At 53.0% G+C, this 115,343-nt stretch carries 101 protein-coding genes (2 of these 101 only partly in view); 48 read left to right on the top strand and 53 right to left on the bottom strand.

Annotated elements, in window-relative coordinates:
- The 10 genes from FCS97_RS14440 to FCS97_RS14395 form a co-directional block, all read right to left on the bottom strand.
- Nucleotides 1–411, bottom strand: the start of a protein-coding gene (locus FCS97_RS14440) for a hypothetical protein (protein WP_138519130.1). The gene continues 636 nt to the left of window position 1, outside the view; only the first 411 of its 1,047 coding nucleotides appear in the window; its start codon is at nt 409–411; its stop codon lies beyond the left edge, outside the window.
- A gap of 78 nt (nt 412–489) precedes the next feature.
- Complete coding sequence (locus tag FCS97_RS14435; RefSeq protein WP_138519129.1) at nt 490–1,332, bottom strand: DUF3800 domain-containing protein; 843 nt, start codon at nt 1,330–1,332, stop codon at nt 490–492.
- A 98-nt stretch (nt 1,333–1,430) separates the two neighbouring features.
- Nucleotides 1,431–2,597 (bottom strand): Shedu anti-phage system protein SduA domain-containing protein, encoded by a 1,167-nt coding sequence (locus FCS97_RS14430; RefSeq protein ID WP_138519128.1) that lies wholly within the window; start codon nt 2,595–2,597, stop codon nt 1,431–1,433.
- A 58-nt stretch (nt 2,598–2,655) separates the two neighbouring features.
- Nucleotides 2,656–3,609, bottom strand: a complete 954-nt coding sequence (locus tag FCS97_RS14425; protein ID WP_138519127.1) for a hypothetical protein — start codon at nt 3,607–3,609, stop codon at nt 2,656–2,658.
- Between the two features lie 72 nt (nt 3,610–3,681).
- Entirely contained in the window at nt 3,682–4,155 is a 474-nt protein-coding gene (locus FCS97_RS16630; protein WP_201301486.1) for a hypothetical protein, read from the bottom strand.
- An 87-nt stretch (nt 4,156–4,242) separates the two neighbouring features.
- Nucleotides 4,243–4,884 (bottom strand): hypothetical protein, encoded by a 642-nt coding sequence (locus FCS97_RS14415; protein ID WP_138519126.1) that lies wholly within the window; start codon nt 4,882–4,884, stop codon nt 4,243–4,245.
- A gap of 54 nt (nt 4,885–4,938) precedes the next feature.
- Entirely contained in the window at nt 4,939–6,333 is a 1,395-nt protein-coding gene (locus FCS97_RS14410) for an ATP-binding protein (protein WP_246066386.1), read from the bottom strand.
- A 109-nt stretch (nt 6,334–6,442) separates the two neighbouring features.
- The gene (locus FCS97_RS14405) at nt 6,443–6,868 is read right to left on the bottom strand and encodes a hypothetical protein (protein ID WP_138519125.1); all 426 of its coding nucleotides are present in this window, start codon (nt 6,866–6,868) and stop codon (nt 6,443–6,445) included.
- 242 nt (nt 6,869–7,110) lie between these two features.
- Nucleotides 7,111–7,815, bottom strand: a complete 705-nt coding sequence (locus FCS97_RS14400; RefSeq protein WP_138519124.1) for a hypothetical protein — start codon at nt 7,813–7,815, stop codon at nt 7,111–7,113.
- A gap of 574 nt (nt 7,816–8,389) precedes the next feature.
- Complete coding sequence (locus tag FCS97_RS14395) at nt 8,390–9,304, bottom strand: metal-dependent hydrolase (protein WP_138519123.1); 915 nt, start codon at nt 9,302–9,304, stop codon at nt 8,390–8,392.
- Nucleotides 9,305–9,596: 292 nt separating this feature from the next.
- On the opposite strand from FCS97_RS14395, the gene FCS97_RS14390 reads away from it, so the two are divergent.
- Complete coding sequence (locus FCS97_RS14390; RefSeq protein WP_138519122.1) at nt 9,597–10,457, top strand: pirin family protein; 861 nt, start codon at nt 9,597–9,599, stop codon at nt 10,455–10,457.
- A gap of 48 nt (nt 10,458–10,505) precedes the next feature.
- Here FCS97_RS14390 and FCS97_RS14385 read toward each other — a convergent pair whose 3' ends face one another.
- From FCS97_RS14385 to FCS97_RS14350, 8 genes are all read right to left on the bottom strand, one after another.
- Complete coding sequence (locus FCS97_RS14385) at nt 10,506–12,197, bottom strand: AMP-binding protein (protein ID WP_138519121.1); 1,692 nt, start codon at nt 12,195–12,197, stop codon at nt 10,506–10,508.
- Nucleotides 12,194–13,489: a thiolase family protein gene (locus tag FCS97_RS14380; RefSeq protein WP_138519120.1), complete on the bottom strand. Its 1,296-nt coding sequence runs from the start codon at nt 13,487–13,489 to the stop codon at nt 12,194–12,196. Before FCS97_RS14380 ends, FCS97_RS14385 begins: the two co-directional genes overlap by 4 nt.
- Entirely contained in the window at nt 13,486–14,367 is an 882-nt protein-coding gene (locus FCS97_RS14375; protein WP_138519119.1) for a MaoC family dehydratase, read from the bottom strand. The genes FCS97_RS14380 and FCS97_RS14375 overlap by 4 nt, the downstream gene beginning before the upstream one ends.
- Nucleotides 14,368–14,389: 22 nt before the next feature.
- Complete coding sequence (locus FCS97_RS14370) at nt 14,390–15,532, bottom strand: acyl-CoA dehydrogenase family protein (RefSeq protein WP_138519118.1); 1,143 nt, start codon at nt 15,530–15,532, stop codon at nt 14,390–14,392.
- A gap of 11 nt (nt 15,533–15,543) precedes the next feature.
- Nucleotides 15,544–16,515 (bottom strand): alpha/beta hydrolase fold domain-containing protein, encoded by a 972-nt coding sequence (locus tag FCS97_RS14365; RefSeq protein WP_171035325.1) that lies wholly within the window; start codon nt 16,513–16,515, stop codon nt 15,544–15,546.
- Between the two features lie 87 nt (nt 16,516–16,602).
- The gene (locus FCS97_RS14360) at nt 16,603–17,619 is read right to left on the bottom strand and encodes an AraC family transcriptional regulator (RefSeq protein ID WP_138519116.1); all 1,017 of its coding nucleotides are present in this window, start codon (nt 17,617–17,619) and stop codon (nt 16,603–16,605) included.
- Between the two features lie 12 nt (nt 17,620–17,631).
- Nucleotides 17,632–19,647: an NADPH-dependent 2,4-dienoyl-CoA reductase gene (locus FCS97_RS14355; RefSeq protein ID WP_138519115.1), complete on the bottom strand. Its 2,016-nt coding sequence runs from the start codon at nt 19,645–19,647 to the stop codon at nt 17,632–17,634.
- 92 nt (nt 19,648–19,739) lie between these two features.
- Nucleotides 19,740–20,774, bottom strand: coding sequence for an AraC family transcriptional regulator (locus tag FCS97_RS14350; RefSeq protein ID WP_138519114.1), 1,035 nt, complete (start codon nt 20,772–20,774; stop codon nt 19,740–19,742).
- Nucleotides 20,775–20,896: 122 nt separating this feature from the next.
- On the opposite strand from FCS97_RS14350, the gene FCS97_RS14345 reads away from it, so the two are divergent.
- Entirely contained in the window at nt 20,897–22,057 is a 1,161-nt protein-coding gene (locus FCS97_RS14345) for an alkane 1-monooxygenase (RefSeq protein ID WP_138519113.1), read from the top strand.
- 39 nt (nt 22,058–22,096) lie between these two features.
- Here FCS97_RS14345 and FCS97_RS14340 read toward each other — a convergent pair whose 3' ends face one another.
- The 5 genes from FCS97_RS14340 to FCS97_RS14320 all read right to left on the bottom strand — a co-directional run bounded on the left by FCS97_RS14340 (nt 22,097) and on the right by FCS97_RS14320 (nt 28,339).
- Complete coding sequence (locus tag FCS97_RS14340) at nt 22,097–22,534, bottom strand: acyl-CoA thioesterase (RefSeq protein ID WP_138519112.1); 438 nt, start codon at nt 22,532–22,534, stop codon at nt 22,097–22,099.
- Between the two features lie 7 nt (nt 22,535–22,541).
- Entirely contained in the window at nt 22,542–24,221 is a 1,680-nt protein-coding gene (locus FCS97_RS14335; RefSeq protein WP_138519111.1) for a GMC family oxidoreductase, read from the bottom strand.
- Between the two features lie 118 nt (nt 24,222–24,339).
- The gene (locus FCS97_RS14330) at nt 24,340–25,428 is read right to left on the bottom strand and encodes an NAD(P)H-dependent flavin oxidoreductase (RefSeq protein ID WP_138519110.1); all 1,089 of its coding nucleotides are present in this window, start codon (nt 25,426–25,428) and stop codon (nt 24,340–24,342) included.
- Nucleotides 25,429–25,528: 100 nt separating this feature from the next.
- On the bottom strand, nt 25,529–27,079 hold the full coding sequence (locus tag FCS97_RS14325; RefSeq protein ID WP_138519109.1) for a hypothetical protein: 1,551 nt from the start codon (nt 27,077–27,079) through the stop codon (nt 25,529–25,531).
- Nucleotides 27,080–27,094: 15 nt separating this feature from the next.
- Nucleotides 27,095–28,339: a hypothetical protein gene (locus tag FCS97_RS14320; RefSeq protein WP_138519108.1), complete on the bottom strand. Its 1,245-nt coding sequence runs from the start codon at nt 28,337–28,339 to the stop codon at nt 27,095–27,097.
- A gap of 271 nt (nt 28,340–28,610) precedes the next feature.
- Here FCS97_RS14320 and ppnP point away from each other — a divergent pair, with 271 nt between their 5' ends.
- Complete coding sequence (gene ppnP, locus FCS97_RS14315) at nt 28,611–28,922, top strand: pyrimidine/purine nucleoside phosphorylase (RefSeq protein WP_138519107.1); 312 nt, start codon at nt 28,611–28,613, stop codon at nt 28,920–28,922.
- On the opposite strand, the gene FCS97_RS14310 is transcribed toward ppnP, so the two are convergent.
- Entirely contained in the window at nt 28,923–29,978 is a 1,056-nt protein-coding gene (locus tag FCS97_RS14310; RefSeq protein WP_138519106.1) for an MBL fold metallo-hydrolase, read from the bottom strand. It abuts the gene before it with no gap.
- Nucleotides 29,979–30,064: 86 nt separating this feature from the next.
- On the opposite strand from FCS97_RS14310, the gene FCS97_RS14305 reads away from it, so the two are divergent.
- Genes FCS97_RS14305 through FCS97_RS14295 form a run of 3 tightly spaced genes read left to right on the top strand, consistent with a single transcriptional unit; the run spans nt 30,065 to nt 32,676 of the window.
- Nucleotides 30,065–30,697, top strand: a complete 633-nt coding sequence (locus tag FCS97_RS14305) for a TetR/AcrR family transcriptional regulator (RefSeq protein WP_138519105.1) — start codon at nt 30,065–30,067, stop codon at nt 30,695–30,697.
- Nucleotides 30,694–31,350: a DUF6989 domain-containing protein gene (locus tag FCS97_RS14300; RefSeq protein ID WP_138519104.1), complete on the top strand. Its 657-nt coding sequence runs from the start codon at nt 30,694–30,696 to the stop codon at nt 31,348–31,350. Before FCS97_RS14305 ends, FCS97_RS14300 begins: the two co-directional genes overlap by 4 nt.
- A gap of 3 nt (nt 31,351–31,353) precedes the next feature.
- Nucleotides 31,354–32,676, top strand: coding sequence for an NADH:flavin oxidoreductase/NADH oxidase family protein (locus FCS97_RS14295; protein ID WP_138519103.1), 1,323 nt, complete (start codon nt 31,354–31,356; stop codon nt 32,674–32,676).
- Here the strand turns inward: FCS97_RS14295 and FCS97_RS14290 are convergent.
- The 5 genes from FCS97_RS14290 to FCS97_RS14270 all read right to left on the bottom strand — a co-directional run bounded on the left by FCS97_RS14290 (nt 32,673) and on the right by FCS97_RS14270 (nt 39,725).
- Complete coding sequence (locus tag FCS97_RS14290) at nt 32,673–33,971, bottom strand: GDSL-type esterase/lipase family protein (protein WP_138519102.1); 1,299 nt, start codon at nt 33,969–33,971, stop codon at nt 32,673–32,675. The genes FCS97_RS14295 and FCS97_RS14290 overlap by 4 nt on opposite strands.
- Before the next feature lie 114 nt (nt 33,972–34,085).
- Nucleotides 34,086–34,865: a nitroreductase family protein gene (locus FCS97_RS14285; protein WP_138519101.1), complete on the bottom strand. Its 780-nt coding sequence runs from the start codon at nt 34,863–34,865 to the stop codon at nt 34,086–34,088.
- A complete protein-coding gene (locus FCS97_RS14280; RefSeq protein ID WP_138519100.1) occupies nt 34,862–37,972 on the bottom strand; it encodes an efflux RND transporter permease subunit in 3,111 nt (1,036 codons plus the stop codon). The genes FCS97_RS14285 and FCS97_RS14280 overlap by 4 nt, the downstream gene beginning before the upstream one ends.
- The gene (locus FCS97_RS14275; protein ID WP_138519099.1) at nt 37,969–39,081 is read right to left on the bottom strand and encodes an efflux RND transporter periplasmic adaptor subunit; all 1,113 of its coding nucleotides are present in this window, start codon (nt 39,079–39,081) and stop codon (nt 37,969–37,971) included. The genes FCS97_RS14280 and FCS97_RS14275 overlap by 4 nt, the downstream gene beginning before the upstream one ends.
- Entirely contained in the window at nt 39,078–39,725 is a 648-nt protein-coding gene (locus FCS97_RS14270; RefSeq protein WP_138519098.1) for a TetR/AcrR family transcriptional regulator, read from the bottom strand. Before FCS97_RS14270 ends, FCS97_RS14275 begins: the two co-directional genes overlap by 4 nt.
- 177 nt (nt 39,726–39,902) lie before the next feature.
- Here FCS97_RS14270 and FCS97_RS14265 point away from each other — a divergent pair, with 177 nt between their 5' ends.
- The 4 genes from FCS97_RS14265 to FCS97_RS14250 all read left to right on the top strand — a co-directional run bounded on the left by FCS97_RS14265 (nt 39,903) and on the right by FCS97_RS14250 (nt 43,892).
- The gene (locus tag FCS97_RS14265; protein ID WP_138519097.1) at nt 39,903–40,319 is read left to right on the top strand and encodes a hypothetical protein; all 417 of its coding nucleotides are present in this window, start codon (nt 39,903–39,905) and stop codon (nt 40,317–40,319) included.
- An 11-nt stretch (nt 40,320–40,330) separates the two neighbouring features.
- Complete coding sequence (locus FCS97_RS14260; RefSeq protein ID WP_138519096.1) at nt 40,331–41,500, top strand: hydroxymethylglutaryl-CoA reductase; 1,170 nt, start codon at nt 40,331–40,333, stop codon at nt 41,498–41,500.
- A gap of 93 nt (nt 41,501–41,593) precedes the next feature.
- A complete protein-coding gene (locus FCS97_RS14255) occupies nt 41,594–42,724 on the top strand; it encodes a ferredoxin reductase (RefSeq protein ID WP_138519095.1) in 1,131 nt (376 codons plus the stop codon).
- Nucleotides 42,725–42,737: 13 nt separating this feature from the next.
- Entirely contained in the window at nt 42,738–43,892 is a 1,155-nt protein-coding gene (locus tag FCS97_RS14250; protein WP_138519094.1) for a fatty acid desaturase family protein, read from the top strand.
- A gap of 4 nt (nt 43,893–43,896) precedes the next feature.
- On the opposite strand, the gene FCS97_RS14245 is transcribed toward FCS97_RS14250, so the two are convergent.
- Nucleotides 43,897–44,499, bottom strand: a complete 603-nt coding sequence (locus FCS97_RS14245) for a LysE family translocator (protein WP_138519093.1) — start codon at nt 44,497–44,499, stop codon at nt 43,897–43,899.
- A 155-nt stretch (nt 44,500–44,654) separates the two neighbouring features.
- Between FCS97_RS14245 and FCS97_RS14240 the strand changes: the two genes are divergently transcribed.
- Complete coding sequence (locus tag FCS97_RS14240; protein ID WP_138519092.1) at nt 44,655–45,812, top strand: YbfB/YjiJ family MFS transporter; 1,158 nt, start codon at nt 44,655–44,657, stop codon at nt 45,810–45,812.
- 2 nt (nt 45,813–45,814) lie between these two features.
- Nucleotides 45,815–47,257: an aminotransferase-like domain-containing protein gene (locus FCS97_RS14235; RefSeq protein WP_138519091.1), complete on the top strand. Its 1,443-nt coding sequence runs from the start codon at nt 45,815–45,817 to the stop codon at nt 47,255–47,257.
- Here the strand turns inward: FCS97_RS14235 and FCS97_RS14230 are convergent.
- A complete protein-coding gene (locus FCS97_RS14230; protein WP_138519090.1) occupies nt 47,243–48,802 on the bottom strand; it encodes a carbon-nitrogen hydrolase family protein in 1,560 nt (519 codons plus the stop codon). The genes FCS97_RS14235 and FCS97_RS14230 overlap by 15 nt on opposite strands.
- Nucleotides 48,803–49,059: 257 nt before the next feature.
- On the opposite strand from FCS97_RS14230, the gene FCS97_RS14225 reads away from it, so the two are divergent.
- The 8 genes from FCS97_RS14225 (at nt 49,060) to FCS97_RS14190 (ending at nt 57,695) form a co-directional block, all read left to right on the top strand.
- Entirely contained in the window at nt 49,060–50,538 is a 1,479-nt protein-coding gene (locus FCS97_RS14225) for a SulP family inorganic anion transporter (RefSeq protein WP_171035324.1), read from the top strand.
- Nucleotides 50,539–50,549: 11 nt separating this feature from the next.
- Nucleotides 50,550–51,410 (top strand): universal stress protein, encoded by an 861-nt coding sequence (locus FCS97_RS14220; protein ID WP_138519089.1) that lies wholly within the window; start codon nt 50,550–50,552, stop codon nt 51,408–51,410.
- Nucleotides 51,411–51,473: 63 nt separating this feature from the next.
- Nucleotides 51,474–51,920, top strand: coding sequence for an Lrp/AsnC family transcriptional regulator (locus FCS97_RS14215; RefSeq protein ID WP_138519088.1), 447 nt, complete (start codon nt 51,474–51,476; stop codon nt 51,918–51,920).
- Between the two features lie 364 nt (nt 51,921–52,284).
- On the top strand, nt 52,285–53,376 hold the full coding sequence (locus FCS97_RS14210) for a TRAP transporter substrate-binding protein (RefSeq protein WP_138519087.1): 1,092 nt from the start codon (nt 52,285–52,287) through the stop codon (nt 53,374–53,376).
- A gap of 16 nt (nt 53,377–53,392) precedes the next feature.
- The gene (locus FCS97_RS14205; RefSeq protein WP_138519086.1) at nt 53,393–53,896 is read left to right on the top strand and encodes a TRAP transporter small permease subunit; all 504 of its coding nucleotides are present in this window, start codon (nt 53,393–53,395) and stop codon (nt 53,894–53,896) included.
- Nucleotides 53,896–55,218 carry a TRAP transporter large permease gene (locus tag FCS97_RS14200; RefSeq protein WP_212746495.1) on the top strand — a complete coding sequence of 441 codons (1,323 nt, stop codon included), beginning with the start codon at nt 53,896–53,898 and terminating at the stop codon, nt 55,216–55,218. The genes FCS97_RS14205 and FCS97_RS14200 overlap by 1 nt, the downstream gene beginning before the upstream one ends.
- A 27-nt stretch (nt 55,219–55,245) precedes the next feature.
- A complete protein-coding gene (locus FCS97_RS14195; RefSeq protein WP_138519084.1) occupies nt 55,246–56,082 on the top strand; it encodes a sulfite exporter TauE/SafE family protein in 837 nt (278 codons plus the stop codon).
- 20 nt (nt 56,083–56,102) lie between these two features.
- Complete coding sequence (locus FCS97_RS14190) at nt 56,103–57,695, top strand: gamma-glutamyltransferase family protein (protein ID WP_138519083.1); 1,593 nt, start codon at nt 56,103–56,105, stop codon at nt 57,693–57,695.
- Nucleotides 57,696–57,702: 7 nt separating this feature from the next.
- Here FCS97_RS14190 and FCS97_RS14185 read toward each other — a convergent pair whose 3' ends face one another.
- The 5 genes from FCS97_RS14185 to FCS97_RS14165 form a co-directional block, all read right to left on the bottom strand.
- Nucleotides 57,703–58,614, bottom strand: coding sequence for a hypothetical protein (locus tag FCS97_RS14185; protein ID WP_138519082.1), 912 nt, complete (start codon nt 58,612–58,614; stop codon nt 57,703–57,705).
- A gap of 3 nt (nt 58,615–58,617) precedes the next feature.
- The gene (locus tag FCS97_RS14180) at nt 58,618–59,355 is read right to left on the bottom strand and encodes a phosphonate ABC transporter ATP-binding protein (protein ID WP_138519081.1); all 738 of its coding nucleotides are present in this window, start codon (nt 59,353–59,355) and stop codon (nt 58,618–58,620) included.
- The gene (phnE, locus tag FCS97_RS14175; RefSeq protein ID WP_138519080.1) at nt 59,352–60,233 is read right to left on the bottom strand and encodes a phosphonate ABC transporter, permease protein PhnE; all 882 of its coding nucleotides are present in this window, start codon (nt 60,231–60,233) and stop codon (nt 59,352–59,354) included. The genes FCS97_RS14180 and phnE overlap by 4 nt, the downstream gene beginning before the upstream one ends.
- An 18-nt stretch (nt 60,234–60,251) precedes the next feature.
- Entirely contained in the window at nt 60,252–61,118 is an 867-nt protein-coding gene (locus tag FCS97_RS14170) for a phosphate/phosphite/phosphonate ABC transporter substrate-binding protein (protein WP_138519079.1), read from the bottom strand.
- 135 nt (nt 61,119–61,253) lie between these two features.
- Complete coding sequence (locus FCS97_RS14165; RefSeq protein ID WP_138519078.1) at nt 61,254–62,156, bottom strand: VTT domain-containing protein; 903 nt, start codon at nt 62,154–62,156, stop codon at nt 61,254–61,256.
- 183 nt (nt 62,157–62,339) lie between these two features.
- Between FCS97_RS14165 and FCS97_RS14160 the strand changes: the two genes are divergently transcribed.
- Nucleotides 62,340–62,624, top strand: coding sequence for a sll1863 family stress response protein (locus FCS97_RS14160; RefSeq protein ID WP_138519077.1), 285 nt, complete (start codon nt 62,340–62,342; stop codon nt 62,622–62,624).
- A gap of 12 nt (nt 62,625–62,636) precedes the next feature.
- On the opposite strand, the gene FCS97_RS14155 is transcribed toward FCS97_RS14160, so the two are convergent.
- Nucleotides 62,637–64,229 (bottom strand): neutral/alkaline non-lysosomal ceramidase N-terminal domain-containing protein, encoded by a 1,593-nt coding sequence (locus tag FCS97_RS14155; protein WP_138519076.1) that lies wholly within the window; start codon nt 64,227–64,229, stop codon nt 62,637–62,639.
- Between the two features lie 13 nt (nt 64,230–64,242).
- Nucleotides 64,243–66,687, bottom strand: coding sequence for a hypothetical protein (locus tag FCS97_RS14150; RefSeq protein WP_138519075.1), 2,445 nt, complete (start codon nt 66,685–66,687; stop codon nt 64,243–64,245).
- A gap of 126 nt (nt 66,688–66,813) precedes the next feature.
- Between FCS97_RS14150 and FCS97_RS14145 the strand changes: the two genes are divergently transcribed.
- The gene (locus tag FCS97_RS14145; protein WP_138519074.1) at nt 66,814–67,413 is read left to right on the top strand and encodes a TetR/AcrR family transcriptional regulator; all 600 of its coding nucleotides are present in this window, start codon (nt 66,814–66,816) and stop codon (nt 67,411–67,413) included.
- Here FCS97_RS14145 and FCS97_RS14140 read toward each other — a convergent pair.
- Together FCS97_RS14140 and FCS97_RS16815 are read right to left on the bottom strand one after the other, a co-directional pair.
- Nucleotides 67,410–69,782: a TonB-dependent siderophore receptor gene (locus tag FCS97_RS14140; protein ID WP_171035323.1), complete on the bottom strand. Its 2,373-nt coding sequence runs from the start codon at nt 69,780–69,782 to the stop codon at nt 67,410–67,412. The two genes, FCS97_RS14145 and FCS97_RS14140, sit on opposite strands and share 4 nt — an antisense overlap.
- Nucleotides 69,783–69,872: 90 nt before the next feature.
- Nucleotides 69,873–71,192: a sigma-70 family RNA polymerase sigma factor gene (locus tag FCS97_RS16815; RefSeq protein ID WP_171035322.1), complete on the bottom strand. Its 1,320-nt coding sequence runs from the start codon at nt 71,190–71,192 to the stop codon at nt 69,873–69,875.
- A 116-nt stretch (nt 71,193–71,308) separates the two neighbouring features.
- Here FCS97_RS16815 and FCS97_RS14130 point away from each other — a divergent pair, with 116 nt between their 5' ends.
- The 12 genes from FCS97_RS14130 to FCS97_RS14075 all read left to right on the top strand — a co-directional run bounded on the left by FCS97_RS14130 (nt 71,309) and on the right by FCS97_RS14075 (nt 84,587).
- Nucleotides 71,309–71,590: a hypothetical protein gene (locus FCS97_RS14130; protein WP_138519072.1), complete on the top strand. Its 282-nt coding sequence runs from the start codon at nt 71,309–71,311 to the stop codon at nt 71,588–71,590.
- A gap of 153 nt (nt 71,591–71,743) precedes the next feature.
- Nucleotides 71,744–72,307, top strand: a complete 564-nt coding sequence (gene ahpC, locus FCS97_RS14125; RefSeq protein WP_138519071.1) for an alkyl hydroperoxide reductase subunit C — start codon at nt 71,744–71,746, stop codon at nt 72,305–72,307.
- A gap of 103 nt (nt 72,308–72,410) precedes the next feature.
- Complete coding sequence (gene ahpF / locus FCS97_RS14120; protein ID WP_138519070.1) at nt 72,411–73,982, top strand: alkyl hydroperoxide reductase subunit F; 1,572 nt, start codon at nt 72,411–72,413, stop codon at nt 73,980–73,982.
- Between the two features lie 159 nt (nt 73,983–74,141).
- Entirely contained in the window at nt 74,142–76,340 is a 2,199-nt protein-coding gene (locus tag FCS97_RS14115; RefSeq protein ID WP_212746494.1) for a TonB-dependent receptor, read from the top strand.
- 17 nt (nt 76,341–76,357) lie between these two features.
- Nucleotides 76,358–77,038 carry a Fe2+-dependent dioxygenase gene (locus tag FCS97_RS14110; RefSeq protein WP_138519069.1) on the top strand — a complete coding sequence of 227 codons (681 nt, stop codon included), beginning with the start codon at nt 76,358–76,360 and terminating at the stop codon, nt 77,036–77,038.
- A 134-nt stretch (nt 77,039–77,172) separates the two neighbouring features.
- Nucleotides 77,173–77,463, top strand: coding sequence for a hypothetical protein (locus FCS97_RS14105; protein WP_138519068.1), 291 nt, complete (start codon nt 77,173–77,175; stop codon nt 77,461–77,463).
- The gene (locus FCS97_RS14100; RefSeq protein ID WP_138519067.1) at nt 77,460–78,989 is read left to right on the top strand and encodes a PepSY-associated TM helix domain-containing protein; all 1,530 of its coding nucleotides are present in this window, start codon (nt 77,460–77,462) and stop codon (nt 78,987–78,989) included. The genes FCS97_RS14105 and FCS97_RS14100 overlap by 4 nt, the downstream gene beginning before the upstream one ends.
- A gap of 1 nt (nt 78,990) precedes the next feature.
- Nucleotides 78,991–79,263 (top strand): DUF3325 family protein, encoded by a 273-nt coding sequence (locus FCS97_RS14095; protein WP_138519066.1) that lies wholly within the window; start codon nt 78,991–78,993, stop codon nt 79,261–79,263.
- 5 nt (nt 79,264–79,268) lie between these two features.
- Complete coding sequence (locus FCS97_RS14090; RefSeq protein ID WP_138519065.1) at nt 79,269–79,766, top strand: sigma-70 family RNA polymerase sigma factor; 498 nt, start codon at nt 79,269–79,271, stop codon at nt 79,764–79,766.
- Nucleotides 79,763–80,734: a FecR domain-containing protein gene (locus FCS97_RS14085; RefSeq protein ID WP_138519064.1), complete on the top strand. Its 972-nt coding sequence runs from the start codon at nt 79,763–79,765 to the stop codon at nt 80,732–80,734. Before FCS97_RS14090 ends, FCS97_RS14085 begins: the two co-directional genes overlap by 4 nt.
- 70 nt (nt 80,735–80,804) lie before the next feature.
- Nucleotides 80,805–83,243: a TonB-dependent siderophore receptor gene (locus FCS97_RS14080; protein WP_138519063.1), complete on the top strand. Its 2,439-nt coding sequence runs from the start codon at nt 80,805–80,807 to the stop codon at nt 83,241–83,243.
- 99 nt (nt 83,244–83,342) lie between these two features.
- Nucleotides 83,343–84,587, top strand: coding sequence for a DUF2325 domain-containing protein (locus FCS97_RS14075; RefSeq protein ID WP_138519062.1), 1,245 nt, complete (start codon nt 83,343–83,345; stop codon nt 84,585–84,587).
- A gap of 10 nt (nt 84,588–84,597) precedes the next feature.
- Here the strand turns inward: FCS97_RS14075 and FCS97_RS14070 are convergent, their stop codons facing one another.
- Genes FCS97_RS14070 through FCS97_RS14060 form a run of 3 tightly spaced genes read right to left on the bottom strand, consistent with a single transcriptional unit; the run spans nt 84,598 to nt 86,935 of the window.
- Nucleotides 84,598–84,909: a DUF3325 domain-containing protein gene (locus FCS97_RS14070; RefSeq protein ID WP_138519061.1), complete on the bottom strand. Its 312-nt coding sequence runs from the start codon at nt 84,907–84,909 to the stop codon at nt 84,598–84,600.
- Complete coding sequence (locus FCS97_RS14065; protein WP_138519060.1) at nt 84,902–86,620, bottom strand: PepSY-associated TM helix domain-containing protein; 1,719 nt, start codon at nt 86,618–86,620, stop codon at nt 84,902–84,904. The genes FCS97_RS14070 and FCS97_RS14065 overlap by 8 nt, the downstream gene beginning before the upstream one ends.
- Before the next feature lie 12 nt (nt 86,621–86,632).
- A complete protein-coding gene (locus FCS97_RS14060) occupies nt 86,633–86,935 on the bottom strand; it encodes an iron uptake protein (RefSeq protein WP_138519059.1) in 303 nt (100 codons plus the stop codon).
- Nucleotides 86,936–87,095: 160 nt separating this feature from the next.
- Between FCS97_RS14060 and FCS97_RS14055 the strand changes: the two genes are divergently transcribed.
- On the top strand, nt 87,096–87,680 hold the full coding sequence (locus FCS97_RS14055) for a hypothetical protein (protein ID WP_138519058.1): 585 nt from the start codon (nt 87,096–87,098) through the stop codon (nt 87,678–87,680).
- 53 nt (nt 87,681–87,733) lie between these two features.
- Nucleotides 87,734–89,659 carry an alkaline phosphatase D family protein gene (locus FCS97_RS14050; RefSeq protein ID WP_138519057.1) on the top strand — a complete coding sequence of 642 codons (1,926 nt, stop codon included), beginning with the start codon at nt 87,734–87,736 and terminating at the stop codon, nt 89,657–89,659.
- Here the strand turns inward: FCS97_RS14050 and FCS97_RS14045 are convergent.
- On the bottom strand, nt 89,656–90,792 hold the full coding sequence (locus FCS97_RS14045; protein ID WP_138519056.1) for an efflux RND transporter periplasmic adaptor subunit: 1,137 nt from the start codon (nt 90,790–90,792) through the stop codon (nt 89,656–89,658). The genes FCS97_RS14050 and FCS97_RS14045 overlap by 4 nt on opposite strands.
- 3 nt (nt 90,793–90,795) lie before the next feature.
- Nucleotides 90,796–93,918 (bottom strand): efflux RND transporter permease subunit, encoded by a 3,123-nt coding sequence (locus FCS97_RS14040; RefSeq protein ID WP_138519055.1) that lies wholly within the window; start codon nt 93,916–93,918, stop codon nt 90,796–90,798.
- A gap of 153 nt (nt 93,919–94,071) precedes the next feature.
- Here FCS97_RS14040 and FCS97_RS14035 point away from each other — a divergent pair, with 153 nt between their 5' ends.
- The gene (locus FCS97_RS14035; protein WP_138519054.1) at nt 94,072–94,962 is read left to right on the top strand and encodes a DMT family transporter; all 891 of its coding nucleotides are present in this window, start codon (nt 94,072–94,074) and stop codon (nt 94,960–94,962) included.
- Between the two features lie 4 nt (nt 94,963–94,966).
- Here the strand turns inward: FCS97_RS14035 and FCS97_RS14030 are convergent, their stop codons facing one another.
- The 3 genes from FCS97_RS14030 to FCS97_RS14020 form a co-directional block, all read right to left on the bottom strand.
- Nucleotides 94,967–96,595: a Tad domain-containing protein gene (locus FCS97_RS14030; protein WP_138519053.1), complete on the bottom strand. Its 1,629-nt coding sequence runs from the start codon at nt 96,593–96,595 to the stop codon at nt 94,967–94,969.
- The gene (locus FCS97_RS14025) at nt 96,588–97,025 is read right to left on the bottom strand and encodes a TadE/TadG family type IV pilus assembly protein (RefSeq protein WP_138519052.1); all 438 of its coding nucleotides are present in this window, start codon (nt 97,023–97,025) and stop codon (nt 96,588–96,590) included. Before FCS97_RS14025 ends, FCS97_RS14030 begins: the two co-directional genes overlap by 8 nt.
- 334 nt (nt 97,026–97,359) lie before the next feature.
- Complete coding sequence (locus FCS97_RS14020; RefSeq protein WP_138519051.1) at nt 97,360–97,923, bottom strand: hypothetical protein; 564 nt, start codon at nt 97,921–97,923, stop codon at nt 97,360–97,362.
- A gap of 133 nt (nt 97,924–98,056) precedes the next feature.
- On the opposite strand from FCS97_RS14020, the gene FCS97_RS14015 reads away from it, so the two are divergent.
- The 4 genes from FCS97_RS14015 to FCS97_RS14000 are packed head-to-tail and all read left to right on the top strand — an operon-like array spanning nt 98,057 to nt 100,384.
- The gene (locus tag FCS97_RS14015; RefSeq protein WP_246066382.1) at nt 98,057–98,440 is read left to right on the top strand and encodes a PA2779 family protein; all 384 of its coding nucleotides are present in this window, start codon (nt 98,057–98,059) and stop codon (nt 98,438–98,440) included.
- Entirely contained in the window at nt 98,437–99,390 is a 954-nt protein-coding gene (locus FCS97_RS14010; RefSeq protein WP_138519050.1) for a PA2778 family cysteine peptidase, read from the top strand. The genes FCS97_RS14015 and FCS97_RS14010 overlap by 4 nt, the downstream gene beginning before the upstream one ends.
- Nucleotides 99,390–99,656, top strand: coding sequence for a SemiSWEET transporter (locus FCS97_RS14005; protein ID WP_138519049.1), 267 nt, complete (start codon nt 99,390–99,392; stop codon nt 99,654–99,656). The genes FCS97_RS14010 and FCS97_RS14005 overlap by 1 nt, the downstream gene beginning before the upstream one ends.
- The gene (locus FCS97_RS14000) at nt 99,653–100,384 is read left to right on the top strand and encodes an SDR family oxidoreductase (RefSeq protein ID WP_138519048.1); all 732 of its coding nucleotides are present in this window, start codon (nt 99,653–99,655) and stop codon (nt 100,382–100,384) included. Before FCS97_RS14005 ends, FCS97_RS14000 begins: the two co-directional genes overlap by 4 nt.
- A 7-nt stretch (nt 100,385–100,391) precedes the next feature.
- Here FCS97_RS14000 and FCS97_RS13995 read toward each other — a convergent pair whose 3' ends face one another.
- Nucleotides 100,392–101,696, bottom strand: coding sequence for an NAD(P)/FAD-dependent oxidoreductase (locus tag FCS97_RS13995; protein WP_138519047.1), 1,305 nt, complete (start codon nt 101,694–101,696; stop codon nt 100,392–100,394).
- 186 nt (nt 101,697–101,882) lie between these two features.
- Here FCS97_RS13995 and FCS97_RS13990 point away from each other — a divergent pair, with 186 nt between their 5' ends.
- The 3 genes from FCS97_RS13990 to FCS97_RS13980 are packed head-to-tail and all read left to right on the top strand — an operon-like array spanning nt 101,883 to nt 106,821.
- The gene (locus FCS97_RS13990; RefSeq protein WP_281283841.1) at nt 101,883–103,043 is read left to right on the top strand and encodes an efflux RND transporter periplasmic adaptor subunit; all 1,161 of its coding nucleotides are present in this window, start codon (nt 101,883–101,885) and stop codon (nt 103,041–103,043) included.
- A 24-nt stretch (nt 103,044–103,067) separates the two neighbouring features.
- Complete coding sequence (locus FCS97_RS13985; RefSeq protein WP_138519046.1) at nt 103,068–106,238, top strand: efflux RND transporter permease subunit; 3,171 nt, start codon at nt 103,068–103,070, stop codon at nt 106,236–106,238.
- A complete protein-coding gene (locus tag FCS97_RS13980) occupies nt 106,222–106,821 on the top strand; it encodes a TetR/AcrR family transcriptional regulator (RefSeq protein WP_138519045.1) in 600 nt (199 codons plus the stop codon). Before FCS97_RS13985 ends, FCS97_RS13980 begins: the two co-directional genes overlap by 17 nt.
- Nucleotides 106,822–106,853: 32 nt before the next feature.
- On the opposite strand, the gene cueR is transcribed toward FCS97_RS13980, so the two are convergent.
- Both cueR and FCS97_RS13970 read right to left on the bottom strand, forming a co-directional pair.
- Complete coding sequence (cueR, locus tag FCS97_RS13975; protein ID WP_138519044.1) at nt 106,854–107,273, bottom strand: Cu(I)-responsive transcriptional regulator; 420 nt, start codon at nt 107,271–107,273, stop codon at nt 106,854–106,856.
- Between the two features lie 2 nt (nt 107,274–107,275).
- The gene (locus FCS97_RS13970; RefSeq protein WP_246066380.1) at nt 107,276–109,507 is read right to left on the bottom strand and encodes a heavy metal translocating P-type ATPase; all 2,232 of its coding nucleotides are present in this window, start codon (nt 109,505–109,507) and stop codon (nt 107,276–107,278) included.
- 124 nt (nt 109,508–109,631) lie between these two features.
- Here FCS97_RS13970 and FCS97_RS13965 point away from each other — a divergent pair, with 124 nt between their 5' ends.
- Entirely contained in the window at nt 109,632–109,832 is a 201-nt protein-coding gene (locus FCS97_RS13965) for a heavy-metal-associated domain-containing protein (RefSeq protein ID WP_138519043.1), read from the top strand.
- Here FCS97_RS13965 and FCS97_RS13960 read toward each other — a convergent pair.
- The gene (locus tag FCS97_RS13960) at nt 109,829–110,398 is read right to left on the bottom strand and encodes a class I SAM-dependent methyltransferase (RefSeq protein ID WP_246066378.1); all 570 of its coding nucleotides are present in this window, start codon (nt 110,396–110,398) and stop codon (nt 109,829–109,831) included. The two genes, FCS97_RS13965 and FCS97_RS13960, sit on opposite strands and share 4 nt — an antisense overlap.
- Nucleotides 110,399–110,500: 102 nt before the next feature.
- Between FCS97_RS13960 and FCS97_RS13955 the strand changes: the two genes are divergently transcribed.
- The 3 genes from FCS97_RS13955 (at nt 110,501) to FCS97_RS13945 (ending at nt 114,479) form a co-directional block, all read left to right on the top strand.
- Nucleotides 110,501–111,898, top strand: a complete 1,398-nt coding sequence (locus FCS97_RS13955) for a sodium-dependent transporter (RefSeq protein ID WP_138519041.1) — start codon at nt 110,501–110,503, stop codon at nt 111,896–111,898.
- An 80-nt stretch (nt 111,899–111,978) separates the two neighbouring features.
- On the top strand, nt 111,979–113,949 hold the full coding sequence (locus tag FCS97_RS13950) for an alkyl/aryl-sulfatase (RefSeq protein ID WP_138519040.1): 1,971 nt from the start codon (nt 111,979–111,981) through the stop codon (nt 113,947–113,949).
- Between the two features lie 86 nt (nt 113,950–114,035).
- On the top strand, nt 114,036–114,479 hold the full coding sequence (locus FCS97_RS13945; protein ID WP_138519039.1) for a VOC family protein: 444 nt from the start codon (nt 114,036–114,038) through the stop codon (nt 114,477–114,479).
- Between the two features lie 3 nt (nt 114,480–114,482).
- On the opposite strand, the gene FCS97_RS13940 is transcribed toward FCS97_RS13945, so the two are convergent.
- Nucleotides 114,483–115,343, bottom strand: partial view of an NAD(P)H-dependent oxidoreductase gene (locus tag FCS97_RS13940; protein WP_138519038.1) — the 3' portion only. Its footprint extends 474 nt past the window's final position; only the last 861 of its 1,335 coding nucleotides appear in the window; the start codon falls outside the window, past its right edge; the stop codon is at nt 114,483–114,485.

Raw genomic sequence — 115,343 nt, 5'->3', positions numbered from 1 at the left:
GAGCGCATACGCAGCTAATTCATCCAGTGGATGGTTATCGATTCCTCGAAACTGCTCTAGGTTGGAAATCGCCTCCTCTGCCCTGTCATCGAAGTAGTTAATTTTTTCGTAAATTGCGCAAGTAGGGTCTAATTGAATATCCGCAATTTGAAAAAATGTCAGGTAGGCTGCGGCTACCCTTGAGAATTCAGTTGAATTTGGTCTCTTTACAAGGTTTAGCAGATACTGAAGGCAGTTCATGTCAATTATGACTTTGTACTTGGTGCCTTCCACTTGAAGGTTGTGCTGATAATCAGCCGCGTTGTAGATGTCTACATCTTTGCCTCCAAAGTTGTGAACCAACCAATTGGCTGATCGAATCACCTCAACAATGTCGGGGTAGAACGGTGGAACGACTAAACCTGACGACACAGAATTTCCCAATAGATCTAACGTTTGACATGAGCGGCATGACCCGGCTTGCCGGGGCATGTCCGCTCGATGGAGGGGTTAGGTCGCATTGAGAATTTCCTTTACGCCCTTTCGCGCGCGTAACAACAGATCGACGTTTCCAGACGGAACAACTATTCCTCGGCCAACGATGTTGTCTGGCGCTCCGCGAAAGTTGTCCTTCGCCAAGCGCAGGCAGTCGACGCCTTGCCCACTGCCCTTCTTCTGCAGGCAGCATTCTAGGAACTCGCGTGTAGCTCCTACCACCAGGTCTGCGACTTGCAACAGAGTGCTGTGGTGCATGCTCGTAAACAAGACCGAATCCGCAAACCCGAGATTGCTGAGCTTCCCGCATTGATAGGTGACGCTTCCGTCCGCGGTACGACCGCGAGAGAACGCCCAGGCGTATTCCGAATCGAACGGCTTTGCATTCCCCTTGTCTGGCCAGTCCAGCACAACCTGAGCAGAAGGAGGCTTCTCGTCTCTGACGTGAAGACCGAAACGCATGAGGCCGTTGGCGAATATGAAGCGACTCAGTTCTTCCTTTTTGTCCTTCAACACCTTCCGGTCAGCACTGTAGCCCTCAATGCATGAGATGAGGATGGCGCAGTCCGTCTCAGCCAAGCATGAGAAAACTTCCTTCCTCCACTCCTTTGACGTTTGCATCAATGACTCATAGATCTCCGTCTTGGCTTGCGTCTTGTACAGGTCCCTTAGGTCTTTCAGATTCCACTTGACCGGCGATCGCGAGTTTCCTGTATGCCGCTGTTTTATGGACTCGACGCCGGTGCGAATGTGATGCTCTGCCTCCGGCGAAACCACCAAACCGCCAAAGAGCAAGATGTCGGGAATCTCGGCTTCCTTTACCCCGTGCAGTTCAGAGTTGTCGGCGTACCACTTCACTGCTGCGTCTCCGTGCGACCTAACGCTGCGCTAACCGGCGCGCAGCACCTGTCGCGGAGCGGACATGAATTTGCTGGGTGTCCGAGTGCAGCAACGAGTTAGCTTGCGCCAATAAACATCTGACATACCGTGTCATAGTCGATGACATGAACATTATGGTATTTACGGCAAGCTTGATTGACTTCGTCGACGTCTATGTTTTCCCAACTTCCGACCACCAAGACCAACCGGGGATCTCTCACCTCAATTCCGTATTTGGCTTTAGCACTTTCAGCGTTTCGCGGGTATTCGAAGTATTCACGATAATTTGCTAACTGCGATATGCCCTCTTCGACATAGTCGATGAAACGCCTTCGGCTACGGCTAGCCTTAGTAAGATTTTTCCTATCAAGTACGGCAGTTTTGAGATCGTAAATGTCGTAGTATCCATCGTTTCTCTTGACGAGCAGGTCAGGGTTTATAGCCGTGTCTGTGCAAGTTCCATCATGTTCCAACCATTCGAGGTAAGGTTCGTACTCGAAATGCGCGGTTTTGAAGGCGGCCTTTATAACTTCCGGATGAAGCTTTATGAATTCTCCGATAGTTGTCTCACGGAGATTTGGGAAGAGCACCATGCTCTGCAGCTGGCCACCAATCAACAGCCGGCGTTCCTGTTCTTCAACTGTGTGAACACCCTTAACGTCATTGTCTCGAGTCGTATTTGTGAACAACTCCAAGAGTTGGGTTCTGCTAGCTCCGCTTTTAATAATGTACGCGGAAAGAATGCTCTTGCACCTGAAAACGTTTTCTTTTCGATTTACCAGAACACAGTTCTCAATCATGCAAGAGACAAAGTTGTCACCGAACGCAATGGTGCTCCCATGACCTCCCACACGATTTAGCTTTGATTCATAAAGCTCGATATGGGGGAACCTGCTTTTGATCGCATTAAAGTCTGCGTCATGTGCAAGGCATAAGAAACGAAATCCGTTGCATGACCCGTCAAGTCGCAATAACGGGTCTGGTTGACTATCGTCAAACTGGCTCATGTACCGATAGATCGACCTTTCTTCGTGTCTCTTAACCGTCAGACCATGGAAATTTTCCGTTGCACCGATAAGTTCTGCAACGTAGTAACCAGAACACTTGGTCACCAAGAGAATATTCGGGTAGAGGACCTTGACACCTTTTGTATCGAGATTACCCGTTCGTTGCGCGCTAGAAACAGCACGGAGATACGCTGACCACCAGGCTCTAGTTTCTTCAACGAACTTATCGAACACCATACGCGCAACCTCTCAAGCTAACGCCTAACTCAGCGAGCGCCACAGGCGTCCGCTGCAGTTATTTGTTATATTCTTTTGGCAATGGGCAATCATAGTTAATATCAATCATGTCCAAGTTTGTGATGGAAAAATTGGCATACTTTACGCCCCTTTGAGAAACATTTTCTTCAGGTTTTCCGTAGATGAAAACAAAGGCAGTTGGCTTCTCTTTTTGTATGATTTTTTCCAAGCGTGTGGTAACGAGTTTTTTAATCTTATAGCTATCAATCAAACGATCACCAATCATGACTGTGGTAATGTAGTCTTCTTCAGATTTTGTGAAATGTTTTTTGAATTTAATTTGGTAGCCATAATCTGAAGGCAGCCTGTTAATAAAGGCCCAACCATAGTAGATAACAGGATAATCAGGAAGGGTATCTAAGTCCTGCTCCCAGATACATTTAAAAATGCTTCTATAATGGACATCTCGACCCTGTATATTTACTCGCCTATGATCTAATGATCCGTCCTTTTTGTAGCGTATATAACGGCTCACAACTGATCTTACTGAATATATATTTCCTACACTGCCATTCTCTCTGAGAATAGAATCTGTAGGACGCTTGATGAATTGTGACTTTTTGACTGGCTTTTGATTCGGAAACCTATTTATTTTCGGCTCATCATAGTAGGAGCTAGGTCTTTCTAACAGAAATACATCAACAACCGATTCATCAACAGAGCGCTGCTCCTCTTTGACAGAAACGCCATCTTCATAGCGTAAATCAAGAGGGATATCATTAAATATCTCACAGGATTTACTATGTGAACCATAAATCCTAAAGTGAGGCACCACTTTCATATCTTGAACGTCTTCGTCCAAGTTGGCGCAGGTCACCTGAGCTGTGCAGTCAGTACCTGGACACAGAAATTTCTTCTTATCTTTAATTAATCCTGACCAATAGAAGTCATATGCCCTATCTGGATCAAGGTAATCATCAACTTCTATGCTGTACGCGATATCTAGCGACAAAGTCTGATCTCCCTATGAATATAACACTTGAATTAAGCCGACCCGCGAAGCGGGTTCGGTTTGAATGAATTGTTAGGGGGCACCTAGCAGCCCCCGAATTTCTCGTATAAGTTCCATCGCGCTATCCGCAGAGCTCTGAGCTGCACGTATTGCTTGTCCACCGATTTCGGCTATCTCAACTGCTTTCTCGTGCACGAGGTCTTTCCGAGCTTCACGGAATTCCTGTACTCGACCAAGCACAACAGAGTCGGTGATGCCAAGTATCTTCAACCGCTCCTCGTGAGGCAACCGATCAACTTTCAGTGCTTCCACGCGGCCTAAACGACTCTGCAAGGCGATGTACAAGAGTGCATCTAGGAACATGCCCGCAAATACGATTGCAACCATTGCATTTTTAAAGGAGCGGCGGTCGGGATCCCAGAGAATGATGTAGCCAGGCTCACCATCCGGTTTAAGCGATCTTGACGCCTCCAAATCCGCGCGCATTTCGTGATGCGCCTCGTCGGCGATGGACCAATAAACGTCAATATTGCTGATGATGCTCACGTGCCCCCTAACGTCTCAAATCACAGACGGCTAAAATCGGAGCGAGGAACGAGCTACGCTTTTAGGCGTCCGAGTTAATTTATCTTGTTAGACATTTTTACCTTTGCTCCAGAGATAAATATCAAAAACTCTTTCCTGAAACCAAGATTTTGAAGACACCTCCTTTATGTATTCTTTTGTCCCCACCTCTTGATCAACCGCATACAAGTTAAGTTCAGGCAATTTAGAACAAGACTTTTGAATTTGTTCTTTGTGTATTTCAAAACTTTCATTCCATTTTTTGTAGTAACCAGCCAAGTCTCCATTCTCTGAGCCCACAGCAATTCTTGCTTGTGAGTCATAGATTAAAACTGGTTGTTTTATCTTTAGCCAAAGAAATTTAGTGGTTAGTGATAAAACACTTCTGTTTCCATATTTTCCTGATATTTCTCTTTCTATTTCCAATATTTTTTTGACTTGATCATCCCTAAAGTGCTCCTTACTTACACCATCGAGTATTTCCAAGACAGGTTGGTATCTTTTAAGCCCTTTCTTTTCATCAAATTCACTAGGCAGATTTCTAGCAACCCTATAAAAGCCTCCTGCACTTTTCAATGCGGATAATTTTTTCTCCTCATTACCTTTAGAGAGAGCTTGACAGTAGCCTCGGTCATAAGTAAGCCACTGATTAAGGTAATAAAGTGAGCAATAATCAAAAGTCTGGATTGACATATTTTTGATGCCTAACACCGTGCTCTGGGGATAATCGGAGCGTAGCGTAGGTTATTCCCTAGGAGCACCTTGTTAAGCATTCTTCGTTGCTGCCGCTCTACCTTTTTCTGTAAGTTGGTATGCTGCTGTGTATCTTGTTCTTCCAGGTACAGGCTCCAAAAGACCATTTTGAACGAGAAGCTGAAGTATTCTTTTCATTCTATTTTCTGAATCGATGAAGCAAATTTCTCTAGCATGCCTATTTGCGATTTCATCATTTTCAAGTAAATACTCTAATATGGCCTCTTCCGGCGTTGCTAATGATTCGTGCCTTAAAATAACTTTTACATAGCCGCTATCTTGTTGAATTATTGGCGGTTTAAGCTTTAATTTCCTCATAGACTCAAACGCGGTATTTAGCCCTTCACCAACGTCTTTGTTTGGTGGATCAGGAAATTTGTTAATTAGTCGCACCAGCCCCGGGTTTCTAGCAAAGCGCTCTGAAAGAATATTTTCTGCAGTTACATGGCCAGGTAAAGTTCCCGGACTCAACACCTCTACTCGATTATCAAAAATCCGAATATGGATATCGTCAGTAATAGCGTAATCCCGATGTATAACTGCGTTAGTAATTATCTCGTGAATGGCCTCTACTGGATACTGAACCTCCACCATCCCGTTATGCGTACTCAGCCGAACAGATTCAATGATCTCTGTAGTTTTTTCCACTGCATCTTTGATTTGGTCGTATATATTCCCCTCTACTGATGCAGGATCAAAGTCTAGTGTTGCTCGCGTCCCCTCATCATCCGAGGTTTTATATCTATAAATTTTCAGACCGCTACGTTTTGGCAAAACAGCTTGCGGCTCTTCCGCAAAGAGTAAAATTGCTGCCACTGTTGGCTTTCCATTGAGTAGAAGCATTTGCTTTTTAAGCCAAGATTCGGGCTCACCCGTTGGAACCACTTCCAATAAGAATTCAATTATATGAGTTGAGTTTTCTATAACCTCTTTGGGACAGTTCACCACCTCCGTTTCGAACGACACTAATCCCTTATCGCGACGAAGTGACTGAAGCCTATCTTCATCTGTTACAGGAAGGCTTTGCGCTCCCCTACGAACATAAACCTTCCCATCACTGGCTGCCTTCAAATCACGAGTTTTTGATATTTGGATTTTGAGGACAACCCCATCCAAACCTTCGCCACTCAAAAATTCATATTGAAAATCGCTACCCAAGGGGAACAAACCATCGAACACTTGAATATGCGCATTAGCGGCTTCCATGTTGCCGAATCCTCGCCACTTTCGAGGGCTATCATCAATCCCAATGAATAGTTCACCACCTTCAGCATTGGCGAATGCTGCTATTGCTTTTGTAAGCTTTCCGGGTGCTATCTCGATAGCCTTGAGGTCTGAAAAGTGGCCTTCATCCATGGCTAGAAGTTTTTTTATTTCATTTTCAGATAATTTCACGGTATTGATCATTAATAGATAATTCCTCTCTATTGCTTAACGTTTGAGTTAACCGACAGGCGACAAGGCGGAGAATGAGCGAAGCCGCAGGCCTTGTTGCCTGTTCGTGTTGAACGAGGGGTTATGCGTTTTCATCTTCAATTTCATCAATGAATCTATCTTTTTTAAAATCCTTGAAGCAAAGTTGAAACCAATCATGAGAAGCTTCAAAAAGTTCATATATTTCTTCGTACAGTGCACTTATTGTGACTAGCCTATTTTTGAGCTCAGGGAGGGAGGTCTGTTTTGTTAAACCATGAAATACGTTATTTCTCAACGCATTCATTTCATAGCATTTTTCAATGAACGTTCTTTTCCCCTCGAATTCCACAGAAAATTCCAATTGAGCTAAAACTTGGCCTGCCATTTGTTGTTTCGGTGCAGGGAACCTGATTTCTGCGGGGTAGCAGGAGAGCTGAATGAAAAACTGCGAGTCTTTAACTAGTAACTTGGCCATCTCATCGCATAACTGGTGGTAGATGGCCAATGCGGCTAAATAACCTTCCAAAGTGCCAAGTCCATTTGCATCATCAGCCAGTGCGTCTAAGTCAGCAAGATGGTCAGAATTTTCGAAACAAGGCCACTGAGAACGATCCCTGATTTTAGAAACGATGCTAGTTATAGTTTCTTACGAATAACGCTTTGCATAACTGGCCAACCGAGGCGGGGCGAGGTTTGTAGCATCCGCCACAAACGAGTACCGCAGAGGACTTTCCGAGTTAATGCAATTGTTAGACACCCTGCAATTGTTCATAAAACAGTTACCTTCGTTTGCTTTCGTTTCCTTTTTGACTCTCGCCATACCTCAACGCGGTAATGCAGCGGTGGCGGAAAGTCAGGAGCGCGGCGTGTGCGCGGTTTTGGTAGTTCGCTACCATTTACTTCGGGTGGAATTATCTCTGTAAATTCATCGAGCGGTAGTTGAGCTTGCTGGGGACGACGAGGACAATTGCGAAAAGCGTTTGATAAAGTTTCCAGAAATCCCGGGACTTCGTGAGCATTATTTCCCAAGATAGTTTCGGCAAGAATGGATGCCTCGGCTGGACTTAACTCGCCACTCTGTACGCGAACAAAGAGCCTTTGAATAGCTGCTGGTACCCCACCTTTTCTTTTAACCGTCGCATCGGACTTCGCACAAGAGAACTTACTCAGAGCTTGGTCAGACAAAAAATTACCTGTAGCTCTCAACTGTTTGCTGATTATTTCAACCCCTGACATTAATCCGCCATAGGCGGTTATTCCAATAACTAAGGCTCCAGCAGTTGATTTAATTCTGCCCCAGCCATTGATCGAGCCTTCTTCAATTTGTAGAAATAGAGAATAGTCAGGCAACGTCAGCGACTGATCGACGTAAGCCCCCCACTCATCGAACAAAGAGCTTGACGCGACCTCGAGCTTTGAAGCGTCAATGTTTGGCACAGCCAGATTAAAATCTGTAGAACCAAGATCGAGCATACGGTCTTTCCTCTGTCCCTAATGCTGAAGTGAGTAGCCAGCGCGACATTTTGCGCTGGCCCGCTCGACTGCCAAGTTAGAAGGGCAAATCAGAGCGCCGCCTGTCATTTAGCTTTCTTTGGGGGAGTGCTAGGCTTTAGGGACGGTGTATTTCCTGGTGTGGTTTTGTTATCACGACGGCGCTGATCCGGCTTCCCCGTTGATTTTGCTATTGGCTTTGGTCCAGGTTTAAGTGCCATAAATGCTCTCCTTTATGGTTTGAGAATGAAAGTGACCCACCATAGCTACCGCAGGCCACCACCAAAGCCTGCTCTTGTTAGACACGTAATTTAATTAGTACATAAACTAAATTAATTGTCATACAACAGCAAGCAATCCACTCCCCTCACCCCACTGCTTAATAAATAATCAACAACCAAAAACCCCGCCCAGCTTTACTCTCAGCCACACAGCAAAAAACACCACCCCTCATTTGAAGGGCGGTGTAACTGAACTAAAAAAACTCGCGGGAATAAAAAAACCGGACCACCCCGCTACGAATGGTCCGGCTTTCAGAAAGAAAAAATTATTGTTCTTATGCAGCCACTGGCGCCTTGCTTACCGCTTTGCTCATGCGCGCACGAACTGCTTTTTTCACTTCAGGGTTGGGGTTGCGCATGGTCTGGTTGACCTTTTCCACGAAAGCATCGATCTCTTTCATGAAGTGGCTGTTGTCGTGGTCCCAGGGGTGGAAGTCAGCGCGGAAGTAGTCGAAGAAGTCGCTCATGGCGTTGCGGAAAATGCCTTCCTTGCCCAGCAACATTTTGGCAACGGCTTTATAGCCTTGCAGGTGCTTGCCCTTGGTGTTGGGGTCAGCGAATACCAGGCGTGCGTGGAAGTACATGATGACGGGCCAGAAAATGACGGTGGCCAGCACCATGCCGAAGCGGCGAATGAAGCGGTTGTATACGTTGTCGGGAATCACGGTGTTCCACACGTCGTAGGCCACGGCTTTGTGCTCGGTTTCTTCGTATGCATGCCACTGCCACATTTGCTTGAAACCTTCGTCCGATTTCTCGCCAGTAACTTTTGGATCTTTCAACACGGCGTCGGCCATGATGGCGGTGTAATGTTCCAGCGCAATGGTGCCGGCAAGTGACAATTTTTTGCCCAAGCCTTTTTGCAAACCACCCAACAGGCTCCACAGCATTTTGTCCAGCTTCAATGCGGGCACACCACTGCGGTCCATCATCTCGTTGTATTCCTCGTGCTCGCGGCTGTGCAGCGCTTCTTGGCCGATGAATGCGGTGATGGCTTTTTTCAGGTCAGGATCGGTGACCTGGTCTTTGTAAGCGCGTACGGAGTCCATGAACAAACGCTCGCCAGCCGGGAACAACACGGACAAGGCATTGAAGAAATGCGTAACGTGTTCACCGGCTTCGTGCCAGTTGTTGATGCGGGACTCGTCGAGGTTGATTTTGACGTCACGGCGAACTGGAATAATTTTCATGGTGTACTCCTTTGGTTGCAGCTATTTTTATGCTTTGGTACTAACGTTGACACCATTCAATGTAACAATCATTTTTGGCATTAACAACTGTAAACGTTAGAAAAAAACTCTAAATTTCAATCGATCGTTTGTTTTTTGTGACAGGGCAAACCCTTGATTCAATTGAATTAAATTTTTTGCAGTGCAATATTAAACTTGGGAATTTCAACCGAAGTGTTTGTTCCACAAGGTGTTCTTGGCCTTGTGGTATGCGGTAAAATTGGCTTATTCACCAGTTCATCAAGAGGTAGTTATGAACAAGCCAACAATCCCCACGGTCAACAATCCAAGAACGGTTGAACACATCATTACGGGCCAGCCCACCAGCGATGGCGCAGGCGTAAAGCTAACCCGCGTAATTACTCAAAACCTGCAGCGCAGGCTTGACCCCTTCCTGATGCTGGACAACTTCGGCAGCGACAACCCCAACGATTACATTGCGGGCTTTCCGAACCACCCTCACCGTGGGTTTGAAACCATTACCTACATGATTGCGGGCCGCATGCTGCATGAGGACAGCAAGGGCAACAGGGGCTTGCTGGAAAACGGCGGTGTGCAGTGGATGACTGCCGGGCGAGGTGTGTTTCACAGTGAAATTCCGCAGCAGGAAGAAGGCGTGATGGAAGGTTTTCAGCTGTGGTTGAACCTGCCTGCGAAAGACAAAATGTGCGCGCCTTGGTATCGCGATTTCACCAATGCTGACCTGCCCCAGTTTGAAACTGCGGAAGGTGTAGCCGTAACCGCAATTGCAGGCAATAGCCACGGCGTGGAAGGCGCTGTAAGCCGCGAGGGCACACAACCTTTGTACCTCGATTTACACCTGCCTGCCGGCTCAAAATTTGTTCAAAACTTGGCCGCCCAACACAATGCGGTGGTGTTTGTGTACCGGGGTGAAGTGAAGGTGGCTGGCCAAACCATTGGCGACAAGCGAATGGCCATTTTGAAAAACGAAGGCGATGGCGTTGTAATTGAAGCAAGCGCCGATGCCAAGGCTTTGCTGATTGCGGGCAAGCCACTGAACGAGCCGATTGCGCAGTACGGCCCGTTCGTGATGAACACCGAACAGGAAATTCGGCAGGCCTTGCAGGATTTTCGTGAAGGCACGCTGGCGTAAAAAAAAGCCCGGAGAAATCCGGGCTTTTTTTTATCACTTGGCGAAATATTACTGCTCAATCACCACCGGTTTTTTCAGCGCAACCCAACCTTCGGCCTTGGGCAAATAGTTCTCTTCAATCACGTTGCGCTTGATTTTCATGGTGGGTGTCAGGAAGCCGTTTTCCATGCTCCACAGGTCTTTCACCACCACAATACAACTCAACTTCTCGTGCGCCTCAAGTTGACCATTCACATGGTTCAGCAGCTCGGTCATTTCACTTTCAACCCGTGCAGCCTCATTGGGGTTTTGCTCCACTTGTTTGTGCTCCTCAAGTGGCAACATCACCAGGGCGAATGGCTGTGAAAACGAGGGGCCGGTAACGCACACTGCTTCAATCAATTCATGGCCGTTCAAACGGTTCTCAATTGGCACGGGCGCTATGTATTTGCCCTTGCTGGTCTTGAACAACTCTTTCACGCGACCGGTAATTTTCAAGCGACCCTGATCATCAATCACACCCATGTCGCCGGTTTTCAGGAAACCGTCTTCGGTATACGACTGCGCAGTCAGCTCGGGGTTTTTGTAATAGCCCATCATGTTGCAGGGGCTTTTCACCAGCACTTCGCCAACTTCGGAAATTTTGCACTCCACGCCAGGATAGGTGTTGCCCACGTAACCCACGCGCACCTTGCCGGGCAGGCTGCAATGCGAGTAAGCGAAGTTTTCGCTCATGGCATAACCTTCGAGCAAATCAAGCCCCAGGTTGCGATACCAAGACATCAACGCAGGGGCCAAGGGTGCCGAACCACTCAGCGCCATGCGCACTTCAGCAAGCCCCAGTTTTTTCAGCAAGAACTTTTTGAACAAACCGGACAGAATCGGGATTCGGAAAATAACATGTTGCACACCCAGCGGAATTTTTCCGCAAATACCGTTGTAAAACTTGGTCCACAAACGAGGCACCGAGAAAAACAGCGTGGGCCGTGCGCGTTGCAAGTCTTGAATGAAGCTGTCCAGCCCAAACGAGAAGTACACATGAAAGCCATAGAACAGCGAGCCGGTTTCCAGAATGGCACGCTCGGCCGCGTGGGCCAGCGGCAAATAGGAAATCATGCGGTCGTTGTTGTTGAAAGTCATGACCTTCGATGTGCCACGCAGGGCGCTGATCATGGCGTTAAACGAGATCATGACACCTTTGGGCTTGCCTGTGCTGCCAGACGTGTACAGCATGGTGGCCATTTCGTCTTTGCTGCGCTTCACCGGGTTTTGTGTGGGTGCAGTGCTGGCAACAATGTCGTCCCATTTCTTGGCGTGGGCCAACTGCGGCGCCAAAGGCAAAGTGATAGTGGGCATGCTGGTGGGAATGCCCTTCTCGACCACGCGCCACAACTCGTCCATTTTGCCGATGAAGATCATTTTCGAATCGCTGTTGTCCAGAACGTACTCAGCGGTTTCAGCATTCAGCGTGGGGTACAAGGGGATGGACACATGCCCTGCCCGCCAAATGGCGAGGTCGGCCATGATCCAGTGCGCACTGTTCTTGCCCAGAATGCCAATGTGGGTTTTCTCGGGCAGGTTAAGCGACTGCAAGTAAGCTGCCATGCGGTTCACCTGGTCGGCCACTTGCGCCCAGGTGTAGTCCACAGTTTTCTCGGTAGAGAATGGCTGCGTGAAGTAAACCTTGTTGGGTTGGGTTGCGGCCCAATGGTCCAGGCAATCCAGCAGGGTCTCGAATTTCTCGAACTGCGCTTCGCTCATGTGTTTGTCTCCATGTTTTTTATTAGGACTGCTGCGCCTAAACCTCCACCGGCACAACTAGATACTACCGCGTACCTGGCGTTTTCTACTTTTAATCTTCTCGCTGCGGTGGTTAGCAAACGAATTCCAGTGGCTGCAAACGGATTGCCCAATGAAAGCGACCCACCCCAAGTGTTCAGTTTGCTGAGAGGTAACTCCCCAGGCACAGCGCCTGCGTAATATTCATCTGCGTATTCCGTGCGGGCCATACAGGCGATGTTCACGAGAATTTGAGCAGCAAAGGCTTCATGAAGTTCCCACACATCGATGTCATTCATGCTCAACTTGTTTCGGGCCAACAATGCGGGAATGGACACGGCTGGTCCAAGCAGCATTTCGTCTTCCAGGCTTTTTACTGCGGCCAGTTGATAATCCACCACTTCGGCCAAGGGCTGTAAGCCCATTTCCCTTGCGGCTTCCAGGCTAGTCACCAGCAAAGCGGCGGAACCATCGGTAAAGCGCGATGAGCCTGCTGCCGTGATCACACCGCTTTTGCTGAAAATGGTGCGCATGGTCGACAACTTTTGAATATTACTGTCTTCGCGCGGTGTGTTATCTTGTGTAATGAGGTGTTTAAAGCCGGGCACCTGCACCGGGATGATGGTGCCTTCGAAGTGGCCTTGCTTTAACGCATCAATGGCCAGCTGGTGGCTACGCACTGTAAAAGCATCGCAGTCCTCCCGGCTTACCTTGAACTTCTGCACCATTTGCTCGGCACACACACCCATGGTTTTGCGCGTGGTGAAGTCGGTGCCTGTGGGCATTTCGGGTTTCAAATCGCTTGGGCGAAGTGAAGCCAAATTTTTCAGGATATTTTTAGCAGAGGAATTTTGCCGCACCTTCATGGCTGCTCGGCGAATTTTTTGCGAGTAACGGATTGGAATATCCGAGAAGCTTTCCACACCCGCCGCAATACCAACATGAATTCGACCCAAGGCGATCATGTCGCACAAATTCGCGAAGCCCACACTGGCTGACAAGCCCGCCATCGATGTGGTGTAAGCCGGGATGGTGGCGGGCAAGCCAGCACTCAACATGCTTTCGCGGGCGACGTTCGAGGTTTCAATTTCATGCAGCACCGTGCCCATGGTCACCATGTTCACGCGGTTTGAATCAATGCCGGTCTTGTTCACCAGGCCTGCGATTGCTTTGCCGCCCAACTCGTACGTCATCAATTGGGAATAAGCACCCCCCGAATCCAGAAATGGCGTGCGCACGCCGTCCACAATCACTGCCTTGCGAATCGACTTCATTTGAAACGCCCCACCATATGCAAGGTGCCATCGGCTGCGGCCAAGCGAAGTTGTGTATAGCCTTCAGAATCTTGTGTTGTACTGGTTTGCACCTGCATGCCCGCATTGGGCAGTGGCAGTGGTTTGATCCAGCGCACATCCAGGTCAGCCACAGTGTGCCCTGCATTGTTCAACACCTCCCAAGTGCGGGCCAGTTGCCCGAAGCCGTGCAGAATGCAGCTTTTGAAGCGAGTGCGTTTGCCCACCGCCTTGATGGTATGAATGGGGTTGAAATCACCCGTCAACATGGCGAAAGCCAAACCGTCTTCTTCCTCGGCAGTCCAATTACCTGCGGTGTTGAATTCGAATTCTTCACGTTTGGCGGGTTTGCTTTTGCCAGCAGGTTTTGCCCTAGGCACGGTGGAGTAGCTGTCGATGACCATGGCCAGTTCACCCCTGGGGTTGCTGGCCTGCACGCGGGTGTGAATGCGCACTTTGTCGCCATCGTCTGTCACATCCATCAAGCTGCCGCGCAAGGCAATGGCCTCGCCCCGCTTCAAGGGCGCGTGAATTTGCATGCGCAAGCCTTGGTTCAGCAGCGACAACAAATTGTAAGGCGCAAGGCTGCCCAGTTTGGCCAGCATGGGCATGGCCCAGTGGCTACAAAAATGCACAGGCATGTCGATGCTGTAGCGGTTGGCGGGTGCGCCAGTCCATGCCACGTATTGATCAAGCAATTCATCGTTCAATGCGGGCACATGCATGCTGTGGTGAACCGGCAATTCCGGCAAGACGCCGGGCCGCGTAATGGGCGTTGCATTGCGAATGGCCGCCCAACCCATGGACCGAATGTTGGGCCAATGCAAGGCCAAATACTTCAAGGGGTAATCTGCCAACATGGTGTGTGTATTCCTTTAATTTTTACAAGCCCAACTGCTTGCCAATAATTTCATTCATGATTTCATACGTGCCGCCGCCGATGGATGCAATGCGGTTGTCGCGGTACAAACGCTCCACCAAACTTTCGCGCATGTAGCCCATGCCGCCGAAAATTTGCACGGCTTCGTAAGTAATGAAGTCCGATGTTTTGGTGGCGAAGTTTTTGGCCATGGACACTTCTTTCAAAGCAGGCTTGCCCGCCTGCATGCGTGCTGCAACGCGGTATGTGAACTCGCGGCTGGCTTCCAGTTGCGTGGCCATGTCGGCCAGTTTGTGGCGAATTACCTGGTGCTTGCTCAGTGGCTTGCCGAAAGTGCTGCGGTTTTTGGCGTAGTTCATGGCCTCGTTGAATGCCAGTTCCGACAGGGTGTTGGCGTAGCAGGCCAGGCCCAAACGTTCGGCTTCGAAGTTGGTCATGATCATCATGAAGCCACCATTCTCAATGCCGATCAGGTTCGACTTGGGCACCACCACATTGTCAAAAAACAGCTCCGCTGTGTCGCTGCACCACCAACCCATTTTTTTCAATGGCTGGCCAGTGCTGAAACCCGGGGTGCCTTTCTCAATCAACAGCATGCTAATACCGCCGTAACCATCGCCACCCGTGCGCACGGCCACGGTGTAATAGTCGGCGCGAATGCCTGAAGTAATGTAGGTTTTAGAACCCGATACTTTGTAGTGGTCACCACAATCCACCGCGCGGGTTTTCAAGTTGGCCACATCGGATCCACCCCCGGGCTCGGTCACTGCCAGCGCGATAATTTTGTCGCCACTCAGCACTTCCGGAACAATGCGCGCTTTCATCTCGGGACTGGCCCACTTGGCAATTGGCGGCAAGGCAATGCCGTGCGACATGAGGCTTGAGAAGAAACCACCGGAGCCTGCGCGCAGCAATTCTTCAGTGGCCACCAGGCTCATGAAGTAGTCGCCCTCGGAGTTGCCACCGAATTCTTCCGGGTAACCGATGCCCAAAATACCTGCGTCGCCAGCCAGTTTGTAAATTTCGCGGGGGAAGGTGCCTGCCTCTTCCCACTCATTGATGTTGGGTGTGACATGTCGTTCAACGAAGCGGCGAATATTGCGGCGCGCTTCCTCGTGGGTTTCATTGAAGTAAGTGGTGAACATGTATGAGTGCCTTAAAGAGGAGATGACAGTTGTCGAATGCGGGTTTGGAAGTACGGTGGGCGACGAACCTCGCCCTGCCCCAACCAGGCAGCCGCTGCAGCAAATGCGGCACGCCCTTCCGGCATGGTGGGAGAAAATAAAATGAAATCGTGAAACACACCCGACCACACATCGACATGGCACACAGTGCCGAGTTGCTGCGCTTGCTTGACCAAACGTAGACTGTCGATCATGAATACTTCATTGGCCGAACATTGCACGTACACAGGCGGCAACATTGAAAGGTCGCCCAGCAGCGGCGAAATCAATGGGTTTTCCGGGTTGTGACTGTTGGCATACGGTGTGGCGAACATGCGCTTAAGCCAGTCGCGGGCCAGCGCTTCGTTGTGCCCCAAAAATGCATCCACCACTTCGGGGCGTAACTCGCTTTCACCCAATGAAGGGTCGAGCCAAGGCGAACTCAAGTAAACACGCGAGGGCAAACGCAGGTTCTGCTGATTCATAGCGTGGCACAGTGCAAGGCTTAAGTTGCCGCCTGCCGAATCGCCGGCCAACAACAATTCATTTTGCCCATGCTCAAGCAACATGGCTTTCCACACAGCGATGACATCGTTCAATCCCGCCGGGAATGGGGCCTTGCCCATCAAGGTGTAATCGGGCACCCACGCACGCGCTATGCCCGACTTCTTGCACAAGCGCGCAACAAAGGCGCGATAGTTGGCCGCACTGCCAAACGCAAAACCACCACCATGCAAAAACAGCAAGGCTTGTTGTTTGTTGGCATGCACGCTGTTGTTTTCGATAATTTCAACAGGCACGCCGTGAATTGTGCGTTGCTGCACATACACTCCCGCTGGCATGCGTGAGGTTTTTTGAAGTAGATTGGTGACGCGCGCACCCACACGCCACACTTTTTCAGGGTTGCGGGCGGCCAGCAAACGGCTTTGGCACAGGCGTAAAAACAGGGTGACAGATTTGGACATTGAACTCATGCAACCATCTTGTTGCATGCAGTTTGTTTGGCCTAGGGCAAAGCTGGACAGAATGGGGGTAAATAGCGACAGCGTGTCTTAATTTACCCGGTGATGCTGAATAAATTCCATGGGTGACATGCCAAACCAGCGTTTGAAAGCACGACGAAAGTTCGACACCTCTTGATAACCCAGGCTCAGCGCCACCGATTCCACGGTGTTGTTGCTGACCAGCAAGCTGAGTTTGGCCTGGCGGGCCAGTTCAGAATCGCGCAGGGTTTGGTAACTGGTTTCCTCATCCCGCAGGTAACGCATGAGCGTGCGCGACGACAAATGAAAATGATTGGCCACCTGCTCGCAAGTCCAGATTTGTCCGGGGTTGCTGCGAATCAGCTCGGTAACCCGTGCTGACCAACTGCTAGGGCGGCGTTGTTGCAGCAACAATTGTTCACAGCGCGCCAAAGCCATGGCGTGGGTTTCCGGATCGGCCATGGGATTGGACATGAGCGCGAGGCCATGAGGAATCACGATTTTTGTTTTGGGTTTGTCGAAGAAACAGGGGGCATGCAAAAACTCGGGATACTGATCGGCATGGGCCGGGGCAGAATACGCCAGCTCAATACGCAAAGCGGGCTGTGAATTTCCGATGATCATACCCAGGTGATTGACCATGGTGGCCAGCACTGCTTCGCAAAAAAAGCGGCCTACTTCATCGAGCGCAATGCCCATGTTCAAGATGACTGCAAAGTGATCGCTGGCAATGTGGCCTTCCATGCGCGCAAAGCCACCCCGGATATCGTGAAACTTTTCAGTGGCTTTCCATGCATGACCAAGGGTAGGCGAGGAAGCAATCAATGTACCCAATGGGCCGTGCGCGGCCAGGTGCAAATTCGCACCCCAGCGCAAACCCAGTGCCGGGTTATTGCTTAGCTGCAAGGCGTTGCGCACAATCACGGCCTGCGTGTCGGCATCAATGTATTTGTTCAGTTCAAGCAGATCAGCCGGGGCCAGCCGTGTGCCTTTGAGCAACAGAAGCTGGCCCTTGTGGTCCAGCCCCTGTTCCCTTGCCAGGGTTCGCGTGTACGCGGTTGGAAAAACAACGTGATTGTTGTTCACACTGGTAATTGCTTACACCACCGCAGCCAAACGCGCGCCTTGATTAATTGCTTCTTTTGCATCCAGTTCAGCCGCTTTGAATGCACCACCGATAATGTGCACTGGCTTGCCCAAGGCAGTGACCGATTCTTCCAGCTCGCGATTGGGATGCTGGCCAGCGCACACAATCACATTGTCCACTTCCAGCAAATGTTCTGCACCATCGGGGGTACGAATGCGCAAGCCCGCATCTTCAACGCCGATGTATTCAACACCCGAGAGCAAGCGAACGCCTTTGGCTTCCAGCGCTGCGCGGTGGATCCAGCCTGTGGTTTTGCCGGGGCCTGCAATTTTCTTGGGCTTGCGCTGGAGAATGGTGATTTGGCGCGTGGCTTTTTCAGGGTTGGCTTTCACGCCAGCGATGCCGCCGCGTGCTTTCTGCTCGCGATCGATGCCCCAGAATTCGCAGAAATCTTCAATGCTGGTGGAAGGCGACTGCTCTACACCATGGTGGGTTAAAAACTCGGCTGTATCCACACCAATACCGCCGCCACCCACAATGGCCACACGCTGACCCACTGGTTTGCCGTGCTTCAGCACATCCAGATAACCCATCACCTTGGGGTGATCTACACCCGGCAGGCTGGGCACATTTGGAATAATGCCGGTGGCTAACACCACTTCATCGAAATCTTTCAAGTCATCGGCTGACACGCGCTTGCCCAACTGGAAATTCACACCCTCTTTCTTCAGCATGGTGTTGAAGTAGCGAATGGTTTCGTGAAATTCCTCTTTGCCGGGCACTTGTTTGGCGATGTTGAACTGACCACCGATTTCTTTGGCTTCATCAAACAAGGTCACCGCATGGCCGCGCTGCGCAGCAGTCAGCGAGAAGGACATGCCCGCCGGGCCAGCACCCACCACGGCCACCTTTTTCTTCGCAGTTGTTTTAACAAAAATCAGTTCGGTTTCATGGCAGGCTTGTGGATTGACCAAACAACTGCAACGCTTGCCGCCAAAAGTGTGGTCCAGGCAGGCCTGGTTGCAGCCAATGCAGGTGTTAATTTCATCGACGCGGCTTTCTTTGGTTTTCAAAACCCAGTCAGGGTCTGCCAGGAATGGGCGTGCCATGGCAATCATGTCGGCATCGCCGTTTTGCAACACGCGCTCGGCATCACCGGGCATGTTCAAACGGTTTGACGCTGCAACCGGAATCGACACCACTTCCTTGATTTTTCGGGTGGCCCACGTGAATGCACCACGCGGCACTTGCGTGGCAATGGTTGGAATCTTTGCCTCGTGCCAACCAATGCCTGTGTTCAGAATGGTGACGCCAGCCTTTTCGAGTTCACGGGCCAGCAGCAGGGTTTCTTCAAGCGTTTGCCCATCGGGCACCAAATCGAGCATGGACATGCGATACACAATGATGAACTCTGGCCCCACTTTGGCGCGAATGCGGCGCACCACTTCCAGCGGGAAACGCATGCGTTTCTCGAAGCTACCACCCCATTCATCGGTGCGCTCGTTGCCGCGTTCAGTCAAAAACTGATTCAACAAATAACCCTCGGAGCCCATCACCTCAACACCGTCGTAACCTGCCATTTTTGCAAATGCAGCCGAGTTGGCAAAGCCGTCAATTTCCTGCTCCACTTCAGCCGCAGTAAGTTCTCGCGGCGTGAACGGAAAAATTGGCGATTGCTTGGCGGAAGCCGAGACCATGTTCACGTTGTAGGCCTGGCGACCCGCATGCAGCAACTGAATGGCAATTTTGCCGCCGGCTGCATGCACTGCATCAGTCACTGTACGGTGGCGTGCTGCATCTTGCTCACTGGTCATGCGGCCAGCGCCGGGCCACAGCACTGCAGTTTCGGAAGTGGCAAAGCCGCCAGTGATCATCAAACCCACATCGCCTTGCGCACGGCGGGCGAAAAACGCAGCCAGTTTTTCAGGCGCTTCTTCTTCAAGCCCGGTGTGCATGGAACCCATGATGACTCGGTTCTTCAAGGTGGTGAAACCGAGGTTCAAGGGCTCTAGTAACTTGGTGTGCATTTCAATTCCTCGGCGGTTGTTGGTCTAAAAACATTACAAATTTATCTGAATATTACGTCAATAAGAAATCATTTATGGCACTCGAAACACATTCACGATGAATGTTCCTGACGATAGGCTTTGGGCGTTTGTCCGCACCAACGCTTGAAGGTTCGGCTGAAATTGGACGCATCTTCGTAGCCCAAGGCATAAGCGATGTCTTCGACCGTGTTGTGGGTGTTCGCCAGCAGCCAACAGGCGCGCTCTTGGCGCACCTCGTCGAGCAATTGCTGAAAGCTGGTGCCCTCGGATTGCAAGTGACGCATGAAAGTGCGCTCAGTCAGGTTTTCTTTGGCAGCCATGGTTTGCAAGGTGGGCATGGACCCTTCCGTTTTCTGCAACTGCATGCGCACGCGTTGGGCCAGGGTATCGCCTTGCTGCAAGCGTTGAAGCTGCACATCGCAGTCGCGAAGCAAGCGCTGCAGGGCTTCGTCGTCGGCAGCCAGGCTGGGGCTGTTCACCAGCGTGCTGTTTAGCACAACCCGCAATTGAGAAAAACCAAAGCTGTTGTGTTGCGCAATGCGTTGGTATTCATGCGCCCAAGCGGGCTTTGCGAACGGCCATTCAATGCGCAACTGGGGCGGAAGTTCTTGCCCGGTGAGTGCGGTAAGCAGCTGCACCAGGCCACCCAGCAACTGACAGTGCAAGTATTCGCGCACCGGGCCTAGGTCGACCCACTCTTCGAGCACTGCTGCAAAGTCGGGTTCCAGCTCAAACTTCAAGTTGGCCAGATTTTGGCGCAAACCGGCATAGCGCTGTAGCAGCAACATGGCGCTGGGCAAATTCTTGCTGGCGATCATGGCAGCACCCAAGGTGCCATGGGCTGTTGCAGTGGTGCGTAACCCGACTTCCAAACCAAGCCAGGGGCATTGGCTAAGCTGCAAGCCCCGCTCAATGAGTTGTCGCATTTGATCAAAACTCATGAACTGGTTGCTTTCATGCAGTTGCTGCCAATTCAAGGGCAGGCCTTCCAGAATTTCAGAAGGCGTATGGCCGCGACGCTGCAATTCAGCACACAGCAAACGCGCGTAGACTGGGTGCAACGCTGGCAAAAGCGCTGCGGTTGAATCGTGTAAGGAATTGGGCAAGTGTTTGTCTCGTGTGTTTTGTTTTTGTCACTTTATGACGATCTTATGCCACCCTGTGCGGTGTTGTCTATGGCCTTGCAAGCCTAAGATGAAACCATCCTGAACAACCCGGTGCACAAAAAATGACTTCAAACACCATGCCCGCTACGCAATACAAAGACCCCAAAAAATACCTTTGGCTTTTGTCGGTCATCGCGCCATTTGCAGCGCCACTCGGCCCAATCATGTACCTGTACACAGGCCACACACAGTGGCTGTGGATATTTTTGGCATTCTTCTACATTGGCCTGCCGGTACTTGATTTCGTGTTTGGCGAAGACAAACAAAACCCGCCGGAACAGGCCGTGCCTGAACTGGAAAACACCACGTATTACCGTGTGATCACCTATTTGCTGGTGCCAATTATCACCTTCGGATTTTTGTTCAATGTGGTGTTTCTGGCCACGCACGATTTGCATTGGCTGCACTGGTTGGCAGTGGCCATTACAACGGGTTCACTGCTGGGTTTTGGCTTGAACCTGGGCCATGAAATGGGCCACAAAAAGCGCAAGCTGGACAAAGCCTTGGCACTGTTTACCCTCTCGCTGGGCGGTTACGGGCACTTCTCGATTGAACACAACCGTGGACACCACCGTGATGTAGCCACACCCGAAGACCCGGCCACCTCACGCATGGGTGAACACATTTACGAATTCATGCTGCGCGAAATTCCCGGTGCTTTCAAACGCGCCTGGAAACTGGAAGGCGAACGCCTGGAACGTGCTGGCAAAAGCCGCTGGAATATTGGCAATGAAATGCTACAAGCCGGCGCCATGACACTGGTGCTTTACACCGCGCTGATCGCCATGTTTGGCTGGCCCATGGTGCCAGTGCTGGCAGTGGTGGCCTTCTGGGGTGCGTTCCAGTTGACCAGTGCCAACTACATTGAGCACTACGGCTTGATGCGCCAGAAGCTGCCCAATGGAGAGTATGAGCGTTGTGCCCCACACCATTCGTGGAACAGCAATCATCTGGTTTCAAACCTGGTGGTGTTTCAGTTACAGCGCCATTCCGATCACCACGCCAACCCGGCGCGCAGCTATCAATCCCTGCGTGATTTTCCGGAATTGCCCAGCCTGCCCTCAGGTTACTTCGGCATGTTTTTGGTGGCCTATGTACCACCGCTGTGGTTCGCAATCATGAACCCAAGGCTGCTGGAAGTGGCGGGCAAGAATGCACAGAAAATCAACATTCACCCACGCAAGCGCGCACGTGTCATTCAGCGTTATTCGCTGGCCGTGTAATCGCGCGGTGCTCATTCTGCGGGAATGCGCAGATCAAAACTAGCCAGCCTGATTGATCTGCTTGCCCACAGCGCCCTCTTGCAGGGCGCTTTTTATTTCAGCCGGAATTGATTGTTTGGTGAATGCTTTGGCGTCCACCAACACGTAGGTGGCTTGTGCGGTCGCCACTAGAACATTGGTGTCTGCGTTTAGAAATTCAAATGTCAAATTGAAGCTGGTGTTGCCAAAATGACTCGGGTAGACACTGGTTTTCAGCAGGTCATCAAAACGCGCAGGGGTTTTCCATTCGGTGAGCAGGCGAACCACTTGCGTTTCAAACCCCATGCGCACCAGTTCGTTGTAGCCACCCATGGCAGCGCGCATGTATTCAGTCAGTGCCAAGTCGACGTAGTCACCGTAACGGGCGTTGAATACGACACCTTGCGGGTCGCATTCGCCGTAACGCACCCTGAATAAAAACTCAAAAGGTTTGCTCATTAAAAACTCACACTGGCTGCGGCACCAAAGCCTGGGCCAAATGTTCATGCCGCGCCTTGGCATTCTGCTCGGCCTGCTCAAGTGCGGGCACGCGCGACACACCACGAATCATGTCGACTGCTTTTTCAGCCATCATCATCACCGGTCCGTTGGTGTTGCCACCAATCAGGCTGGGCATGGCTGAAGCATCCACAATGCGCAAGCCTTCAAGCCCGTGCACACGCAGCTGTGGATCCACCACTGCCATGGCATCAGTGCCCATTTTGCAAGTGCCCGTGGGGTGGTACACCGTGTCCACGCGGTTGCGCAACACTTCACGAATTTCGTCGTCGGTGTGCACGTTCTCGGTGAATTTGTCTTTCACGATCCACTTGGCCAGCGCCGGTGCATGCATGATTTTCCGGGTCAGTTTGAAACCCTCCACCAACTCGTCCAGATCGCGCGGGTCTTTCAGAAAACCAATATCAATCAGCGGTGGTGTGTCCATGGTGTTGCCTTGCAGAGTAAGGCTGCCGCGGCTGCGAGGGCGCAACAAACACACATGGCAGGAGAAGCCGTGGCCCATGTGCATTTTGCGGGCGTGGTCATCCACCATGGCTACAACGAAGTGCAATTGAACGTTGGGATCTTGAAGTTCGGGGCTTGTTTTCAAAAACGCACCACCCTCCGCAAAATTGCTGGTGAGCGCACCGCGGCGGTGTTTGCGGTAGCGGAAAATTTCACGCAACAAGCGAATGCCACCGCGTATGGACAAACCCAATGTGTCCAGGCTTTTGGTCGAGTAACCAAAAATAAAGTCAGGGTGATCCTGCAGGTTTTTGCCCACGCCCGGCAGGTGATGAACCACATCAATGTCGTGGCGGGCCAGCTCAGCAGAATCGCCCACACCCGACACCATGAGCAATTGCGGCGTTTGTATTGCACCCGCAGTCAGAATGATTTCCTTGCGTGCCTTCAACACCACAAGCTGACCGTTGATGGACACTTCAACACCCACTGCACGCTTGCCCTCAAACAACACACGCTGCACCATGGCCTTGGTGTGCACAGTCAGGTTTTTTCTGTGCATGTGCGGAAACAAATAAGCACGCGCAGCGCTGAAGCGTTCGCCATTTTTCTGGGTGACCTGGTAAATGCCAACACCTTCCTGGTCTGCACCGTTGAAGTCTTCGGTAATTTTGAAACCGGCCTGCTTGCCAGCCTCAAGATAAATTTGTTGAAACGGATTGTCGGAGCGCAGATCAGCCACATTCAACGGTCCGCTGTTGCCGTGGTAGGCGTCACGAATACGCTCATTGCATTCGCTGAGTTTGAAGTAAGGCAACACGTCTTTGTAAGACCAACCTGCGCAACCTTCTTCGGTGGCCCAACGGTCGTAGTCGGATGCTGTGCCGCGGATGTAGACCATGGCATTGATGGCTGAAGAACCACCCAATGCTTTGCCGCGCGGTTGGTAGCCCTTACGGCCATTCAATCCGGGTTGCGGAACGGTTTCAAAGGCCCAATTGTTGATTTTGGTGGGCAACATGGCCACCGCACCGCTGGGAATATTGATGAGGTTGCCGGTGCCGTCGCCCCCGGCTTCGAGAAGGCATACATCGAGCGTTGAGTCTTCACTCAGGCGACCTGCCATGGCACAGCCACCGGAACCACCACCCACCACGATGTAGTCGTGTTCTGTCTTCATCTGCTCCTCCTGATTTTCAAACCCGCTTGGATCGGGCTTTGTGATTTTCTCACTTGATCATAGAGGATGCCGGGTCAAAAGAAACGCCCTGAAGTACACAAAAAATTGATAATTCCGGTCAAGCGATGCGCGTGATCTTCTCTGGCGTGGCAGGTGCAGTGTTTACCGCATTTCCAGCCAGCTGATTGATCTGTCCCAAGGCCTCTTCCACCTCTCGCATCACGCGTTGGGTCAATTCCTCAACCGTGGGTACATCCTGCACAAGGCCCTGCACCTGACCAATCAACTGTACACCTTGGGTGTGATTGCCATCTATGGTGGCTTTTTTGATTTGCAAAACAGCGGCACCGTAAAAAGTAACGGTAAGTGTTTGCTCCAGGCCCATTTTAAAAACGTCTTTAACAATGCCGAGCAAAGGCTTGTTCATTTCACGCGCAGCCAGGTAAGCACGCCACATGGCACGAACGGGATTGAATGGTTTGGACATCACTTTTTTGGAATTCGGTGTGGTCATGACCCGGCAAGGAATGCTGTCGAAGTTCTTGCTGTAAATGGTTTCTTCCACTTCTTTTTTCACAATCAATTCTTTGGTGTTGGCATGCACCGGGCTTTCTTTCGACGCGGCCCAGCGTGTGCCCATCGCCACGCCGTCTGCACCCAGTGCCAGTGCAGCCACCACGCCACCGCCTGTGCCAAAACCACCTGCCGCAATAATTGGAAGTTGTGTGACCTGCCGAATTGCGGGCACCAACACCAGTGATGTGACAGCACCGCCGTGTGCGGCGGCCTCATGGCCTGTCACCAGCAAGGCATCCGCGCCAGACTGCTCGGCCTTCAAGGCATGTTTGGCATTCACCACGGTAACAATCACTTTACCGCCGTAGTCATGCACACGCTTGCACACGTCCGCAGGGCTACCCAAACTGAAATTGATTACAGGTACTTTTTCGTTCAGGGCCACTTCAAGATTTTCACGGGCGCCAGGCATGATCAAGGCACAACCAATGCCGAAAGGCTTGTTGGTCAGGCTTCGAACCTTGCGAATTTCAGCCAGGGTTTGTTCCGGATTCAAATGCCCAATTGCCAGAATGCCGAGCCCGCCTGCATTCGCAGTGGCTGCCACCAGGTCGGCATTGGCCACGTAGGTCATGCCAGGGCACACCAGCGGGTATTGAATGTTGAACATCTCGGTGATGCGGGTTTTCATGGGCTGTCCGTAGATCGAGTGGGCCGGGTCGGGCAATCCAATGAATATTACATCAACCGAGATATTCTGATAAGCAGCGTAAGTATTTGCAGTTCAGCTTTTATCCCAGGGTTTTGGTCAAATCACCCAGCAGTGGCAAGCCGCCGAGCAAGCCACCTTCGGCACCGCTGGTCGAGCTAATCGAGGAAGTAAGGCCTCCCAACAAGTCGCCGACCACCGGAATACCGCCGACGGCATCGCCACCGGAAAGCAAGCCACCACCCAAGGCATCGCCCAGCACGGGAAGGTCACCCAGCAATGGAATGTCGCCCAGCAAACTGCCGCCGCCACCCAAACCGCTGGTCAAACTGTCCAGCGCGCCACCCAAAAAAGGAATATTCGCCAAGGCGGAACTGACATCGCCACCCAGCGAACCTGCAAGGTCACCAACCAGATTGGTGACTGGCGCTGCGGGCGTGCTTGCACCCACCGATGAAACCGCATCGCCGACACCGCCCAGCAAGCCACCCACCGTGTTCAGCAAAGTGTTGCCTCCCTCACCAATCACCGCCAATGGCGTGGATGCAAGGCTGCTTTCCAGCCCACCACCCAAACCACTCAAAATACCGCCCAAACCACCGTCGTTGTTGCCGGTGGCCACCGAATCAAAGGCTCCACCCAGGGTACCTGCGATGTCGCCAAGCACAGGCACTGGTGCCAATAGTTGCCCTACGCTGTCGGTGACATTCACCACAGTGCCAACCACACCGCCTACACCATCACCGGTGTTGGGGCCAGTGGTACCGAGCAAACTGGCCACCAAATCTGACACGGGTGCCAGCGGTGTTCCTTCACCGAAACCACTCACCTGGTTGGCGGCCACGCCCAACAGGTCGGTCAAGGTGCCAAGCCCCATGTCCAGCACATTGGCCACCGGCGCCAAGGGTGTACCCTCCAGGCCACTGCTCAAGCCATCGGTCAGACCAGTCAAAATGCCGTTCACGCCACCGTTGTTGTTGCCCACCAGTGTGGATTCAATCACATTGCCGACGGCGTCAACCACGTCGCCAACCACCGGCACAGGTTCGACCAATTCGCCAAGGTTGTTGGTCAGATCGCTGATTGTTTCGGCAAGACCACCCGCATTTTCTGCGGGCAAAGTACCCGGGTTACCGCCACCGCTGCCACCACCATTGTCATCATCTGACCCGGCAAACAAGGCGGCCGCACCGACTGCGCCGGCAACCGGCAATGCACTCACACCGGCACCTGCTCCCAACAAACCAGCGCCGAACAAGCCGCTCATTTCGCCAGTGGCCTCTTGACCATCCAGCACCGCCGCCTGGTTTTCTCCGTCAAATTCAGACACCAGCGTGACATTGCCCAGCCCATCGCCTGCATTGGATGTAATCACCACTTGCCCGTTTAAACCGGCATCCGGATCGAAGCCCAACGTGGCCACACCACCGTTGGAAATTTCAAGAAAGGCCGGAATTTGTTGCTGTGTACCGGGAATGCTGAGCACTGCAATCGAGTTGCTGGTGGATCGCAATACGTCACCAGCTTGCAACACCATGTCTTCACGAAGCGGCGTTTCAATGCCGTTTCGCTTCACAAACACATCACCGTCAATATTGGTCACAGAGGCTACTACTGGGCTGTCGAAGTTCATGGTGTATTCCTTGGATCAAGCAAAGTCAGCGTTTTGAACCACGATGGATTCAGCAAATGCTGCGGAGGAGTTAATGGGAGAGGAGGACTGGGAGAAATCGGTGAAGTCACGTGGGGAAATTGCAGCCGAGGCTGCGTCAAACTGGCTGTTCATGCCGAACAGAGACAGATCAATTTGCGTGATTTGCGACACGATGCTGTTGAACAAATCAGCGGGAATCACAGTGGAGGCCAGTGACAAATCGGTGGTGTTCATGCCCGGCAAGGTGTCCATGCTTTCCAAGGATCCAGAAAACTGTTCCAGACCGGGCAGTGCATCGGCTGCATTGCCCAAGCCACCGGTGAGGTCGCCCAACAAGCCCGACAGTGCATCGCCACCTGTGTCGCCCGTCAATACAGTGGTGGTGGTTCCACCCACAACGCCGCCCAGCAAATCGCCAAGACTGCCCAACACCGGAATGTCGGCCAAACCGTCTTTGATTGCATCGCCAAGAAACGCCAAACCATCTGCCAAACCACCAGGCAGAGGAATTAAATCGCCTTGACCGCTACCCAGCAAATCAGTCAAGCCATCGATCAAAATTCCCAAACCCGGAATCTCGCCCAGGCTGTTGTCCAGGGTGTCTGCGACATCCGCCAGCAAACCGGCAAGCCCGGTGAGTTCGGTGGTCGTCACCGGCGGATCGGTTGGATCGGTTGGATCGGTTGGATCGGTTGGATCGGTTGGATCGGTTGGATCGGTTGGATCAGTTGGGTCGGTGGGTGTTGTCGGGTTACCTGTATCCACCACCTCGTCATCGTCGCCATCCAGCACGGCGGCCCCAAGCACGCCAGCACCTATTACACCTGCGGCGGTGCTGGCCGATGCACCCCCAGCCAACAAGCCTGCGCCCACCAAGCCAGAGAATTCACCTTCTTGCGGTGACAACACAGCCGTGTTCACTGCTTCGCTCACCTCGTAAAGCTCAACACCTTCACTCAGCGCCGTCACCTCGGTGCGTGCGGGCGCGTCGGGCACATCAGACTCCAGCGCGTCCAGCCTGGCCGAGGCATTGGGTGCCAGTTCAAGCAAGGCATCGCCGTGGCTTGCGTGCAATGCGGGCATGTCCACCTGCACCACCTGGCGGCTGTTGTTCACTATCGTGTCGTCCCAAAATACAGGGTCACCGGGTTCAAGGGTCAGGGTTTGACCCATTCGCTGCACGGTCACGCCCACAGCTTGCGTTTTCAAAATGCCCACCGAGGCCATTTCGTTCGACATGTGAATTCCTTGCTGTTTGTTCAGATTGATAGGGGTTAACTGTTATTGGTTAACCATTTCTAGGTAGCGAATATACCTAAGATGTAAGGTTTTTACTGACAAGTTGTAGGGGATTTTTCAAAAAATTGTATTAAAACGACGAAAAAACCAATTTAGGGGGATCAAAATTGGGGGGAGTAGAAGCAGAAAAACCAGAAAAGGATGCGCCGCAATGCCCTGAATTTGAGGCATCATTCAGCATCCAAATTTTTTGCAATCAAGGGGAAATCAAATGGCTCAATTCGAGAATGTGACCGTGGTGAAAGCCGCCAATATTTACTTCGACGGCAAAGTGACCAGCCGCACAGTGTTGTTTGCCGATGGCACGAAAAAAACCTTGGGCGTGATGCTGCCTGGCGATTATGAATTCGGCACTGCGGAAAAAGAGATCATGGAAATTCTGGCAGGTGATATGGATGTGTGTTTGCCCGGTGAAAGCTGGAAAAACATTCAAAGCGGCCAGTCTTTTGAAGTACCAGCCAATGCCAAGTTTCAATTGAAAGTGAAAACGCCAGTGGATTATTGCTGCAGCTACATCAAGTAACTAGGCAGGCACCACGAACTTTCCAAATTCCAGACTGCCCGTGCGTAAGGTAGGGGCAGTCCCGGGAAACAGCCAGTAGGGCTGAGATTCGGAAGACGGCACCACATTTGGAAAACGCTCATCCACAGGGCTTGGTCCGGCGATATTTTTTTCCTGCACCATGGAAATGTACTGATCCACCACATATTCCTGCGTGTTGCCGTTGATGATCACTTCAGCCCCGGTTCTTTTCGCAAAGTCAGCAAGCCCGCTGATGCTTGAGTGCTTGGGCTCGTAGGCGTCGAGGCTGACGCCGTTTTCACTGGTCACCAACAACCCCTGCTCGGTGTGCGCAACAATCGAATGATTGCCCTCGGTGTGGCCTTTTGTGCGCACCAGCGCCACCGCACCGTCACCCAGCCAAACACTCTCATCGAGCAATTCAATGCGCTCCGGTGCAATGCCCTGTGTGCCCTGTGGGCAGTACCACTGGTTTTGCCAGGGAATCAAGGCCTGCGCACTTTCCCACTCTTCACGCATCACCAACAACTTCGCATTCGGGAAAATGGGCGCCTGCCCATTGGCACCCAGCCAGCGGCTTACATTTTGTGTGTGAAGGTGATCATAGGTGATGTAGTCCACGTCTTCCGGGCGCAGGCCAATGCTCGCCAAACACTGCAACACGGTGGATGTTTTCTTTAGCACCAGCGCTTCCATCACGCCGACCAAGGGACCGGCTTTTTTGTCAAGATGCGCAAAAAACGGCGTAGCACGCTGGTTTTCCCAATCGGACGGACTCACCAAAAGAGTTTTCACACCTTCACTGCTGGAGAACTGAATAACAAACAATCGGTTGCACAAGTGAACAAAAGGCGTGGGCAAACCAAACGCATTCAAATAGGCAAACTTGCTGGGGTATGGCACGCGCACCAACTCAAAGGTTTTGTAAAAAAGCACTCGGGGCTTGGCCAGCATGTCACGGCGAAAGTCCTTGGCCGCTTCGCGCACATTGTCCACGCGCTGCATGGGGCGCAAGGCCTCTCGGGTGCCGTCGAAATGACCGATGCGTGTGAACATGGTGATTGCCCTCAATCAATGGTTGCGCTTTGTGAAACAAGCTCACTATAATTTGGACAAGAAATCTTGTCAAAAGTGAAACCTGAATGAGCAAAACACCCACGCGGGCTTACGGGGGCGTTGCCGCTGAGCAACGTGCCGAAGAAAGAAGAGAACGCCTGTTGGCCGCAGCGCTGGAACTGTTTGCGCGACAAGGCTATTCGCGAACCACGATTGAAGCCTTGTGCAGCGAAGCCAAAGTAACGGCTCGCCACTTCTACCAACTGTTTGACAGTCGCGAGGCGATACTTCGTGCGCTGTACGACAACATCATCGCAGATCTTCGTGCAGGTGTGTTGAAAGCCATGTCAGCACCCGAACTGAATTTGTCCGAACAAATTCCATTGGCCGTTAGCGCCATGGTGCAACATTACCTCGAAGACGCACGCCATGCACGAGTGGGCGTGCTGGAGGTTGTTGGCGTAAGCCCGCAAATGGAAGCCCGCAGGCGGGAGGCCATTCACGACATGGCTGGATTGATTGAGGCCTACTTGGGCAGCCTGGTTGAACGCGGGGACCTGCCCAAACGCAATTACCACCTGGTGAGTGTGGCCTTGGTGGGCGGCATCAATGAATTGCTGGCAGAGTGGCTGATGCTGGACAACCCGCCCGACATTCCGGAACTCAGTGAAGAAATCATCAACATTTTGAATGCATTGATTCGAGGGGCGGCACGATGAAGCAGGTAGATTCAAAAGGCGTGCGCGACGCCCTGCTGTTTCACGCCGCATTTTTTGCAATTGCCATTCCGGTTGCACTGAACACATCGGGCACGGCACTGGGTGTAACACTGGTGGTTTTTGCGCTGGCCTACAACATTGCCCTGCCATTGGCTGGGGTGCTGCGCGGCCATGGGGAATGGGTGCGCTTGTGGAAATTTTTATTGCCCTTGTCGATCGCCCTGCCCTGCGCAGACTGGATGCTGGTTGAACGCATGGGCACATTGACTTTTCCCGACCATGGCATTCCCCGGCTCGGCGGTGCGGTGCCACTGTACTTCATGGGGCTGTGGATCATGCTGCTGTGGCAGGTGTGTTGGCTTGCAATGGCCACCAAAAAGCCTTACCCCGTGGTGGCCGCACTTTCGCTGGGCGGATTCCTGATTTGGGAGTGGGCTGCCCGGCCCATGAACCTGTGGCATGCACAAGATGTGTTGCAGGTGCAGGGCTTTGCCATTTACCCCTTGATTCCAGAAATGTTGCTGGCGATTGGTGCCCTGTGGCTGTGGAAGGTACTGGGCAATCAATCAACACTTCAACAAATTACTGGCGCTTTGGCCTTGGCTGTTTTTTACGCCGGCGCGCTGTCACTTTCACTGCTTTGGATTGGCTAACACATGAACTCAATTGAACTGAAACAGCCCTTCACCCTGCCTTGTGGCGTTGTTGTTCCCAACCGGCTGTGCAAAGCCGCAATGACCGAGGGCGTGGCCAATGCAAGGCTTCAAGCCACCGAACGACACGCCACCTTGTACAAGCGCTGGGCCGAAGGTGGTGCCGGTATTTTGATCACTGGCAATGTGTTGATTGACCGGAATATTCTGGAACGTCCCGGCAATGTGTCCATTGACCCTGCCCCTGAGCATGGCGATCCTGAAGGCATGGACGCCCTGCGCGCCTGGGCCAAAGCGGGCACCAGCAACGGCAATCAGTTGTGGATGCAAATTTCCCATGCCGGGCGACAATCGCCGCGCTATGTCACCACGAAACCGGTGGCACCGTCTGAAGTTCAACTTGAGTTGCTGGGCAACTATGCGGCACCGCGTGCGCTGCGCGAGGATGAAATTCTGGACCTGATTCAACGCTTTGCGCGTGTGGCCCGCATCGCCAAAGAGGCTGGCTTCACCGGTGTGCAAGTGCATGGCGCACACGGCTATTTGCTGTCTTCATTTCTTTCGCCCATCACCAACCAGCGTACCGATCAATGGGGCGGCAGCCTGGAAAACCGCGCGCGCTTTTTGCTGGAAGCCGTGCGTGCCGTGCGCGAAGCGGTGGGTCCTGCGTTTCCCGTGGCTGTGAAACTGAACTCAGACGACTTCCGCAAAGGCGGGTTTTCGAACGAAGAATGTTTGCAGGTGGTGAAGTGGCTAAACGACGAGAAAATCGATCTGCTTGAAATTTCAGGCGGCACTTACGAGCAGCCTCGTTTGCTGGGCCACACCGGTGCGGCTGATTCGGCGAAAGACGAGCAACCCGCGATGCGGGAGAGCACCAAGAAGCGCGAGGCTTATTTCCTGAACTATGCAAAAGCCATTCGCGAAGTGGCCACCATGCCCCTGATGGTGACTGGTGGTTTTAGAAGCCGCGAGGCCATGGAAGAGGCACTGGCTGACGGCGTGTGCGATGTGATTGGACTGGGTCGCCCGCTGTGCACCCACCCCGACACACCCAAGCAATTGATGAATGGAAAAATTGACCGCGCCGCCAGTTTCGAAAACATGTTGAAGCTGGCCGACAAAGGTATATTTTCGCCAGTGAGCCCAATACTGCCGTTGAAGTTGATCAATGTGCTAGGTGCACAAGCTTGGTACTACCAACAAATTTTCCGGCTGGCCGATGGCTTGGAGGCCAAGCCCTCCATGAGCCTGATCGGCGCCTTCTTCAAATATTTGTTCAACGAGTGGACCACGGCATTTAGGGTCAAACGCGCCAAATCTTAAGGCTTCATCTTTTTCACCCACTCACCCAACGGTGTTGCTGCAGCCCACAAGGCGTGGCCTGCATCGTTGGAGTGAATGAAATCACCACTGTTGTATTGGGGCAAGAATGTCAGGCCACCGGGGGCTTCAACCTCGGCGTTGTAATCCGCCACCCCATCACATTCACCACTGTTTAAAATCCAGTCATTGAGCTTGGCACGTTCACCATTCAAGTTAGCCTGCAACGATTGCGCACCAGGAATCCAGGTGGGGCAATACACATTGATACCCTTGGCATGGGCTTTTGCAATCACCTCCTGGTAATTGGCAATGATTTCATCGGCACTGCGGCTGGACAAATCGTTGGTCACCCAAACCACCACCGAACTGACACCCACAGTGTCGAACACGTCGCGCGCCAAGCGCGTTGCGCTGGCGTTTTGCAGCGTGTCGCCGCCAATGCCCCGGTTCACAATGGTGTCGCGTTGGCCTTGTGGAATTTCATTCAACATGCGAACCGACAGCAAATCACTGATTCGCTTAAAACCGTTTTGACTCGTGTTAAACCCATGAAAACTGGAACTGCCCAAAAATACCATCGCGCCCTTGGCATCTTTCGTCAGCACTTCGATGTCCCGCAGTGCGTACACCGTGCAACCATTGCACATGATCGGCAAACCGGGCGGAGTTGAAAAGCGGCTGTCGTCAATCAAGCCGTAACCTGCGCCAGAATCCTCCAGCGTTTGATTGCCCGAGCCGTTGGGCAATTTGTAAGACTCGATCCATGTGGCACCAAATTCACCTGGATTGTCGGCACCTTTCACATGCAAACTCACTGCCAGGTCATCTTGATTGTTGACCTTGAACGCAATGGGATCGCTGTAAAAAGATTCGGTTTGGGGTGGAATGATGGCGCTGGTTTGCCCGCAATTGAAAGTAAGTGGCTTGCTGGTATTCAATTTCAGGTTGGCGCCCGTTGCCCCCTCACGCAAACCCACAGCCGCAGCACCAATTTGCATGGGTTGATCGCTCAAGTTAATCAATCGAACTCGAATGGCATTCCCACTGGCCGTAACACGGGCAATGTTTCGAACAGTGGTGTCCACTGGTGCAGTGCCGGTGACATGGGTGACGCCCCAGGCCGACATCCAGCGTGCACCATCGGCTGCATTGGAATTGCTGTTGCACGCCAAACCGGAAGGCTGCGTGTTGGTACCAGAAGTACCTGCGGATGTGCCATCCGATTCCGACGAGCAAGCTGCCACCGCCAATACAAGCAGCGGCAAAAATAGTTTTTTGATTGTGCCGTGATTCAAAACATGTCCCCTGAAGTGATACTGCTAATACTTCAGAGGATGCCTTGGTGGATGTGTTTCAACATTCGTGGATAGCCGCAGCAGAAATGTACCTAAGTAGTTCTGCATCCATTGTTAAATTTCGTGTACAAACAATTCACGCTCGAAGCGGATTTGAGGCCAGAACACACCGTCGTCAGCCCGTTCGCCAGCACCAATCACCATGATCGGGAAGGCGTCATCATTGAGCTTCAACAATTTGCGAACCCGGGCTTCGTCATAGCCTTCCATCATGCAGGTGTCGAACCCGTGCGCGCGCAAGGCAAGCACCAGGTTTTCGCAGGCCAGCGCTGCACTTTTGGCTGCCCACAGCTCCACTTCACTGCGGGTGTAAGGACCACGTGGCAAAGGCGCGATCAAGCCACCCACATTCGATGCGGCCTTCTTCACCATGGCAAAACTGTTCAAGGGGCCAGGTGAATAGTTGTAAGGAATCAATTGGTAATACCGGCGCACCAGTGTCGGCACTTCGGGCATGGGCCATTCCTTGATCATTTTTCTCGAGAAGTCGCTCACGCGGTCCACGCGGGCCACGCACACGATTAATTCCTGTGCGGTTTTTGCAGCCAGTTGGCCCAAGCAGGCTGTGACCAGTTTGGCCTTCTTGGCAGGCGTTTTCACCACATAGAATTCCCAAGGTTGCAGCCCTGATGAGCACGGGGCCAACAAAGCCATGTCCAGGCATTCGTCCAGCACTTCCTTGGGGATCGGTTTGTCAGTGAACTTGCGCACTGACCTTCTGCTCTCGACCACCTTTTTGAAATTGGCTGCGCTAATACCCTTGGGTGCCGGTTCGTAATAGCGCTGTTTGCCGTCCACTTCGATTGTTTTGAATTTGCGTGCTGCTGCTTTCATGTTTTGCGTGCTCCAGACTGCTTAAAGATTGAACCGAATTTCTGATAAAAATTCTTCATGCCGTGCTCGAAATCATCCATCAAGGTGTACACCACGGGAATCACCAAAAGGCTGAGGAAAGTGGACGTCATCAAGCCGCCAATCACGGCAATGGCCATGGGGCTTCGGAAGCTGGTGTCGGCGTCGCCCGTGCCAATGGCAATCGGCAACATGCCAGCGGCCATGGCAATGGTGGTCATGATGATGGGGCGTGCACGCTTGTGACAGGCATCCACCACCGCATCCAGGCGGCTCATGCCCTTTTCATTGCGCGCCATAATCGCGTACTCCACCAGCAAAATCGAGTTCTTGGTGGCAATGCCCATCAACATGATCAAACCAATCAGTGAAGGCATCGAAAAACTTTTTCCAGCCATTAACAAACCAACGAATGCACCACCCAAACTGAGCGGCAATGCGGCAAGAATGGTAACCGGCTGCAGGAAGTCTTTGAACAACAACACCAGCACCACAAAAATGCACAACACACCAGTGAGCATGGCCAAACCAAAACTGGCAAAGAGTTCTTCCATCACCTCGGCATCGCCAATGTTTCGCTGAGCCACACCGGGCGGCAGGTTTTTGATGCTGGGCAATTCTTGAACAGCTGCTGTCACATCGCCCAAGGGTTGCCCTTGTAATTCAATCTCAAAGTTCACATTGCGCGCGCGGTCATAACGGTCGATCACTGAAGGGCCGGCATTAATGCCCAAGGTAGCCACCTGATTCAGCGGCACACTGGGCACGCCGGGCTTGGAGGAAGGCACTGCCAATCGCTCAAGCACACTTAAATCCTTGCGGGCTTCATCGTCCAGCCGAACCACAATGGGCACCTGCCGTTGTGGCAGGTTGAGTTTGGGCAAAGCCGCATCGTAATCGCCCACTGTGGCCACGCGCAGGGTTTCACCCATGGCTGCGGTGCTTACGCCCAAATCGGCAGCTTTTGCAAAGTCGGGTCTGATCCAGATTTCCGGGCGAACCAGTGCTGCGCTTGATGCAATGGAGCCCAGGCCGGGAATGGTGCGCAAATCACGCTCGACTTCAGCTGCGGCCTTTGACAAGGCTTCACCATCATCACCTGACAACACCAACACATATTTTTCACCCGATGCACCCAAGCCCACCTTGTAACGCACGCCAGGCAAATTGCTCAATGCCTCGCGCATTTGGGTTTCAGTCACCTGCTTGCGCACGGCGCGTTCACCGCGAGGATCCAGCAACACGGTCAAAGTGGCTTTGCGCACCTCGGCCTGCCCGCTCATCATGAAGGGGTCGGTACCGGCGGCACCACCGCCAATGGTGGTGTACACACTGCGCACGTACTCCACTTCGCTGATCAGTTCACGGGCTTTCTCGGCGGCCTTGCGGGTTTGCTCGTAAGTGCTGCCCGGCTGCAATTCAATGTAAACCTGCGTTTGTGACAAATCATCGGGCGGAATAAAGCCGGTGGGCAACAAGGGAATCAACATGATTGAGCCGACGAAAAACGCGCCTGCTGCCACACAGGTAACTAAACGATGGGCCAAAGCCCAACGCACCCAGTCCAGGTAGCGGGCCATCATTTTGCCGGGTTCGTTCTTCTCGCTTTCATGACCGGCAGGTTTCAGCATGTATGCGGCCATCATGGGCGTCAGCATTCGGGCCACCACCAGTGAGGCAAACACTGCCAGCGAGGCAGTCCAGCCGAACTGAACAAAGAACTTGCCTGCCACGCCGCTCATGAACGCGGTGGGCAGAAACACCGCAATCAGTGTGAAGGTGGTGGCAATCACGGCCAGGCCAATTTCATCGGCCGCTTCACGTGCAGCATCAATCGGGTTCTTGCCCATTCTGGAATGCCGAACAATGTTTTCCACTTCCACAATGGCATCGTCAACCAGAATACCCACCACCAGCGACATGGCGAGAAGTGACACCACATTCAGGCTAAATCCCAAGTAGTACATGCCGGCAAACGCAGGGATGATCGACAAGGGCAAGGCCACTGCCGACACAAATGTGGCGCGCCAGTCGCGCAAGAAAAACCACACCACCACCACCGCCAAGAAAGCACCTTCGTAGAGCATTTTCATGGAGCTGGCGAAATCGTCCTCGACTGGCTCGACGAAATTGAATGCCTCAACAATGGTGAGGTCGGGTCGTTGAGCTTGCAAATCGGCCAGTGCCTTTTCAACGCCCTGCCCCACTTCCACTTCACTGGCGCCTTTGCTGCGGGTAATTTCGAAACCCACCACATCCTGACCATTGAGCAAGGCTGCTGATCGCCGGTCTGCAATGGTGTCCGTAATCGTCGCAATTTCAGGCAATTGCACACGGCGACCATTGCTCAATACGATTGAAATTTCTTTGAGCTGATTCGCATTGTCCACCGTGGCAATGGTGCGCAGGGGTTGCTCGCCCACGCCCAGATCAGCCCGACCACCCGCTGTTTCCAATTGGGTGTTGCGCAACTGGCGAGAAACATCGAGCGCACTCACGCCCAGCGCCTGCATTTTCAGGGGGTCAAGCTCAACCACCACTTCACGCGTCACACCGCCCACACGGTTCACGGCACCCACACCCTTCACATTCAAGAGTGTTTTGGTGATGGTGTCGTCCACATACCAAGACAAACCCTCTTCATCAAATGCAGTGGATGCAATGGTGTAAGCCAATACTGGCGCACCGCTCAACTCCAGTTTGTTCACCACCGGGTCGCGCAAATCGGTGGGCAAATCTGCACGCACACGAGACACTGCTGAACGTACATCATCGACCGCCTCTTGCGTGTCTTTCTCTAAGTTGAATTCAACCGTGATGCTGACAATGCCGTCTTGAATCTTGGTGTAAATGTGTTTGAGCTGTTGCAGCGTGGCCAGTGAGTTTTCAATTTTTCGCGCGACATCATTTTCCAGCTGCGAAGGCGATGCACCAGGCAAGCTGGCTGTGACCAGCACGGTGGGCAGTTCAATGTCCGGGAACTGCTGAATTTTCATGCTGGAAAAGCTGTACAGGCCCATCACGGTGAGCAGGAAAAACAGCATCACCGCCGGGATGGGATTCTTAATGGACCAGGTCGAGACGTTCACTGAATCACCTTCACCAAATCACCATGCGCCAGAAAGGCCACACCGCTTTTCACCACTTTGTCACCCGGCTTCAAACCTTCCAGCACCTCGATGAATTCACCTTGTGCCTTGTTCACACGCAGCTTGATGCGCTGCACTTTGCTCGTGGCTTCGTCCAGCGTAAAGGCATAGGTAAACCCGTCACGTTCTATTACGGCTGTTTGCGGAAGCACCGCAGCTGTTTGCTCGCCCAAATCAAATTCACCCCGCAGGTACATTCCGGGCTTCAAACCTTTGGCATAAGCACCGGGTACATCGACATACACCATGCCGGTTCGGGATTGCGCATTGATCACCGGGCTGATGGTGCGCACCTTGCCCATCAAGGTTTGATCATTGTTCAACACGGTGACCACCATGCCTTCGGCAATGCGGGCCAACTCGGCATCAGTCACCTCAGCCTGCCATTCCAGGCGCTGCTGGCGCACCAATCTGAAGAGTTCTTGCCCAGGTGCGGGTACTGCACCCAGCGTGGCACTGCGGGCGCTAATTACCCCGTCGTCGAGCGCAGTGACAACGGTGTTGCGCAGGCGAATTTCCTGTTGGGTTTGCAAAGCCTTGGCAGACAACAAACGGGCCTGGGCAGATTTTTCAGCAGCCATGATCTGATTTCGTTCTTGTGCACTCACAGCACCTTGGTCGGTGATGTTGCGAATCATGTCGGCATTCAGCTTGGCCTGATCAAACAGGGCCTGCGCTTCAGCAACACCCGCACGGGCCTGTGCCAAATCGGCATTCACGGTTTGTTGGTCAAACACCGCCAGTGTTTGGCCTTTCTTCACCGTGTCGCCTACTTCAACCCGAAGCGCATCGATGCGAACACCATTCAGTTGCGAAGCGATGATGGCCTCTTGCCAGGCCGCCAGGCTGCCATTCACCGACATTTTCAGCGGAATAACTCGTTCCTCCACTGCAGCCAGTTCAACCGACAAACTGGCTTTGCCGGGGGCTTCAGTCTCTGTTGTTTCAACTGGCGCAGCCTCCTCAGCACCGGGTGAACACGCACCCAAGAACAAGGCACCTGCCAACAAGGCGGCCGGGTACTTCATCAAAAAAATGGAAATTTTCATTTGCTGCAATCCTGTTTGCGTCGTTTGCTTTCGCCATCCAGCATGGCGCGCGCGTAGCCAGCCAAGCGATCACTGAGTGTGTCGATGGCCTTGGCGTTGTTCATGAGTTTGGGGCAGATCACGTCGACCACATCCTGAGCCACATAAAAATTCACAGCCATGCCCATCATGGCGAAGGCCAAGCGTTGAATGTCCAGGTCGGGTTTGGTCAAATCAAAATAAGCGGTCAGCATGTTCACCAGGGCCATGTGCTGTGGCTTGATTTCAGCGTCAATTTCATGCTCCCAGGCACCGGTGGGTTCAATCATTTCGCGGAAATGCAATTTCATCACCAAGCGAAAGGTTTCGCCGTGCTTTAAGGGTTCAAGGAAGTCCCGAAACAATTGCCTCAACGCCTTGTCCACATCGGTGCTGTTCAAATCCGGAATGCCCTGCTCGAACGGTGTACCGCACAGGGGTTCGGTGTAAGCGGCCCTGTAAAGGCCAGCCTTGTCGCCAAAGTAATAGCGAATGGAAGAAATGTTGGCGCCCGCCTTCTCGGCGATTTCGCGGGTGGATGCGCCTTCATAGCCCTTTTCGGCGAAGGTTGAGAGTGCCGCCTGCACCAGCTTTTGCCGTGCAGACTGCTGCTTGTCTTGAAACATGGAAGAATCCAGAAAATTAATTCAATCGATTGATTTAAAAATATATCAAACGAATGATTAAACAGCAACGGCGAAGGCCCCATTTATTCGGATTGAAACGAATCGACACCACCTTTTTCGAGAAACTTGCTACTCTTTGTTGGCAAATTCAAAAAAACAACAAACCGGAGACTCAACATGGGTGTGGCGAAAAAAGGCAGCGATGCATTGCGAAAACTGAAGTCAGCAGCACAAAAAAGGGCATCCAGCCTGCCGGCGGGCAATTTGATCAACGCAGTGGTGGACCAGGTGAACCAGTTTGAAACCGGCATCAAGCAAACAGTAGACGGTGTTCAGGACAAGGTGAAAGGCCTGCAAGCCAACCTGCTGAAAATGTACCAGGCCAACAAAGAACTGGAACAGGAAAACCGGGAGCTGAGCAAAGCCATGGTGGTCCTGGAAAAAGACAACGCCCACCTGACCATGAAGCTGGACCGCACCCAAATGGAACTGGATGTGCTGAAGGCCAAGCTGGAGAATATTGGCAAACTGGTGAGTGGCTATGAGGAATCGATTGCAGCGGTTAGCCGGGTTGCCAAGACCAAACGCAAATAAAAGGACTTGGCATGACCCGCACACCCATTCCGCGCTTTGAGGACAACTACTCAGAAGAAGCCGCCAAAGCACGCCGTGAATTTTTAACGCAGCAAACCGGTGCCAGCCTGCAACACACTGGCACCTATTCCCTGCCCCCTGAAAGCCTGAAAAGCAATACCGAGAATTTCATTGGCGTGGTGCAGATGCCGGTGGGCGTGGCCGGGCCTGTGCTGATCAACGGCGAACATGCCCAAGGCTGGTTTTATGTACCACTGGCCACCACCGAAGGCACGCTGGTGGCCAGCTACAGCCGGGGCATGCGCATGGTGAGTGAATCGGGCGGTGTCAAAGTAACCGTGGCTGAAGAATTCATGCAACGCGCCCCGCTGTTTGAATTCGAGGACGCCCGTGCGGCCAAACGGTTTTTGAGCTGGCTCAATCTGAAATTGCCCACGGTCAAAGCCGAGGCTGAAAAAACCACAGGCTTTGGCAAGCTGGAGCACATTCAAACCTGGCAAGTGGCACGCATGGTGTACACCCGCTTTAACTACACCACGGGCGATGCAGCCGGGCAAAACATGTGCGGCAAGGCCACGCATGCTGCCTGCCAGTGGGTGTTGAAAAACAGCCCTGAGGCCATTAGTTACTTTGCGCTGAGCGGTGCAATTGAAACCGACAAAAAACATTCGCACATGAATCTGCTGCACAGCCGGGGCAAGCGAGTGATTGCAGAAGCCACAATCAAACGCGAAGTGCTTCAGCGACTTGCCCGCACCACACCGGAAATAATTTTCAAGCAACGCCAGCGCAGTGCAATTGGCGCCCAACTTGCGGGCAGCGCCTACAGCGGCCCCCACTCGGCCAACGGCATTGCAGCCTTGTTCATTGCCACTGGGCAAGACGAGGCCAATGTAGTAGAAAGCCACACCGGCATGGTGTTCATGGATATTACAGCCGACGGGGATTTGTATTTTTCTGTCACATTGCCCTCGGTAATTTGTGCCACCAAGGGCGGCGGTACTGGCCTGGCCACCCAGGCAGAATGCCTGAAAATGTTGGGCTGTGAAGGCACTGGTAAGGCTCGCAAACTGGCAGAGATTGTAGGTGCCACAGTGCTTGCCGGCGATTTGTCGCTGTTGTCAGCCATACTGGCGGACGAGTGGGTTTCCTCCCACGACGCTTACGGCCGGAATCGCTAGGTCAGCAAAACACCGACCGCTGGTGCAGTGCGGAATGACTTGCAATGTGTTTCAGTGCACACTCGTTTTACAATACAAAAACGAGGAGACAGAATGCAGGCTCAGGCAGGACCCACGCTGTTCAACCGAATCACTGGCCTCGTGACGAAAGTCTCTGACGCCTTTGCATTCCCGCTTCGAACTTCCCACTACATTGAACTGGTCAACCCGCTGTGGAGCACGCATGCTTTACAAGCCCGGGTTGAGGCCGTGTGGGACGAAACCTCTGATTCACGCACCATCACACTGCGCCCCGGGCTGAACTGGCGAAGCCACCGCCCCGGCCAGCATTTGCGCATTGGTGTGCCCATTGGCGGCCAGCATTTCACCCGCACCTACTCCATCAGCTCGGCACCAGAACGCAACGACGGCTGCTTCACCATCACCGTGAAAGCCATCGACAATGGCCGCATGTCGCACCACCTGGTGCGCAAACTGAAGGTGGGCGATTACGTGCCGATTGGCGTGCCACAAGGCGATTTTTACCTGCCCGACGCACAGCCTGTGCTGCCCTTGTTCATTACCGCAGGCAGTGGCATTACACCGATTATGAGCATGTTGCGCAGCCTGGTGCTGCAAGAACGCATGCCCAACACCGTGCACATTCACTATGCGCCCCACACTTACGATGTGATTTTTGGGCGTGAGCTGAAAGAAATTTCAGACCAACAAAAGTTGTACAAGCTGAACCTGGTGCACACCCGTGAGCCCGGCCAAAAACCCGAAGAAATTACAGGCAAACGCCCTCACTTCTCCAAGGAACAGCTGGAACAGCTTTGCCCAGACTGGCGCAAACGCGATGTGTACGCCTGTGGCCCACAGGCCATGCTGGACTCCATCGAGCAACTCTACGAGGCCGAAGGCTTGAGCCGACAAGTGCACACCGAGCGATTCCGCGCGCAACTGGCGGGGGTTCCTACCGAGGTAAAAACAGGGGTTGTGAAATTCCTGAACAGCAATGTGACAGCGAATTCAGACGGTGAAACCAACCTGCTTCGCCTGGCCGAAGATTCGGGCTTGAACCCCGAGCACGGCTGCCGAATGGGTATTTGCCATGGTTGCGATGTGAAACTGGCCAGTGGTTGCGTGCGCGATTTGCGAACCAACGCGCTAATCAACGAAACCGGGCAAGTGATTCAGATTTGCGTGTGCGCTGCCGTGGGCGACGCAGAAATTGAAGTGTAAGCAGGAGACAAACATGGGCATGCCAAAACATTTGAGCGCCAGCGACATTGAAGAATTCGGTCGCGAAATGGACGCCATACGCAATGAAATTGCAGACTCACTGGGCAGCAAAGACCGCGCCTACATTCTCTCGGTCATCAAGTGGCAGCGAAGCCTGATGCTGGCCGGGCGCATTGTGGTGTTTCTCAGCTTTTTCCTCTTGCCGATGAGCGACTGGTCCTTCACCGGCTGGCCGCAATTCTGGGCGGTGTTGCTGCTGGGTGCGATCATGCTGGGTGTATCAAAAAGCATAGAGAACATGGAACTGGGGCACAACATCATGCATGCCCAGTTTGACTGGATGCGCGACCCCAACATTCAATCCAACACATGGGAATGGGACAATGTGTGCCCTTCCGACCAGTGGAAGCACAGCCACAATGTGGTGCACCACACCTGGACCAATGTGCACGGCAAAGACCCCGACATTGGCTACGGTGTACTGCGGGTTACTGACGACCAGCGTTGGCATGCAAAGTACCTGTTCAACCCGGTGATTAATTTTGTGTTGATGATGCTGTTCCAATGGGGCGTGGCCCTTCACGACCTGGAAGCTGACAAGTTGCTGGCAGGCCAGAAGAAATGGCGCGATGTCATACCCATGCTGAAACGCATTGGCTGGAAAGTTCGTCACCAATTGCTGAAAGACTATGTGTGCTGGCCTTTGCTCGGTGCGGCCGTTACGCTGCCATTCACAATCTTCTTTGGCTTTGACATTGTGAACATTGCGCTGGCCGCCATGGGATTTACATTGGTTGCCAACCTGATTGCCAACGGCATTCGCAACATTTGGTCGAACGTGATTATTTTCTGCGGCCACTTTCCGGCCGGTGTGCACCACTTCACCAAAGAAGAAGTGGAAGGCGAAACCCGTGCGGCCTGGTATGTGCGCCAGTTGCTGGGCAGCTGCAATATTACAGGCGGAAAACTGTTCCATATTTTGTCGGGCAACCTGAGCCACCAAATTGAACACCACCTGTTCCCCGACATTCCCGCCAACCGCTATGCGGAAATGTCACCCCGGGTACAGGCCTTGGCGGCACGGTATGGCTTGCCGTACAACAAGGGCAGTTTCACGCGGCAGTTTGGCACCACCACATGGAATATTTGGCGCTTGTCCCTGCCCTGATCAATTACACAGCCTGCGCGGTGCTGTATGCGAAAAACAGCACCAAGCTGGCTGCCATGGTTCCGTTGAACCACTTCAAACGAGTCGGGCTGTTGATGAATGTCCGCAGGCGTGCACCCAACACCAGCCACAAACCCACGCACAACAAACCCACACTGGCCATGATCAAAGCCACGGCAAGCACATCCAGCAAGGGCGTGTTTGAACTGGCTGGAAACAAGGCCACCGCCGCTGTGGCCATGAACCAGGCTTTGGGATTCACCCACTGAAACAGCACGGCATTCACAAAGCTCAATGGCTTCGATCCCGGCTTCAAAGCGTCAGCAGACGGTGAAAAGCTGGCAATTCGCCACGCGAGGTACACCATCATCAAGAGGCTGAACACCAGCAGCGCCGTGTGAAACCACGGCAGGCTTTCAAACACTGCATTCAAGCCCAGGCCCATGGCCAGCAGCATCAGCGGGAAGCCCACAACAATGCCGAAGAAATGCGGCAGGCTTTTTCGAACACCAAAATTCATGCTGCTCGTCATGATCATGAGGTTGTTCGGTCCGGGCGTGATGATGCTTAAAAACGCGAACAAGGCGATGGCTTGAAAGTGCTGCATGGCGAACTCCTTTTGTGGAGTAAAAATGGAACACTCACTTTAAGAACTTTTGCAATTTCAGTACAGATTCAGGATAATGAAATAATGTGCAGTACAGATTAATTCTTAAAAATCTGTACTGCTTTTAATATTCAACTTCTGTGCGGGTGGCCCCCATGAAACTGGAACGTTGGCAGGTGATTGCTGCGGGTATTTGTTCACTGATCCTGACTGTGGGTTTGGCCCGTTTTTCATACACACCGTTGCTGCCCATCATGCGGGAACAGGCTGGGCTAAGCGCCTTTGATGGAGGCTGGTTGGCCACGGTGAACTACATTGGCTACATCAGCGGTGCCCTGCTCGCTTCCACGCTGAGCAATCTGGATTACAAATACCTGCTGTACCGCTTCGGGCTTGTTGTGGCGGTGCTCAGCACCATTGGCATGGGCATGACCACCGATGTGAACCTGTGGGTATTTCTGCGTTTCATTTCGGGTGTGTCCAGTACTGCAGGCATGTTGATCGCATCGGGTTTGGTCATGAACTGGCTGGCACGCCAGAACCTGAAAACTGAATTGGGCCTGCACTTTGCCGGGGCGGGTATGGGGCTTGTGTTGTCAGGCCTTGCGGTCATGGCCATGGTCGACCACCTGGCCTGGGACCAACAATGGTGGGTTCTGGGTGTGGTGGGTGTGCTGTTTTTTGTACCGGCCTGGGTGTGGATGCCCAAACCCGCCAAGGCTGGCAGCGCTGAAGCCCAAGTGGCCGATGTGCCGCCGCCCAGCGCCAAGTGGATGCGGCTGATGTTGGGCGCCTATTTTTGCGCTGGTTTTGGTTATGTCATTAGCGCCACCTTTATTGTGGCCATTGCAGAAACCCTGCCCGAACTTCAGGGCAAAGGCCCCTGGGTGTGGGTGGTTGTTGGTTTGGCTGCCATACCCTCTACCTTTATTTGGGATCGAATCGCCCGAATTACGGGTATGTTCGAAGCACTGGTGCTGGCCTACGTGTTGCAAATTGTCTCCATTCTCATGGCTGGCTTTATCGATGGCTATTGGGCCAACATGATCAGCGCTGTTCTGTTTGGCGGCACATTCGCCGGCATTGTGAACTTGACACTGAGCATTGCGGGCAGGCAATTCCCCGCCAACCCCAGCAAGGCCATGGCCCGCATGACACTCAGTTACGGCGTCTCTCAAATTGCTGCACCCGCCTTGGCCGGCTTAATTGCCGAACGCACGGGTACCTACCGTGGATCGCTGTACCTGGCGGCTGGGTTGATGGTGGCCGGTGTGTTCATGGTGTGGCAACTGAAAAAGCAAACTGAGGTTTAACCATGGACGCCTCATCTTGCAAATACGAAACACTGGCCTTGAACCTGCAAGCCTTGATTGAAAACAATCACTTTGCAGCCGGGTACAAACTGCCTTCCATCCGGAAGTTGTCAGAGCAATGGCACTACTCCATTGACACCGTGCAAAAGGCGCTGAACCTGCTTGAAGACCGGGGCTATGTTCAGCCCGTGGCGAAATCGGGCTATTACGTGCAAGCCCGCAACGTGCCCAGTGGCGCGGCCTGTACCCAAGCGCCCGACTCGATTGTTCTGGAACCACCCGTGAATCTGGAGGTAGCCAACCAAATTGCCATGCTGCTTCGAAGTTCAACTCGCGAAGATGTGGCTCCACTGGGCGTGGCTTTTCCTGCCCATGAATTGTTGCCAATTGCCACCCTGCGCCGAAGCTATGCCACGGTGAACCGCACCCGCCCGGATCTTCTTACGCTGGGCAGCCATGTAGAGCCCAATCAGCCCGAGTTGGTGCAGCAACTGCAACAACGGTTCGAGTTGATGGGTATGAAGCTGAAACGCGATGAACTGGTGATTACCGATGGCTGCACCGAGGCACTTAGCCTGGCCTTGCAAAGTGTGGCCAAACACAACGACATTGTTGCAGTTGAGTCGCCAGGCTATTACCTGCTTTTGCAAATGATTGAATCGCTGGGCTTGCGCGCACTGGAAATTCCAAGCAGCCCAGAACACGGCATGTCGCTGGAAGCACTGGAAATTGCAGTGAAACAAACCCGCATTGCAGCCTGCATTGTATGCCCCACTGCCAGCAACCCCATGGGCTCGGTGATGCCAGATTCAAACCGTAAAAAATTGCTGGAGTTGGCCGAGAAATACGACTTTCCGATTGTGGAAGACAATGTGTACGCCGACTTGTATTTCGAGCGGTTTCGCCCGCGCCCCTTGAAGGCTGGCAAGCAAAGCGACCGTGTTTTAATGTGCGGCTCGTTCTCGAAATCGCTCAGCCCTTCGCTGCGCATTGGCTATGTGGCTGGCGGCAAGTACGCCGCACAGGTGTTGTCAAAAAAGCGAATTCTGAGCGGGTCGACTAATCCAATTACCCAAGTGGCCGTGGCGCACTACCTTGAAAAAGGCTCGTTTGAGCGGCACCTGCGCACGCTGCGCCAACAGTTTGAAACCCAGGTGCGTGCCATGGGCAATTTGGTGCTGAAGCATTTTCCGCAAGGCACGCGAATTTCTGAACCCAAAGGTGGTTTTGTGTTGTGGGTAGAATTACCCGGCGACATCGACACCACCGCACTGTTCAACAAGGCCATTGCCCGCAAAGTGGCTTATATGCCGGGCAGTGTGTTTTCGGCCAGTGGCCTGTACAAAAACTGCATACGGCTGAACTGCGGCCACCCGGTGACCGACGACACCGCAGTGGCCATTGCAAAATTAGGTGCCTTGTTTGAAGGCTCACTCGTCGCCTAGCCACACCACCTGGTACAAATCGCGCCTGCGGTCCAGATAATTGCGCACCGAGCCCTCATTCTTCAGCGTTTGAAGCTTATCCAGGTCCACATCCACAATCAGGGTCATCTCGGTGTTGGGTGTGGTTTCGGCCATGATCGCATCGTGCGGAAATGCGAAATCGGAAGGCGAGAACACCGCGGTTTGCCCATACTGAATGTCCACATTGTCCACTTTGGGCAAATTACCAAAGCTGCCTGAAATGGCCACATAACATTCATTTTCGATGGCACGCGCCTGCGCACAACGGCGCACCCGCAAATAACCATTCTTGGTGTCAGTCCAGAAAGGCACCAGCAAAATTTGCATGTCTTTGTCGGCCAGCACGCGCGACAACTCGGGAAACTCGGAGTCGTAACAAATCAGAATGCCGATCTTGCCGAAGTCGGTGTCGAACACACTCAGTTTGCTGCCGCCTTCCATCATCCACTCGCGCTTTTCATGCGGCGTGGGGTGAATTTTGTATTGCGCTTCCACCGTGCCATCGCGGCGGCACAAATAGGCCACGTTGTACAAAGCACCATCTTCCATCACTGGCATGGACCCAGCCACCACATTGATGTTGTAACTCACGGCCATGCGGCTCATTTCGTCGCGAATTTGATCTGTGTACGTGGCCAGGTGTCGAATGGCTTCCAGCGAATTGCCATTGCCCGCCAAACCCATCAAAGGGGCATTGAAAAATTCGGGGAACAAAGCCACATCACAGCGATAATCCGAGAGCGCATTGATGAAATATTCTGCCTGCTTCACCACGTCTTCCACGCTGTGAAACTCGCGCATTTGCCACTGCACACAACCCAGGCGCGCCGTGGTTTTTGGCGCACCAAACAACATGGGCTTTTCTGGTTCGAAATACAAATTGAACCACTCAAGCAATGTGGCGTAACCCTGCGATTCCTTGTCTTCGGGCAGGTAGCCTTTTAGCACCTGCTTCACTTCAAAGTCGTTGCTGAGCTGAAAAGTCAGAATGGGATCGTAAATGTCTTTGCGCTTGACCGCAGCAATGTACTGCTGGGGCGACATGTCTTTCATGTGTTCTTTGTAGCCGGGAATTCGGCCTCCGGCCATAATGGCGCGCAAGTTCAGGTTCTGGCACAGCTCTTTGCGTGCTTCATACAAACGGCGACCCAGGCGCATGTTGCGGTACTCGGGATCAGCAAACACATCAATGCCGTACAGCACATCGCCTTTGGGGTCGTGCGTGGTGGCGTAAATGTTGCCGGTAATTTCCATGTAGGTGTGTTTGTCGCCAAACTTGTCGTAATCCACCACCACGGCAAAGGCGGCGGCAATTACTTTGCCATCGTCTTCAATGCAAATTTGTCCTTCGGGAAATGTTTTCAGAATTGAACGAAACTTGGCCTCAGGCAGTGCACCGCCGGCACTGTGATACACCACTTCCATGATCCGCTTGATATCGGGGTAATCCGAGACCTGCAAATTGCGCAAGGTTAACTTGTGTTCAGTGTGTTCATACTCGGTATTTTCGGTTTCTGTCGACATGGTGACTGCTCCATTTGTTTACTTCATGAACCTCCTTATTAGAACACATTTCAAAAATTGATGAATTTTTAGTCAATTAACTGAGCGTTCTGGTTTGACACACCCATTGGCTAACAGGTATCCTTCGCGCCTGCACTGTTAACAAACCCCGCCCCTACCCTTGTAAAAATTCAAGTTCATCGTTGTCCTTTCTATTGGTCTGGCCTCCCCGAGTTGCCGGACACCCACTGCTTTTCCAAAATTTTGATTGATTAAAAATGATGAAGAATTTCCGTACGGACTGGTTATCCAACGTCCGAAATGATCTTTTGGCCGGCCTTGTGGTTGCGCTGGCGCTTATCCCTGAGGCAATCGCCTTTTCAATCATTGCGGGCGTTGACCCCAAAGTGGGACTGTATGCCTCATTTTGTATCGCCACCGTGATCGCTTTTACCGGTGGACGACCCGGCATGATTTCTGCCGCAACAGGTGCCATGGCACTGGTCATGGTGACCTTGGTGAAGGATTATGGATTGCAATATTTGCTGGTGGCCACCTTGTTGACAGGCGTTTTGCAAATTCTGGCGGGTGTGTTGCAACTGGGCAAATTAATGCGCTTCGTATCGCGATCTGTGATCACCGGGTTTGTGAATGCATTGGCCATTCTTATTTTCATGGCGCAGCTTCCTGAACTGATCAACGTGACCTGGCATGTGTACGCCATGGTGGCGGCGGGCTTGGGCATTATTTACCTGCTGCCCTACCTTACCAAAGCAATTCCATCGCCACTTGTGGCCATCGTTGTACTGACCGTATTCAGTATTGCGGTGGGGCTGGACATTCGCACCGTGGGCGACATGGGTGAGCTGCCTGATTCGCTGCCAGTGTTCCTGCTGCCCGACGTGCCTTGGACACTTGAAACATTGAAAATTGTATTTCCATTTTCACTGACTCTGGCTGTGGTGGGTTTGCTGGAATCGATGATGACCGCGCAAATTGTAGATGACCTCACCGACACACCCAGCGACAAAAACCGCGAGTGTGTGGGCCAAGGTGTATCGAACATTGCAGCAGGTTTTCTGGGCGGCATGGCCGGTTGCGCCATGATTGGACAGTCCGTGATCAATGTGAAGTCTGGTGGTCGAGGTCGCTTGTCCACCCTGTGTGCTGGCGTATTCTTGCTGATCATGGTGGTATTCATCGGCGACTATGTGGCCTTGATCCCCATGGCAGCCTTGGTGGCCGTCATGATCATGGTGTCGATTGGCACCTTCAACTGGGCCTCTATCCGCAATCTGCGTGAACACCCGAAAAGCTCGAGCATTGTGATGCTGGCCACAGTTGCGGTTACCGTCGGCACGCACGACCTGGCGCAGGGTGTTTTGGTGGGTGTATTGCTGTCAGGATTTTTCTTCGCCAACAAGGTGGGGCGAATTCTGCGCGTGCAATCGAGTACTCAAGACGAGGGCCGAAACCGGACGTACATTATTTCGGGCCAGGTGTTTTTTGCTTCCGCTGAAACCTTTATCAATGCTTTCGACTACAAGGAAGTCATTGATGAGGTCACGATCGATGTAAGCCGCGCACACTTCTGGGACATTACCGCAGTCAGCGCACTGGACAAAGTTGTGATCAAGTTCAAGCGCGAAGGCACCGAAGTGGAGGTAATCGGCATGAACGAGGCCAGCCGCACCTTGGTGGACAAATTCGCCATTCATGACAAAGACGATGCGCTTGAACGCATGGCAGCCCATTAAGGAGATTCAACATGGACGAACGTAAAATTGTAGCCTGTGTGGATCGCTCCCAATACTCAATAGCAGTGGCCGATTGTGCGGCCTGGGTATCCCGGCAAATCAAGGCGCCTGTCGAGTTTTTGCATGTGATTGACCGACACCTGGAGCAGGGTTCAGGCGAAGACCACAGTGGCGCGATTGGTTTTGATGCCCAGGAAAACCTGCTGAACAAACTGTTGATGAGCGACAGTGAAAAAACCAAAGTTGCAAAAACCCAAGGCCGCCTGTTTTTGAACGGCCTGCGTGAACGCGCAATTGAAGACGGCGTGCTTCAGGCAGATTCACGCATACGCCACGGCACACTGGTGGACTGCCTGCTTGAAATGCAGAACAACACTCGAATTGCCATTATTGGCAGACGGGGAGAAACCTCGGTGGCGTCCAACCGTGACATCGGGCGTACATTTGAAGCGGCCGTGCGGGCTCTGGATCGCCCTGTTCTGGGTGTGCACGAGAAGTTCACTGTTCCACAGCGTTTTTTGTTTGCATTTGATGGCAGCGCTGTGAGCAAACGTGGCGTTGAAACCGTGCTTCAAAGCCGATTGTTCAAAGGCATGAAAGGTACCCTGCTGATGTGTGGGGAGAAGAACAACAGCGGGATCAAACTGCTTGAGGAAGCCGCGCTGTCACTGAGTGAATCTGGTGTACCGACCGAGTTCAATCATGTTCAGGGCGATGTAGTCACGCAAATGATTCAAGGGCTGGAAATTCATCAGGCCGACATGCTGGTGATGGGCGCTTACACGCACTCGCCTTTGCGCAAGCTGTTCTTCGGCAGCAAAACTGAAGACATGCTGAGGGCAACAAAAGTGCCAGCACTCCTGCTTCGCTGAACCAACTGACAAGCCAGGTACAGCTTTTGCATCTTTCACGGCAAACCCACACCGGAATTTGCCATGAATGAACTTGATGCTGCCCTGCTTGGCCTTTTAATCAAAGATTCACGTTTGTCTTTCGCTGACATTGCACGTCAACTGGGCTGCTCACGCGCCCATGCCCGTGCCCGCGTGCAAGCCTTGCTGGAGGAAGGCACGGTGGAGCAATTCACTGCCGTGGTGAACCCCGAGAAACTGGGCAAGGTCACCAGCACTTTCGTAGACCTGAAGGTGAAAAGCCATGTCATTGAGGCTGTGGCCAATGAATTGGCCGCTCAACCGGAGGTGGCAAGCCTGTACATCATGTCGGATTTACAAAGCCTGCACATTCACACATTGACTGACACACAAGAGAGTTTTTTGGCATTTGCACAGAAGTATCTGTTCGGTCAGCCCGACATTATTTCAGTGGAATGCAAAAACCTGTTGAAGCGTGTCAAGCACCGGCGCGGTGGCGCTCGTTTGTAAAAATACGCAGCCCCGTTGTGGTGCAGCGCCACATTTTGGGTGCATGAATACATTCGACACCAAAGTGCCCGTTTTCAAATCCATCTGATTCCGATTGATTTTTTCAATGCATCAATTGAGATCGATTTGACGTCAAAAGTAAACAAAAGGTATACAAATGGCATCTGCTTCAGCAGTCTGCATGCTTCATTGTGGGGTGCAAAGTCGCAACAAAGGGTAAACCCTTAAACTTAAAATAGTCATTATTTTCAATAACCTACAATAAATCATAGCTGGCACACCTTTCGCTAAAGAAGGTTTATGACCGATCGTCATTTGTGCGGTCGGCGAACCCTTTGTTTTCCAAGCAGCAGGAGTGTGTTCCATGACCTCAATTAATCGTCGCAAGTTTATTTCAGGTGCTGCCACCGCAGCAGCAGGTGGCGCAGCCTTGGCTGTACCCGGTATTGCAAATGCACAAAATGCCAAGGTCACCATGAAGATGACCAACGCTTACCCGCCCGGCTCACCTTTTTACGTGGCTGGCCCCGGAAGCCCCACCGACTTTTGCAAGAAGGTGGAAACCATGTCGGGTGGTCGCCTGAAAATTCAACATTTCGCCGCCGGCGAACTGATTCCTGCTCTCGAAGGCTTTGATGCAGTATCAGCAGGCACCGTGGAAATGAACGCGGCCAATGCCTACTTCTGGTCGGGCAAAGCACCCGCAGCACAGTACTTCACCACCGTGCCGTTCGGCATGAATACGCAAGGCATGATGGCCTGGCTGTATCACGGTGACGGTATGAAGTTGTGGCAAGAGGTGTATGCACCCTTTGGTTTGACTGCCATGCCCATGGGCAACACGGGCGTACAAATGACAGGCTGGTTTCGCAAACCTGTTGAAACGGTTGGCGATTTGAATGGTTTGAAAATGCGCATTCCTGGCCTGGCTGGAAAGGTGTACAGCGAATTGGGCGTGAATGTTCGCCTGTTGCCCGGTGGTGAAATTTTTCCAGCACTGGAGCGCGGTGTCATTGACGCTGCTGAATTTGTTGGTCCTTTCCAGGATCGCCGACTGGGCTTGCACAAAGCCGCCAAGTTTTACTACACCACCGGTTGGCATGAACCCACCAACGTAACAGAACTTTTGATCAACAAAAAAGCCTGGGACAAGCTGCCCAAAGATCTGCAAATGATGGTGCAAATGGCTGCGCAAGCCAGTGTCATGGAAAGCCTGGCCTGGTCGGAATCTGTGAATGCAGAGGCGCTCGAAGACCTGGTGAAGAACCAGGGCGTGAAAGCGCAAGCACTGCCCAAACCGATTGTGGACAAGCTGAAAGAGGCCACCATGGACACGCTGGAAAGCGTGGCGGCCTCCGATCCCTTGGCGAAAAAGGTGCACACCTCATTCATGGCGTTCAAAAAGAAACATGAATCCTGGGCTGCGCTCAGCGAGAAAACTTTCCTGAACCTTTAAAGAAGCGGTTGTTGTCATGAAGCAAGCCATCCCCAAACTCGAAGCGTTTGTCGAGTTGATTGGGGGGCTTGCACGCCTGTGCGTGCTTGCCCTCGTTGTACTCGTCGCCGCCAACGTCATTCTTCGTTATCTGTTCTCAATTGGTCCTGTGGCCCTTCAGGAACTTGAATGGCATTTGATTTCTCCCATCGCCCTGTTTGGCCTGGCCTACGCCATGAAACACAAAGCCGACGTGCGAGTCGATTTTGTGTATGAACGGTTTGGCCCGCTGGGCAAAGGCTGGATTGATTTGGCCAGTGCGGTGCTCACATTCGCAGTGGCGTTGGTGATCGTGTATTTGTCTGTGCCCTATGTCATGCAGTCGTACGAGATGCTGGAAGGCTCGCCCGACCCCGGTGGCCTGCCCTATCGATACCTGCTGAAGCTGTTTCTGCCTTTGGGCTTTGGCCTGTTGATGATTCAAGGCATCGCCAATCTTTTGCAGGCTGTTGTGCAAATCAAAGAAGCGAAGGTGGCCTGATGGAAAACGAATGGATTGTGCTTGGGATGATTGCCGGCTTCCTGGGCCTGATGATCATCGGCATTCCAGTGGCCATCGCTTTGGCAGTTTCCGGCTTTGTGGCTGGTTATATCGGCTTTGGCCCCATGCTGTTCAATCTCATGCCTGCGCGCCTGTACGGTGTGGTCAGCAACTACACCCTGCTTGCCATTCCGCTATTTGTGTTCATGGGCGTGATGCTGGAAAAAAGCCGCGTGGCGGAAGACATGCTTGACACCATCGGCACCGCCATGGGCGGTCTGAAAGGCGGTATGGGCTTGGCCATTGTGCTTGTGGGCGTGCTTATGGGTGCTTCCACAGGCATTGTGGGTGCAACCGTGGTGACAGTGGGCCTGCTCACACTGCCTACCTTGATGAAACGGGGTTATGCGCCCAGCGTGGCCTGCGGAACCATTTGCGCATCGGGCACCCTGGGACAAATCATTCCCCCCAGCCTGGTGCTCATTTTGTTGTCAGACATCATGGGTGAATCGGTTGGCACACTGTTCGCTGCAGCACTCATTCCCGGTTTGGTGTTGGCGGGTATTTATTGCGCCTACCTTATTTTGCTGGGCATGTTCATGCCCAAACTGGTGCCCGCAGTTCCGCTTGAAGAACGTCAGAAAATCAACAAGGCCGAACTGCGCAAAAAACTGATTCGGGATGTATTGCCGCCAGTGCTGTTGGTGTTTGCGGTATTGGGTTCTATCGTCGGTGGCGTTGCAGCCCCCACAGAAGCAGCTTCCATGGGTGCACTGGGCGCACTGCTGATAGCCATGGGTTTTGGCCGCATGAACTGGCAACTGCTCAAGGACACCATGCACGGCACCTTGACCATTTCCGCGATGGTGTACTTCATCTTGCTGTGCGCACAGCCCTTCGCCCTGGCATTTCGTGGCCTGGGTGGCGAAGACATGGTGCACAGCCTGTTCGACATCATCCCTGGTGGCGAAATGGGTGCCCTGCTGTTCCTGATGGGCTTGCTCTTTGTGCTCGGATTCTTCCTGGAGTGGATTGAAATTTCCTACATCGCCCTGCCCATGTTTTTGCCAGTGTTCATTGGTTACGGCACCGATATGGTTTGGCTTGCAATTTTGATCGCCATGAACTTGCAGATGTCGTTCCTGACACCACCGTTTGGTTGGGCGCTGTTTTTTCTCAAGGGGGTCACACCGCCAGGCATTACTACGCGCGATATTTACATAGGTGTTTTACCTTTTGTGTTACTACAGGCCTTGGCCGTGGCGGTTATATTCATCTTCCCATCGGTCGCAACCTGGCTACCCAAGGCGATTGGCTGGTAGGCAAAACAAACATAGCAAGGAATTTTCATGGAATTATTGAGTGGATACTCCCTGCCTTGGCTGGCAGGGCTGGTGGTGGCGCTCGCCATCACGGGAACCATTGCGGGCCTGCTGGCAGGCCTGTTGGGCGTGGGTGGCGGTATCGTGATTGTGCCGGTGTTGTACCACCTGTTCACACTGCTGGGTGTGGATGAAAGCGTGAAAATGCATGTGGCCGTGGGTACTTCGCTGGCGACCATCATTCCCACCTCGTTCATCTCGGCAAAAAGTCACAAAGCCAAGGGCAATCTGGATGAACCGCTGTTCAAAAGCCTGGTACTGCCATTGTTCATCGGCGTGATCATTGGCAGTTTTGCAAGTGGTTATGTGTCAGGCGATGTGTTGTCAATTGTGTTTGCAAGCATTGCACTTTTGGTGGCAGCCAACATGGCATTTCGCAGCAAGGCAAAACCAGTTGCGGAAAATTTGCCGGGCAGCCCTGTGAAGCAAATCATGGGTACATTCATCGGTGGTTTTTCAACCCTGATGGGCATTGGTGGCGGCACCCTGAGCGTGCCCATTCTGAATGCATTCAATGTACCCATGCACAGGGCTGTGGGTACGGCTGCGGCCATTGGTATGGTCATCAGCATTCCCGGCGCAATCGGGTTTTTACTCAATGGCTGGAACGTTGAAAATACGCCACCATTGACCATTGGTTATATCAATTTGATTGGCTTTGCACTGATTGTACCCATGACCATGTGGATGGCCCCGGTGGGTGCACGCATGGCCAATGCCACCACTGCTGCCCGCCTGAAACTGGCATTTGCATTTTTTCTGTTCATCACCGCCGTGCGTATGTTTCACGGCGTGTTGGTCTGAACAACAAAGGAGTTAAAAAAATGATCCACACCAAACGCGCTCTCGGTGGTGTATTTGTAGCCCCCCACCATTTGGCCGCACAGGCTGGCCGCGATGTATTGAAAGAAGGTGGCAATGCCGCCGAAGCCATGATTGCAGCGGCAGCGGCAATTGCTGTGGTGTACCCACACATGAATTCAATTGGAGGCGATGGCTTCTGGTTGCTGAGCGAACCGGGCAAAGCACCCATTGGCATTGATGCCTGTGGCAAAGCCGCAGCAAAAGCCACGCGTGCCTTCTACACCGAACAAGGGTTTGATGCCATTCCAAACCGAGGTCCACTGGCTGCGCTCACTGCTGCCGGTACCGTGGGTGGCTGGATCAAGGCGCAGGAAGTGGCCGAGCAATGGGGCGGCAAACTGCCCTTAAACCGCTTGCTCAATGATGCGGTTGTTCACGCCCGTGAAGGGGTGGCTGTGAGCAGCAGCCAGGAACGTTTAACCCGCGTGAAGTTCGATGAGCTTTCAACAGTACCTGGATTCGCTGAACATTTGCTGAGCAACGGCCAAGTGCCAGCCGAGGGCAGTGTGTTGAAACAAAAAACATTGGGCGACACACTGGCGCGCATGGGCCAGGTTGGTCTGGATGATTTTTACCGGGGTGAACTTGCGCAAGCCATGGCCGACGATTTGGCACGCGTGGGCAGCCCCATCAGCCTTGCTGATTTGAACAATCATCATGCGCAGTTTGTTACGCCCCTGCAAACCGAGCTGAATAACAGCACGATTTACAACATGACGCCGCCCACGCAGGGCATGGCCTCGTTGATGATTTTGGGCATGTTCGACACGCTGGGTGTGCAGCAAGCTGAAGGTTTTGATTACTTGCACGGCATGGTGGAAAGCACCAAGCAAGCCTTTCTGGTGCGCGATCGTTATTGCACCGACCCGGCCTACATGACCGTGAACCCCAGCGATTTTCTGACTCATGAAGCCTTGGCAGAACGTGCGAAGAAAATTGACATGAAACAGGCGCTGTCCTGGCCGCAAGACCCCTGGCAAGGCGACACCATCTGGATGGGTTGTATCGACAGCGAAGGCCGCACCGCAAGTTTCATTCAAAGCGTGTTCTGGGAATTTGGTTCGGGCGTGGTGTGCCCATCCACCGGCGTGATGTGGCAAAACCGGGGCATCAGTTTTTCATTGAAAGAAGATGCGCTTCACAGGCTTGAGCCCGGCCGCAAACCTTTCCACACGCTAAACCCGGCCATGGCACGTTTTAAAGACGGCCGTAGCATGGTGTACGGCACCATGGGTGGCGAAGGCCAGCCACAAACCCAGGCCGCAGTGTTTAGCCGTTACGCCATGTTTAATCAACCATTGCAAACTGCGGTGACAGCACCGCGCTGGTTGCTGGGCCGCACATGGGGAGAGCAAAGCACCACCCTTAAACTAGAAAGCCGGTTTGATGAAAAGCTGGTCATGCAACTACGCGACGCAGGCCACGTGCTGGAAGTGTTGCCGGAAGCCTTCAGCGACACCATGGGCCATGCGGGTGCAGTGGTGCGCCACCCCAATGGCATGATGGAAGGCGCTGCGGATCCACGCTCAGATGGCTCGGTAGCCTGTGCTTAGTGTCGGACTAAACACCCTCGCTGATTCGTTTGAAATAGGAAGTGTGCGCAGCAGTGCCTTCTGGCCATTGGCTTAGAAAGTGCTGCTGCCAAGCGGCTTGATCAAATTGAACCCGCACTTGCTCTACCCAAACACCGTGTATCTGGGTTGATTGATCTACAAACGCCTTGTTTGAAAAAGGTGTGGCGCAAATGCGGGTCAACAGGCCATCCAGGCCTGCACTGGGCATGCCTGCTGCACCGTTGTTGCTGATCAAACCTGTTTGGCCGCCTGGCAATGGCTCATGATGAAAAGCGGCGCTGCAAGTGTGGCTGCTGGCGAATACATTCACCTGTGCTTTTTCAAACAAGGCTGCACGCCAGCCCGACTCTTCTGCGCGTTTCAAATGCACCGGGTCAAAACGCCAACCCGCCAAGGAATCACCATCACCATGCACCACAGCCACCTTCAAACCGCTCACGGCATAGCGGGCAAAGAAAGGTTTTTGCAACAGCGAGCTCAGTAGTTCAGGCTGTTGTTGTGCGATTCGTTTTAATTCGGTGTGAATAAAATTGGATCGGTCCACAACACCTTGATCCACATTCTCGGGGTAAGCACAACCGCAATCAGCCACATCCAGCGGTTCGCCAAGCTCGGCCTCAACATTGCCCAAAATGCAATCGTGGTTCAACACGCGTTGGTTGATGTGAACAAAGTCTTCAGGCGATTTGTTGAACCAGTTGAAGTCGCCGTTGAAACAAATGCGAACCTGACCGTGCTCTTGGGCAGCCATTGCTTCAATTGCATCAAGCGCAAATGAATTGCCGTACAAACCACCCACCACATACAGCACATCACAAGGCACCGGGGAGGCTTGCGCAATTTTTGCGGCACCGTATTGGTATCGAATGGGGCAACTGCGCCCGGCACTGTCGTTCATCGTTTACTCGTACAAACTGGTCAATTGTTCTTGTGTCAATTCATGGCTGGCGCAATCGAGAACCACTTCGCCAGCTTTCAAACCGATTACCCGCTGGCTAAGCAAAGGCACCAAGCTCACATTGTGTACCACAGTAATCAAAGTGGCATTCTCACTCGCTTTCACCAATAGTTCGCACACTTCATCGGCGGCTGTGGGGTCCAGTGCCGCTGTGGGTTCATCGGCCAATACCAATTGTGGCTGCTGCATCAGCATGCGGGCAATGGCCACCTTTTGGCGCTCGCCACCGGAAAGTTTGTCGGCCCGCTTGTCAGCCAAATGTGCCATACCCACAGCCTTCAATGCCGCTTGCGCGCGCTGTGTTTCCTCGGTGTTGAAAATACGTGCCCAACTGCGAAGCCACGGCATTTTTGCCAAGCCACCTACCAGCACATTTTCCATGGCACTCAAACGCGCAACCAAATGCAAACCTTGAAGCACCTGCCCCACTTCGGCACGCACCGGGCGCAAATCACGTTCACGCCGCAGGGGAAACACCGTGCGCTGGTTCACCACAATGCGCCCAGCTGTGGGCTTGACGAACCCATTCAGGCAACGCAACAAGGTCGATTTACCCGCGCCATTGCGCCCGAGAATAGCCACCTTTTCGCCGCGCGCAATTTGAAGTGAATCCACTTTCAGAATACGCCGCCCGGCAATCACCATTTCCAGGTTTTGAATTTCAATGATGTTGCTGCTCATAGCAAGGCCGTCCGAATTCTTCGGCTGATGGCATCAAATGCAGTGACCATGAGCACCACCACAATCAGAATGCTGGACAAGCGGCCCCATTGAAACAAGGACACCGCTTCAGAAATTAACAGCCCCAAACCACCCGCACCGATGATGCCGAGAATGGTGGAATCGCGAATATTGTATTCCCACAGGTACAAATGGCTGCTCACCCACTGCGGCAACACACTGGGCCACACCGACCAGAAAAAGGTTTGTGAGGGACTTGCGCCCACACCCTTCACCGCTTCAATGGAAGCCATATCCAGTGTTTCAATGGATTCGGCAAACAATTTGCCGTAAGTACCCAGGCTGTGAAAGGCAATTGCCAAAATACCCGCGGTGGGGCCAAGGCCGACAATGCCCACCAACACCAAACCGAATACCAAAGTGTGAATGGATCGGGACGTGTCCAGCACCAGCCGCGACAAAGCAGTGAGCAAACGGGGGGCCTTGATGTTTTTTGCGCTGAGCACGCCAAAGGGCAAAGCCAGAATGGCACCAAGCAGTGAACCCAAAGTTGCAATTTTAAAAGTGGTCCAGGTGGCAAAACCCAGTTGAGTCAACCATTGCTTTTCCACTTCCTGGCGGTTCTCGGTGCGCAGCACAGTGCCATCGTCGCTTTTGTATTCGTAGGCCGGGTCGCCGAACCACACATCAACAAAACTGGGGCGTGCAAACTCGGTGGCAGTTTTAATGAAATTGGCCACCGGGTTTCGGCCCATGGTCAAATCACCTGCCGTGGCCAGGCTGTACACGCAGGCAAAAACGATGAGCGCATACAAAAAGACCAGCCCGAAAAAACCGAGCCGGCCTCGCAAGTGAAGCTTGAACTGCATCCAATTCATGGTGTTGAAACGCTTCTCTTATTTGGGCTGTAGGCGGCCAGTGGCCAAGCCTGCATCACGAATTGGCTTGTAGTAGCTGTTGTCTTTTTTCGCGAAACCGGTGTAGCGCGGAGGCAGCAAATTGGGCTGATTTTTCAGCTCGGCGCCAATACCCACAAGGGCCTCTTGCAACTTGGCGACAAAGGCCTTGTCTTCGAACAATTTGCTGCTGACAGCAAATGCGTCGTTGGGCAAGGGGTCGGAGGTCCAGATAATTTTTGAATCTTCAGCCTTGATCAAACCATCGGCGATCATGGCATCGCGGTTGCGGTTGTAATCAGCGCCTGCATCAATCGCACCCTGGGTTACCTGGGTTTGAATGGCTTGATGGCTGGTGTTGATCACTTTTGAAAAGTAGGTGTCAGGATTGATACCCTGCTTCTGGAAGTAATGGAAGGGAATGAGATAACCCGATGTGGAACCTTTGTCGCCAAACGCAAAAGTTTTGCCTTTCAAATCGGCCATGCTTTTAATGCCGCTTTTTGGGTTGGTGATCATGATGCCAAAGTATTCGGGCTTGCCTTCATATTCAATGGTGGCCACTGCTTGGGCTTTGGCCTCGTTGTTGGCCAACACATAACCCCATGGGCCCATGAGCGCGATGTCGGTTTCACCATTGGCCAATGATTTCGCCAAACCCTCCCAACTGCTCACAGTGCGCAATTTCACCGGCTTGCCCAGCTTCTTTTCAAGGTATTGAGCCAAGGGGGTGTAAGTGGCGTCGTTCTTGTCTTTGTCGGGCTGGTACAAACCCACACCAAACTGGATCACCTCTTGGGCAATCACCGGTGTGGAAACAAGGGCAAAGCTGAAGGCGCCCAGTAGGGCTTTGGTCAACAAACGCATGGTCAGGTTCCGTGGTGAGGTGAATATTGGAATAAATCGAAAGTTACAAGGCTTATTACGCTAAACAATCCGCAAAGGTTACAGGAATTTGAAATGAATTCGGCTGCGAAGATAGCGCCAGTTGGCGCATAAGGCTTAATTCGATTGTTTGCCGGCCAACCAGGCCTCATAACCACCCGCCATGGCCTTGGCCTGCCGGTAGCCTTGCTTGCGCAGCAGGCCTGCCACGTGGGCGGCACTGACATCATCGGGGCAGGCACACATGGTCACGATCAAATCCGTTTTGGGCCAGGCACGGGCCGCAGCCAATGCGCTTTCAGCATTGGCGGGCAACCAGCCAGCCAACGGCTCGGCTTCCTGAACAATGGCGGGGCGAAGATCGATCAGCCTGAGGTTGGATTGCCCGGCTTTGACCAAAGTCAGCACCTCGGTGGCGGGCACCTTGGGCATTTTCAGGCGAGATTGAAATGCATCGCGGCGAGCCAGTTTCCACATCAACCAGAAACTGCAAATCAGTGCCACTACCACACCCACAATGAACAGATTGTCCTGGAGTGCTGCAAATATCGCGTTGACCTGGTCCTGAAACAACCAGCCCGCCAACAAGGCCGCCATCGCCCACAAGAACGCGCCCGCAGCCGATGCAATCGTGAACTTGAGAATGGACATTTTCACCGCGCCAGCGATGGGAGGCGCCACGGTGGAGAACCCGGGAATGAACTTGGCGACCACCAGTGACCACGGCCCCCACACGCGAAAGCGGGACTCGGTTTGACTGACACACGATTCAGGATTGATGGACAGCTTACACAGCAAAGACAACACCCGGTAACCGTAATAACGCCCGGCAATGTACCAGGCCCAATCGGCGATCAAGGAGGCCGACGTTGCAACAACGGCCAGCAAGAAAATACCCGACCACTGCCCCGACAAGCTGGCCGATAGAATCATGGTGGGCACGGCAGGCACAGGCGCACCCAACTGCTGCAACAGCACGTTGAAGAAAACCAGAACTTCGGTGGTTTCAAACAAAGACATGGAAGATACCGCCCTTTACTGCATTGCGGTTGAGGGATCATTCTCAACAGATAGCAACATCATAAGCAATTTCAACGACAGCCATTCAGGATTAGAGTAAGCACTCTTGGAATGAAGGTACTTTCAGTCACAAAGTGTTGTTACCCTGACACTTCCAGTTTTAAACATGAAGGAGTACACACCATGGCAGACCTCGAACATTACAAGGCAAAACTGAACGCCCAGTTGGACGAATGGAAAGCAGACCTGGACAAACTCAAGGCCAAAGCCGACGGCAAGTCGGCCGATGCCAAGAAAGAGTTGAATGAATCAATCGACGCACTGGAAGCCAAACTGGCGCAGGGTCGTTCAAAACTTGAAGAACTGAAAGGTGCCAGTGCTGAAGCCTTCGAAAGCTTGAAGGACGGCGCAAACAGCGCTTGGGACAACATCAAAGAGGCCTTTGACAAGGCCAAGTCCAAGTTTTAATAATCCTCGGGCTTACTGCGCAAACAGTGGATCGTAAGCCTGCAGGTTCAACGCTGGGGTTGTGAAAGGCCCCAGCGACACAGTTTCCTCATAGAAAGACTGGCACTCGAAGAGGCCATTTCCAAATTCATTCTCGGTCAGAATGTAGCCCAGTGAATTGTGGGTCAGGCCCATCAACATCATCGGGTTGCTGCTGCGCGCGCGAATGGAGTCGGCCATGCCTTTCGATCCCTCGCCGGGTATGGTCACCAATTCCAGCATTTTGCCCTCGCCCTGCCCCAGTTGAATTCTGCTGACTGGTGTTTCAGCGTACAGCGCCACTTGCGGCAAGTTGTCATAGCCAGGAATGTTGGCTGCCAATTCTTCGCCCAGGGGTGTGAAGTTGTAATAACCATTGAAGCTGCGCAAGCCACCAGCCCCCACGAATAAGGGGTTGGTCACTGGCAAGAATGCGGTTGCATGATTTACCAACACACCGCCCTCCAATTTTGTGCGTACCGCCAGTGCATTCATTGCCGCTTGTGCCACAGCCACGCCCATGGCGTTGGCTTTTTCATAAGGATCTTCAGCTGCAGGGGCTCGGGGCGATGCATCTGCAATCGCACCGTTGTAGAACAACACAGTGGAGTTGAAATTGCGTTCCAGTGTTCGCAAGGCGCCACCCACCCAGTCGGTGTGTACCAGGCGGTTGCTGGAATTCAACACAGTGGGGTGTGCTGCGTAATTCAACACTGCACCCAACACCTCTCCTCGCGCAGTGCGGGCTTGGAGCAGGGTCAGCGTAGGGTCAGGCATGCGGGAATCATCGGGATCGCAGCGTCTGAAGTTGTTCAAGCGTGCCTCGCCTTCCAAAGTGGTTTGCGCAAAATCAACATAGGCTGGTTTCAGATTCGCCACCGCTTCGGCAGCTGCCTCGGCAGCCAATTGATACAGACCACCTTTCAAGGCCGGGTCGCAGGCTTGGGCCGGATCGGCCTGTTCGCAATTCAGCCAGCTTGCTGGCACGCCGCCCCACAGGCCTTGCAAATCGGCACCCGAATGCGAATGGGTTTGGGCAAACAGCACATTGTTGGGCGGCACGTTTGCAGCTTGCGCAACTGCAGCTTTCAGTTTGTTTTGAATCACATTGCCTGCACCAATTGCATCAATGGTGACAAACACCATGCGGTTGACGGGTTCGGCTTGTCCTTCCAGCACAAACACACGCACAAAGGTGCCATCGCCAATGCCGTTGGCTGGTGGGCCGCCAATGTCAAAATTCACAAAGTCTTCAGGGCCATTGAATTCGAAACCACCATAACCACCCAAATTGAATTGCTGCAGCTTGCCCACCACGGGCGTGCTACTGGTAAGCACACCCTGAATTTGTGCGGGTGTTGGGTCAATGTTGCGCTTGGCCGATGCAGCACGAAACTGGCTAGTGTCGAGCAAATTTGGATTACCGCCACCGTTGCCACCGCCATTGCCGGGGGGTGGGTCCACAATCACAGGCGGGTCATTTTCATTGGTGTCGGTTCGCGATGCAGTCACGGGGTCGTTGTTCGAACCCAAACAGGCCGACAACAACAAGCAAAGCCACACCACATGCCATTGACTATTTTTCATTGCAGCGAATCCCTTATTTCAATGCGGGGTTGAACCCACGCGACGTGCAAGGCATGCCATTGCACACATCAATCAATGCACCCTGCTTCTTCAAGAATGCAGATTTCATGTCCATGTTTTTTTCTTCATTGCGTGGGTGGCCATGCGGGTCGGCGCCGTAACCTGTGGTCATGGGCCGGTTGTCCAAAGGCGGCGGTGCGCTGCCGTTCGGGTTGGCCGAGCCATCTGCATTGGTCATCGGGCCGCTGTCCCACACGGTGAGTGCGTTGCCACTGTGTGGATATTTTTTGATGCAGGGCAAACCAAAATAAGGATGATCGTCCGGGTGCCTGCGCCCGAAGGACACATTGGGAAATTGCTCCTGCTCGGCACGCACTGCGGGGTGTGCTTGCTTCAGCACCGCTTGCCCGCGCTGGGCAGAAGGACCACCCACCACTGCCGGGCATTGCAAAGGGGCTTCAATGGTTCTCGCCATGATTTCTGCGGTGTTCATGTACACCTGGTGGTCTGCAAAAGCGGGGATCAGTAACACGCGCTTATTGGGGCGGGTTCCGGGCAATTCTTTGCCGGGTGCCAAACTCCAGGCGTAGCCATTGTTTTCTCCACGGTCCCACAACATCTGGATCAGTGAAAGAATGAACTGTTGATCCAGCGAAGCTGGATAAGACTCGTAAAACGCAGGTGCATACGGCGCAAAGTCAACAGACCGCTGCAACAAGGTGGAGTACGCCATGCCCGGCACGCCGAGCGTGGCGGCTTGAATATCCGGTGAAATGGCAGTGACTGGCCCACCGTTGATACCACCTTGCGAATTGCCGTCGTAGAACAATTCGCTGCGGTCGATCAGGCACTTGCCCTCTTTCTGAAATGCAGGGTGGGTACAAAATCCATTCTCGGCAATCATGGCCCGACCCAACATCGTGAAGTTCAAAAAGCCCTGTTGGAGTCGGTCAGTCAAGCGATTGAAACCGCTGAAATCGGTCAGCATCAACACGGTGCTGGCAATGTCCCCACCCACACCGTCCCACAAGGGGTCGTACTTGCGATTGTCATTTTGATCATCGGGTAAGTTGCCTGTGGCAAGCCCGGCCCAATCGACCATGCAAAACAGAAAATTATGGCGCTCGGCCATTACTCGCACATTCAAATCGTAGGTGTTGCCTTCATCGCGCGAGCCCAACAAACCATGACCGTACAACGAGGCTCGCGCGGGTTCACCCGTGTCCAGATTCTTGCGCGCAATGGAGCAAATGAAAGGTACGCTGGCGTTGGGCGTCAGTGGATTGCGTTGGGGCAATGCGGTGGCTGGGCTGCCTGTGGGCACCAGTGGGTAGTTGTAAGTGCCGCCCGACAAACAATTGGGGCTGGTAAGAAAACACGGCACATCAATGTGCCCCCGAATTCGCCTTGCGGTAATTTCACTGGCCGATCCGTTTTCCGGGTTTTCAATGACAGCATCAATGGTGAAGTTGGGCGATTGTTGCGCAGTCGCTTCGATGGATACATCGCGCGCATGAATGAGGCGCTCTGTGAGGTTACGGCCCGATGCCACGGTGAAGTCCCAGGCCAGGTAAAGATTGTCCCGCTCTACCCCGGCCATGCTCAACACACTGAATATATTTTCCATCAGCGGCTTGCGCGCATTTTGTGCCGCGTTGGCCAATGGCGTGCCATCCCGATAGGCCTTAAACACCGGGCTGGGTTCAAGGGTGTCGCCTGCACTGTTTTTCAAATTGCGCAGGGCCACAATGTAGCGGCGCCCTGGTTCAAGGTTTTTGGCCACACGAATGACCAGCGCCGGGCCTGGCTCTGCATTGGGCAAATTCAATTGCCCTTGCGTGATATTCGCATCCAGTTCCGCCCAAATTAGCTGCTTCTTCAATGTCAGCGTATCAATCAGCACAATGGGCTGATTGCGCTGCAAGCTGGCTTCAATGTTGGTGATGGGCACAGCACCGGTTTTCTGCAAATCAATGCCGGGTATGCGGGTCAGAATGGGCTGGCCGGGAGAAAAGCCGTCGTTGCGGTTCCAGTCTGTGGGGTCAATCGGTTTGCCCAGAACATTTTTGGGCATGGCCAACACATTCAAATTCACCCGCATTTTGGTGTCGGTTTGCGTGTCAGCCGTTGTGAAGTAATTGTTCGGAAACGGGAACAAACAGTAGGCCGGATCCAGCGGATCGCAACGCTCGGCACCGGCAGGTGCAGCACCGGTGCCAGCGGGTTCGGTTCGAACAATTGGGTCTTTGGGAAACAAAGGCGGTTCATCGCCACCGCCGCCATCACCGTCGCCGCCATCGTCGGGCTCCTCGGGATCCACCGGCGTGTCAGGTTCCTCTTCGTTGGGATTGGTCACTGTGGGGCTATCCGCTTGCGGCGAACCGGAATCACCCATGCACCCACCCAATAGCAAAGCCCAAGCCAATACAACGGCTCCACCCCAGTTTGTCATCCTCATGTCTCTCTCTTTGTGCGTGGGGCCTTGTGTTCGACCCTTAAGTTACATTACTGTAACCAAAGATTAGTTTATGAAGTTGTAATACGTCTAGTGTAGTTTTTCCATTGCAAATTCAACGAGTTAAAAATGTTAAAACCAGTTCAAACCCGCATGAAACCTGAGGACCGGGAGCGTCAACTGCTGGAAGTTGCACAGAGGATGTTTGTGGAACGCGGCTACCAAGGCACGGCTATGGAAGACATTGCCAAGGCTGCTGGCGTAACCCGCCCTGTGGTGTACAAACTGTTTGGCAACAAAGACGGCGTGTACTTGGCCTGCCTGCAAAAAGCACGTGAGGTGCTCAACGCCTACATCATCGAGCATGCCTTGAAAGGCGAGGGATTGAAGGGTCGTTTGCGCGGTGGTATTGAAGGTTATTTTGAATTTGTTGAATGTGAGCGTGATGCGTTTCGCTTTCTTTATGACAGCGGCGCAGCAGTGGCCGGCCCTGCGGCACAGGCTGCAAGCCAATTGCGTTTTGACACGGTGAATCGAATTGCTTTGCTGCTTGGCGATTTGAAAGGCGTAGTTTCAGAGGAGGAAATTACAGCCACCGCCCACGCCTTGTCGGGCGCGGGGGAACAGTTGGCGAAGTGGTGGCTAAGCCAGCCCCTGGTACCCAAAGCCACGGTGGTGAACACCATGTTCAATCTGCTTTGGGCGGGGCTGAACAAATACGAGGCTTAAAACTCGAAACTGGCTGTCAAACTGGTTGCGCGTGTACTGCCGAAATAAAGCGAACCAAAGCCGGTTTCATTGATGTAGGTTTTGTCAGTCAGATTTTGCTCCAAGAGGCCTAAATCAACATTCTTTCCAGCCAGTTTGGTTGAATAACGCACACCGGCATCAGCCACGGTCCACGCGGGAACGAACACGCTATTGCTTGGATTCACGGCACGTTCACCTGAGTGACGCAGACCAAACTGAACAGACAAGCCCTGAACACCTGTTTTCTGATCCAACCACAAAGTAGCCTGCCGTTCTGCCACACCTTGAGGCACCTTATTGTCGTTGGCTGCCGTACCCGTATTCAATGCTTTCGCATCCAGCGCCACCAAACCGGCATTGATGCGCCCGCCTTCCCAAATTTCCCCGGTACCAGTCAGTTCGATACCACGGTGGCGGCGAGTCCCAAAATACCCAAACACATTGCTGGTCTGGTCCAGATAACTCAGCGGTACTTCTGTTTCAAACAAGGCCGCAGTCGTGATCAGCTTGCCATTGAACCACTCGGTTTTCACACCGATTTCAGTTTGCTCGGCTGTGACTGGCTCCAATTGCTCGTTGCGATTGTTTGCATTGTTGGGTGCGGTACCACCCTGCTCCAAACCTTCCACATAACTTGCGTAAATTGAGGTGCTTGGCACCGGTTTGTAAATCAGGGCCAAGGTGGGTGTGGTCACAGTATCTTCATACACGGTCGGGCTGAAAACCGAGAAAAATTCAACTTCCGAGCTGCGCAGTCCCACCAAGGCCTGCCATTGCTCGTTGAAGGTCATGAAGTCGGAAACAAACACACCTTTGTCGCGATTCAAGATAGCCAGTCTTGGCTCGCCCGGCACACCGCCCGGATCGGCAATGATCACGTGGTTGTATAAATTCGAAGTTCCCACGGATCTGAATACACTGTTACCAAAAACAGCCGCAAGTTTACGCTGCGTGTAACCCGCTGCCACTTCATGGCGCGTTGCACCGAATTTGAAGTCGCCATAAACAGCCACTTCCATATTCCGGGAATCACGCACTTCACCGATCGATTTGTACTCCTGAATATCAAAATCGCCATTGGGTTGAATATTCCCGATATTCGCGCTGAAGTCGTCGCGATACAGGTGTGCATCATTGATCTTGAACGACGCTTTCCACTGTTCATTGATCCTGAAATCAGCAGCCAGCGCATACTCACGGGTCAGCGTGTCATACGTGGCCCAGGGTTGCCCCAGGTAACGCGATGGGTCAACACCCTGTGGAATCTGCCCGTTGGTATTGAGCTCCAAAGAGGGCTGGGTGGTACCCTCACGCTGGTCCACCTGTGCATCCAGTTGAATGGTCAACCTGTCTGTGGCAAGCCAATCAAGTGCAACAGAAGCAAACCCGCGGTCTGTTTCAACCTCATCTACAAAATAGTTTTCTTGCCCTCCGGCGGCGTTAATACGAATGCCCACCCGACCGTCTTCCGTCAATGGGCCACCTACATCAATACCCGGCATCAAGGTGCCAAATTCATCCACCACAATTTCAGCTTTTCGCTGCCAGGTGGGTGTTGGGCGTTCAGTCACGTAATTGATTGCACCACCCGGTGCTGCAAAACCTTGCAGAAAACCAGTCAAACCGCGCATCACTTCGACGCGTTCAATGTTCTCAAACGGGGTTTTTGCCTGGTTGGCAAACAGCAAACCGTTTTTGTAATAGTTCGTCCAGTTATTCAGGCTTAAACCACGAATGGAAACCGCATCGTAGTAACCCACCGCAGAAAACGAACTGGTGAGTGAGGGGTCTAGCCGCACCAAATTGGCGAGATTGTTCACACCGGCGCTTTCGAGTTGCTCACTTGAAATCACATTCACGGAGAACGGCGTTTCCAGCAACGAACGCTCACCAAGCACGCCAATTTTTGCATTCTTTGCAGAGAACCCCGCGGCCGCGGGTGCGCCATACGCAGGTTCACCTGTGGCGGTTACAGTCACTGCCTTCAAGGTGGCTGCGCCAGTTGGAGAATTTTTAACCAAGGTATATCCGGTCGATGTTGGCTGCAAAGCCACACCTGTACCTGCCAGCAACTGCGTGGCGGCCTGTTCGAAGGTCAACTGCCCGCTCAATGCTGTGTTGCGAAGCCCCTTGACTAGTGAGGGCTCATAAGACAACACCACACCTTGCCGCTCGGCCAGCATGTTCAAAGACTCTGACAAAGCTCCAGCAGGAATATTGATGGCGCTTTGCTGGGCGAATACCGCAGTGCTGGCAAGCAATGAAAACCCGCCCGCCCCGGCCATGGCCAGATGCAAACCAAGTACCACTGGGGATAGCTTGCGGGGAAATGCGAATGAAGAAGACATACAGTTTTTCCAATTCATCAAATGAGTTAAAACAAAGGTTCAACTCATAGGCCAATCGAAAAACAAAAAAGTACAGCAAACAGTTACAAATTATTCATTGCGATCGCGAGCCACCAAGAGCACCGGGCTTGCTGCCAGTTGCTCGTTGTGAATCAATTGAACTGGCAATGCGTCTTGCAATGCGGCCAGCGCCACCTCGGGTTTGGTCAGAGGAAAGGTGCCAGACACGCGCCAACTTGCAACTGCTGAATCACAATGAATGCGCGATGCCCGGTAACGACTGATTTCAGCAGCCCAGGTTTTTAGATCCACGGAATTGGCCACATACAAACCACGTACCCACGCAGCCTGCGCTTGCGAAATCGACTGATGCGACAGCACACCTTGAGGACCAAACTCTGCCTGTTCTCCAGCCTGTAAAATTTGGGGTTCGCCTTGGCGCAAGGGACGCCATTGAACCCTTTCTTCGAATACTTCAACTTGGGTGGTGTTTGCTTTCTGCTCAACAGAAAACACAGTGCCCAAGGCTTGCGCATACCCTTCGCGAGTTTTGACGACGGGCTTCAGCTGTTGAAAGCCAACATCACCTGCGGTGCGCACCATAACCCGGCCGCGGCGCAAGACAATCAGATTCTGCGTTGCTGTAAATGCAATCTCCACGGCGCTGTCGGAATCGAGCGTCAGTTCGCTGCCATCTTGCAGCAACTGTGTTCGTATTTCTCCTCTTGCCGTCACCATATCAGCGGAATAATCGCTTCGACGATACCCATAAAACAAACCAGTTGCGCCAAACAACACAGCAAGAGATTTAAACAAGGCCCGACGACCATGACGAGGCATGGCGTTGAGCGCACGAGAAGAAACCACCCGCTGCTCAACACTCAACTTGTCAATGGCAGCACATTTTTCCTGAGCCTGCGCCATGTACTTCTTCACCATGCTCAGAGAAACTCCCAACTCACTGGCAATGTCTTCCTGTTTTTTACCCTCAAGTTGGGCGAGTAAAAATGCCTGGCGAACCTTCTGTGGCAACTCGCCCAAACATCGGTCCAACTCCAACAGCATTTCAAACAAAACTGCTTTTTGTTCCTGACTCGGAGCATGTTGAAAGGGGTGCGATGCCAAGGCAGTCAAATAAGCCTTCTCCAGATCTGCCCGCCGGTAGTGATTCACCAACAAACCATGGGCAACCGTGGCCAACCAAGCCTTTGGCTCACGAATGACCGTGAGTTGTTGCCGCTGCTCATACAGCTTGAGGAACACATCTTGAGCCAACTCGCAGGCCAGACCGTTACAGCTTAAACGACGTTGAAACCAAGCGGTCAGCCAGCCTAGATGACTGCCATAGCAGTGAACGAACTCAAGGTCCAGCGCCTGTTCCTGGAAGGTGGGATTGCTGTCACAGTGCATGCAAGTTCACGCTTGAACGATAAAACAAATTATGAAATGAGAATAATTATCGTTTATATTGACAAGATAAATCCCGGCTGTCAACATCGTTGCGTTGTTCACATTGATTGCACGCCATGAAACTTTCCGCAACGCACAATCCGAACGCCATTATTGCGGCCACATTCTCTTTAATGTCGGCATGGGCTCAATCCAGCCTTGATCCACACCACCCCGCCAGCAAAAGCCGACATCTGTTAATTCGCAAAATAATCAACAACCTGAACCTGCTGAAACAGCACTCCGAAATTGATTCCAACTTCTGCGCGGTCGTTGCAAACATTGAAAAGTCGTGGAAAGACATCGGTCAGGCGTGCGGAATGGAATGTGATTGCTTCACACATTCCCTTTTGCATTAATCACTTGCAGCAAACAATAAAAAGTTCACTGAACGATAGTGAAAATTTATTCTAGAATTTTTCCAATAATATTTTGCAATCGCACAAAATTTTGGTTAAAATTGCTTTGAATTTAAATTACTAACTGTTCATTAACTTTTTGGAGGACTGCAAATGTCTCTGATCAACACCACAATCAAGCCATTCAAAGCCACTGCATACTGGAACGGCAAGGAAATCAACCTGACCGAAGCCGACGTAATGGGCAAGTGGTCTGTGTTCTTTTTCTACCCTGCTGACTTCACGTTCGTGTGCCCCACTGAATTGGGCGACCTGGCAGACCAGTACGAAGAACTGAAAGCCATGGGCGTGGAAGTGTTCTCTGTATCCACAGACACACACTTCACACACAAGGCTTGGGCTGACGCCACAGAAACAATCGGCAAAATCCGCTTCCCAATGATCGGTGACCCCACTGGTCAAATCACACGCAACTTCGGCGTGATGATTGAAGAAGAAGGCCTGGCACTGCGCGGTACATTCGTACTCGACCCACAGGGCGTGATCAAAGTGATGGAAGTGCACGACCTGGGCATTGGCCGTGACGCATCCGAACTGAAGCGCAAGATTCAAGCCGCTCAATACATCGCCAAGAACCCAGGCCAGGCTTGTCCAGCCAAGTGGAAAGAAGGCGACGCCGCTTTGACTCCTTCACTGGACCTGGTTGGCAAGATCTAAATTTAAATTCAAATCACCTTTGAATTTTTAGCAGTAAACCGCTCCCCACAAGGGAGCGGCCCCACGTTCAAACACATTTGACGAACACCCCTCGGAGTACCCCATGCTCGATGCAAACATCAAACAACAACTGAAGACCTATCTGCAGATGCTGCGCCACCCCATTGAACTGGTGGCCTCGCTCGACAACAGCGACAAAGCACGCGATATGGAACAGCTGGTGCAAGAAATCGCAGAGTGTTCAAACCAGGTATCTGTGCGCCTGGACGGCGACTACAACCTGCGCCCCTCCTTCTCGATCGCCAAACAGGGCGAAGAGGGCCGCGTGCGTTTTGCCGGTTTGCCCATGGGACATGAATTCACATCATTGCTACTCGGTTTGCTGCATGTGGGCGGCCACCCACCCAAGGTGGAAGCTGATGTCATCGAACAAATTAAGGGCTTGCAAGCGCCTGCAAATGGCGGCCATTTTGAAACCGTGATTTCGCTGAGCTGCCACAACTGCCCCGACGTAGTACAAGCCTTCAATACCATTGCTGCATTGAACCCGGCGTTTAGCCACACCATGATTGATGGCGGCATGTTCCAGCCACTCGTGGAACAGCGTAAGGTAATGGCTGTACCCACGGTGTTTCAAGGCAGCCAAGGTAACAGCAATGAAAGCTTTGGTTCCGGCCGCATGACTTTGGAAGAAATTGTTGCGAAGCTGGACACAGGCGCCGCAGAAAAAGACGCTGCCAAACTGAATGCCAAAGGCGAGTTTGATGTGCTGATTGTGGGTGGTGGGCCAGCCGGCGCGGCAGCCGCAATTTACGCCGCACGCAAAGGCGTAAAAACCGGTGTTTTGACCGAACGTTTTGGTGGCCAGGTGCTTGACACGCTGGGCATTGAAAACTTCATTTCCGTGAAAGAAACTGAAGGCCCGAAACTGGTGGCTGCGCTGGAACAGCACGTGAAAGAATACGACATCGACGTGATGAACCTGCAACGCGCCAAGGGCCTGCAGAAACTCGCCGGTGGCAAAGTTGAAGTTGAACTGGAAAACGGCGCGAAGCTGACCAGCAAAACCATCATTCTGAGCACGGGTGCACGCTGGCGCGAAATGAATGTACCCGGCGAAGCCGAGTACCGCAACAAGGGCGTGGCTTACTGCCCCCACTGCGATGGCCCCCTGTACAAAGGCAAACGCGTGGCCGTCATTGGCGGCGGCAACAGTGGCGTTGAAGCTGCAATCGACCTCGCTGGCATTGTGAAAGAAGTGACCCTGTTCGAGTTCGACACCAAGCTGAAAGCCGACGCTGTCTTGCAGAAAAAACTGTACAGCCTGCCCAATGTGAAAGTGATTCTGAACGCATTGACCACAGAGGTAAACGGCGACGGCACCAAGGTGTACGGCCTTAGCTACAAAGACCGCGCCACCGACGAGGTAAAGCAGGTTGAGTTGGAAGGTATTTTTGTTCAAATTGGTTTGCTGCCCAACACCGACTGGCTGAAAGGCACACTGGAGTTGAGCAAGCACGGCGAAATCGTGGTGGACCACAAAGGCCACACCAGCATGGAAGGTGTTTTTGCTGCGGGCGACTGCACCACAGCGCCTTACAAGCAGATCATCATCGCCATGGGCGAAGGTGCCAATGCCTCACTGGCTGCATTTGATCATTTGATTCGTCAATAACACTTAACCCACTGCAATCGAAACCCCGGCCGGACCCGCCGGGGTTTTTTGTTTTTAACAACAATAGATTGTTACCAACAAGGGAGTTTTACGAAAAATTCCTCATAAAGTTATTGATATCGATTATCATTCGTCTTCATATTAATTTCTGAGAAAAACATGCAGCATTCCCCGAAACCCATCGCCCTTGCAGTGGCCTTGGCACTAAGCAGCCTCGCCAATGCCCAAGAAAATCCACAAACCTTGCCCGACGTTGATGTAATCGACTTCCGTGGCGAACAAATGGACAGCATCAAGTACACACGACCCTTGCAGGAAACACCGCGCATCATCACGGTATTGCCGCAGGACTTGCTTGAAGAACAAAATGTCACCTCACTGAATGAGGCCTTGCGCAACATTCCCGGTATCAGTCTTCAGGCTGGGGAAGGCAACCCACCCGGTGGCGATCAGCTAAAAATTCGCGGTTTCAATGCCCGTGACGACATCAACGTCAACGGCATGCGCGACATTGGCAACTACTTCCGCGATCCGTTTTTCATCGAGCAACTGGAAGTGGTCAAAGGCCCGAACTCGGCCTTCTCGGGTCGGGGCTCTGCGGGCGGTACCATCAACTTTGTGACCAAACAACCCTTGGGAATTGATTTCAATCGTGCTGAAGTCAGCGTAGGCACTGACAGCTTTTTCCGCACCACGCTGGATATGAACCGTGTGCTAGATGAGGACGAAGCCCTTCGCATCAACTTGATGAAACACAGCGCCGATCTGCCTGGCCGTAACACAGCCGAAGAGGACCGATACGGTGTCTATGCGGCTTACACCTGGGGATTGAACAAACCAACTTCAATTACTGCTGATGTATTGCACATCAAAACCAATGACATTCCGGATGCTGGCTTGCCTTTCGACCGCCGCAACGGTGGTACTGGCCGCTTGCCCGATGGCATCAATTTCGACAACTTCTACGGCCACACCAATGACTACAAAGACATTGAAGTAAACCAGATTGGCTTGGCAGTTCAGCATGCGCTGGCCAGCGGACAGGTGATTCGCAATCAAACCCGATTTGCACAAGTTGGGAATGACTCGATTACATCGTCTCCAAGATTTGTAGACAACGGAACAGGTGCAGGGAACAACAACCCTGCCTCGGGTTTTGCGGTAGGCAATTTGAAACCACGTGACCAGGTAGACACCAGCTTTAGGAACCAAACGGATTTGCTGTTCAGCCTTAACACCGGCAGCATTCAACACGACATGGTGGCTGGTTTCGATTTCGGTTTCTATGAATACGAAAACCGCCGACGTTTGGACACCAATGGCCCCGTCACCAGCTTGTTTAACCCGGCAGAACGCGAATTCACGGGAACACTGGCCTACGGCGGCATTCACCGGTTCGAGACCGAAGAAATGGGCATTTATCTGCTCGACACCATGAAGTTCAATGAAAAATGGGAGCTGAATGCAGGCATTCGCTACGACAAAGTAAAGGCTTTCGCGAATGAGGAAGACCGCCAAAATTCCACAGCCGCAGGCTTGACACCCCAGCAAGCAGAAAACCGCAGCTTCATGCGCGAAGACACCGAGACCAGCTACAGCCTGGGCTTGGTGCACAAACTGACGCCAAACCATGCCTTGTATGCATCGTATGGTACTGCCTTCAACATTTCAGGCAACTTTGATCGCAACCAAATTCAGCTTGCCGGCGGCAGCATGAATGACCGGGTGGCTGGCAACACGTTCGACACGCCCACTGAAAAAATTCAGGCCTATGAACTGGGCAGCAAAATGACAATTGGTGAAGGACTTGACATCAATGCTGCAGTTTTCCGCACAGAAACGGATGAAGGTCGCTTGCCCGCACCCGCCGCTGGTGGTGTAACCACACCAAACGTGGAATATTACATTGATGGTTTCGAAGTACTCGTTGCGGGACAAGTGACCAAGGCGTGGAAACTTTACTCAGGCTACACCTACCTCGAATCTGAAGTGACTAGCGCACCCACTTCTCCCTTCTCCGTGGGTCAGGAACTGGGTGGAACACCCAAGCACTCGTTCAATATTTTCACCACCTATGACATCACACCCAAATTCACTTTGGGTGGTGGCCTGCAGTATGTGGATGAACAAACCAGCGGTGTTCAACCCGACACCACAGGCAATGTGAAAGTGAGCATCCCAAGCTACACCGTGGTTGATTTGTACACCACCTACAAATTCACCAAGGACGTTCAGGTTCGCTTGAACTTGTACAATGTGTTTGACGAACGATATATCTCCCAACTGGCTGAAGGCGGTGGTCAGGGCATTCCCGGAGAAGGTCGTCAGTTGATCGCCACCTTGAGATATGACTTTTAATTAGGCGACACACGCACATGCTAGTCACCATCGACAACGTTCTGAGCGCCGAAGAGCTTGCAGGCATCCACAAGTTGCTGCAGCAAGCCGACTGGGCAACCGGTCAAAGTGCGGGGACACAGGCCCGCCTGGTCAAGAACAATCTTCAAATTCCAGAAGGAAGCGAAGTGTTGCGAGAACTGCGTGTGTTGGTGATGCGCGCATTGAACAGAAGCAGCCGATTGATTTCGGCTGCCCTGCCCTACAAAATTCTGCCACCCAACTTCAATCGCTATGCCGGTGAAACCAATCACTACGGCTTGCACACTGACAGCACCGTGCGTTATTTGCCAGACGGCAGCGCGTTGCGCACCGACATTTCTGCCACGCTGTTTTTGTCGAAACCTGAAGACTACGAGGGTGGTGAACTGGTCATTGAAGACACCTATGGCATGCAAACGGTTAAGTTGTCGGCAGGCAGTCTGGTGGTTTACCCATCGGGTTCCATGCACCAAGTGAATCCGGTCACTCGCGGTGAACGGTTGGCGTGCTACATGTTCATGCAAAGCATGGTGAAAGATCTGGAATGCCGGCGTCTGTTGTTTCAAATGGATGAATCCCTCATCAAGCTGCGCACGCAATACGGCGAGGGCCACCCTGAACTGGTTCGGCTTACTGGCTTGTACAACAACCTGCTTCGCAAATGGACTGAGTGCTGAGTAGTCCAAGAGCAGCCAGACCAATACCTATCCCTGTTCACACACATCAATAAATCAAAGATTTGAAGGTTCGAGAGTCTATTTGCTAACAAAAATGATTATCATTACTAGTCAGTAAATTAAATTGAAGTTGAATGAAACTCACCAGCTACGGTCGCCCTTTCGACATTTCGGTTCGTCTGCTACTCGCGACCATCGGGGGCTATTTCATTTCAATGTGGGCGGCCATACTGCTCGCCCCTGTTTTACCGGGGCAACGGCACACACAGGTTTTGACTGCAATTGAAATTGTGTTCCTGATTTATCTCGCAGTTTTTATCTGGGCTTTTACACGCCTGTCATTAAAGCGACTCAGCCTCGAAACCTTCGCTGCGCTATTGATCACCGGCGCGGCAGTGTGGGCCACACACGGGGGCCTGTCATGAAGCTGTCTTTCCGCGCACGCATGTCTGCCCTTCACACCTGGACCGGTTTGCTGTTGGGCTGGGTGCTGTACTTCATGTTTGTCACCGGCACGCTGGGTTATCTGGACACGGAAATAGACCGCTGGATGAAACCGGAGCTGCCCGAAGCACAATACGTTTCAGAGCCAGGCCAAGCCATTCAAACCAGTTTTGACTACTTGAATTCGGTTGCGCCGAATGCTGAAAGCTGGTTAATTCAGCTTCCGAAAAACCGCAATCAACCCTACCTGCAAGTGCACTGGAAACTGCCAGATGAAGGGGCACGCAAAACCGAACTGCTCGACATACACACTGGCCAGCCATTCGACACGCGAGAAACAAAAGGCGGGCAATTGCTTTACCAAATGCACTGGAAGCTGCACTACCTGCCGCGCACCATCAGCGACTGGGTGGTTACCTTGGCCACCCTGTTCATGTTTGTGGCCATTGTGACTGGCGTAATCGTTCACAAGAAAATTTTTACCGAGTTTTTTACCTTTCGGCCCAAGAAAGGCGCGCGCTCGTGGCTGGACATGCACAACTTGATGAGTGTCACCACCCTGCCCTTTCAACTCATGATCACCTACTCCGGTTTGGTGTTCATGATGTTTGTTTGTTTTCCCTGGATCATTTCCACCTTCTACGGCCCTGGGCAGGACAACAAACAACAATTTTTTCACGAGGTGTTTGTATCACTGCCCGATGCAAAACCTTCAGGAACACCCTCAGCCATGCTTCCCGTTCCAGCCTTGCTGGAAGAAGCTGAAAAGCACATGCCACTGCAGCGTATTTCGGGCATTGAAGTGGAAGCGCCCAACGATGAGGCCAGCAGAATTGCATTCAATTCAGGTGTTTCGGAATCATTGTTGAGAAGTGCAGAAATCGTAACCTTGAATGCCAGCACAGGCGAATTGATTTTGCACCGCACACAAACCGGATCGGCAGCACGCGGATTTCGCGATGTCATGCTGGGCTTGCATGAAGGCTTGTACGCAGGCCCCTGGCTTCGGCTGTTGTATGTGGTGTCAGGTTTGATGGGCTGTGCCATGGTGGCCACTGGTGTGTTTTATTGGGTGAAGTCTCGCCAGAAGAAAGAAAAGAAAAACACGCAACGCAAAGACCTGCGCTGGGTGCAAGCCGTGAACGTGGGCGTGGTGCTGGGTTTTCCGGTGGCTTTGCCGGTTTACTTTCTGGCCAATCGTCTGCTGCCAACGGACTATGCAGGCCGAAGTGAAATGGAAGTGGCGTGTTTGTTCTCCGCCTGGCTTGTGGCCATTCTCGTGGCCAGTGTTTTGCCAAGCAAAAAAGCAGTGTTGTGGCTAAGTGTTGCTGGTGCATTGCTTTACGCCCTGCTTCCAGTGCTGGCGGCCACAACCGCGACACGGCACTTATTCAATGCGCACATGCATCAGGACTGGGTGCTGGCCGGCTTCGATGCCACCACCCTGTTGACCGCAACGCTGCTGGCAGGGCTGGCCTGGTATTGCCATCGCAAAAAGGAAGGCTGACATGTTGGCTCTCGCATTCATTTTAATTTGTTGTGCGCTCGCGTTCATCGCAAGTGGCATGTATCGCCACCAACGCGATCCCGCATTCCAATTGCTTCAACGCCTGGGCAGCCCTTCGGTAAGGCGTTGCGCAGGCTTTGTGTGGCTGGTATTCGCACTGCTGTTACTCACAACAAACAACACACTTTCGCATGCACTGGTTGAATGGTTCGGCTTGTTCAGCGTGGCCAGCGTGCTCACCATGGCGGTGTCCAGATTCGGCAGGAAAGGTTGAACAACATGGCCAGCCATACCGATCCACGCAGCCTGTTCACCAACCACCATGCCTGGCTGCAATCCTGGCTGGTGCGCAAAATGGGTAACAGTTTCGATGCCGCCGATTTGGCCCAAGATGTGTTCATGCGGGTTCTAACCCGCCAGCACACACAGCCGCTGGGCGAACCCCGCGCCTACCTTTCCACCATTGCAAAAAATTTAATGGTGGACCACTGGCGCAGACGTGCACTTGAAAAGGCATGGCTGGAAACGCTGGCAGCCATGCCCGAGGCAGAAACACCCGCCCCCGAACAACGCCTGATGTTTCTTGAAACACTGATTGAAATTGATCGAGTACTGGATGCACTGAAACCACCCGTGCGGAAGGCGTTTTTACTGGCCCAGCTTGACGGCTACACCTGCCCGCAAATCGCCAAGGAATTACAGGTGTCACTGGCCACAGCAGAACGCTATATTTCCAGGGCTTTGAAGCAATGCTACAGCCTGCGGTTTGAATCATGAACATGTTGCCCAAGCACATTGTTGACGAGGCCATCGCCTGGACCGTCAAGCTGCACTACAACACACCCACTGAAACCACGCTGGCCCGTTTCACTGAATGGTTGCAACGACACCCTTCGCACAGGGAGGCCTGGCAACGCGTGTCTGCATTCAAGGTTGAGCATTCAAAGCTGCCTGCAAAACTTGCCCATGCCACCCTGAACTCCCTTCAGCAACAACGCCTTGCGGAAACACAGCAACGCCGGCGCGTGCTGAAGGTATTTGGCTTTGGCGCACTCGCAATTGGCAGTGGTTGGCTGGCGCGCGACCACACACCTTGGCAGCGCATGGTTGCAGATGTCAGCACCTCGGTAGGCGAGCAGCGCACACTAAGCTTAAGTGATGGAACCACCCTGACCTTGAACACCGATACGGCTGTGAGTGCCCACCTGACTGGCCCTACGCGTCGAATCACGCTGCAGCGTGGCGAAATTCGGATCGACACCGGGGCTGATGTGAACCAGCCCAGCAAGCGACCTTTTTTTGTAGATACCCCTTTCGGTCCAATTCAGGCAATCGGCACCCGGTTCACGGTACGGCTGTACAACGACGGTGCGAAAGTGGCTGTTCAGGAAGGCGCTGTGCGTTTGTTTCCAGCCAGTGGCGCTGTACCCGCCCTGGTTCAAACCGGTGAACACCACTGGCTTGGCAAAACACACACCGAAAAACTGCACACCACAACAATCGATCCTGCAAGCTGGGCGGAAGGTGTGATCACAGCCGAGAACATGCGCCTCGAAGATTTGATCAGGGAACTGGCCCGCTACCGCACCGGCATTTTACGTTGCCACCCCGGCATTGCAGACCAGCGTGTTTCCGGTATTTTCCAGATTCAGCAAATCGACAACACGCTGCAATTTCTGGCGCGCACTGAAAAGCTGAAGCTTACTTACCGCACCCAATTCTGGGTGAGCATTGAGGGGATTTGAGTTTTCGCTCGTCAAGTGAAGTGAAACCCCATTTATTCATTTCCATCATCCTGACTTTTTCGAGCCTTCAATGAACACATTCAAATCTTTTCACGGCCTGCGCATGAAACCGCTGGCAAGCCTTGTACAGGCCACCCTGCTCAGCATCGGCCTGGGCACCACCTTGCATGCACCTGCTTTCGCACAAGCAAGCCCTGCAAATCAGCAAGCCGAACAAAGCTACAACATTGCGGCGGGCCCACTGGGTGCTGCACTGGAGCAATTCGCACGCACTGCCAACGTGAATCTCAGTTACAGCCAGGGTTTGGTGGCAGGCAAACAAAGCCAGGGTGCCAGGGGTAATTTCAGTACCCAGGCTGCGCTGGACATGATCTTGAGCAACACGGGAGTTGAGGCCAGCACACAGCAAGGTGGCGGCTTTGTGCTACGCGCGGCGCCTGTGCGCAGCGGTGGCACCCTGCCCACCGTGTCAGTGGCTGCACAGGCAGAACAGGAATCAGCAACAGGCCCAGTCATTGGTTACCGGGCCACGCAAAGCAGTACAGCCACACGTTCAGACATCGCACTGCGCGACACGCCACAATCGGTCACCGTCATCAGTGAACAAGCCATTAAAGATTTGGCGCCTCGCGCACTGGACGAAATCGCCGACTACATTGCCGGCGTGGACAAGGAAGGTGTGCAAGGCAACCCCTACGCCATCAGTTTTTACCTGCGAGGCTTTAACACCGCAGGCGCTGCAAGTGCCTACAACGGCTTTCGCGAAAGCGGGTTTGAAACACCACAATCAGCGGTGAACATTGAGCGCATTGAATTTTTGAAAGGCCCCGCTTCGGTGTTGTACGGCGGCGCAGGCTCACTGTCGGGCCTGGTGAATATTGTGACCAAACGCCCTGAAGCTGAAACCAGCAGAACGCTTGAAACGACCATTGGCAGCTTTGGCTTGCTGGGCACCAGCCTGGACAGCACAGGCTCGCTCAATGAAGACGGCAGTGTTCGCTATCGACTGACCGCCGATTTGCAAAAAGACGGTTTTTTCGCAGACCAGTTGAGTGGCAACAGCACCATGGTCAGCCCAGTGTTGGCGTGGGACATTTCCGAAGACACCACGGTTGAATTCGAACTGCTGACCCAAAACATTGATCGCCCCGGGCGCGAGGCCTATTTCATTCGGCATCCTGATTTCTTCAAAATTCCAACCGACATTCAACTTGGCGACCCGACCAACCCCTTGGGCGCAGGTGGCAAGCTGACACGCGACCTGGCCCGCATCGACTTTACACACAAGCTGGAGAACGGCTGGAAGTTCCGCCAGGGCTTTTACGCGAACAATGTGTACAGCGATGACAGCACCATTCAGGGCACCAGCTACGACCCCACGACCAATTTGCTGAGTCGCCGTGTTCGGCAGGTGGAGTCCTATGATCGTTCCCGAATTTCCCAAACCGAGCTGTCTGGCCTGGGGCAAACCGGCAGCATTGCGCACAACTGGCTGGTCGGTTTCGAATATGGAAAAATCACCTCCGGTTACGGCTTCATTGTGGCACCGTACACCCCGCTCAATATTTTCAATCCGCAGTACCCGGGACAGGCCACTGGCCCACTGGTGGAACCATTCCCGGGCGTGGATTCCGGCAGCAACACGCAGGCCATTTACTTTCAGGACCTGATGGACTTCGGCAATGGATTCAAAGCCCTGTTGGGCGGTCGATACGATGAACTGGAAACCTTCAGCCAGGACCGCGTTGCAGGCAGCACCAAAACCGAAAAATCAGACTCCGCTTTTTCTCCACGCGCAGGCCTTGTGTGGCAACCGCGCGATGATGTTTCTTATTACACCAGCTGGAGTAAATCCTTTACACCCAACAGCGGGCGCGATGTCAACGGCAACGACTTTGATCCTCAAGAAGGTGAGCAATACGAGATTGGCGTGAAGTACGACTTCACACCAAGAATGACCATCAATGCAGCGCTGTTTGATTACACACGCCAAAATGTTTCCACGACTGATCCTGCCAATATTGGTTTCAATATTGCAGTGGGTGAACAACAATCCCAAGGCTTCGAGCTGGAGGTGTTCGGCGAAGTGATGCCAGGTTGGGAAATGATTGCCAGCTACAACTACATTGACGCCAAAATTACCCAGGACAATCGACTGCCTGTGGGCGATCAACTCACGGGTGTTCCTGAAAATGCATTTGGTTTGTTCAACAAATTCAATCTGGGTCGCTTTGGTTTGTCCCGCTGGAGCATTACTGCAGGTGTAAGCTACGCCGACGCCCGCGTATCTGGCCTGCCCAATGACCCGGCCGGTCCTTTGACCGCAGCGGATGTCGAGCTACCCTCTTACACCAAGCTGGACGCCGGTGTCATTTATGATGCAGGCGACTGGAGCGTTCGCTTAAGCGGTGCAAACCTCACCGATGAAGACATCTACGATGGCTACATTTCAACTTTTGCTCCACGCGCTGGCCGTTCATTTAACTTGACCTACAGCACAAACTTCTAATATTGCTTTCGCCCACCTGAACTTTTCAGGTGGGTATTGCTTGTCAAAACAGCAGTATTTATTGATAATGATTATCATTAACAATAAATTCAGTTGATCATGTCCTTGCCTCCCGAACCCTATCTTGGCCAAGCCGCCACATCCCTGTTCGCAGTCAAAACGACCATTCACGGTACACCCAGCCCGGCGGGCTCAAGACGGCGCAGGCTGTGGGAAATGTGTGGCACCGCGCAATGCCCTGTGGTGGGTATTTGCCTGCCCATGCCCCTGGTGAAAAAACTGGCTGCCAAACATTTGCAACATACGGAGAGCCGCGCAAGTAACTATGAAACCCATTGCGCAGTGGTGGTGGCCTGCAAAACCAAATCATCATTTGGCAAGCTGGTACAGGAACAACTCGACCAGCGATTTCAAAATGAAGTGCGAGCGGTGCAAAGCCTGAAAACACGAGAAGCCTTGTGGGCTCACTGGACTGAACACAAGGAAGCAAGCAACTTTCCCGGCGTGTTCTGGAGCGTGTTAAGCCACCCACGCTGCGATGCCGCCATGGAATTTGAAGTGCTGGGCCATGCCCACATGCTGCAGCACCAGGCCGGTTGCGAACGGCAAACCCACGAGCAGCATAAAACTGCACTGCAAGAACAATTGAAAGCGGCGCTGGCTGGCAACAAAAAGCTGGAAGAAAAATACCTTGCCCTGCAAAACACCCACACGCAAACCCAGCAACGCCAGCAAGAGACCATTTCAGCGCTGCAAACCGAGTTGGCCAGCCAACATGGTGAAATGCAAAAACTGCAACTTGCATTGAGCATGGCAAAAACCACTCCCAAGCACTCAAGCAGCGATCTGGCGGCCGAAATTGAAATTATGCGTGCGCGGGTGTCCTCACTCAAGGCATCCCATCAGCTTGAATTGTCTTCCATCCACGCACGCGTGAAAGAACTGGAAGCCTTGTTGGCCAAACGCCCCACTGCTTTTGCCATTCAGCCCGCAGAGGCCTCAACACCCGCCTGTACAAAACCCTGCAACAAGCCGCTGGAAAATCGCTGTGTGTTGTGTGTCGGCGGGCGCCCATCGGCAGTACCACTATACAGGCAAACCGTGGAAACCCGTGGTGCCACTTTCATGCATCACGATGGCGGGCAAGAAGAAGGCATTGCCCAACTGGATGCAAAACTGAACAGCGCCGACCTGGTAATTTGCCAGGCTGGCTGCGTAAGCCATGAAGCTTATTTTCGGGTGAAAGAACACTGCAAGAAGCGCGGCATTCAGTGTGTGTATGTGCAAAACCCAAGCAAATCTGCATTGAGAAAGGCGCTGCAAACCCTTGCAGCGCCTGCTTGAACGATTTTTCCTAAGCGGGCCACATCAATTTCAACAGACCCGGCCTGTTTGCAAGCGCAAAGGCAACCGCCACCGCCCCACCTACCATCAACATAATCCACACCAGCGCTGCAATGGAGGGTCTGTCGGCCACCATGCACACCACCAGTGAAACCAACAAAGCGAGGTATCCCAACACCTTCAACAACACACGGGGTGGACGGCTTTCAGCCAGGGGAATTTGCTTCACCTGGGCCCAATGCACGTCCATGGACAAGGCCAACCAGGACATGCCCAGCAGGCTGAGCACAGCAGCTACGGATAGATAAAGTGCTTCAAGCATGGGCCACCTCGCCTGCTTCAGTGTTCGACTGCTTTGCAGGTTTTTTGACCTCAAGCTGTGCACCACGCTCGCGCCGGGCAAGTTTCAACGCCGCCCAGCCACTGACGAAAGCACATGCCAACAGGCTTAAATCAACACCAGCCACGGGCCAGTAAGTGTCAGTGAAAATTGTTTTAAACAAGTGATCGCCGGTGGTGGCCCAGTTCAACGCAACGGCTGAAATACTGAGCATCACAAGGCCCCAGCACTGTTCACGCCACGCCGGGTTGAACAAGCCCTGTGCCACAGGTGCGCTGCGAACATAGGCGTGCAAAAAGCTCAATGCCCACACGGTCCAGAAGGTCGCTTTTTCCCAATCGGCCTTGCCCAACATATCGGCAGGCAAAATACGGTTCATCACCAACATACCCACTGCGGCCATCACCATGCCGGTTACCGTAGTTACCGCCAGTGAATCAACCACCCGGCTGCCATTGCTGCCACTTTTCGCGTGCTGAGCCTTGCGTTTTTCAACGAAGAAAATAAAACCGGTTGCAATACACACCGCTCCCAACAAGCCACCCAATACATACAGCCAACGCAAGAACCAGTGTTCAAAGTGCTGCAAATGCAAACCTGTCAAAAATTCATTCACCTCGGAAACAGGCGTGCGCGGCGGGTCTTCACTGAGCACTTCACCCGTGCTGGTTTTGAAGTGAATACCCTCGCCCACCAAGGCAACCCGGTCGCTGCCAGCGCGGTAAATGCTCACATAACTGTTGGCATCGCCCACGTGGTGCATGACCAAAAAGCCGACTTCACCAGCCATGTCACGTTCAGCCCAGCGGCGTTTGGCTTCTTCAACCATGGCATCCACGCTGCTCATGGTGCCGGGTACACCTGCGGCATCGTGCGGCAAACCGGTTGCAGCGGCTTCGTGAATTTCATGCTGCTTGTGCAGCGGGTCAAGCAGGGTGCTGGTCACTGGCAAAAAGTAAAAACTCGCAAAAATGACCAAACCCGTGAATGCAAAAAAGAAGTGGAATGGCAAGGCCACCACACCAGTGAGGTTGTGCAAATCCAGGCTGGCGCGCTGCGTGCGCTTCCAGGGGCGGAAGGTGAAGAATTCACGAAACACTTTGCGGTGCATGATCACACCGGTGACCAATGCGGCCAGCATCATCAGCGCGGCCAAGCCCACAATCCAGATGCCCAAATTTTTCCACTTCAACTGCAAGCTGTAGTGCATGGGATAAAACCAGTGGCTGCCAATTTTCAGTTTGTCATCGGGCAACACCGCGCCGGTTCTGGGGTCCAAAGTCACATTCTTGTGAATGTGATTGTGGTCTTCCGGGTTTTTCGCCAAAGGCACACCATAGCCCACACCGGCGGCCAACACTGGGTCGCGGTGGGTTACATAGGCCCAGTATTCATCCACCGGCAGTTCGGTGCGCGGGGTCATTTCGCCCTTGGACGGGTCGTGCAGCCTTGGCATGTTCGTGGCGTAATCCACCTCATCGGGTTCAAGCCCTTGCAAGGCTGGCAACAACACCTTGTCGAATGAAGGCATGGGCTGGGCATCGAACCGTGTTTCAGGAATGGCCCAGCGGTCTATTTCGCGATCAAACACCGACAACGATCCGAAGAAAAAACAGACCATCAACACAAAACCCAACACCAGACCAAACCAGGTGTGAACCCAGGTCATGGACAAACGGAAATTACTCAACACCCCAATACCCCTTCAAGACAACATGTTTTGTTGGATCAACCAGGCGGACAAGGTCATTACTGCCCCACCCCCGGCCAACACAGCCCACACCCGCGCCACACTGTGGCTGGCAAAGGCCCACAGAAAAACGCTCAAAAACACCAGAAAAGCAAGCATCAAAACGCCGGTTTCGGCCTCATGAAAATCAACACCGAGTGCAGCCAGCCCTGCAATCCCCAGAGAAGAAAACCCCCAGGTGAATGCATAGCCACCCAGCAGTGAACACAGAATCCGATTAATCAAGTAAAGGTGGTTCGCACTGCTGACCTTGTTCATTCGAAAAACACTCACAATATTTGATGAACGGTAATGATAATTATTCTTACTTATTTAATCAATTGATCATGCGATTTAATTTGCCTATTGCCCCGTGCAAGAAAGCAAAGCAAAGGCCATCTGCTAGCATCAAGCAGTTGTCATTTGATTCACCAAAACAATGTCCATCTTGAAACGCCACGTCGGGGGAATGCTGATCCTGTTGGCAAACCACACAGCACACGCCCAATCCCCCACTCCACCCCTGGTTGAGGAAAATGAATTGCGCAGCTGCCTGCTTCTGGAGCAAGAAGGCTTGAAGCGATTCAATATCCTGGAACAACGCGCCAGCGAATTACGTGGAAGCGAGAAACTTTTGAGCGATCGGCGCATTGCCCTTCAAAACCGGAAAGCCAAACTGGATGCGGGCAAACCCGATAACAATGTAGTCAGTAACTTCAATGAGACGGTGAACACTTTTAACCAGCAGGCCGACCAGTTAAATGCTGACAAGGCCGAATTCGAGAAAGAATCGACCACCTACGACAACTGGGTGAACAACACCCTGAAACCGGCATGCAGCAAAGTAGTGAATAAACCAGTGAGCCCGGTCACCTCCTTTTATGCTTGCGGTTTTGACAGTACACAGCCGCTGGCCGGCTTGCCCCATTGCAAAACATTGCCCAACTTCGACGCGTTGAAAGCCTGTATCCAAAAAGCGGGCAGCAAAGCCAAAGCACAGGAAAGCTGTCCACCAAATTCATAGTAAAACGTTGATGAGGTTTGTGTATTTTTCCCACACCTCACCCCAATCGCAGTATGAGCATCAACACCCTTTTGGCCGGCCCCGTGTTGCGTCGCATGCAAAGCGAGCGAATCACCCTTTGGTTGGCCACTTCGCAGCCGGTGCAATGGCGGCTTGCCCTGTTTCCAGACAAACACGATTCACAAGTGCATGAAATTCGCAGCCATTGCCGTGAATTGAAAGTGGCCGCTCACTACTACATTCACCTGATCGATCTGCCCTTGAACATGCCCTTGCCGGCCGACACTTGGGTGGGTTACGAGCTCAGCTACAGGCACGGCACAAATGGCGAGTGGATCAACCTGACCCAAGAAGCCCCCCACCTGCTCTACCCCGGCAAAAGTACCTTGGGGTTTGTCATTCACAGCCAGGTGAAAAGCGTTTTGCATGGCTCTTGCCGAAAGCCGCATTACGCACGCAAGGAAGGTAATTCTGCAGGCGACGGCCTGGTTCGGGCTGACCAGCATTTGCTGGAACTGGCGAACACACCCACCGAGTGGCCAGCGCTGCTGATGATGGGTGGTGATCAAATTTACACCGACGATGTGGCCGGCCCCATGCTGGTTGCAATACACCGCTTGCTGGATGAACTGGGTTCACCCGCTGAGCCCCTGCCCGGCACGCAACTGGAAAGCAGCCACACCCTGCACCGCGAACAACCGCATTACTACACCCGCGACCAGTTGCTGCCCAAAACAAAAACCAACAAAGACATTCGCACAGTGTTGTTTACGGGGGTTAAAAAACCGGTGTTCACCACCGACAGCGCCCGCAACCACCTTATTTCCCTGGCTGAAGTCATGGCCATGTACCTGTTGGTGTGGTCGCCCATACCCTGGCGCTACACAGACATGACCATTCCGGCCGATGTGCCCACCGAGTTTGCAGAACGCTATGAGACGCAACTGGAAGCGATGGAGGAATTCGTCGCGGAACTGGATTGTGTGCACCGTTTGATGGCCCACATTCCAGTGGCCATGATGTTTGACGACCACGACATCACCGACGATTGGAACCTGAGCGCGGAGTGGGAAGAAACTGCTTACGGAGAGCCTTTCTCACGCCGCATCATTGGCAATGCACTGGTGGCTTACCTTGTGTGCCAGGCATGGGGCAATGCGCCAGAAAACTTTTCTGACGACATGATGAAGCGCTGCGATGAAGCCCTTCAACTGCCGGGCGAAGAAACGCATGAGGACCTCATTTCCGAGCTGATCGCCTTTCGGGGCTGGCAATACACCTGGAACACCAAACCAGCGCTCATGGTGATCGACACACGCACGAATCGCTGGCGCTCGGAATTCAACCCGGCGCACCCTTCGGGCTTGATGGACTGGGAATCACTGTCCGAACTGCAGCAAAAATTGCTGGGTCACGACTCTGTTTTGCTGGTGTCCCCTGCCCCCATGTTTGGGGTCAAACTGATTGAAACCATTCAGAAAGTATTTACCTGGTTTGGCAAACCTTTGATGGTCGATGCCGAAAACTGGATGGCACACCGAGGCGCGGCCAACACCTTGCTGAACCTGTTTCGGCACGGCAAAACCCCGCAAAACTTTGTGATTCTTTCCGGCGATGTGCACTACTCATTCGCCTATGAAGTAGAACTTCGCAGCAAGAAAAACAGCCCCAATATTTGGCAAATTACCAGCAGTGGTTTCCGAAATGAATTCCCGCGCAAGCTGCTCGATATTCTCGACCGTTTGAACCGGTGGTTGTATGCCCCGTGGTCACCACTGAACTGGTTTACCAAACGCAGAAAAATGCGAATTGTGCCACGCAAGCCCGACCATGGCAGCCGCGGTGAACGGCTGGTGAACGGCAGCGGTGTGGGCTTGCTCACCCTCGATGCCGCAGGTGCCCCAGTAAAAATTACCCAGCTACTCGCCGATGGCGACACCATTGAATTCCGGAAACGGATGGAAGACGAAGCACATTAAACCTGGGCAGCAGCTTGTGCCACTTCAACCTGTTGCCCCGGTTTCAGCAAGGCATTGGGATTAACCACAACGCGATCCTCAATGCTCACCCCCTGCAACACCTCCACGGTGGTGGGGAAGTTTTTGCCCAGGGTAATTTTCCTGAACTCAACCTGGTTGTCTGCATTCAAAACCACCACGGTTGCACCACCATCGCGATACACAATGGTATTGGCAGGCACCGTCACGCTCTTGCCCTTGCCGTTCGATTCTATTTTCAAACTTGCATTCAAGCCGGCAGGCAAGGCGAGTTCTCGATTGTCGAATTCGTATTCAATGCGCACAGTGCCTGTGTCTGCACGCAATTCTTGAGATGAGCGTTTAAAGCTCACGGGAATCATTTGCCCAGGGCGCTCGGCAATGCTCAAACTGGCTTCATTGGCTTGCTCGATGCGAAACAACTGGGGTTGCGGTACATCCACTTGTACACGAATTACATCGCTGTTGATAATGCGATACAGCATCATTGTGTCGTTCGGGCTGACCCTGTCGCCGCGGTCGACGTTTCGCTCGGTGATTACGCCATCAAATGGTGCTTTCAATGTGAGGTAAGCCACTTCACTTTGCAAACGAGCCACTTCGGCTTTGGCAGCACTCAAATTTGCTTTGGCCACTTCCTCAACCGCCATCAACTCATCAACCTGCTGGGCCGATACCGCGCCCGCTGTTCCCAAAGGCTCCACACGCTCGCGATTGCGTGTGGCAACCAGCAGTTCAGCTTCACGTTGCTTCACGGCAGCCCGTGCTGAATTCAGTGATGCCTCAAGCTCAGGTGCTGAAATTCGGGCCAGCACTTCGCCTGCCTTCACACGGGTTCCGATGTCTGCATAACGGGCTTCAATAAAACCGGAGCTGCGGGCAAACAGGCTGGCCTCGCGCAAGGGAGCAAGCCGTGCAGCGAATTGAATTTCGCTGCTGGCTTCGGACAGCTTTGGCTGCACTATATTCACCACCGGCATACCGGGTTGTTCCGAACCTGGCTTCAGATTCGCTTTGGCATCATGACCCCAGTAGGCCAAGCCTGCGCCACCTGCAAGCAACACAGCCAGCGTGGTTCCAATCAAGAACTGTTTATTCACGTTTGTCGTAATCACGGTTTACTCCTCGACCAGCGGTTTGCCGGGTACTGCGTTTTTCATCGCAAAGGTGAAAATCAAAGGCACCAGAATCAGCGTGGCCACCGAACCAGTCATCAGACCACCAATCACAGCGCGGGCCAGTGGCGCATTTTGCTCAGCACCTTGCCCCAAGGCAGTGGCCATGGGGATCAAGCCCACAATCATGGTCAGTGCGGTCATCAAAATTGGCCGAATTCGCTGACGCACGGTTTGCAAGGCTGCCTCCCAAGCGCCCATGCCCTGCGCCCAGGCATCGCGCGCAAAAGAGGTCAGCAGCACACTGTTGGCGGTGGTAATTCCCATGGTCATGATCAAACCCATGAGTGCAGGCACACTGATGGGTGTTCCGGTTACATACAGTGCAGCCACAGCACCCGACAAAGCCACAGGCAAACTGCTCAAGGCCACAAAGGGCAACACCCAAGATTGAAAATTGAACACCATCACCAACACAATCAGGGCCAGTGCACCCAGCAAGCCAACAGCCAATTCGCGGAAGGCTTCGGTCATTGCGGTGGCTTGTCCGTTAATTTCGATTTTATTGCCGGGCTTCAAGCGCGACTGCAACTCGGCCACGGCCTCCTGAGACTGGGAAGCCAGTACCTTTAAATTGTCCCCGGGGGCATTGGCCAACACACTCACCACAGGTTGCAAGGTTGAACGCACCACCGTGGCCGGCACTGTGCGTGGTGTAATGCTGGCAATCGCACCCAACTGGATACTTTCTCCACTCGGCGTTGTAATCGGCAAACGAAGTAAATCCTCTGCTGAGTTGATGGTTTGCAAAGGAGCCTGCACCTGCACCACATAGGAAATACCGGCTCGGGGATCGGACCAATAACTGGGTGCCACAGTGCCACCTGTGCCCAAAACACCCAACAGGGTTTGCAGTGCATCAGCAGAGGTAATACCCAAAGCCAGCGCCCTGTCGCGATCTATTGACACCACGTATTCTGGCAAATTGCCCACCTGCCGCAGCATCAAATCGCTGATCTCTTCCGAGCCATTCAATTTTTTGAGCAGGTCTTGCGCAATGCCCATATTTCCGGGCACATCACGACCTATGACCCGAATTTCAGCCGAAGTTGGCGTAAGTCCAGACAAGGTTTGATTGGTAATGTCGGCTGGCAAAAACAAAAATTTGAAATCGGGATAACGTTGATTAAGCTCGCTGCGCAACAAGCTTTGATACTCAAACGTACTGGCTTTTTTCGGGTTCAACTCAATCAGCATTTCGCCGTCGAATCCACCAATCGTCATGGTGTCCACCCACGACATGTTCACCGGGTCAGGTTGGCCAATCAGCTCCACAATTTGCTTGACCTCATCCGACGGTATTAATTCACGAATGGTGGTTTGCACCTGTGCAAAGTTGTTGGCAGTTTCTTCAACGCGTGTGCCGGCTGGCCCACGCACGTAAAGTTTCAACAAACCTGCATCGGTGCGCGGAAAATATTGCTGCGGGCTAATCGCCAAAAGGGTTCCCGCACTGGCCACAATCAAAACCACCACCAAGGCCACCACGGGCCACTTCGCACGCAAGCCTGGCAAGCGGTTGGCAATGCCATCGCCCAGGCGGTCAATGGACGCTTCAAGTTTGTGAAAGCCTTTGTAATGTTTGTCGTTCTTGCCCAAGTTCAGAGCAGCCAAGGTGGGTACCACGGTTCTTGAAAAGAAATACGACGCGGCCAGCGCGGCAATTACAGTGATTGCCAATGGCTGAAACACATAGCCTGCAATGCCCTCGAGCAGGAAGATGGGTGTGAACACAATGCAGGTAGACAGGGTGGACACGAATTCAGGGAACGCCACCTGCTTTGCCCCCGCCAGCGCGGCTTGCGGCGCGCTTAAACCCAGACCAATGTTGCGGTTGATGTTTTCAATTTCAACCATGGCGTTGTCCACCAGAATACCCACAGCCAGGGCAAGGCCAGCAAGGCTCATGAGGTTTAGCGTGTGACCGGTCAGTTTGACTGCGATTACCGCCACCAACAGCGAAAGCGGAATGGACACCAACACAATCAGGCTGGACTTGATCGACCCCAAGAAGACAAACACCACCAAGCCGACCAAAAAACCAACAATCAAAATTTCCTTGGCGATGATGTCAACTGCACTTTGTACAAACACAGACTGGTCAAAAATCGGTGTAATTTTCGCGCCAGCCGGGGCCGCCGCCTGGATTTCCGGCAAACGTTCTTTCACTTTCTTGATGATGTCGGTGGTGGATGCATCGCCAATTTTGATCATCGACACCAACACCGCACTGCTGCCATCCACACGGGTCAGGTTGGTTTGAATGGCGCCCCCATCGCGCACATCAGCCACATCACGCAATTTGATGATTCGACCGTCTCTGGCACTGATGGGCAGGTTGGCGAACACTTCCGCACTTTCCGGACTGGCATCCACGGAAATTTGCATGTCACGCACGCCCTCGCGCACATTGCCTGAGGGCAAGGTGAGGTTTTGCTGGTTCACCGCCTGCGCCACATCGGCTGCGGAAAGTCCAAAGGCGGGCAAGGCATCGGGCTTCAAATCAATCATGATTTGGCGGGTCGCGCCGCCATAAGGCAAGGTGAGCCGCATGCCACCAATGCTTTGCACCTGGCCGCGCAGTTGAATGCGGGCGTAGTCGGCCAGTTGGCTTTGACTGAGCGTATCGGAAGACACGACCATGCTGAGAATTGGGCGGCTGGAAAGCGAATTTCGAACCACGATGGGCGGGCTGGTGCCAGCAGGCATGCGGCGCAAGATGGTTTGGGAAATGGCCCCCACTTGAGATAAGGCCACATCAATTTCTACATTGTTCTGAAACACCACCCGAACCAGACCCACGCCGTTGAATGTTTCAGAGGAAATCTCCTTCACATTGTCCACGTTGTTGAGCAAGGCCAATTCAGAGAAGGAGGTAATTTTCGTGGCCATTTCGCGGGCATTCAAACCCTGATAGGTCCACACCACATTCACAACCGGGGTTTTTACTTCAGGAAGAATATCGACGGGCAATTGCCGCAGGGATGACAAACCCAAAATGAACACGAGGATTGCCAGCGCGCCCATCGAGTAGGGCCTTCGCAATGCGTACTTCACCAACCACATTGTTAGTCCTTTAACTGCTGCTTCTTTGCACAGCCCACTTTGAGCGCCGTTGCCCGAAAATGTTCAAAATTTTTGAGAATAATTCTCGAATCCCCGCAAAGGGATCGCTAATTTAAGCATACTTGCGCATTCACTCACTACCTGCTGAAAACCATGAGTCAAGCCAGTGCGCTGCGATTGTTGTTGCTGTCCATGATCTGGGGCTCGTCGTTTGTTTTCTACAAAATTGCAGCGGCCGACATGGCAGCAACGTTCATGGCTGCCCTTCGTGTGATGTTTGGCGCTTTGTTTTTGGGCCTGTTGTTTGCAATCACCCGGAAAGAAACGCAGGTGGCCAAACGCTGGAAATTGATTGCGGCGATTGCGGTATTCGCCTCGGCCCTGCCCTTTACACTGGTCGCATATGCATCCTTTACTGTGACAGCCTCGGTACTTGTCATCATCAACGCCACCGCCCCGATTTGGGCTGCCCTGGTGGCCCTGGTGTGGACGCGTGCCGTACCATCGCCGATGGCTTTGCTTGGACTGGTGTTGGGCTTGTTGGGTGTGGCCATTATTGTAGGTTTTGATGCCGCCACACTAAATACCGAAGGCACAGGGTTGGGTGTGGCTGCTGCACTGGCTGCTGCGGCCTGTTACGGCATTGCCACGAATATGGCCAAGTATTTGGGTAGCGACATTGACCCGCTAACCAATGCCTTTGGTTGCCTGCTGTTGGGTTCATTCATTTTGTTGCCATTTGTACCTTTCAACCTGCCAGAGCAAATGCCGGCGGTCAGCAGTTGGCTGGCCATTCTGGGCGTTGGCGTGTTGTGCAGTGGCGTGGCCTACTTGCTGTATTTCAGGCTGGTGATGGACATTGGCCCCACCTCAGCACTCACTGTGACCTTCCTGACGCCGGTGTTTGGTGTGCTGTGGGGTAATTTGTTTCTGGGTGAAACCGTGGGTTGGCACACCTTGATTGGCGGTTTGGTGGTGTTGGCCGGCACTGCACTTGCAGCGGTATACGGACTGCAGAAAGCGCAAACGGTTGCACCCGATTAAGGGCTTATCGGGTCAGCACAACGCTTTGGCAGTCCATGGAATCCACGTTCACCGTGACTGTATTCAAATCCACGCCCAGCACCTGCAACAAGCCATCGAGAATATTGCCAACCAGCCCCAGGATAGGACTCAAGACTGGTTCAAGCGCATTGAGCAACAAATTCACCAAGCCATTCACCACTCCATTGATCAGCGGCCCTACGAGTGGCAGCTCAATACCTAGGTCCAGTTCAGTGTTTTGCAACAAATTGCCCAGGCTTTCACCCACACTTAACTCGACGGTTTCACTGAAAGGTGCAACCCCGTCAAAGCTGTGCTGAACAGGATCGGAACGCAAACTGGTCTCGGCGGCCAGTGTGACGCCGGCATTGACCAAGCCCAGGAAATTCACATTCAGGATGTCAGCGGGTGCACCGCACTCCAGTGAACCCACCGTGGTGTTCAGGTTACCCGCACTGTCTGAGATACACACCTCGGCCACTGCGGGCACCACCGTCATCACCATGTTGTTTGTGGTGCGTGGATACCGGCAGGTCAGTTCATTCACTTCAGCCAAGCCACCGGCCACGCGCAGTTGAAGCCCAAGGTCAAGTGCACTCAAGTTCACCAGTGCAAGGTTCAGGTTCAAAGGCTGACGAACCCGAACGTCAAGGGCCACCTGGGCTGTTCGGGCAGTGGCAATCGGATTTTTATAGGGCATTTTTCGGCCAACAAACACTTGGGGTGCTTCAAGAATGTTCACGCCCACGTCCAGGTTCAGCAAACCGGATGAAATAGGCAGTACGTAGCCCACACCCTCAACTGCATTCAACAAGGTTACTTGCGCCAGTTGCCCAAGGTTTACATCCAGAGTGGTGTTGGTTCGACCCGATAAATCGAGGGCCAACAAATCGCCCAAGGTCACATTGACATTGTTCAACGGCCCACTCAAGGCACTCAATATGCCTTCAACTTCCATTTTGTCGGCTGCATCGGCATCACCCACCAGCAAAGCATCTTGTAGTAAACCCAATGCCGACAGGTTCAAGGACAACAAATCATTCACATTGGCCACGCCCAGTTCAGTGGAAAGTGCCAACAAATCAACGCGAATATCGCTGCCCAACAAGCTGCCCCATTGGGCCACATTCAAGTTGATTGCGCCGCCGCCCAAAGCAGTCAACAAACCATTCAAGAGGGCAGATTGATTGGTGTCCACGCTGACAAGGCCACTGGACACCGAGCCCACCACAGTGGGCGCCACGGTGGCTTCGGCCAGCACCGACACTTCTCGATTGGGCAAAAACACCAGCAAACCATTGACCGGGCGAACAATGGTGACCCGACTGGTAATGGAGTTGTCGCAATCGTTGGTGGGTGCATTGTCGATAATGCACTCAATGGTCAAATCATCATCCTGGCTGACGCCGTTGGCCAGGGCAATGGCCTGCGCCTCAGCAAACTCAGGGCCATTGGCCATTTGCCGTGCTGCGGTTAAAGCAATCAGATCAGCCACGCCCTGCAGGCGGGTTTTCTCCCAGGCCATGTGACCTACGGCCAAAACACCAAATGCACCCATGCTCATGATGAGCACAAACACGGTCAGGATTGAATAGGCACCGCGTTGTGATTGCTGTGAACTTGGTTTAACCATCGTTGGGCTCCACACGTGTGGTGGACTCGGCCGACAAATTATCGGGCAAGGGGATAAAAAAGGAATTGCCCACCAAAGGGTTGCCACTGTAGTTGGGGTAGTCAAGGCGTACCCGAAGACAAGTGGAGTCACCGCAGGCAAACGAATTTACCGAGGGCACAACACTTTCACGGAAAGACCCCACGTAGGTGGGAAGCAAATCTTCCAGCGCGTCCTGCGCAAGGTTTTCGTAATCACCCGCCGAAAAACCACTTCTGTACACGGTGGCCTGGCGTGCTGCCTCACTGGTGGTGTTGTTCATGATCAACATGGCGCCCAACAGCACTGAATATTCGACAATCGCGAAAATCACAGCCAACAAAATGGGCAGGGTCAGCACCAGCTCGATCATGAGCGCACCACGTTGACGTAATTTTGACCGGATCTTCATGATTGGATTGTCTTTGTCGAATGGGTTAGTCAAAAAGTGTTAAACCAAATTTTACCTAATCACTTTGCCATCCAACACTGCAAATAATAGGAATGAATAGACTGAATTTTACCCTCTTATTTGGGTAAAAGAAAAATATTTCGCTTATATTTCAATTAGATAAACGTTATCGCGATATCAAATCAAAAATCAAACAAACAATTGATCAACGACAAAAGCACCGACATCATGTCAGATTTTTACTTACAAATGATTAACTCACGGCGGTAAAAAAACAAAAGCCGGCTGAAGCAGCCGGCTTTATGAATTCAAACTAAAACGAATTGTTTACAACTTAGTCACCTCGACCCCGACCATGCTTGCCATGTCCGTGGCCTCGATTGTCATGCTTCCAGTGTTTTCCATGGCCACGGTGATCATGGTCGCGGCGGTACTCGCGGCGATCGTAATCACGGCGATCATAGTCCCTGCGGTCGTAATAATCGCGACGGTCGTAACCACCACGGTTTACGTAGGTAATACGGTCGCGGTACACATATCGCTGTTCAATGTAGCGTGGGCTGAAATCGTAGTAATCACGCGACTTCACAAAGTACACAGGGCGTGAACATGCGCCGTAGCGACCACAGTATCGGCCCCACTTCTTCAGGTGCCCGGGGGGCACATGCAAGTAAACCGGGGACAAAATTCGCGAGGGGCGAGTCACAATCAGAGGTTCTGCATACACCAGCGCGGGGTAGCGCCCATTGTCAATATTGACTGACCCGTACACGCCGGGAAGCACTTCCCCACCCACGCCAATCGAGATATTGACGGCTTGGGCCTGCATGGGAGCCAAGGCAAGACCAGTCAAAACAGCAAAACTGGCCGAAAAAATTCTGAATAATCGGTTTTTCATCACAAATCCTCCTTGCGGTGATGTCAACTAAAACGCGGAGGCCTTCGTTTGGTTGACTCGGAATAAATGAGCAGTAAAGCTCGTTTAACCCTATGATGGTCTTTCCCACACACAAGAATGATGGAGTAATAAAATGACTAAAACTATGCGCGCAACGGCAATGGCAGTTTTGTTGAGCTTTTCAAGCAGCTTTATCGTGGCACCGGCCCACGCAGCAATTGTGAGCACCGAAGAAGCGGTGGCCATGCATCAACAAGACCGCTCCGAACTCAAACAATTCTTTGACCGTGAAGACATCTCCAAGGCACTGCAGGCACACGGCGTAAGCCCTGAAGTGGCCAAGGCACGTGTGGATTCCATGACAGAAGAAGAAGCACAGAAGCTGGCAGCCCACATTGAGAACGCACCTGCAGGTGCCGGTATTGTTGGTGTACTATTTACTGTCTTCATTATTTTGTTGGTAACTGACATTCTTGGCCTGACCAAGGTATTTCCGTTCACCCGTTCCGTTCGATGAAATCACGTTTTCCTAGTACCGCCTGGGCCCGCTTGGCGGGCTCAGCAGTACTTGCAGCGCTGTTGGCCTCTTGTTCAATATTGCCGACAGTCCCGCAAGACCTTCAAAACACAGTCCAGACCCAAGCCCCTGTTGAACTCAAGAATGTGCCGTTTTTCGCACAGGAAGAGTTTTATTGCGGCCCGTCCACGCTGGCCATGGTGCTGAACCATGCCGGTGAAAATACTGAGCCCAACAAACTGGCTGAACTGGTGTACCTGCCAGGTCGCCAAGGCAGCTTGCAACTTGAAATGCTGGCCGCCCCGCGCAGGCTTGGCTACCTCAGTTACCAAATAGAACCCAAACTGCCCGCCCTGTTCGATGCACTGAATGCTGGCGCGCCCGTGGTGGTTTTGTTGAACCTTTCATTGCCGGTTGCCCCGCAGTGGCATTACGCCGTGGTGGTGGGTTACGAACCAGGCAGCAACAGCATGATTTTGCGCTCTGGTCCCAAGGAAAGGGAATTGATCCCGGTGGCCACCTTCCTGAAACTTTGGGAGCGCTCCCAGAACTGGGGCTTTACAGTGATCAAAACCACTGTTGAGCCACCGGCCTACGTGAATGCACAAGGTTATTTGAATTCTGCAGTGGCACTGGAACGATCCAGCGCGGAAAAAGCCGGGCAAGCCTACCAGCAAGGGGCAAAAACCTGGCCCACCGAGCCCTGGTTTCACTTCGGCTTGGGCAACCTGGCATACGGCGCCAACAATTATGTTGAAGCCGAGCAACACTACCGCAAAGCAGTGGGCGTGTACCCCGACATGGCAGACGCCTGGAACAACCTGGCTGAAACATTGATCAAGCTGGACCGCAAGAATGAAGCCCGTGCAGCAATCAACAAAGCGATTGCCATCGGCGGTGGGCGCATTGCTGCCTACAAAGAAACAGCCCAGAAAATACAGGCCGATTGATGCAGCTGGACTGGGCCCAAACCCTGGGCTTTGTGGCCGCAGCACTCACCACCTTCTCATTCATTCCGCAGGTGGTTTATTGCTGGAAAACACGCGACACTCGAAGTATTTCTTTGGGCATGTACGCGTGTTTTTGTTTGGGTGTGCTTCTTTGGCTTGTTTACGGTTTGTTGGTACAGCAATGGCCTGTGGTGGTGGCCAATGCGGTTACTTTGCTGCTGGCCAGCTCCATTCTTTATCTGAAACTGAATCAAGAAAAACCATGATCAAAGCAATTTTGACTGGGCACAGCAAGGGGCTTGGTTTGGGCATTGCCCGCGCATTGTTGTCACAAGGACATGCGGTGCTGGGCATTTCCCGATCACACCATGTTGAACTTCAGCACCAATACAACGACAAGCTGCAGCAAATAAGCCTTGATTTGGGTCAATCCATGGCACTGGAGCAGCTTGAAGCCAGCGCACAGCTGGATGAATTCATTGCAAACGCAACACAATTGCTTTTAATTAACAACGCGGGTTTGGTGTCGCCAATAGGGCCATTGAGTGCCCAATCCACAGCCGACATTTCTCGCAGCGTTCAGCTCAACATTGCAGTGCCCTTGGCGCTGAGCGCGATGATTACCCGGACCATTCAAGAGCATCAACAACTTCGAATACTGCATGTGTCCAGTGGTGCCTCGCAAAGCGCTTACCCGGGCTGGAGTGTGTATTGCGCCACCAAGGCAGCGCTCGACATGCATGCCCGCGCAGTACAGGAAGACCAGCTTTCCAATGTGGCAATCTGTAGCCTGGCACCCGGCGTCATCGACACGGGAATGCAAACACAAATTCGTGAAACGGATGAATTGCTGTTTCCCAACAAAGAACGATTCGTCCAGTTGAAAAACAGCAATTCACTGAGCAACCCGGATGTGGCGGGTGAACGCTTGGTGCGCTACATGCTCAGCCCGAGTTTCGGAAAACTCGCCGTAGACGATCTGCGTGCCCACTGATTCATTTTTAATGCAGTTTCACCAACGGTGTGGCGCGCTTGAGCAGAAAACGCGCCATGGCCAGTAAAAAGGTTTTCATGCCACCCAGCACCGCGTAGTGATGCATCAAGTGCAAACTGGCATACATGCTGCGCGCAAAAAAACCTTCTACAAACATGCTGCTGGCCTTGAACAAACCGCCCATCAAACTGCCCACCGAGCTGCGTGAACCCAGCGACACCAGAGAACCATGGTCCTTGTACAGGTAAGGCTTTTCCAAAGCTGCTTTGCCGCGTTCTGCATTCATGATGGTTTTGTAAATGTAGTCAGCCTGCTGGTGGGCTGATTGCGCGCGTGGCGGCACCATGCTGCCATCGGGTTGCATGCAGGCGGCACAATCACCAAGCGAGAAAATGTGTTGTTCGCCCTTCACACGCAAATCGCCCTGCACTTCCAGCTGGTTGTTGCGGTTCACCGGCAAACCCAAACTGGCCAGCCACGCTGGCGCTTTTATACCGGCTGCCCACACGCACAAATCGGCCTTGTAGCGATTGCCACTGGCGTCCTCCACCTGCTTGGCTGAAATTTCAACCACCCTGCAATTGTTGACCACCTTAATGTGCCGTTGCTCCAGCAAACGCAAAGCGGCGCTGGAGACACTTTCGGGCAACACCGGCAATATGCTTGGTGCGCCTTCCAAGATGGTGATGGTCACATCGTTGGCTGCGTCAATTCGGCTGAATCCATAGCGGCTGTGCACATGGCTGGCCTCGCGCAGTTCGGCGGCCAGCTCAACACCCGTGGCACCTGCACCAATAATGACAATGTCCAGACTCGCAGATGGGTCCAGTTTTTTCCGCAAATCAAGCGTGGCCAATTGTTTCAGCATTTTGAGACGAAAACTTTCGGCCTGTTGCGGTCCATCCAGAGAAATGGTGAAGTCTTGCGCACCTTTCACGCCGAAATAATTGGATTGACTGCCCACTGCAATCACAAGCGTTCCAAACTGCAACATTCGCTTGGGCAATACTTCGTCGCCCACATCGTCCCGAACAGCAGCAATTTCAAGTTGCTTGGTCTGTACATCCAGGCCTTCCATGGCGCCCAGCACAAAATTAAAACCATTGTTGTGGGCCAACATGGGATAGGACAAGCCCTCCTGATGAATGTCCAGCGTACCGGCTGCCACCTCGTGCAGCGAAGGTTTCCAGATGTGGTACATCTTGGCATCGACCAAGGTAACCCGGTCCGGACCAAGCTTTCGCCCCAATTTGCAGGCCAGCTCCAGCCCGCCTGCACCACCACCCACAATCACGATTGATGAAAGATCCAAAAAACTTCTCCCTGAAATAAAACACGCTTGTCACATTAGAAACCCAACATGGATTTGGAGCAAATCCCGTTCCTGCGCAGGTGTTTACCCTGAATTGACATAAAAATTCTTCAATGAAAAAATGAACGTTCATTCAGGTCTCTTGTCTATTCACTGTTCCCGCATCGCTAATTTCGAGGTAGTACCATGATTAATCAAAGAAAAACGGCGCTGGGCATCAGCGCCTTGTTGACTGTTGGCACGTTGACCCTGACCGGCTGCGGCAGTCAAGAAGGCGGTGCAAATGCTGCAGCCGCACCCGCCCTGCCCAAGGTGCGTGTGTTTGAAGTGGCTGCCAAGCCTGTGTCGCTTTACACCGAATTGCCAGGCCGAACCAGCCCTTACCTGATCGCTGAAGTTCGCCCACAGGTGAATGGCATTATCAAGGCTCGTCAGTTTCAGGAAGGCGGCGATGTAAAAGCAGGCACATCCCTGTATCAAATTGATGCCTCCACTTACCAGGCTGAATACGCCAGTGCCAAAGCCATGCTTGAAAAAGCTGAGGCCAACCTCACCAGTGCGAAAATTCGAAATGATCGCTTTCAGGAACTGGCCAAGCTCAATGCAGTCAGCCAACAGGAACGTGACGATGCGTTTGCAGCGCTGAAGCAGGCCGAAGCGGATGTGGCCTCGGGCAAAGCGGCAGTTCAATCTGCACAAATCAACCTGAACTACACCAAGGTAACCGCCCCCATCAGTGGCCGAATTGGTCGCTCCAGCATTACGGCTGGTGCCTTGGTACAGCAAGGGCAAGCCAACCCGCTGACCACCATCCAGCAACTGGACCCCATCTATGTCGACCTGACCCAATCCACCACTGAACTGTTGCAACTCAAGCGCGACCTGGAAAGTGGTGTATTGAAAAGTGCAGGCAAAGACGCCGCCAAGGTCACCTTGAAACTTGAAGACGGCTCCAGCTATGCGCAAGAGGGCAAACTTCAATTCAGCGATGTCACTGTCGACCAAAATACCGGCACGGTCACGCTGCGCGCGGTATTTCCCAATCCGAAATTGCAACTGTTGCCCGGCATGTATGTGCGTGCCTCGCTTGAAGAAGGCGTGCGTGATGACGGCATTTTGGTGCCACAAAAAGGGATCATGCGCGACGCGACCGGTGCCCCCTCGGCATTTGTCATCGACAAGGACAACAAAGTTGAAAAACGAAGCGTTGAAACTGCCAGAGCCATTGGCGACCAATGGCTGATTGCAAAAGGCCTTCAAGCAGGTGATCGCCTGATTGTTGAAGGCATTCAGAAAGTTCGCGCCGGTCAGGAAGTAGAAATCCTTTCCGACTCAGAGAACAAGTAATCAACGCCTGGCAGGAGTAGTACCATGTCTCGATTTTTTATTGATCGCCCCATTTTTGCGTGGGTGATCGCCATTGTGATCATGCTGGCCGGCGCATTGGCCATTTTCAACTTGCCCGTGGCGCAGTACCCGGCAATTGCACCGCCCGCAGTCACCATTCAAGCCACCTACCCCGGTGCCTCTGCCGAGACCCTGCAAGACTCGGTCACCCAGGTGATTGAGCAACGCATGACTGGCCTGGATGGCTTCCGCTACATGAAGTCCACCAGTGACTCCACCGGTCGTCTTCGCATTGAGCTAACCTTTGAGCCCGGCACCAACCCGGACATTGCACAGGTTCAAGTTCAGAACAAATTGAGTTTGGCCACCCCCTTGTTGCCTGATGCGGTGCAACGACAAGGTATTCAAGTGACCAAAAGCGCAACGGGCTATTTGTTGGTCATTGCGTTTACGGCAGTCGATGGTGCCTACACTTCCACAGAACTGGCCGACTTCATCACCACCAATGTGCAAGACACCATCAGCCGTGTGAACGGCGTAGGCGAGGTACAGGTGTTCGGCAGCCCCTATGCCATGCGCATTTGGCTGAACCCCGACAAAATGAACCAGTTCAAGGTCACACCCGGCGATATTCGCAGTGCTGTGCAAGCCCAGAATGCACAGGTGTCTGCCGGTGAATTGGGTGGTGCACCCGCTGTGAAAGGTCAAACTTTGACTGCAACCATCACCGCGCAAACCTTGCTTGAAACACCCGAGGATTTCGAGCAGATCATTTTGCGAACCACAAACGACGGCGCAACCGTGCGACTGAAAGATGTCGCGCGCATTGATTACGGCAGTGAAAACTACAATATTTTGCCGCGCTGGAATGGTCGAAACGCCTCGGGTATCGGTATCCGCTTGGCTTCGGGCGCGAATGCGCTTGACACGGCTGAAGGCGTGATCGCCGAAATGGAGCGAATTACGCCCTTGATCCCGGAAGGCATGGAATGGGATGTGGCCTACGACACCACACCTTTCGTGAAAATTTCCATTGAAGGCGTGGTCAAAACCCTGATCGAGGCGATCATTCTTGTGTTCCTCGTGATGTACCTGTTCCTGCAAAATTTCCGCGCCACGCTGATTCCCACCATTGCGGTGCCCGTGGTGTTGTTGGGTACATTTGCAGTGCTTTCCACGTTTGGTTTTTCAATCAACACACTGACCATGTTTGCGATGGTGTTGGCCATTGGCTTGCTGGTGGACGATGCCATTGTGGTGGTGGAAAACGTGGAACGTGTGATGGCCGAGGAAGGTTTGTCGCCCTTGGAAGCCACACGAAAATCCATGGACCAAATTACCGGTGCCTTGATCGGTATTGGCCTGGTGCTCTCGGCCGTGTTTGTGCCCATGGCATTTTTCCCGGGTTCTGCGGGCGTTATTTACAAACAGTTTTCAATCACCATTGTGTCAGCCATGGCCTTGTCGGTGCTGGTCGCGCTGGTGCTTACACCCGCCCTGTGCGCGACCATGCTAAAGCCCATTGAGAAAGGCCACAGCCACGAGAAAAAGGGCTTCTTCGGCTGGTTCAATCGCAAGTTTGATTCAAGCAATGCGCGTTACCAAAGCGCAGTGGGGCGCATGCTTCACAAGTCGGGGCGCTACCTGATCATTTACGGCGGCTTGCTTGCGGTTGCCGCATTTATGTTTACCCGACTGCCCACCTCATTTCTGCCGGACGAAGACCAAGGCGTGTTTTTCACGCAGGTGCAGTTGCCAGCAGGGGCCACACAAGAACAAACCTTGCAAGTACTCGCCAAAATGGAAGACTACTTTCTGAACGAGGAAGGTGGCAATGTGAAGTCCCTGTTCACCGTGGCAGGTTTCAGCTTCTCCGGCACCGGTCAAAACTCGGGCATCGGCTTTGTGCGCCTGCGCGACTGGAGCGAACGCCCTGGCAAAGAAAATTCTGCGGCAGGCATCGTTCAGCGCGCATCCAAAGAATTTGCAAGCTGGCCAGAAGCACAAGCCTTTGCATTCGCGCCGCCTGCCATTCGGGAATTGGGCAATGCGTCGGGCTTCAACCTGTTCATTCAAGACCGCACTGGCTTGGGTCGAGATGCCCTTTTGCAGGCCAGAAACAGCATGATTGGCGAAGCCGCAAAAAACCCGGTGTTGGCTGGTGTTCGCCCCAACGCCACCGCCGACACGCCGCAATACCAGCTTGACATTGACAATGCCAAAGCAGGTGCCTTGGGTGTCAGTGTTTCGGAAATCAGCGACACGCTTACTTCTGCCTGGGGTGGCAGTTTCATCAACGACTTTCTCGACCGGGGTCGGGTCAAGCGCGTGTACATGCAGGCCGATGCACCATTCCGCATGTTGCCTGAAGACCTCAATCGTTTCTATGTGCGCAACAACGATGGCGAAATGGTGCCCTTCTCCAACTTCTCCTCAGCTGAGTGGTCCATGGCATCACCACGCCTTGAGCGCTACAACGGCTTGCCTGCGGTTGAAATTCAGGGGCAAGCTGCACCGGGCATGAGTTCAGGCGATGCCATGGACGCCATGGAAGCGATTGCCGAAAACCTGCCAGATGGCATGGGCATTGAGTGGACTGGCTTGTCGTACGAAGAACGGCAATCCGGTTCGCAAGCCCCCCTGCTTTATGCGCTTTCGCTTTTGATCGTTTTTCTGTGTTTGGCTGCTTTGTATGAAAGCTGGTCCATTCCGTTTGCGGTCATGCTGATTGTGCCTTTGGGCGTGGTGGGTGCCCTGCTTGCAGCCAGTGGCCGCGGCCTGGCCAACGACGTGTACTTCCAGGTGGCCTTGCTGACCACGGTGGGCTTGTCCGCAAAAAACGCGATCCTGATTGTTGAATTTGCCAAAGAGCAATTTGACCAGGGCCGTGATTTGCTGGAAGCAACGCTGGATGCAGTGCGCATGCGTTTGCGCCCCATCATCATGACCTCGCTGGCCTTTGGTCTGGGTGTGGTGCCCTTGGCCATTTCGACAGGTGCGGGTTCAGGCAGTCAAAACGCGATTGGTACCGGTGTGTTGGGCGGCACAATTTCCGCAACCGTGTTGGGCATTTTCTTTGTACCCATGTTCTTTGTGGTGGTTACTCGCTTGTTTGGCAAAAAACAGGCTGAGAAAAACGCCAACCTGGCTAGCAACGACCAATCGGGGGGAAGCAGCAATGATCAACGAGGCTAAAACCATGACCAGCAAAGCGGAACTTCGCCGCCAGCAAATTCTGGATGCTGCGGCCGAGTGCTTCAGGAAAAGTGGTTTTCACGGTGCCAGCATGTCCGAGATTGCAAAATCTTTTGGCATGAGTGCGGGCCATATTTACAATTACTTTGAAAGCAAGGAAGCCATTATCGAAGCCATGGTCAAGCGCGATCTTGACCAGGCGCTTGAGCGGATCGCTAAAATTCAGGGTGAGAAAGACATACTGAAAGCCATGCTTGGCACGGTGGATGAAGGTGTTCAGCGGCGCATTGATCGCAGCGAACTGGACACTGAAATTTTGGCCGAGGCCGCCCGGAATCCGAAAATTGCAGCCACGGTTCAAGGCACCGATTCAGTGATTCGCGAAAAGGTCACGAATCTGATCAAAGGCATTCAGCCCTTAAAAGACTCGCAACCCTGCGAACTCAATCTTGCAGCCAAATCAACCATTCTGATGGCCCTGTTCGATGGACTTCAAATTCGGGCCATACGCGACCCGAACATGAAGGCCGATGACATTGCCCGCGTGTTGAAAAGCGTCATCCAGCAAATGCTTCAAAGCTGACACCCATGAAGCAAGCCCGGCATCGCCGGGCATTATTGCGCGGCCAAGCCATCAAGAATTGGGCAATCCGGGCGGGAGTCGCCTTTGCAACAATGCACCAAACGCTCAAGCTCAGACTTCATCGCATTCAGTTCACGAATTTTCGACTCCAGCGCATTCAAATGCGATTGCGCCAGTTTTTTCACCTCCCGACTGGGGCGACTTTTGTCTTGCCACAAACCGAGTAATTCCTCGATCTGCTTGATTGAAAACCCGAGATCACGTGAGTGTCGAATAAAACGCAGCAAGTGTAGGTCGCGACTGTTGTACAGCCTGTAGCCCGCATCGGTGCGATTGGCCTCGGGCAACAAACCCACCTGCTCATAGTGGCGAATCATTTTGGCTGTGATGCCCGACTCCATGGCCGCTTCACCAATCGTGAACCATTCCTTGCGTGTCCATTCCGCGTACATAATCACTTCTCCACCGTTTCAGGTTTAAATACTTTCGGGTTCCAGCGCGTCAGCAACAGCGCATTGCTGACCACACTGACTGAACTGAGCGCCATGGCTGCACCAGCAACCACCGGGCTGAGCAAGCCCATGGCTGCCAGAGGAATACCCACGGCGTTGTAAACAAATGCCCAGAAAAGGTTCTGCTTGATCTTGTTGTAAGTGCGCCTGGAAATATCGATGGTTTGCCCCACTAGCACCGGATCGGGTCGCATCAGCGTAATGTCGGCAGCGTGCATGGCCACCTCGGTGCCGCTGGACATCGCAAAACTGACATCGGCTGCGGCCAGTGCCGGGGCATCGTTAATGCCATCGCCCACCATGGCCACCACCTCGCCTTGTTGACGATAATGCGCCACGGCTTGACTTTTGTTGTGGGGCAACTGCTCAGCCTGCACTTCGGAAATACCCACAGCCTGTGCAACCCGGTGTGCGCTGAGTGTTGAATCGCCAGTCAGCAACACAGACTTCACCCGCATGGCCTGCAAACTGCTTACTGCAAGGCTAGCACCTGGTTTCAATGCATCGCCAAAGCCAATCACACCAAGCAGGGCCACCGATCCTTTGTTTTCTTCAGCCACCCACGCATGGGTAGGCGCATCGTCTGGCAGTTGTTCAATCACTGCGTTCAGGGCCGAATCTGATACACCCAGCTCACGCATCCACCGCGCAGTGCCCACATATACACGTGTACCGTTTACAAAGCCGCTCACCCCCCGCCCTGGTTGATCTTGCAGTTGAGTTACTGCAGGCCATTGAATCCCCTGCGCTTGCACGTAGGACAGCACTGCCGATGCGAGCGGGTGCGCGCTACCGGCTTCAACTGCCGATGCGCTGGCAAGGAAGTGGCTCAGACCATTGGAGTCGAATGGTACCGCAGCAACCACCGAGGGTTTGCCCTCCGTAAGCGTACCTGTTTTGTCGAATACCACCGTGTTGATTCGGTGCGCCATCTCAAGCGCTTGCGCATCTTTGATCAAAATTCCGTGGCGTGCTGCCACGCCTGTTCCCGCCATAATTGCCGTAGGTGTGGCCAAGCCCAAGGCACAGGGGCAGGCAATTACCAACACAGCCACAGCATTCACAATGGCCAACTCCAGATTGCCGCCTTGTGCAATCCACATCCAATAAATCAGCGTGAATGCTGCAATCACCAACACCACCGGCACAAACACTGCGCTTACCTTGTCCACCAGCTTTTGAATATCCGGCTTGGCGGCTTGCGCGTCTTCAACCAAACGAATAATTTTGGCCAAGGTGGTTTCAGCACCCACTGCGCCCACCTCAATCACCAAGCGTCCGTCCAGATTCACTGCACCGCCGGTGACTTTACTGCCTGGTGATTTCTCAACCGCCTGGCTTTCTCCGGTAATCAAGGCCTCATCCACACGGCTCTCACCCTCCAGCACCCGGCCATCCAGCGCAATGCGCTCACCGGGTTTCACCACCACATGCATACCCACCGTAACACTGGCAATTGGCAGCACCTTTTCCTGTCCATGTTCAAGCACTGTGGCCGTGTCAGGCCGCAAGGCCTGCAAAGCCGCAATGGCTGCGGTGGTTTGCCGTTTGGCGCGGGCCTCCAGCCACTTGCCCAGCATGACCAAGGTAATCACCGCCGCCGAAGCCTCAAAATACAGGTGGGGATTGCCCTCACCCACCATGTAAACCGACAAGCCGAATGCCGCCGAGGTACCAATGGCCACCAGCAAATCCATATTGCCGGTACGGTTCTGGATGGCCTTTAGTGCCCCACGGTAAAACCTGGCACCCAACCAGAACTGCACTGGGCTGGCCAGCAGCAATTGCACCCAACCCGGCAACATGTAGTGCTTACCAAACAACATACCCACCATGGGCAAGACCAGCGGAAGCGTTAGCAAAGCACCCCAAAGCACCATCTGCCCTTCTTTGTCGACCTGCTTTTGTGCTGTTGCGCCGGCTGTAACTTGCGGTGACTGCGGTGTGTCCAGAATCGGCCTGGCCTCATAACCAGCCTTTTCAACTGCAGCCAACGCTGCGGATAGCAATTCTGGTTTGCTTAGTTGAACGCGTGCTTTCTCGGTGGCCAGGTTCACCGTGGCGCTGATCACACCGGGTGTGGCCAGCAGGGCCTTTTCAACTGCGCCAGAACAAGAAGCGCAACTCATGCCGCCCACGGCAATGTCGATGGTGTTGGATGATATGTTGTTCATGCCTGCTCTCTTCGATTTGATTGAAGCATTTTCAACCTTGCCATGATGTCAAGGTCAAGGCCTTGACCTTACCATGATTGGAAGGTTCAGACTACAATGGTGATCAAACCAATGGAGCATTCGAATGATTGAACTCACAGTTGAAAAAATGAAATGCGGCGGCTGTGCCGCCAATGTGGAACGCGCAGTGAAAGCGCAAGACGTGACCGCAACAGTGCAAATTGACCTGACGCAAAAGCTGGTTCAGATTCAGAGCAACTTGCCTGCAGCCACTTTGGCCAAAACAATCAGCGAAGCGGGCTATCCTGCCCAGGTGAAGTCCTAAGCCGTCTCGGAATACGCCGCGCCCCAGTAGTTGTAGGTGAATGCCCTGGGGCCAGGCACATACATGGTTTCAATTTCATTCACCTGAAACCCACCCTCCTTCAACAATCCCGGAATATCGCGATTCAAGTGGCACCCTCCAGCCAGCTTCCCCCACACAGGCTGTAAGCGGTTTTGTGTGTTGCGCACCGCTTCATCAGGCGCCACGCCATGCTCACAAAACAACAATTTCCCGCCCGGCTTAAGCACGCGTCGCATTTCTCTTAAAGCCGGCACGGGTTCGGGAATGGTGCACAGGGTGTAAGTCATCACAATGGTGTCGATACTGGCATCGGGCAAAGGAATCTTGTCGGCAGGCAAACCCAACAACTCCACACTCAGCCCGGTTTTTGCAATGCGCTTTTTCGCCAGTCGGTGCATTTGCGTGGCAGGGTCCAAACCAATTATCTTCTCTACTCGGGTAGCATCGTAATGGCGCATGTTCAAGCCAGTGCCAATGCCAATCTCCAGTACCCGGCCGGTGGCTTTGGGCACCACCTTCTGGCGCTGCCTGTTGATCGCTTTCATTCCACACGCAAAATCAAGCAAGGTGGGCAACACGTGGCGATCGTATAATTCAGCAAACAGTCCCAATTTTTTCTACCTTTTTATTGAGGAAACAACACCACCATGCACAACAATCCGGATCAATTCAGTTCCAAAATTGGCTTTGTGCTTGCAGCAGCAGGATCGGCTGTTGGCATCGGAAACCTGGTTGGTTTTCCGGTAGCGGCTGCGAAAAATGGTGGCGGCGCATTTTTACTACTTTACATTTTTTTCGTGGTGGCCATCTGCCTGCCGCTAATTCTAGCCGAGCTTAGCCTGGGCCGCGCAACCGGGCAAAGTCCACTGGGCGCGTTCAAGCAGGTTTCCAAAAACAGCAAAATTTGGGCATTTGCAGGGGCCTTGTCCCTCATCACGCCGTTCATGATCGCGGTGTTCTACAGTGTACTCACCGTTTGGTTGCTGGGGTACTTTTTGCAAGTGCTCTCGGGTCGCCTGGACGAATTGGCCACACCAGTGTATTTCGGTGGTTTTATTACCAGCCCATGGATATTTGCATACTTGGCGGCAGTTATTGGCATGGTGGTTCTGGTGTTGAAAGGTGGTGTCCGCGACGGCATTGAAAAAGCAGCGCGACTGCTCATGCCCATGCTGTTCATCATGCTGATCGGTTTGGCCGTGTTTGTACTCACGCTGCCCAACGCTGCGGCAGGCCTGAAGTTTTATTTCACCCCGCAGCTGGACCGAATTACCTGGAGCGTGGTCAACGGGGCCTTGTCGCAGGCCTTTTTCTCCCTGTCGCTGGGCATGGGCATCCTGATTACCTACGGCTCGTATTTGCGCAAGCAAGACAACCTGGTTCAATCAGCAAAAATGCTGGCCTGCACCGACACTGGTGTTGCACTGGTAGCAGGCCTAATGACCCTGCCCGCAATTTTTGCAATTTACCCCAGCACCAATCCCGGTGAACTCAGCGACTCCTCCGTGGGTTTGATCTTCTCGTTTTTCCCCAATATTTTCATGGCCATGGTTCCCAAGTTTGGTTACTTGGCTGCCAGCTTTGTTGCAGCCACTTTCTTTCTGCTGGCCTTTGTCGCTGCAATAACCTCACTGGTATCCATCATTGAAGTGCCGGTGGCGGCTTTGAAAGCAGAGAGCAAGCAGACTCGCAACAAAGCGCTGACAGTGGTCATTACCGGGGTGTTGCTGGGCGCAGTATTCAGTGCTTTGTCATTCGGACAGGTGAAATGGTTGTCGGAATTCGCGTTTTACTCGGGCATGAACAAGTCATTGTTCGACGTGCTGGTTGATGTGTTTTACGACACCATATTGCCCTTCAACGGTTTATTAATTTGCTTGCTGGTGGTGTGGCAATGGAAACGCCACAACATGGCAGCGGAAATGGCAAGCGGTGGCGCAACAGGCTGGTTGGAGCGATACACCCACGCCGCCATCGCATTCTGGATTCCCGCCATTCTGGCCACCGTATTTGTGGTTACTGTCATCAACAAGTTTTTCAGTTGATGGCAGGCTAGATTACTGGCACGCAAAGTGCCACTTTTTGTGCTGTAATAGGGAAAAACCAAAATTATTCCGGAGACAGCATGAATCCATTCACCGCATGGCCTACCCCTGCTTTGCTTTCAATCGCCTTGTTGGCCGCCTGTTCAAAGGCGCCAGCACCCATCGACCCCAACAGCGCAGCCAGCGAATTCACACAAGCCTTCCATGCCGAAGTTGCAGAAAGCACCGATTTGGTGGACACCGCCAACAATGCCGATGCGCGCAAAGGCTTGATCGCCAAGCCCACTGGCAAGGTGTTAAACGACGCAGGTGAGGTTATCTGGGATTACGACGAATTCAATTTCATTGATGGCAAGGCCCCTGCCACAGTGAACCCTAGCCTGTGGCGCCAGGCCAGCCTGAACAATCAAATTGGCCTGTACAAAGTGGCCGATCGCATTTACCAATTGCGCGGTTTCGATTTGTCGAACATGACCCTGATTGAAGGCGACACCGGCTGGATTGTGGTGGATGTGCTCACCAGCGAAGAAACTGCGCGCGCTGCCATGGCTTTTGCGCGCGAACATTTGGGCGACAAACCAGTGACAGCCATTGTGTTTACTCACAGCCATGTGGACCATTTCGGCGGTGCACTGGGTGTGCTCAGCGCTGAAGAAGTGGCAGCACGCAATGTGCCTGTGGTGGCCCCAATCGGCTTCATGGAAGAGGCCACCAGTGAAAACCTGCTGGTGGGCATGGCCATGGCGCGCCGTTCCATTTACATGTACGGCAAACGCCTGCCGCGCAGCCCGGAAGGCCTGATCGACAACGGTTTGGGCAAGGCCGTGGCCTATGGCAAAGTGGGCATATTACCGCCCACACTGGTGGTGAAAGAGCCCAAAGAAACCCATGTGCTCGACGGGCTTGAATTCATGTTCCACAACGTACCCGGCAGCGAAGCACCTTCCGAGTTCGTGTTTTACCTGCCCACGCTGAAAGCATTTGGCAGCGCAGAACTGTTTGGCCACACACTGCACAACCTGTACACCCCGCGCGGCGCCAAGGTACGCGATGCGCTGAAATGGGCCAATTACATGGATGAGGCCATTGCCTACGCAGGCGATGCCGAAGTGATGTTTCACCAGCACAACTGGCCCGTGTGGGGTTCCGAGAACGTGCGCAGCTTCATGGAAAAGCAGCGCGATGTGTACCGCTTCATTCACGATCAAACCGTGCGCCACATGAACGCGGGTTACACCTCCACGGAAATTGCAGAACAGGTGAAAATGCCACCAGCCCTGAACAACTTCCTGAGCGGTCGCGGTTATTACGGCACGGTGTCGCACAACGTGAAAGCGGTGTACCAGTTTTACATGGGCTGGTTCGATGCCAACCCCGCCAACCTGAACCCCCTGCCCCCGGTTGAAGCTGCCAACCGGTATGTGGACGTGGCGGGCGGCATGGATGCGCTGCTGACCAAGGCCGAAGATGCTGTGAACAAAGGCGAGTACCGCTGGGCAGCCGAGTTGTTAAAACATGCCGTGTATGCAGAACCAGAGAATGCGCGCGCCAAAGGCTTGTTGGCCCAAAGTTTCGACCAGATGGGCTACATGGCCGAGTCTGCGCCCTGGCGCAATTTTTACCTGACGGGTGCGCTTGAATTGCGCGAAGGCGGTTACACAGAAGGCTTCAAACGCACGGCCTTTCTCGACATGCTGAAACACACACCCACAGAACGTTTTCTGGAAGCCATGGCCGCAGCACTGAACAGCGAGAAAGCGGAAGGGGAAGACATTCAAATCAACCTCGTGTTCTCCGACACCCAAGAAAGCTATGTACTGCGAATCAACAACAGTGTGCTGCACCACCGCGCAGGCAAACCCGAGGAGAATTCTGCAGCCACATTGACGCTCAGCAAACCTTTCTTCTTGAACATGATGACGGGTGAGGCTGGTGCAACCGATTTGCTGTTTTCAGACCAAACCAAAATTGATGGCAGCACGATCAAGCTGGGTCAGTTTTTCGGCATGCTGGAAAAGGCGACAGGCAACTTCAACATTGTGACGCCGTAAAAGATTCGGGTTTCCACGATTGGCCGGGAAACCCGAACAACCCTATAGTGTGTGAATGATCAATTGCACATTCACTGGTAACTCACATGTCCACAGTTCAAGCCAAACACAGCACGCTTCAGCCCTTTCACCTCGCATTCCCTGTCACAGACATCGAAGTAGCCCGCAAGTTTTATGGCGAAGTGATTGGCTGTGAAGAAGGCCGTAGCGCCCCGCATTGGGTAGATTTCAACTTTTACGGCCACCAGCTTGTGGCGCATTTGGCACCCGAAGAAGTGGGCTGCAAGGCCAACAGCAGCGTAGATGGCCACGCCGTACCGGCCAAACATTTCGGTGTGATTTTGACGATGGATCAGTGGAATGAATTGGCCGACAGGCTGAAAGCTGCGGACACCAAGTTTGTGATTGAGCCGTATATTCGATTCAAAGGCCAGGTGGGAGAACAGGCCACCATGTTCTTCATGGACCCATGTGGCAATGCGCTTGAATTCAAGGCTTTTGCCAACATGGATCAAATTTTCGCGAAGTGAGCGTTAGTTAAAAGTACGTTCCATTTCACGGCGGAACTTCACCGCCGTGGAATTCGCATCAAACGCCACATCATTCCAACCCACGGCCTGCCCGGCTTTCACGGGTTTCAACAACTTCACACCGTGCGCCAAGCCCAAGGGCAAACCGCCCAAGGCCAACGATTCCTTTGCAGGCAGCAACTTGCCATACACGGTGTAGCCACCTTCCCCATCCAGCATTTCACCAGCCTGCAAATCGCGTTTGGCTGTGGCCACCACATCGCCATGCCAGCAGATGGGCGCGCCTGTGGCCTCGCCACGAACACCGATGGATGCCACTGAAATGCCAAGTTCCAGACCAATCAAGTGAAAGGGCTTGTACATGCTGGAATACTGCCCGCTGGGGTCGGTGATCAAGCCATATTCCTTGAAGCAACGGGCCACGTATTCACTGTCGGCTGCGAAGGTGACGTACACGCCCCAACGCAAGTCGCGAAACACCGGGCGGATGTCGCGCTCAACACTTGAAATCACTTCCACCTGCCCGCGCTGATCCAGAATGCCACCATGTTCACGCGGCTTTAAAATCCTCGCCAAATCATCGACACCCACTGCCGGAAACTTCAAACCACTGGGCGCGGCCAGGCCGGTTGCGTTGGCCACTGCCGCCATTTCAATCGCGCTTTTGGTGCCATCCAGAAAGCTGTTGAACATTTGCGCATTCATGCCACCTTTGGCTGCATCTTCGGCAGTCAAACCGTAGTGGTTCCACACGGTGTCAGGCGTGCTCTCGTGATAGGTGGGCAAATACTTCGTGCCTTTGCCTGCGGCCACCACCGAAAATCCTGCAGCACGCGCCCAGTCCACCATTTCGAAAATCAGTGC

Origin of the sequence: Limnobacter alexandrii (assembly GCF_005871185.1) — a bacterium.
Classification (GTDB): Bacteria; Pseudomonadota; Gammaproteobacteria; order Burkholderiales; family Burkholderiaceae_B; genus Limnobacter; species Limnobacter alexandrii.
The sequence above is the reverse complement of the archived record's forward strand: the minus strand, read 5'-3'. Positions and strand labels throughout refer to the sequence as shown.

What these genes read in the sequence shown, in the direction of transcription:
- FCS97_RS14395 (WP_138519123.1), bottom strand. Translation starts at nt 9,304, where the DNA reads ATGAAAATTATTCCAGTTCGCCGTGACGTCAAAATCAACCTCGACGAG.
- FCS97_RS14270 (WP_138519098.1), bottom strand. Translation starts at nt 39,725, where the DNA reads ATGTTTCAAGACAAGCAGCAGTCTGCACGGCAAAAGCTGGTGCAGGCG.
- FCS97_RS16815 (WP_171035322.1), bottom strand. Translation starts at nt 71,192, where the DNA reads ATGCACTGTGACAGCAATCCCACCTTCCAGGAACAGGCGCTGGACCTT.
- FCS97_RS14035 (WP_138519054.1), top strand. Translation starts at nt 94,072, where the DNA reads ATGAGTCAAGCCAGTGCGCTGCGATTGTTGTTGCTGTCCATGATCTGG.
- FCS97_RS13945 (WP_138519039.1), top strand. Translation starts at nt 114,036, where the DNA reads ATGTCCACAGTTCAAGCCAAACACAGCACGCTTCAGCCCTTTCACCTC.
- FCS97_RS14305 (WP_138519105.1), top strand. Translation starts at nt 30,065, where the DNA reads ATGAGCAAAACACCCACGCGGGCTTACGGGGGCGTTGCCGCTGAGCAA.
- ahpF (WP_138519070.1), top strand. Translation starts at nt 72,411, where the DNA reads ATGCTCGATGCAAACATCAAACAACAACTGAAGACCTATCTGCAGATG.
- FCS97_RS14345 (WP_138519113.1), top strand. Translation starts at nt 20,897, where the DNA reads ATGACTTCAAACACCATGCCCGCTACGCAATACAAAGACCCCAAAAAA.
- FCS97_RS14025 (WP_138519052.1), bottom strand. Translation starts at nt 97,025, where the DNA reads ATGAAGATCCGGTCAAAATTACGTCAACGTGGTGCGCTCATGATCGAG.
- FCS97_RS13985 (WP_138519046.1), top strand. Translation starts at nt 103,068, where the DNA reads ATGTCTCGATTTTTTATTGATCGCCCCATTTTTGCGTGGGTGATCGCC.
- FCS97_RS13980 (WP_138519045.1), top strand. Translation starts at nt 106,222, where the DNA reads ATGATCAACGAGGCTAAAACCATGACCAGCAAAGCGGAACTTCGCCGC.
- FCS97_RS13990 (WP_281283841.1), top strand. Translation starts at nt 101,883, where the DNA reads ATGATTAATCAAAGAAAAACGGCGCTGGGCATCAGCGCCTTGTTGACT.
- FCS97_RS14295 (WP_138519103.1), top strand. Translation starts at nt 31,354, where the DNA reads ATGAACTCAATTGAACTGAAACAGCCCTTCACCCTGCCTTGTGGCGTT.
- FCS97_RS14370 (WP_138519118.1), bottom strand. Translation starts at nt 15,532, where the DNA reads ATGTTCACCACTTACTTCAATGAAACCCACGAGGAAGCGCGCCGCAAT.
- FCS97_RS14410 (WP_246066386.1), bottom strand. Translation starts at nt 6,333, where the DNA reads ATGATCAATACCGTGAAATTATCTGAAAATGAAATAAAAAAACTTCTA.
- FCS97_RS13955 (WP_138519041.1), top strand. Translation starts at nt 110,501, where the DNA reads ATGCACAACAATCCGGATCAATTCAGTTCCAAAATTGGCTTTGTGCTT.
- FCS97_RS14225 (WP_171035324.1), top strand. Translation starts at nt 49,060, where the DNA reads ATGATGAAGAATTTCCGTACGGACTGGTTATCCAACGTCCGAAATGAT.
- FCS97_RS14095 (WP_138519066.1), top strand. Translation starts at nt 78,991, where the DNA reads ATGTTGGCTCTCGCATTCATTTTAATTTGTTGTGCGCTCGCGTTCATC.
- FCS97_RS14195 (WP_138519084.1), top strand. Translation starts at nt 55,246, where the DNA reads ATGGAATTATTGAGTGGATACTCCCTGCCTTGGCTGGCAGGGCTGGTG.
- FCS97_RS14430 (WP_138519128.1), bottom strand. Translation starts at nt 2,597, where the DNA reads ATGGTGTTCGATAAGTTCGTTGAAGAAACTAGAGCCTGGTGGTCAGCG.
- FCS97_RS14000 (WP_138519048.1), top strand. Translation starts at nt 99,653, where the DNA reads ATGATCAAAGCAATTTTGACTGGGCACAGCAAGGGGCTTGGTTTGGGC.
- FCS97_RS14145 (WP_138519074.1), top strand. Translation starts at nt 66,814, where the DNA reads ATGTTAAAACCAGTTCAAACCCGCATGAAACCTGAGGACCGGGAGCGT.
- FCS97_RS13965 (WP_138519043.1), top strand. Translation starts at nt 109,632, where the DNA reads ATGATTGAACTCACAGTTGAAAAAATGAAATGCGGCGGCTGTGCCGCC.
- FCS97_RS14340 (WP_138519112.1), bottom strand. Translation starts at nt 22,534, where the DNA reads ATGAGCAAACCTTTTGAGTTTTTATTCAGGGTGCGTTACGGCGAATGC.
- FCS97_RS14155 (WP_138519076.1), bottom strand. Translation starts at nt 64,229, where the DNA reads ATGAAAAATAGTCAATGGCATGTGGTGTGGCTTTGCTTGTTGTTGTCG.
- FCS97_RS14060 (WP_138519059.1), bottom strand. Translation starts at nt 86,935, where the DNA reads ATGAACAAGGTCAGCAGTGCGAACCACCTTTACTTGATTAATCGGATT.
- FCS97_RS14235 (WP_138519091.1), top strand. Translation starts at nt 45,815, where the DNA reads ATGGACGCCTCATCTTGCAAATACGAAACACTGGCCTTGAACCTGCAA.
- ahpC (WP_138519071.1), top strand. Translation starts at nt 71,744, where the DNA reads ATGTCTCTGATCAACACCACAATCAAGCCATTCAAAGCCACTGCATAC.
- FCS97_RS14250 (WP_138519094.1), top strand. Translation starts at nt 42,738, where the DNA reads ATGGGCATGCCAAAACATTTGAGCGCCAGCGACATTGAAGAATTCGGT.
- FCS97_RS14285 (WP_138519101.1), bottom strand. Translation starts at nt 34,865, where the DNA reads ATGAAAGCAGCAGCACGCAAATTCAAAACAATCGAAGTGGACGGCAAA.
- FCS97_RS14070 (WP_138519061.1), bottom strand. Translation starts at nt 84,909, where the DNA reads ATGCTTGAAGCACTTTATCTATCCGTAGCTGCTGTGCTCAGCCTGCTG.
- FCS97_RS14230 (WP_138519090.1), bottom strand. Translation starts at nt 48,802, where the DNA reads ATGTCGACAGAAACCGAAAATACCGAGTATGAACACACTGAACACAAG.
- FCS97_RS14320 (WP_138519108.1), bottom strand. Translation starts at nt 28,339, where the DNA reads ATGTCGAACGAAATGGCCTCGGTGGGCATTTTGAAAACGCAAGCTGTG.
- phnE (WP_138519080.1), bottom strand. Translation starts at nt 60,233, where the DNA reads ATGAATTGGATGCAGTTCAAGCTTCACTTGCGAGGCCGGCTCGGTTTT.
- FCS97_RS14105 (WP_138519068.1), top strand. Translation starts at nt 77,173, where the DNA reads ATGAAACTCACCAGCTACGGTCGCCCTTTCGACATTTCGGTTCGTCTG.
- FCS97_RS14400 (WP_138519124.1), bottom strand. Translation starts at nt 7,815, where the DNA reads ATGCTCGATCTTGGTTCTACAGATTTTAATCTGGCTGTGCCAAACATT.
- FCS97_RS13950 (WP_138519040.1), top strand. Translation starts at nt 111,979, where the DNA reads ATGAATCCATTCACCGCATGGCCTACCCCTGCTTTGCTTTCAATCGCC.
- FCS97_RS14215 (WP_138519088.1), top strand. Translation starts at nt 51,474, where the DNA reads ATGAATGAACTTGATGCTGCCCTGCTTGGCCTTTTAATCAAAGATTCA.
- ppnP (WP_138519107.1), top strand. Translation starts at nt 28,611, where the DNA reads ATGGCTCAATTCGAGAATGTGACCGTGGTGAAAGCCGCCAATATTTAC.
- FCS97_RS14030 (WP_138519053.1), bottom strand. Translation starts at nt 96,595, where the DNA reads ATGGTTAAACCAAGTTCACAGCAATCACAACGCGGTGCCTATTCAATC.
- FCS97_RS14085 (WP_138519064.1), top strand. Translation starts at nt 79,763, where the DNA reads ATGAACATGTTGCCCAAGCACATTGTTGACGAGGCCATCGCCTGGACC.
- FCS97_RS14210 (WP_138519087.1), top strand. Translation starts at nt 52,285, where the DNA reads ATGACCTCAATTAATCGTCGCAAGTTTATTTCAGGTGCTGCCACCGCA.
- FCS97_RS14080 (WP_138519063.1), top strand. Translation starts at nt 80,805, where the DNA reads ATGAACACATTCAAATCTTTTCACGGCCTGCGCATGAAACCGCTGGCA.
- FCS97_RS14190 (WP_138519083.1), top strand. Translation starts at nt 56,103, where the DNA reads ATGATCCACACCAAACGCGCTCTCGGTGGTGTATTTGTAGCCCCCCAC.
- FCS97_RS14275 (WP_138519099.1), bottom strand. Translation starts at nt 39,081, where the DNA reads ATGAAAATTTCCATTTTTTTGATGAAGTACCCGGCCGCCTTGTTGGCA.
- cueR (WP_138519044.1), bottom strand. Translation starts at nt 107,273, where the DNA reads ATGTACGCGGAATGGACACGCAAGGAATGGTTCACGATTGGTGAAGCG.
- FCS97_RS14165 (WP_138519078.1), bottom strand. Translation starts at nt 62,156, where the DNA reads ATGTCTTTGTTTGAAACCACCGAAGTTCTGGTTTTCTTCAACGTGCTG.
- FCS97_RS14055 (WP_138519058.1), top strand. Translation starts at nt 87,096, where the DNA reads ATGTCCATCTTGAAACGCCACGTCGGGGGAATGCTGATCCTGTTGGCA.
- FCS97_RS14200 (WP_212746495.1), top strand. Translation starts at nt 53,896, where the DNA reads ATGGAAAACGAATGGATTGTGCTTGGGATGATTGCCGGCTTCCTGGGC.
- FCS97_RS14380 (WP_138519120.1), bottom strand. Translation starts at nt 13,489, where the DNA reads ATGAAGTCGATTCGCAAGGCAGTGATTGTGGACGGCGTGCGCACGCCA.
- FCS97_RS14260 (WP_138519096.1), top strand. Translation starts at nt 40,331, where the DNA reads ATGACCCGCACACCCATTCCGCGCTTTGAGGACAACTACTCAGAAGAA.
- FCS97_RS14185 (WP_138519082.1), bottom strand. Translation starts at nt 58,614, where the DNA reads ATGAACGACAGTGCCGGGCGCAGTTGCCCCATTCGATACCAATACGGT.
- FCS97_RS14050 (WP_138519057.1), top strand. Translation starts at nt 87,734, where the DNA reads ATGAGCATCAACACCCTTTTGGCCGGCCCCGTGTTGCGTCGCATGCAA.
- FCS97_RS14075 (WP_138519062.1), top strand. Translation starts at nt 83,343, where the DNA reads ATGTCCTTGCCTCCCGAACCCTATCTTGGCCAAGCCGCCACATCCCTG.
- FCS97_RS14040 (WP_138519055.1), bottom strand. Translation starts at nt 93,918, where the DNA reads ATGTGGTTGGTGAAGTACGCATTGCGAAGGCCCTACTCGATGGGCGCG.
- FCS97_RS14365 (WP_171035325.1), bottom strand. Translation starts at nt 16,515, where the DNA reads ATGTCCAAATCTGTCACCCTGTTTTTACGCCTGTGCCAAAGCCGTTTG.
- FCS97_RS13970 (WP_246066380.1), bottom strand. Translation starts at nt 109,507, where the DNA reads ATGAACAACATATCATCCAACACCATCGACATTGCCGTGGGCGGCATG.
- FCS97_RS14330 (WP_138519110.1), bottom strand. Translation starts at nt 25,428, where the DNA reads ATGAAAACCCGCATCACCGAGATGTTCAACATTCAATACCCGCTGGTG.
- FCS97_RS14335 (WP_138519111.1), bottom strand. Translation starts at nt 24,221, where the DNA reads ATGAAGACAGAACACGACTACATCGTGGTGGGTGGTGGTTCCGGTGGC.
- FCS97_RS14115 (WP_212746494.1), top strand. Translation starts at nt 74,142, where the DNA reads ATGCAGCATTCCCCGAAACCCATCGCCCTTGCAGTGGCCTTGGCACTA.
- FCS97_RS14205 (WP_138519086.1), top strand. Translation starts at nt 53,393, where the DNA reads ATGAAGCAAGCCATCCCCAAACTCGAAGCGTTTGTCGAGTTGATTGGG.
- FCS97_RS14150 (WP_138519075.1), bottom strand. Translation starts at nt 66,687, where the DNA reads ATGAGGATGACAAACTGGGGTGGAGCCGTTGTATTGGCTTGGGCTTTG.
- FCS97_RS14130 (WP_138519072.1), top strand. Translation starts at nt 71,309, where the DNA reads ATGAAACTTTCCGCAACGCACAATCCGAACGCCATTATTGCGGCCACA.
- FCS97_RS13960 (WP_246066378.1), bottom strand. Translation starts at nt 110,398, where the DNA reads ATGAAAGCGATCAACAGGCAGCGCCAGAAGGTGGTGCCCAAAGCCACC.
- FCS97_RS14385 (WP_138519121.1), bottom strand. Translation starts at nt 12,197, where the DNA reads ATGAGCGAAGCGCAGTTCGAGAAATTCGAGACCCTGCTGGATTGCCTG.
- FCS97_RS14255 (WP_138519095.1), top strand. Translation starts at nt 41,594, where the DNA reads ATGCAGGCTCAGGCAGGACCCACGCTGTTCAACCGAATCACTGGCCTC.
- FCS97_RS14010 (WP_138519050.1), top strand. Translation starts at nt 98,437, where the DNA reads ATGAAATCACGTTTTCCTAGTACCGCCTGGGCCCGCTTGGCGGGCTCA.
- FCS97_RS14355 (WP_138519115.1), bottom strand. Translation starts at nt 19,647, where the DNA reads ATGCACACCAAGTTACTAGAGCCCTTGAACCTCGGTTTCACCACCTTG.
- FCS97_RS14375 (WP_138519119.1), bottom strand. Translation starts at nt 14,367, where the DNA reads ATGTTGGCAGATTACCCCTTGAAGTATTTGGCCTTGCATTGGCCCAAC.
- FCS97_RS14140 (WP_171035323.1), bottom strand. Translation starts at nt 69,782, where the DNA reads ATGTCTTCTTCATTCGCATTTCCCCGCAAGCTATCCCCAGTGGTACTT.
- FCS97_RS14090 (WP_138519065.1), top strand. Translation starts at nt 79,269, where the DNA reads ATGGCCAGCCATACCGATCCACGCAGCCTGTTCACCAACCACCATGCC.
- FCS97_RS14020 (WP_138519051.1), bottom strand. Translation starts at nt 97,923, where the DNA reads ATGAAAAACCGATTATTCAGAATTTTTTCGGCCAGTTTTGCTGTTTTG.
- FCS97_RS14300 (WP_138519104.1), top strand. Translation starts at nt 30,694, where the DNA reads ATGAAGCAGGTAGATTCAAAAGGCGTGCGCGACGCCCTGCTGTTTCAC.
- FCS97_RS14240 (WP_138519092.1), top strand. Translation starts at nt 44,655, where the DNA reads ATGAAACTGGAACGTTGGCAGGTGATTGCTGCGGGTATTTGTTCACTG.
- FCS97_RS14245 (WP_138519093.1), bottom strand. Translation starts at nt 44,499, where the DNA reads ATGCAGCACTTTCAAGCCATCGCCTTGTTCGCGTTTTTAAGCATCATC.
- FCS97_RS14015 (WP_246066382.1), top strand. Translation starts at nt 98,057, where the DNA reads ATGACTAAAACTATGCGCGCAACGGCAATGGCAGTTTTGTTGAGCTTT.
- FCS97_RS14170 (WP_138519079.1), bottom strand. Translation starts at nt 61,118, where the DNA reads ATGCGTTTGTTGACCAAAGCCCTACTGGGCGCCTTCAGCTTTGCCCTT.
- FCS97_RS14160 (WP_138519077.1), top strand. Translation starts at nt 62,340, where the DNA reads ATGGCAGACCTCGAACATTACAAGGCAAAACTGAACGCCCAGTTGGAC.
- FCS97_RS14110 (WP_138519069.1), top strand. Translation starts at nt 76,358, where the DNA reads ATGCTAGTCACCATCGACAACGTTCTGAGCGCCGAAGAGCTTGCAGGC.
- FCS97_RS14325 (WP_138519109.1), bottom strand. Translation starts at nt 27,079, where the DNA reads ATGAACTTCGACAGCCCAGTAGTAGCCTCTGTGACCAATATTGACGGT.
- FCS97_RS14005 (WP_138519049.1), top strand. Translation starts at nt 99,390, where the DNA reads ATGCAGCTGGACTGGGCCCAAACCCTGGGCTTTGTGGCCGCAGCACTC.
- FCS97_RS14310 (WP_138519106.1), bottom strand. Translation starts at nt 29,978, where the DNA reads ATGTTCACACGCATCGGTCATTTCGACGGCACCCGAGAGGCCTTGCGC.
- FCS97_RS14265 (WP_138519097.1), top strand. Translation starts at nt 39,903, where the DNA reads ATGGGTGTGGCGAAAAAAGGCAGCGATGCATTGCGAAAACTGAAGTCA.
- FCS97_RS14390 (WP_138519122.1), top strand. Translation starts at nt 9,597, where the DNA reads ATGAACAAGCCAACAATCCCCACGGTCAACAATCCAAGAACGGTTGAA.
- FCS97_RS14220 (WP_138519089.1), top strand. Translation starts at nt 50,550, where the DNA reads ATGGACGAACGTAAAATTGTAGCCTGTGTGGATCGCTCCCAATACTCA.
- FCS97_RS14100 (WP_138519067.1), top strand. Translation starts at nt 77,460, where the DNA reads ATGAAGCTGTCTTTCCGCGCACGCATGTCTGCCCTTCACACCTGGACC.
- FCS97_RS14180 (WP_138519081.1), bottom strand. Translation starts at nt 59,355, where the DNA reads ATGAGCAGCAACATCATTGAAATTCAAAACCTGGAAATGGTGATTGCC.